This is a genomic window from Microbacterium ginsengisoli, assembly GCF_000956535.1.
Lineage (GTDB): Bacteria > Actinomycetota > Actinomycetes > Actinomycetales > Microbacteriaceae > Microbacterium > Microbacterium ginsengisoli.
Map to the genome: position 1 here is coordinate 57,672 of NZ_JYIY01000078.1, position 115,343 is coordinate 173,014.

The following is a 115,343-nucleotide window of genomic DNA, read 5'->3' on the forward strand; positions in this document are numbered from 1 at the left end:
GCGGCCACCGGTGTTCGCGATGAGGAGCGGGAGAAGGTAGGTGATCATCGGGCCCACGAGGCCGACGAACACGGGGATGACGTTGCCGTCCTTCGTCTGCGAGAGCGCGGTCATGGCGTGAGCCCAGTTGATCTGGCTCGCGTCACCGAAGCCGCCGAGGATGTCGGCGACCGGGTGCCAGAAGCCGAGCCAGCCGGTGGCGATGAACAGTGCCGTGATGAAGCCCCACGCGATGAAGGCCGCGATGTTCGGCATGATCATGCCGGAGAGGAAGGTACCGAATCGCTGCACGGCGATCTGGGCCTTCTTACCTCCCGACAGCGCGGGCGACGTTGCCGTCGTTGTCATGTTTCTTTCCTTTTCTAGGAAGCGGCGGCCCGGGCGGCCGCACGCGCCGTTGCCGCGTCATTCGCGGCAAGTGCTGCCTCGGCGACGCGTCGGGCGTCGTCGAGCGAGTGGGAGAGCAGGCTCTGACGCACGTCGGCGAGCGCTGTGGGAGCCATGGACAGGGACGTCGCGCCGAGGCCGACGAGCACGACCGCCAGCAGCGGGTCGGCGGCGGCCTCGCCGCAGATGCCGACCGGCTTGCCGAGGGCTGCGCCCGCGGCGCCGACCGACTGGATGAGGCGGAGCACCGCAGGGTGCCAGGGGTCCTGGAACGACGCGACCGAGCCGAGGAGCCGGTCCGCGGCAAGGGTGTACTGGGTGAGGTCGTTGGTGCCGATCGAGGCGAAGTCGGCCTGCGCGAGCACCCTGTCGGCGAGGAGGGCCGCCGACGGCACCTCGACCATGACTCCCGCGGTCTTCACGTCGTACTCGCGGGCGAGGGCGACGAAGTATTCGGTCTCCTCGACGGTCGCGACCATCGGCGCCATGACCCACAGATCCGCGGCCTCGCCGTCGGCGGCCGCCGCGGCGTTGGCCTCCGCGAGGGCGGTGAGCTGCTCGCGCAGGATGTCCTCGCTGGCCCGGAGGGCGCGCAGGCCCCGCAGGCCCAGCGCCGGGTTCTCCTCGTGGGCGTCGTTGAGGAACGGCAGCGGCTTGTCGGCACCGGCGTCGAGCACACGCACGACGACCTTCTTGCCGGCGAACGCGCGGAAGAGCTTTTCGTACGAGGTGCGCTGCTGGGCGACCGTGGGGGCGGTGTTCGAGCTCAGGAAGAGGAACTCGGTGCGGAACAGCCCCACGCCTTCCGCCCCGAGGGCCACGGCCTCAGCGGCGCCGTCCGGGCTGCCGAGGTTGGCGAGCAGCGGCACAGCGGTGCCGTCGGCGAGCGCACCCGGGGTGAGCGGCGCGGATGCCGCGGCCGACCGCGCGTCCGCGCGGCGCTGAGCCGCCGCACGCTCGTCCTCCGAGGGCGACACGGTGATCACGCCCGCAGCGGCGTCGACGATCACGGTGTCGCCGTCGGCGAGGTCGAGGGCGCCGGCGGTGCCGACGACGGCGACGATGCCCTTCTCGCGGGCGAGGATCGCGGTGTGGGAGGTCGGGCCGCCCTCGCTCGTGACGAGCGCGAGCACCTGGTCGAGGTCGAGGAGCGCGGTGTCGGCTGGGGCGAGGTCGGTGGCCACGAGCACGTAGGGGTGGCCGGGCTCGGGCACCCCGGGGGCGGCGACGCCTCGGAGTCGCGCGATGACGCGCTGGGCGACGTCGTCGAGATCGGCGGCGCGCTCGCCGAGGTAGCCGCCGACCGCGGTGAGCTGGTCGCGGAAGGAGGCGAACGCGTCGTAGACGGCGAACTCCGCGGTCTTGCCGGCGGTGATGCGTGTGGCGACCTCGGCCTCGAGCGTGGGGTCCTCGGCCATCATGGCCTGTGCCTCGAGCACGTCGCGGGCCGAGCCGCCCGCCTGGGCGCCGCGCGCCTCGAGCTCGCGGGCGACGACGCCGATGGCCTCCTGCACCCGCGCGGTCTCGGCATCGGGGCCGAGCGTCGAGGGGGCGTCGGCGGGAGCGGGGAGGGGCGCCGCCATACGGGCGACGGGGCCCTGGGCGACGCCCAGGCCGATGCCGACTCCGCGGAGGGTTGTCGTGGTGCTCATGTCTGCGCTCCGTCCGGTCAGGCCGCGTCGTGGTCGGTCGTGAGGAGGTCGGCGAGGTCGTCGAGCACGTTCTCCGCGCCCTCGCCGTCGGCGGTGAGCGTGACGTAGTCGCCCTGCTCGATGCCGAGCGCGATCACCCCGAGGATGCTCGCGGCGTTGACCGGCGCACCGGCGTCCTTCGCGATCGTGACGGGGAGCCCCGCGTCCTTCGCCGCCTGGGCGAAGAGCTTCGCGGGGCGGGCGTGCAGACCGTGGGCGGATCCGATGCGCACGGTGCGGGTGGCGACTGTCATAGTGCTTCTCTCGTTGCGGCCGTCCGCGCACGGCGCGAGGCCGGGTGCGACGGACGGATGGTGCGGTCTCGGAGCGGGGAGCGGCATCCGTTCCGGCACGAGCGACGTGACGGTTCGAGTGCGTCTCCACGGTTCGGTGCGTGCCCTCGCGTCGTGCGCTGCGTGACGCAGCTGCTGTGCTTCGCCTGTGCCGGTCGTACCGGCGGCGCACGTCGCCAGGATCCTCATCGATCCGCCTCCTGGGTCTATCTTGAGAATTCCCCGAGAGCGCGGGCAACCAGACCTGTTTCCGCCCCCCGCGGAAACGTCGCGGTCGCGTGATGGAATAGGGGAATCGGCGTATCGGAGGGATCACGTGACGCGTGCCAAGCAGGACCGGCTTCTCGGCCTGCTCCTTCGCGACGGCGGATGGGTGACGGCGGCGACCCTCGCCGATCAGCTGGGCGTGACGGCCCGGTCGGTGCGCTCCTATGTCACGAGCGTGAACGGTCGTGTCTCCGGCGGCCAGGCTGTCGAGTCGGGGCCGCAGGGCTACCGCGCCGGCGTCGAGGCGGGCGCCGCCCTGCAGACCTCTCCCGGTGACGGCGGGTCGCCCCGGGATCGCCTCCACACCCTCGTGACGAGGCTGCTCGACGCCCCCGACGGCCTCGACGTGTACGCCGTCGCCGACGAGATGTTCGTGAGCGCCGCGACGGTCGAGTCCGATCTCGCGCGGGTGCGCAGCCTGCTGGGTGGCACCGAGCTCATCCTCGACCGCCAGGGCGCACAGGTGCGCCTGCGCGGCACCGAGATGGCGCAGCGGCGGCTGCTCAGCCGGCTCGTCCATGACGAGATGGATGCCGGTGCCTACGACACCGCGGCGCTCCGGCGTGCGCTCGGCGAGCAGTCCGCGGTGCTCCCGTCGCTCGCGCCGTTCAAGGCGGCGCTCGTGGCACAGCTGGTCGATTTCGGCTATTACGTCAACGAGTACGGGATGAGCGACGTGCTCACCCACGTCGCGATCGCGGCCGACCGCGTCGCACGCCAGCGCGGCCTCGACGCGGAGGGGCTCCCCGAGCCGGTCGCGGCGCAGCTGCGGGTCGCGAACGCGATCGAGACGCTCGCCCGAGAGCATCTCGGCGTCGACCTCGGGCCGGCCGACAGCCGCCACCTCGCCTCCGTCGTGCTCACGCGGGTCGTCGCGCCGGGCATCGCCGACGAGACGCGGGCGCCCCTCGACCCCGAGGTGGAGGGAGCCGTGCGGGAGGCGGTCGGGGCCGCGGCATCCGAGTTCCTGGTGGAGATCCACGACGAGGACTTCGTGTTGCGGCTCGCCCTCCATGTGCAGAACCTGCGGCTGCGGGCGCGGGACAAGGCGTGGTCGCGCAACCCGCTGACCCGATCGTTGAAGTCGACCTATCCGATGATCTTCGAGGTCGCGGTCTTCATCGCCAGTGAGCTGTCGCAGCGACTGAACATCCCGCTGCACGACGACGAGATCGCCTACATCGCGATGCACGTGGGCGGCCAGCTCGAGCGCAGCCGCCGATCGGACGAACGGCTCACCGCGACGATCATCTGCCCGGGGTACTACGAGCTGCACGAGCTGCTGCGCTCGAGCGTCGCCCGCTCGCTCGGCCAGTCGATCGAGGTCGTGCGGGTCGAGACGCGCGTCGACCCCGACTGGGCCGACATCGACACCGACCTCGTGCTCACGACGATCGACGCGCCCCCGGGGGCGCCGGTGCAGCCCGAGCGCGTCGTGCGCATCCAGCCCTTCCTCACGCCTGCCGACGTCGACCGCATCCAGGTCGTCGCGGTGCGAGCGCGACGCACGCGTCGCCTCGCGAAGCTGCGCATCGAGCTCGAGAGCTACTTCCGCCCCGACGCGTTCGTGCACGGCATCGATCCGACGCTCGGCGAGGAGGGCACCATCCGCCTCCTCGGCGGGCTGCTGCGGGACGCCGGCGTCATCGACGACGCCTACCTCGAGCGCGCGGTCGCGCGCGAGGGGATGTCGTCGACCGCCTTCACCGACGCGCTCGCGGTGCCGCACGCGATCGGGATGACCGCGGCCCACACGGCGATCGCCGTCGGCATCGCCGACCCGTCGATCCCGTGGGGCGACGCCCGCGTGCAGGTGGTGGCGCTCGTCGCCTTCTCGGAGAACGACCGTGCGGCGTTCCAGACGGTCTTCGAGCAGTTCGTCGAGGTGTTCAACGAGCGCGAATCGGCGCAACGCATCGTGCGCCGCGCGACGAGTCTGCCGTCGTTCCTCGACGAGCTCGTCGCCGTCATCGACGGCTGATCCGCCGATCCCGCGTCAGGCCCGGATGAGCCTCTCGTCGAGCCCGCGCCGCACCGCGGGCCACTCGTGCGCGAGGATCGAGTAGACCACGGTGTCCCGCAGTGAGCCGTCGGGCATGATGCGGTGGCTGCGCAGCACGCCGTCGAGCTTCGCGCCGAGCCGCTCGATGGCGGCCCGTGACTGCCGATTGTGCCAGTGGGTGCGCAGCTCGACCGCGACGGCATCGCAGGTCTCGAAGGCGTGGGCGAGCAGCAGGCGCTTCGCGGCCGTGTTCACGGCGCTGCGCTGGGCGGAGAGTCCGAGCCAGGTGTGTCCGATCTCGACTCGACGGTTCTCCTGGTCGATGTTGCAGAACGTCGTTTCGCCGACGACCTCGCCGTCGCTCTCGCGCACGACGACCCACGGATTCATGCCGCCGGCGGCATGAAGGCCCTCGCGCATCGCGATGTCGGCATCGACGGCGGCGTCGCTCGTCGGCACGCTCGTGTACCAGGCGTGGTCGAGACCGGATGCCGCGGCGCGGAGCCGCGCTGCATGTGCGGCCGTCAGCGGCTCCAGGCGGACCCAGTCGTTGGCGAGGACGAGCGGTGCGGCGAACTCCATGCCCCGAGCCTAGGGGCGCCGGGCGGCGGGACGTGTGGGTCAGCTCCGATCGGACAGCAGACGGCGGGCCCCGTCCCGCAGTCGTTCGAGCCGCGCGTCGGCGTCGGAGGCGCTGTCGCCGCGCACGTCGAGGTAGAGCTTGAGCTTCGGCTCGGTGCCCGACGGGCGCACGATCAGTCGGGTCTCTCCCTCGAGCCAGTAGCGCAGCACGTCGCCGGGGGGGAGGTCTCCGTGACCCGTCGCGAGGTCGTCGACACGCTCGACGGCGAACCCGCCGACCTCGGTCGGGGGAGCCTCTCGCAGCGACCCCATGAGGCGGGGGATCACGGCGAGGTCGTCGACCCGCACCGAGACCTGACCGCTCGCGACGTGGCCGACCTCCTCGGCGAGCTCGGCGAGCAGGTCGGAGAGGGTGGCGCCGCGTTCGCGGGCCTCTGCAACCAGGCCGAGGATCGCCACGGCGGCCGAGATGCCGTCCTTGTCTCGCACCGTCTCGGGGTTCACGAGATAGCCGAGGGCCTCCTCGAACCCGTAGACGATGCCGGGCGCGCGGGAGATCCACTTGAACCCGGTGAGGGTCGCGTGGAAGCCGAGGCCATGGCGCTCCGCGATCGTCGAGAGCGCCGGCGACGACACCAGTGAGCACGCCAGTGACGCACCCGCGACCGGGTGGGCGGCGGCGAGCCGTGCGGCGCGCAGCCCCAGCAGCAGACCCGTCTCGTTGCCGGTCAGGCGGCGCCAGCCGCCGGGGGCGGCGGCATCCGGGATCGCGACCGCGAGCCTGTCGGCGTCGGGGTCGTTCGCGATGACGAGCTCCGCGCCGGCGGTGCGCGCCGTCGCGAAGGCGAGGTCCATCGCTCCCGGCTCCTCGGGGTTGGGGAACGCCACCGTCGGGAAGGCGCCGTCGGGGTGGAGCTGCTCGTCGACCGTGACCGGCAGCGGGTAGCCGGCCGTGCGCAGGATCGCGGCTGTCGTCTCCCAGCCGACTCCGTGCAGTGCCGTGTAGACCCACCGCAGGCCGGCGGCGCCGGCGGGGGCGGGCGCGACGGCCGCCGTGGCGGCGACGTAGGCGGCCACGACCGCCTCGTCGGCGATCTCGTAGTCCTGGGAGCGGGGCAGCGCGTCGACGCGCTCGTCATCGGCGACCCGGGTGATCTGCGCCGCGATCTCGGCGTCGCTCGGCGGCACGATCTGCGCGCCGTCGTCGGCGCCGCCGAGGTAGACCTTGTAGCCGTTGTCGTTCGGCGGATTGTGGCTGGCCGTCACCATCACGCCGGCGTCGGCGCCGAGGTGGCGCACGGCGAAGGCGAGCACGGGGGTCGGCAGCAGGCGGGGGAGGAGGATCGCGTGCAGACCCTGACCGGCGATGAGCTCGGCCGAGTCGCGGGCGAACACATCGGAGTTGCGCCGACCGTCGTAGCCGATCACGACGGTCGGGGTGTGGCCGGGCCGGGCCGAGGCCGCGAGGTACCGCGCGAGGCCGGTTGCGGCCTGCGCGACGAGCACCCGGTTCATGCGCTGCGGGCCCGCGCCGAGCTCTCCGCGCAGCCCTGCGGTGCCGAAGGCGAGGCGTCCCGAGAACCGCTCGCGCAGGGCGAGCACAGAGGCGTGATCGGATGCCGCGGCCCCCGCGATGAGCGCATCGAGCTCGGCGGCGGTGAGGGGGTCCGGATCCTGCGCGACCCAGGCGCGGGCGCGGACGAGAAGGTCGTCGTCGCTCACATCGCCTCGATCACACGGGCCAGGAGCGCGGAGATGACCGGCTCGGCGAGCTGGCCCGCCTCGATGACCTCGGCGTGGCTGAGCGGGCTGGTCTGGATGCCCGCGGCGAGGTTGGTGATGAGAGACATCCCGAGGATCTCCATGCCAGCCTGGCGGGCCGCGATCGCCTCGAGGGCTGTCGACATGCCGACGATGTGGCCGCCGATCGCCTTGGCCATCTGCACCTCGGCGGGCGTCTCGTACTGCGGCCCGCGGAACTGGCAGTAGACGCCCTCGTCGAGGGTCGGGTCGATCGTGCGGGCGAGATCGCGCAGGCGTCGCGAGTAGAGGTCGGTGAGATCGATGAACGTCGCGCCCTCGAGCGGCGAGGCCGCCGTGAGGTTGATGTGGTCGCTGACGAGCACCGGCTGCCCGGGAGTCCAGGCCTCTCGGATCCCGCCGGCGCCGTTGGTGAGCACCATGATGCGGGCTCCGGTGGCGGCAGCGGTGCGTACGCTGTGCACGACGCGGCGGGTGCCGTGCCCCTCGTAGAAGTGCGTGCGCGCGCCGATGACGAGCACGCGCTTTCCGGTCGGGGTCAGGATGCTGCGCAGCGTGCCGACGTGACCCTCGAGCGCGGGCTTGCTGAAGCCTGTCACCTCGGTGGCGGGGATCGTCGCGACCGTCTCACCGAGGAGGTCGGCGGCCTTGCCCCATCCGCTCCCGAGCGTCACCGCGATGTCGTGCGTTGCGACGCCGCTGAGGCGGGCGATGTCGGCGGCGGCGGTGGCGGCGACCTCGAACGGGTCGGCGGCGGGGTCATCGAGGGGGTGGGCGGTGTGCGTCATCCCCTCACTCTAGGAACACCGCTCGGACGGGGCCAGTCGGTCCCGGTTCGCTGCGCGCGACGAGACGCACCAGAATGGAGGCATGTCGACGAGCTTCGATAACGCCCAGCGGGTCGCGATCATCGGAGGCGGACCCGGCGGCTACGAGGCGGCCCTGGCCGCCGCCCAACTCGGGGCCGAGGTGACCCTCGTCGAGCGTGCGGGCGTCGGCGGCTCGGCCGTCATCACCGACGTGGTGCCGTCGAAGAGCCTGATCGCCACGGCCGATGCCGCCGTCGCCATCGCGGGTGCGAGCGACCTGGGCGTGCAGCTGTTCGCGCGCGACGCCAAGGGCACGCCGCTCACCCCCGAGATCGCCATCAACCTGGCCGCGGTCAACAAGCGGCTGCTCGCTCTCGCCCGCCAGCAGTCCGACGACATGCGCTCGTCGCTGGTCGAGGCGGGCGTGCGCATCATCTCCGGCCACGGCCGGCTCGACGGCCCGGGAGCCGTCGTCGTCTCGACCGGGCCGCAGGGCACCGCCTTCGACCGGGTCGAGGCCGACACCCTCGTCGTCTCGGTGGGCGCCTCGCCCCGGCAGCTGCCGCACGCCAAGCCCGACGGCGAGCGCATCCTCACGTGGACACAGCTCTACGACATGGCGACCCTTCCCGAGCACCTCATCGTGGTCGGGTCGGGTGTCACGGGCGCCGAGTTCGCCTCCGCCTACATGAACCTCGGGGCGAAGGTCACCCTCGTCTCGAGCCGCGACCAGGTGCTCCCGGGTGAGGACCCCGACGCGGCCGCCGTGCTCGAGAAGGTCTTCCGCCGCGGGGGGATGACCCTCCTCGCCAAGGCGCGCGCCGACCGTGTGGAACGCACCGACGACGGCGTGCGCGTGCTCCTCGCCGACGGCCGCGAGATCGTCGGCAGCCATTGCCTCATGGCGGTCGGTTCGATCCCCAACACCCACGACATCGGTCTCGCCGAGGCGGGCGTCGAGCTGACCGACTCCGGTCACATCCGGGTGAACCGGGTCTCGCGCACATCGGTGCCGAACATCTACGCGGCCGGAGACTGCACGACGCTCATGCCGCTCGCGTCGGTCGCGTCGATGCAGGGTCGCACCGCGGTCTTCCACGCGCTCGGCGACGTCGTCATCCCGCTCGAGTCCCGCCGCATCACCGCGAACATCTTCACCGCGCCCGAGATCGCGACGATCGGCTGGCAGGAGAAGGACATCGCCGCCGGTCTCATCAACGGCGTCGTGCACAAGCTTCCGCTCGCGGCCAACGCCCGCGCCAAGATGATGGGCATCAAGGACGGCTTCGTGAAGGTGATCGCCCGCGAGGGCAGCGGCACGGTCATCGGCGGCGTGATCGTCGGTCCCCGCGCCTCCGACCTCATCTACCCGCTCGCGATCGCCGTCGAGCGCCGCCTCACCGTCGACCAGATGTCGCGCGTGTTCGCGGTGTTCCCCTCGCTGACCGGCTCCATACAGGACGCCGTGCGCGCGATGCACGGCGTCGAGCGCTCCAGCGGCGACGAGAACTGACGAACGACGAGGCCGCGGCATCCTGATCGGCTGATCGGATGCCGCGGCCTCGCCGTGTGCGTCAGGAGATCGTGAGCAGCTGGTGGCCGGCCGACACGGTCGTGCCGGGATCGGCGTTGATCGCGCCGATGACACCGTCCTTGTGGGCCTGGATGGGCTGCTCCATCTTCATGGCCTCGAGAACCACGACGAGGTCGCCCTTGACGACCTGCTGACCCTCTTCGACGGCGATCTTCACGACCGTCGCCTGCATCGGCGACTTGACCGCGTCGCCCGAGGCGCCCGCGGTGGCGGACGTCTGGTGCGAGCGGCGCGACGAGGGCACGGCGGCGGGGCGGCCGACCTGGGCCGGGGAGCCGGCGATGCGATCGGGCAGACTCACCTCGAGTCGCTTGCCGCCGACCTCGACGACGACGGTGTGTCGCGTCTCGGCGGGCGCGGGGTCGGCGAGCTCGCCGTCCCACGGGGCGATGTCGTTGTCGAACTCGGTCTCGATCCAGCGCGTGAACACGCCGAACTCGCCGTTCTCGGCGGTGAAGGCGGGGTCGCGCACGACCTTGCGATGGAAGGGGAGCACCGTCGGGAGCCCCGCGACCTCGAACTCGTCGAGGGCGCGGCGGGCGCGCTCGAGCGCCTCCTGACGGTCGCGACCGGTGACGATGATCTTCGCGAGCAGCGAGTCGAACGCGCCCGAGACGGTGTCGCCGGCGGTGACGCCGGAGTCGAGCCGGGTGCCCGGCCCGCCGAACGTCTTGAACACCTTGATGGGGCCGGGCTGGGGGAGGAAGGCGCGGCCCGGGTCCTCGCCGTTGATGCGGAACTCGAAGGAGTGGCCGACCGGCTCCGGGTCGCCGTAGCCGAGCAGCTCGCCCTCGGCGATGCGGAACTGCTCGCGCACGAGGTCGATGCCGGTCACCTCTTCGGAGACCGGGTGCTCGACCTGCAGGCGGGTGTTCACCTCGAGGAAGGAGATGGTGCCGTCGGCGCCGATGAGGAACTCGCAGGTGCCGGCGCCGATGTAGCCGACCTCCTTCAGGATCGCCTTCGACGCGCTGTAGAGCGTCTCGCGCTGAGCCTCGGTGAGGAACGGCGCCGGGGCCTCCTCGACGAGCTTCTGGTGGCGGCGCTGCAGCGAGCAGTCGCGGGTGGAGACGACGACGACCGTGCCGGCGCCGTCGGCGAGGCACTGGGTCTCGACGTGGCGCGGCTTGTCGAGGTACTTCTCGACGAAGCACTCGCCGCGGCCGAACGCGGCGACGGCCTCTCGGGTGGCGGACTCGAACAGCTCGGCGACCTCGTCGAGCTCGCGGGCGACCTTCAGGCCGCGGCCGCCGCCGCCGTAGGCGGCCTTGATCGCGATCGGAAGACCCACCTGCTCGGCGAACGCGATGACCTCCGACGCGTCGGCGACGGGCCCGGGGGTACCGGGGGCGAGGGGGGCGCCGACCTTCTCGGCGACGTGTCGCGCCGTCACCTTGTCGCCGAGGGCCTCGATGGCGTCGGGCGAGGGGCCGATCCACACGAGGCCGGCGTCGAGGACGGCGCGGGCGAACTCGGCGTTCTCGGCGAGGAAGCCGTAGCCGGGGTGCACGGCGTCGGCGCCGGAGCGCCGGGCGATCGAGAGGATCTTCTCGATGGAGAGGTAGGTCTCGGCGCTCGTGGCGCCGTCGAGGGCGTATGCCTCGTCGGCGAGCCGCACGTGGAGGGCGTCGCGGTCCTGGTCGGCGTAGACCGCCACCGAGGACCTGCCGCTGTCGCGCGCCGCGCGGATGATGCGGACGGCGATCTCACCGCGATTGGCAACGAGGACCTTGGCGATTCGAGGCATGAGTGCCAGCCTACCGACGGATTCCCGGCGGAATTTGACCGTCCCTCACAAGAACTCGGCGGAAGCGTGTGCGGATGTCTACGAATCCACCCACAGCGACGTCCAGTCGACTCCCAGCCGACGCACCAGCGAGCGCAGGGTGGGGAGCGACATCCCGACCACCGTCGAGGGGTCGCCGTCGATGTGGGAGATGAAGGCGGCGGCCCGCGCGTCGAGGGTGAACGCACCCGCGACGAGCAGTGGTTCGCCCGTCGCGACGTAGGCCGCGATCTCGTCGTCGTCGACGTCGGCGGCGAAGGTGACGGATGCCGCGGCCACCGCGTGCTCCTCGCGGTGACCGCCGTCGGGGGTCAGCCGGAACACGCTGTGACCGGAGTGCAGCACCCCGGTGCGGCCGCGCATCTGCTCCCATCGGGCCGTCGCCGCCTCGGCGGTGTAGGGCTTCCCGAGGATCTCGTCACCGAGCGCGAACATCGAGTCGCCGCCGATGACGATGCCGTCGAACGCGGGGTCGTCGGCGCGCACGGCGGCCGCGACATCCGCCGCCTTCCGTCGGGCCAGCAGCAGCACGTGCTCGTCGGGGGAGAGCGTGCGCCCCTCGGATGCCTCGACCGCCGCGACGACCGCTTCCTCGTCGACCTGCGGGGCGCGGGTCTCGGGGTCGATGCCGGTCTGGTGCAGCAGCATGAGGCGGGCGGGAGAGGTGGAGGCGAGCACGACGCGCATGCGCACCACGGTAGCCCGCGGCATCCGCCGCGCGGAGCGCCCCGGTGTGGGAGGCTCGGGGGATGACTTCTGCGGGCGACCTGATCGATCTCGACATCACCGGCGTCGCGCACGGCGGCGTGTTCGTCGGCCGGGTCGGGGGCGACGGGCGCGTCGTGTTCGTGACCGACACCCTCCCCGGCGAGCGTGTGCGGGTGCGGGTGACCGAGGCGGGGGACAAGTCGTTCTGGCGCGCGGAGCCGGTGGAGATCCTGGATGCCTCGCCCGACCGTGTGCCCCACGTGTGGGCCGAGGCGGGGCTCGACGTGCCGGCCGACTGTCGCCCAGGCGGCGCCGACTTCGGTCACATCGCGCTGCCGCGGCAGCTCGAGCTCAAGAAGCAGGTCGTCACCGACGCGCTGAGCCGCGTCGGACGCCTCGACCTTCCGGTCACGATCGAGGCCCCCGCGCCCGTCGACGGCCTCGCGCCGGAGCCCGCGGACCGCGGCGGCTGGCGCACCCGCGTGAGCCTGCACGTCGACGAATCGGGGACGGTCGGGCCGATGGCCTCGCGCAGCCACCGCGTCGTGCGCACCGAGACGCTGCCCCTGGCCACGGCGGCGATCGAGCGCGCCGCGGCGCGCCTCATCGGGGAGCGCCCCGGGCGCATCGACCTGGTCCAGCCCGCCGACGGACGTGTGCGTGTGATCAACCGGCCGGCCCTCGCCCGCGGCCAGCGCCGGCCCGTGAACCCGAAGGACCCGGCGTTCGAGCCGGTCGTCGAACGGGTCGGGGAGCGTGCGTTCCGGGTGGATGCGGGTGGCTTCTGGCAGGTGCACCGCCTCGCCGCCGCGACCCTCACCGCTGCGGTCGCCGCTGAGCTCGGCGTCGTCGGTGTCGACTCCGAGGGGCGCCACCTCGACTTGTACGGCGGGGTGGGACTGTTCGCCGCGACGATCGCCGAACTCGGCGGCGAGGCGACTCAGGTGGTCTCGGTCGAGGCCGATGAGCGCGCGACCGAGCACGCCGGCGAGAACCTGTCGGAGTGGGTGGGTGCTCGCGCCGAGACGGGTCGCGTCGACCGATGGCTCGCCGCGCTCGCCGCGGGAGCCTCCGTGCGCGACCGCGACCGGCTCTCCCGCGGAGTCGTGGTGCTCGACCCGCCGCGCGCGGGCGCCGGCCGTGACGTCGTGCGGGCTCTCGTCGCGCTCGCGCCCGCTGCGGTGACCTACGTCGCCTGCGACCCTGCCGCCCTCGCCCGCGACCTGGCGTTCTTCCGCGAGGCCGGCTACGAGACCTCCAGCGTGCGGGCGATCGACCTGTTCCCGCACTCGCATCACATCGAGGCCGTGGCGACCCTGACTCCGGTCGCGCCCCGCGGATAGCATGAGCGCATGATCCGCGTCGCCACCATCGACGACCACGAGTCGGTGCGACTCGGCGTCGAGGCGGCGTGCTCGCGGGACGCGATGATCGACGTCGTGTTCTCGGGCAGCGGTGTGCGCGACTACCGGCGGTGGCTGCGCGACTCCGGTGCCGACCCGGTGCAGGTCGCGCTCCTGGACATCACCCTCGGCGACGGCACGACGGTGAGCGAGAACATCCAGTCGCTGCAGTCCGACGGCTCCGAGGTGGTCATCTACAGCGTCGCCGACCGGCTCGTCGCCGTGCGCGAGGCGCTTGCGGCGGGCGCGGCGGGTGTCATCAGCAAGTCGGCGCCGATGGATGACATCGTGGACGCCGTCCGCACGGTCGCCGCCGGGGAGCCGCTGAACAACATCGAGTGGGCGAGCGCGGTCGCCGGCGACAGCGCGTTCGGAGATGCCCAGCTCTCGGCGCGCGAGCGCGAGGCGCTCGCGCTCTACGCCGCCGGACTCCCGCTGAAACTCGTCGCGCAGCGCCTCGGCATCACGTACAACACGGCCAAGGAGAACATCTCCCGCATCCGGGCGAAGTACATCGAGGTCGGCAGGCCCGCCCCGACGAAGATCGACCTCCGTCAGCGAGCGGTCGAGGACGGCGTCATCGACCCCGACGCGGTCGTGTCCGGGGCGCGGTCATGAGCGGCATCCGCTTCGACTCGGGCCCCGTGGTGCTGCCGGCGCCCCACGCGATCGCGCGCGACGGATCCCTCACCCGCGAGCGGGTCGAGATGGTGCTCGGCCGAGCCGTGGCGCTCGCGAGCGTGGTGCTCGGCGCCCAGACGATCGTCGAGGCGATCGCCTGGCAGGCGGTCGATCCGTTCTGGAACACGATCGAGATCCTGCTGATCTTCGTCCCCCTCGCGGTGGCGATCGTCTCGTTCGCGACGGGGTGGCAGAAGGAGCTCGCCGGCACGATCTTCGTGATCGCCTACACGATCGCCCTCGTCCTGTGGCCCGTCGGCGCCTACGGCCACGGATCGCCCGCCACCTCGCACGCCTGGCCCTATGTGCTGGGCAACGTCGCGACCCTCGCCGCCGTCGTCGCGCTCCCGAGGCGGTGGCAGGTCATCGCGACGGTCGGCATCCCTGTCGTCTACGGTGCGATGCGCATGGTCGAGCTCGGCTTCGCGCCGGCGGCCTGGCTGCCGACGGCGCTCGACGTCGCGTTCCTGGTCATCTTCGGCGCGGTGCTGCTCGCGCTCGCCTGGACGTTCCGTTCCACGGCGAGCCGTATCGACGAGCATCGCGAACGCGCGATCGAGGCGTCCGCGCGGGCGGCGGCGATGGCTGCGACCGAGAGTGAGCGTGTGGCCGTCGCCGCTCTGATGCACGACAGCGTCATCGCGGCGCTCATCGCCGCGCAGCGCGCGGGGACCGATCGGGAGCGCGAGCTCGCCGTGCAGATGGCACGTGACGCGCTCAACCGCCTCGCGAACGTCGACGTCACGGCGGGCGAGGGCAGTGACCATCCCCGGTCGGCGTCATCGCTCGCGGACGAGCTGCAGCGCGCGCTCGTCGAGGCGGGGTCGGATGCCGCGGTCCGCCGTCGCATCGCCCCCGACACCCCGGATGTGCCCGGCCGTGCAATGCGGGCGATGGTGCTCGCGGGCACCCAGGCCATCGTCAATGCGATCGCCCACGCCGACGGTGCCGGGCTCGAGGTGACCGTGACGGGAGAGCGTGCGCCCGGCCGGGTGACGGTGACCGTGCGCGACGCCGGGCCCGGCTTCTCGATCGACGAGATCCCGGATGACCGCCTGGGCGTGCGCGGGTCGATCATCGCGCGCGTGGCCGCGTTCGGCGGCGAGACCCGCATCTCCTCGGATGCTTCGGGCACGGTCATCGACCTCATCTGGAAGGCGACGGTCTCCTGATGTCCACGGCCTCCGTCATCCGACTCCTCGCGGTCGCGTTCAGCGTCGCGCTCACGCTCCGCGGCATGTGGATCGGCGCGCCCGTCGACGACGGATGGCTGCTGCTGGGCTGCATGCTCGGGTACCTGGCGGTGGCGTGGCTGTGCATCCTGTGGGGCTGGACCGCGGTGATCACGCGGTCGAGCCAGCCGGAGACGGTGTCGAGTTCGGGCGATCACCTGCCCATCCCGCTGGCGCTGCTCGCCCTCGCGGCGACGGTGGCACTGCCCCCGCTCGTCGCCTACGGCGCGGGCCCCCACACGACGCCGGGGACGCACACCACCTGGTACCTCGGTGCCACCGGCGCGCTCATGGCGACGCTCACCGTGCGCCGGCGCCCCTGGATGGCGTGGACGGGAATCGTCGTGCTCGCGGGGTGGTCGATCTCGTTGCTGGGCCCGGCGACCGCGCTCGGTCTCGGTCTCGTCGGGTCGACGGTCTGGGTGGGCGCCGCGCAGTTCCTGGTGCTCGCACTCGACCGTGCCGCGCTCGACACGGAACGGCTCGGCGAGGTGCAGCGTGTCGCTTCGGCCCAATCGGCCGCGCAGGGCGCGCAGGCCCACGAACGCCGCGTGCAGGTGAACCGTGTGCTTCTGAGCGCCGGCGACGCGCTCGCCCGGGTCATCGATCGCCGGGGCGTCCTCTCCGACGACGAACGGATCGAGGCGCGCGTGGTGGAGGGGCGCCTGCGCGACGAGTTGCGCGGTGCGCGCCTGCTCGATCCCGAAGTCAGGGCGGCGCTCGAGAGCGTGCGCCGACGCGGGGCATCCGTGTCGTTGTCCGACGACGGGGCGATCGACGACATCGGCGAGGAGGAGCTGGGCGAGATCCGGGCCGAGCTGGCCGACACCCTGCGTTCGGCCCGGTCGGACCGTGTGTACGTGCGCACGAGCAGCGATCCTCGTGTCGCCGTCACGGTCGTCGGGCGCGCCGCCCGCACCATCGGCCTCGACGAGGACGACAGTGTCGACCTGTGGCGCGAGATCGAGCGCTCGCCGCGCTGAGCGCTCGGAGTGCTCGCGCAGACCTGCCGCGCACAAAAAGAGAGGGCGAGGGGCGGCGGATGCGCCTGCCCCTCGCCAGCAGACGATTACCCGATATCGTCTGCGAGTGGTTCCCTGACCCCGCAACAGTGTCAGGTCGAGCTCTCGCTGGGAAACCCAGCGATATCAGTATTCGCACCTTCAGCGCGCCTGTATGTAGGTACTTCGGGTGACATCGTTCCGACAGCGTCGGATCAACCGCGGAAGCCGCCCCAGCCGCCCCTGCGGTCGATCGATGTGCGCAGCGCACGGCGGGTGAGCTGCCATCCGCTCGGTCGCCGCGCCGGGGCGGCGACCGCTCCCGCCTGTTCGGCCGCATATGCCTCGGTCACCACCGCGACGATCGCCGCCAGCTCCTCGTCCGTCGGGTTGCCGCGACGCACGTCGATGCGCACGGGCACGGGGGACGCGGCATCCGTCTCGTCGAACAGGCTCACAGGGGGATGTTCCCATGCTTCTTCGGCGGGAGCGACGCACGCTTGCCGCGCAGCGCCCGCAGGGCCTTCGCGATCGACACGCGGGTCTGCGCCGGCTCGATGATGCCGTCGAGCTCGCCGCGCTCGGCGGCGAGGAACGGGGAGGTGACGTTGTAGGTGTACTCGTTGGCGAGGCGGGCGCGCACGGCGGCGACGTCCTCGCCGGCCTCCTCGGCGCGCTTGAGCTCGCCGCGGTAGAGGATGTTCACCGCGCCCTGGCCGCCCATGACCGCGATCTCGGCGGTCGGCCATGCCAGGTTGATGTCGGCGCCGAGCTGCTTGGAGCCCATGACGATGTACGCGCCGCCGTAGGCCTTGCGCAGGATCACCGTCACCAGCGGCACTGTCGCCTCGGCATACGCGTAGAGGAGTTTCGCGCCGCGGCGGATGACGCCGGTCCACTCCTGGTCGGTGCCGGGGAGGTAGCCGGGCACGTCGACGAGCGTCACGATCGGGATCGAGAACGCGTCGCAGAAGCGCACGAAACGCGCCGCCTTCTCGCCTGCGTCGATGTTCAGGGTGCCCGCCATCTGCGACGGCTGGTTGGCGATGATGCCCACCGACCGGCCCTCGACGCGGCCGAACCCGATGAGGATGTTCGGCGCGAACAGCGGCTGCACCTCGAGGAAGTCGCCGTCGTCGACGATGTGCTCGATGACGCCGTGCATGTCGTAGGGCTGGTTGGGGGAGTCGGGGATGACCGTGTTGAGGGTGCGGTCGGAGTCGGTCGTCTCGAAGTCGAACGCCGACTCGTAGTCGGGCACCTCCGACATGTTGTTGTCGGGGAGGAAGGCGAGCAGCGAGCGCGCGTAGTCGATCGCGTCCTCCTCGTCGTCGGCGAGGTAGTGCGCGACGCCCGACCGGGTGTTGTGCGTGTGGGCGCCGCCGAGCTCGTCCATCCCGACGTCCTCGCCGGTGACCGTCTTGATCACGTCGGGGCCGGTGACGAACATCTGGCTGGTCTTGTCGACCATGATCACGAAGTCGGTGAGCGCCGGGCCGTAGACGGCACCGCCCGCAGCCGGGCCCATGATGATCGAGATCTGCGGGATCACGCCCGACGAGGCGGTGTTCAGGCGGAAGATCTCGCCGTACTTGCCGAGCGCGACCACACCCTCCTGGATACGCGCGCCGCCCGAGTCGAGCACGCCGATGATCGGGATGCCGCTGCGCAGCGCCAGCTCCATGACCTTGATGATCTTCTCGCCCGCGACCTCGCCGAGGGAGCCCCCGAAGGTCGAGAAGTCCTGCGAGTAGACGGCGACGGTGCGACCGTGGATCGTGCCGACGCCGGTGACGACGGAATCGCCGTAGGGACGCGACTTCTCCATGCCGAACGCGGTGGTGCGGTGGCGCACGTACTCATCGACCTCGGTGAACGACCCGTGGTCGAGCAGCATCTCGATGCGCTCGCGGGCGGTGAGCTTGCCCTTGGCGTGCTGCTTGGTCTGCGCGACGGTCTCGGCGTCGACGACCGCCTCGCGGTAACGGCGGCGCAGGTCCTCGATCTTGGCAGCGGTGGTCGTGAGGTCGGGGGTGTCGGTCACGGATTCCACCCTATCCACCGGCCCCGTCCGACGCTTGGAGGGTTCGGACAACAGGCGGAGGCATCCGCTGTTCCTCGTCTGAGACATGGCGGCGGATGCCGACGGCCCGGAGCCCGCGCGTAGGGTGGCGGCATGCCCATTCCCACCGCAGGATTCCCCCTCGCCGCCGCGGTCAGCCCGAGGCTCCAGGTCGCCGAGCACACCGACTCCACGAACGCCGACCTCGTGGCCGCCGTCCGCGACGCGCCCCGCGACTGGCCGCACCTGTCGGCGCTGCTGACCACCGACCAGCGTCGGGGGCGGGGTCGCCTCGACCGCACCTGGGTCGCGCCACCCGGCGCCGCGCTCGCCCTGTCCGTCGTCGTCGACGTCGCCGGGCTCCCGATTGCGGCCCGCGGCTGGATCCCGCTCGCCGCCGGCGCCGCGATGACCCGCGCTGTCGCCGCGCAGCTGCGCGGAACCGGCAACTCCGCCGGGCTGAAGTGGCCCAACGACGTGCTCGTGGACGGACTGAAGATCTGCGGCATCCTCGCCGAAGCCGTCGCCGGCTCGCCCTCGACCGTCGTCGTCGGCTCCGGAGTGAACACGCGGATGGCCGCGGTCGACCTGCCCGTGACCACAGCGACCTCGTTCGCCGCCCTCGGGGTCGCCGTCGACGAGGATCGCCTGATCGCCGACTACCTGACGGCTCTCGACGAGCAGCTGGCCGCGCTCGCGGCAGCCGGAGGCGACGCGTCGGCGGCGGGTCTGCGAGGTGAGATCGAGTCGCTGTGCCTGACGCTCGGGCGCGCCGTCACCGTGTCCCTCCCCGACGGTTCCGCGCTCGTGGGCGAGGCTGTGCGCATCGACCCCGACGGACGCCTGGTCGTGCGCGGGGCTGCGGGTGAGACGGCCGTCGCAGCGGGAGACGTCACCCACGTGCGGTGAGGTGGGGCGTCGCTCGCCGTTCCGGTCCCGCGTGGCGCAGCTCGCGCCGTCGGTACCGGCCGCCACAATGAGAGGGTGAGCAACACCTCGGCCTACGGCTACGGCCGGCCGCAGACCCCTGCCCCGGGTGTCGACGCGCCCGAACGGCGCATCGCCCGGATGCGACCGGTGGGTGCCGGACTGTTCTGGTCGGCGCTTCTGCTCATCGCAGTGTGCGGCGCGACCGGCTACTTCCTGTTCGACCCGCCTTTCGGGCTGCCGATCTGGGTGCTCCCCGCCGTGGCCGCGATCGTCATCGTGCTGCTCGTCGTACTGCCGTATCTCGCGTGGTCCGCGCACACCTACACGATCACGACGCGCCGGGTCATCGAGCGCAGCGGTCTGCTCTCACGCACCCACCGCGAGGTCGGTCACACGCGCGGCTATGCGATCACCGTCCGGCGCGGCCTGTGGCAGCGTCTGTGGCGCGCGGGCACGATCGAGCTCGCCTCCGGCACCGAGAAACCTCTCGTGCTGCGCGGCATCCGCGACGTGAACCTCGTGCACGAGGTGCTCGTCGACCAGGTCGAGGTCGGACAGATCCTGGCCCACCGCGACAGTCACACCACCGGCGAGACCCTCTGACGCGCACCCGTCGCGACGCCTGCGGCAGAATGGATCGGTCGAAGGGAGACGCATGACCGTGCGCGTCGGAGTCGTCGGGGGCGGGCAGCTCGCCCGCATGATGATCGCCCCGGCGGTCGAGCTGGGCGTGGAGATCCGCGTGCTCGCGGAGGAGCCGGGCATGTCGGCGGCGCTCGCCGCGACGGCCGTGGGCGACTACCGAGACATCGAGACGGTGCGGGCGTTCGCGAAAGACGTCGACGTGCTCACCTTCGACCACGAGCACGTTCCGCAGGACGTGCTGCGCGCCCTCATCGCCGACGGCGTCGCCGTGCACCCCGGGCCGGACGCCCTGCAGTACGCGCAGGACAAGCTCGCGATGCGCCGCAAGGTCGCCGAGCTCGGCCTCCCTCAGCCCGACTGGGCGGAGGTCGCCGACGCCGAGGCGCTGGGTGCATTCCTCGCCTCCCACGGCAGCCGCGCCGTGGTCAAGACTCCGCGCGGCGGCTACGACGGCAAGGGCGTGCGGGTCGTCGGTGCGGCCACCGACGCCGACGACTGGTTCGCGGCGCTCGCCGAGGATGGCCGCGGCGGTGCGCTGCTCGTCGAGGAGCTCGTCGACTTCGACCGCGAGCTCGCCGCGCAGGTCGCCCGCCGCCCCTCGGGGGAGCTCGTCGCGTATCCGGTCGTGGAGACGGTGCAGCGCGGCGGCGTGTGCGCCGAGGTCGTCGCCCCGGCGGCGGGCCTCGCCCCCGAGGTCGCCGCCGAGGCGACCCGCATCGCGACCGGCGTCGCGCACGGCGTCGGCGTCACCGGGATGCTGGCGGTCGAGCTGTTCGCGACGGCCTCCGGACGCGTGCTGGTCAACGAGTTCGCGATGCGCCCGCACAACAGCGGCCACTGGACGCAGGACGGCGCGGTGACAAGCCAGTTCGAGCAGCACCTGCGTGCCGTGCTCGATCTGCCCCTGGGCGACACCGCCGCGCGCGCGCCCTGGACCGTCATGATCAACGTGCTCGGCGGCCCCGTCGCCGGATCGCTCGACGAGCGCTTCGCTGCGGCGATGGCCGCGCACCCCGACGCGAAGGTGCACGCGTACGGCAAGGCGCCCCGACCCGGGCGGAAGGTCGGCCACGTCAACGTGTCGGGGAGCGATCTCGACGCGGTCCGCGCGGACGCCGCGGCCGCGGCATCCTTCTTCCTCGACTGAGGCGTGCGCCGGGCGCCCGGCGCCCGGATGCCGTGACCGCGCGCCGTTGCGGTGGTGTCCAGCACGAGCGCCCTAGCCTGGACGGGTGACGCGCGCGCTGCATTCCTCCGACGCGCCCCTCGTCGGGGTCGTGATGGGTTCCGACTCCGACTGGCGGGTGATGGCCGACGCCTCCCAGGTGCTGAGCGACTTCGGCGTGCCGCACGAGGTCGAGATCGTCTCCGCCCACCGCACCCCCGACAAGCTGATCGCCTACGGGCGTGAGGCGCGCGGCCGCGGCCTGAAGGCGATCATCGCGGGCGCCGGCGGTGCCGCGCACCTCCCCGGGATGCTCGCCTCCGTCACCGCCCTCCCCGTCATCGGGGTGCCGGTGCCGCTCGCGACCCTCGACGGGCTCGACTCGCTGCTGTCGATCGTGCAGATGCCCGGCGGCATCCCGGTCGCGACCGTCTCGATCGGCGGCGCGAAGAACGCCGGGCTGCTCGCCGTGCGCATCCTCGGCGCCTCCGATCCGCGCCTCGCCGACAGGGTCGAGGCGTACGCGCGCGAGCTGGAGGATCAGGTGGCGCAGAAGAACCGCCGCCTGAAGGACAGCCTGTGACCGTCGCCCCCCGCACCCCCCGGCGGCCGGGCGACGAACGGGGTCTCGTCAACCCCTATCCGATCCGCTACCCCGACAGCACGTCGCCGGCGGTCATGACGCGGCGGGCCTGGTGGCTCGTCGTCGTGAACCTCCTGATCCCGGGCTCGGCACAGGCCGCGGCGGGCAACCGCCGCCTCGCGAAACTCGGCCTCGGTGCGACCCTCGTCATGTGGGTGCTCGCGGTTCTGGCCGTGCTCGTCGCCGTTGTGTGGCGACCGTTCTTCCTCACGGTCGTCACGAACAGTCTCGTGCTGCTGATCATCCAGATCGCCCTCGTCGCGTACGCCGTGCTCTGGATCGTGCTCGCCCTCGACACGCTGCGGCTCGTACGGCTCATCAAGACGCGCCCGTGGGCACGCCTCGCGGTGCCGGCCGCTGTCGTCGCGGTGACGCTCGTCGTCAGCGGCGGCGCGGGGTACGCGGCGGTGCTGGTCGGCTCGGCACGGAATGCGCTCGGGTCGGTGTTCAGCGCGGGCGGCCCCGCCGTCGCGCCGACCGACGGGTACTACAACATCCTCCTGCTGGGCGTCGACAGCGGAGCGGGACGCGATTCGATGCGCCCCGACAGCATCTCCGTGGCATCCGTCAACGCCGACACCGGACAGGTCACGATCACCGGTATCCCGCGCGACATGAAGGACGTGCCGTTCGCGCCGGGGCCGATGCAGACGCTCTTCCCCGACGGCTACAAGGGCAAGAACTGCGGCACCGCCCACTGCGCGATCAACGAGATCTTCACCGAGGTGAACGTGCTCCGCAAGGGCACCGACATCTATCCCGACGCGACCACGTATCAATACAGCCCCGGTATCGAAGCGGTGAAGGATGCCGCGGAGGGCGTCACCGGACTCACGATCCCGTACTACGTCTTCATCGACATGGACGGCTTCGCGGCCCTCATCGACGCGCTCGGCGGCATCGACATCACCGTCACCGAACGACTCCCGAAGGGCTGGGGGCCGACGTACACGAACGAGCCCGCGAGCAAGTGGGCGATCGGGTGGATCGAGCCGGGTGCGCAGCACATGGATGGCGACACGGCGCAGTGGTACGCCCGCTCGCGCTACACGACGAGCGACTGGGACCGGATGCTCCGCCAGCGTCAACTGCAGGAGGCGATCCTCGCGCAGTTCACCCCGGCGAACGTGCTCTCGCGCTTCCAGGATGTCGCCAACGCCGGCACCCACATCATCGAAACGGACATCCCCGACTCGATGATCGGCTATTTCCTCGATCTCGCGATCAAGGCGAAGGGTCAGCCCGTGCAGTCGCTCGAGCTCACGCCCGCCGGTGCGAACATCGACCCCGACAACCCCGACTTCGCGACCATCCGCACGCTCGTCGCGCAGAAGCTGCACCCGTCGACCGCATCGCCGAGCCCGTCCGACTGAGCGCGTGCTCGGGTTCGCCCGGGGCGGGGTGGGTAGTCTCGATGTCATGACGGTGACCCTGCGCGTGGTGCTCGATCAACTGGTCGGAGCGCCCGCGTCGGAATTCACCGCGGTGTCCGCCGAGGTGGCGCGCGCGCTCATCGCGACCGCGCCGCGCGACTGCGAGGTGGCGGCCCTGGTGCCCGCCGGAGACTCCGCCGCCCTCGAGCGCGAGGTGCCCGGTCTCGCCCGCGTCGACGCGGTCGGGATGCCGCGGTCCGCCGCTCTGACGTCCTGGCAGCTCGGCGTCGCGCCGGGTGTCGGCGGCGGGCTCATCCACTCGCCCACTCTCGCGGCGCCGCTCGTGCGTCACGACCGCATCAACGACAACGACCAGACGATCGTGACGCTGTGGGAGATCCCGGACTTCTCGGATGCCGCGTCGAAGACCGCCGCGCTCGCGCACAAGGCGATGCTCAAGCGCGCCGAACGGCACGCCGACGCCGTGATCGTCCCGACCCATGCGATCGCGGAGCGACTGGCGGCGACCACGAAGCTGCGCGGCCGTGTACGCGTGATCGCGGGGGCGGCACCTGAGGGGTTTGCCGTTCCCGGTGACGCGATCGGACGCCGCCGCGCGCTCGTCGTGCCCGACCGCGTGCTCGTGCTCGACGGTGCGGGTGCCGAGGCCGACCTCGACGCCGGATTCGCGGCGGCACTGTGCGGCGCCCCGGATGTGCCGATCGTCGTGCTGGGCGCCGGCGACATGCGCGTCGACCGGGTGAGGGCGCGGGCGGAGCAGGCCGGGGTGCCGAGCGCCCACCTGCGGGTGCTCGCCGGGCTCGACGCGCACGACCGCGCGGCGGTGCTGGATGCGGCGGTCGCCGTCATCGCGCCCTCGCGGGCCTCGGCGTTCCCGTGGCGGGTCCTCGAGGCGTTCGCCGTGGGGGTGCCGGTCATCGCCGCGGACTGCGACGACCATCGGGAGATCATCGTCGACGGGGGAGTGCTCGTCGACCCCGCCGAGCTCGGCGCAGCGCTGCATGACGCGATCGGCGACAGCGCGCGACTGCGGGTGCTGGCCCGCGATCGCGGACGCGGCTTCTCCTGGTCCGACCACGCCGCGCGGGTCTGGGAGCTCCACGCGGAGCTGTGAGGCGCTCGCGTCAGAAGCTGCCGAGATAGCGAACCAGTGCATCCTCGACGCGCGCGGGGGTGAATCCTGATGCCTGGATCGCCGTAAGGTCGAGCACGCTGTTCGCCGGGCGCGGCGCGACGGCCGCTGTGGCGTCTGCGAAGTACTCGGCGGTCGACACCGGGCGCACGCGCTCCGGGTCGTTCCCGGTGAGCCGGAAGACCTCGCGGGCGATGTCGAACCAGGATGCTGCGTCTCCGCCGTTCGTGACGTTGTAGGTGCCGTAGGTGGCGCCCGTCTCGAGAAGGTGGGCAATGGCGTCGGCGATCGTGTCGGTGAAAGTCAGTCGACCGACCTGGTCGTCGACGACCGCGGGGTCGATGCCGCGGCCGGCGAGGGAGGCCATCGTGCGCACGAAGTTGTTGCCGTCGCCGATCACCCAGCTGGTGCGGATGACGTAGTGGCGGGGAACCGTCGCGACGATGGCGTCGCCGGCCGCCTTGCTCTGGCCGTAGACGCCCAGCGGCGCGAACGGATCGGTCTCGGTGTATGCGTTCTGCTTCGTGCCGTCGAAGACGTAATCGCTGGAGACGTGAACGAGCGTGATGCCGTTCGCGGTCGCGATACGGGCGAGAGCGGCGACCGCGGTCGCGTTCGCCTCCCAGGCGGCGACGCGTCCCTCGGGGGTCTCCGCCTTGTCGACCGCGGTGTAGGCGGCTGCGTTGATGATCGTGTCGTAGTCGCGCCACCGGCGGGCCGATGCGAGCTCGTCGGAGGTGAGGTCGAGGTCGTCGCGGGTCGCGAACTCGGCCCAGGCGGCATCCGCGAATCGCTGACGCAGCGCGCGGCCGAGCTGCCCGTTCGCGCCGAGAACGAGGGTCTTGCGGCGCGGGATCGGGGTGACGTCGGCGAGGCGCGGGTGCGCGAGGTCCTTCGGGCTGATCTCCACGTCGGCCAGCGGGATAGGCCAGGCGATCGCGGCGGTCTCGTCGGCGAGGTTCAGGAAAGAGTACGTCGCGCTCGGTGACCAGTGGTCGTTGACGAGGTAGACGTAGGCGGTGTTCGGCTCGAGCGTCTGGTACGAGTTGCCGACACCGCGCGGTACGAAGATGGCGGTGGAGGCGTCGAGCTCCGCGGTCACGACCGCCCCGAACGTCGGCCCCTCGCGCAGGTCCACCCATGCGCCGAAGATGCGTCCGGTCGCGACCGAGACGAACTTGTCCCAGGGCTCCGCGTGGATGCCGCGGGTGGTCCCGACGGCGTCGTTGAAGGAGATGTTGTTCTGCACCGGACCGAAGTCCTCGAGTCCGGCGGCGAGCATCTTCTCGCGCTGCCAGTTCTCCTTGAACCAGCCGCGGTTGTCGCCGTGCACGGGCAGATCGAAGATCACCAGGCCCGGGATCGCGGTCTCACGGCGAGCGAGGGCCTTGCCGACGTCGACCACCGGTCACTGCCCCTTCGTGGCGTAGAACGCCTCGGTGGCGTCCTTGGACGGCGCCCACCAGGCCTCGTTCGCGCGGTACCAATCGATGGTGTTCGCGAGACCCGACTCGAAATCCTGGAACTGCGGCGTCCAGCCGAGCTCGGTGCGCAGCTTCGTCGAATCGATCGCGTAGCGCAGGTCGTGCCCGGCGCGGTCGGTGACGTGGTCGTAGGCGTCGCGGGGCTGCCCCATCGTCTCGAGGATGAGCTCGACGACATCCTTGTTGTTGCGCTCGCCGTCGGCGCCGATGAGGTACGTCTGGCCCAGCTCGCCCTTCTCGAGGATGGTGAGCACCGCCGACGAGTGGTCGTCGGCGTGGATCCAGTCGCGCACGTTCTCGCCCGCGCCGTAGAGCTTGGGGCGGATGCTGCGGATCACGTTCGTGATCTGACGCGGGATGAACTTCTCCACGTGCTGGAACGGCCCGTAGTTGTTCGAGCAGTTCGAGATCGTGGCCCGCACACCGAAAGAGCGCACCCAGGCGCGGACGAGGAGGTCAGAGCCCGCCTTCGTCGACGAGTACGGCGACGACGGGTTATAGGGCGTCGACTCGGTGAAGCGCGCCGGGTCGTCGAGCTCGAGGTCGCCGTAGACCTCGTCGGTCGAGATGTGGTGCAGGCGCGTGTCGTGGCGGCGGGCCGCCTCGAGCAGCGTGTACGTGCCGATGATGTTGGTGTCGAGGAACGGCCGCGGGTCGTTGAGGCTGTTGTCGTTGTGGGACTCGGCCGCGTAGTGCACGACCGCGTCGACGCCCGCGAACAGCTCGTCGACGAGGGCGGCGTCGGCGATGTCGCCCTGCACGAACGACACCCGGTTCTCGGGGAGCCCGTCGAGCGAGGCGCGGTTGCCCGCGTAGGTGAGCTTGTCGAGCACGGTCACGTGGTGGTCGGTGTGGGCCACCACGTGGTGCACGAAATTCGAACCGATGAAACCGGCGCCGCCGGTGACGAGAAGCTTGGCCACGAGAGAACGCTACCGTGCGCGTCCTCGGCGATCCGTCGGCGTTTGGTCAGGCTCGGCCTCATCGGGGAGACTGGAGTCCATGCGTGGAATCATCCTGGCCGGCGGTACCGGCTCGCGGCTGCACCCCATCACCCTCGGTGTCTCGAAGCAGCTCGTCCCGGTGTACGACAAGCCGATGATCTACTACCCGCTCTCGACGCTGATCCTCGCGGGCATCCGCGACATCCTCGTCATCACGACGCCGCACGACGCCGCGCAGTTCGAGCGCCTGCTCGGCGACGGCTCGCAGTTCGGGGTGTCGATCACGTACAAGCAGCAGCCGTCGCCCGACGGGCTCGCGCAGGCGTTCGTGCTCGGTGAAGAGCACATCGGCTCGGAGTCGGCCGCGCTCGTGCTCGGAGACAACATCTTCTACGGCCAGGGCATGGGCACTCGCCTGCGTCAGTACAGTGACCTCGAGGGCGGCGTCGTGTTCGGCTACTGGGTCGACGACCCGACCGCCTACGGCGTGGTGGAATTCGACGCGGCAGGGCGCGCCGTCTCCCTCGAGGAGAAGCCCGCCCACCCGAAGTCGAACTGGGCTGTGCCCGGACTCTACTTCTACGACAACGACGTGGTCGAGATCGCCAAGAACCTCACCCCGTCGCCGCGCGGCGAGCTCGAGATCACCGACGTCAACAAGACCTACCTCGAGCAGGGTCGGCTGCAAGTCGAACTCCTGCCGCGCGGCACCGCCTGGCTCGACACCGGAACGTTCGACTCGCTCAGCGAGGCGACGGACTTCATCCGCACCGTCGAGAAGCGTCAGGGCCTGTCGATCGGATGCCCCGAAGAGGTCGCCTGGCGTCTCGGGTTCCTGAGCGACGACGAGTTGCGTGAGCGCGCCCAGCCCCTCGTGAAGAGCGGATACGGCGCGTACCTGCTCAAGGCTCTCGAGCAGGGGCGCGGGTGATCGCCGACGCGACGAGCGGGCGGGGGACAGCGCCGTTCAGGGATGGTGGGCGACGTCTCATCATTTACGTGATCTGGGATCGGCGAGGTCAGGTGGAGGACTACGTCCTTCACGCACTATCCGGTCTTCGTACGCCCACCACGGACATCCTCGCCGTCGTGAACGGCAAGCTCGCCGAGAACGCGCGCGAGCGACTCGCGCCGCTGGTGAGCGACGTGCTCGTTCGCCGCAACCGTGGCTTCGACATATGGGCGCACAAAGAAGCGCTCGACTACCTGGGCGATGGGGTAGGCGACTACGACGAGATCGTGATGACGAACGACACCTGGTTCGGACCTGTCCGGCCGTACGCGCCCGTATTCGAAGACATGGATCGGCGATCCGTCGACTTCTGGGGGATGACCGACCATGCGCGGGAAGAGCCCAACCCGTTCACTGGTGAGGGGGTGCTCCATTATCATCTTCAGTCGTTCTGGATCGCTGTGCGACCGCCGATGTTCCTGTCGCAAGAGTGGCGGACCTACTGGGCCGAGCTCCCGGAGATGCCCGACTACTTCGACGCGGTCCTGAAGCACGAGGTGGTGTTCACGCACCGATTCGCCGAGCTCGGATTCGTTCACGACGTCGCCTTTCCGTCGGCGTCATACCCGACGGATCACCCCGCGCTGTTCAACGCTGACCTCCTGATCGATGACGGATGTCCTCTCGTCAAGCGGCGTCCGTTCTTCCACTACCCGCCCTTCCTCGACCGGCATGCCGTCATCGGGAGGGAGTTGCTCGATCGGATCGCAGCGGCCGGTTACCCGACCGAGCTGATTCTCGACAATCTGTCGCGCAACGTGTCGCCGCGGATCGTGAACACGAACGCAGGCATGCTCGAGGTCTTCGGGGACCGCGCGAGCGACTATGACGAGACCAATCCGCCGAGGCTAGCGGTGCTCCTGCACGTCTCATCCGTTCCGCACCTCGACCCTTTGCTCGATCTTCTCGTCGCGCTCCCCGTGTGCGCCGACCTGTATGTGAGCGCGGTCGAGGGCGACGTCGCGGATGCCGTCGACGGCATCCTCTCGCGCCGCGACATGTCCGGATTCGGGACGGTGGAGGTGCGCGCGATTCCGAAGAACCCCGGGCGCCACATGGCGGCCTTCTTCGTCGGTCATCGCGACGTCATCGAGAACGGCTCGCACGATCTCCTTCTCCTGCTTCATGCGAAGTCCTCGGTGCGCAAGTCCAGGGCAGTCAGCGCGTACTTCTCGTCCCATCAGATCGACAATCTCATCGGATCGCCCGGGTTCTTCGCGAACCTCCTCGGGCTGTTTCAGCGCGAGCCCGGTCTCGGTGCCGTCTTCCCCCCCACGATCCGTGTCGGGATTCCCGCGACCGGCTCGGCATGGTCGGTGTACCGGGGACGAGTGGCGGACACCCTGAAGTCGGCGGGGGTGAAGGTGCCGCTCGACGGGGCGTCGATCGTCGCTCCTCTCGGCGGGATGCTGCTCGGGCGTCGCGAGGCGGTGCGCACGATGCTGTACCGGACGTGGACCTACGAGGACTACGCCCCCTCCGTCAAGTACACGGGAATCTCGCTCGCGCAGACGCAGGAGCGGATGGTGGTGTACACGATGGGTGAACATGGCTTCCACTGTCGAACAGTGTTGAACTCCGAGCACGCAGCTGTCAGCCATACGCAAGTCGAGTTCGAACTCGATCAGCTTCTTTCCACGACGCCGGGTTACCCGGTCGATCAGATTTCGTTCTTCCATCGGGCGGGGTGGGCGCCCCACGGAGGAATCGTCGGGATGACGCGCATGTACATCCGGGCGAATCATCCCCGCGTCGCGAGGTTCATCGAGCCGGTCTATTATCGGGCGCGTCGCGTCGTGATTCTGTGCAAGGGGCTCGCCCGTCGAGTACTCCGTCGAGGGGACGAGAACTGATGTCGACGGGTCAGCATGTATCCGAACGCGTGCGCCATGTGCTCTATACGGCCTTTGTTTCGGACGGTAGGTTGTCCGCGGGAGCGTTCTATGCGCTCGCCGCGCTGCGGACCGCGGCTGACGGCGACGTCACGGTCGTCGCGCGCGGGGAGCTGAGCAGCGAGGCGCGGCGTTCGCTCGACGAGGTCGCGGATCTGATTATCACGGTTCCCGTCGCCACGAGCGTGACAGCGGCATGGGCGGTAGGTATACGCCATCTGCCCAGCGATGCATGGTCCGGTCCCGTCGAGCTCGTGGTGACCGACGATTCGTGGTTCGGTCCGGTTGGAGACCTCGCCGGGTTGTTCGCGCGCATGGCGAGTTCGCAGGCCGACCTTTGGGGTCTGACCGAGCACGTCCGACGAAATGGCGGCGCGGCGGGGCGCCTACGGATCAACTGGCTCGTCGTTCGCGACGGAGTCCTGCGCTCATCCGAGTGGGAGCAGTTCTGGCGCGACGGAGTCGATGCGGGATCCGAAGAGGCTCCGGATGTTCCGGTCCGGGTGGTCGAAGAACATCTCAACGCGGCGGGGTTCGGGCGCGATGTCGCGTTCCCCGGCACGGACTTCGATTCGCTGGATCCGGCGCTGTGCAACCCCGATCTGCTCGTCGCGGCTGGATGCCCGATGGTGGACAGGATCTGCTTCGACACCTTCCCTTCCGTGCTCAACGAGAAGGGTGTCGTGCCCCGTAACCTTCTACGTCAGCTGGCGTCGGCGGGATATCCGGCGGATCTGATCCTCCGTTCCCTCGTCAAGACGACTGAACCACGCGTGCTCTACACGAACGCCGCAATGCATGAAGTCCTCCCGTACCTGGAAAGCTCCGACCGGGCTGCGGGGAGGTCGATCAAGGCTCTCGCCGCGCTCCACATCTTCTACCCGGAGATGACCGACGAGATGGTGGATCTCGTCGAGCGACTACCGTGTCCGTACGACCTGGTGATCACGACTCCGGACGAGGCCAAGAGACAGAGCATCCTGGATCGCCTCGCCGCGCGGAGCGTGCGCGCGCTGGAGACCGACGTGCGAGTGCTGGCATCCAACGATGGTCGCGATCAGAGCGCGTTCCTGATCGGCTGCCGGGATCGTCTGACCGACCCGACGTACGATCTCGTCGTCAAGCTCCACTCGAAGAAGACTCCGCAGGACGGGTTCAATGTCGGCCGTCACTTCCGCGAGCAGCAGTTTCTAAACCTGCTTGCGACCGAGGGGTACGCGGCGAACCTCGTCGCGCTCTTCGAGCGCGAGCCGGGTCTCGGCATCGTCTACCCCCCGATGATCCATATCGGTTATCCCACGCTCGGTCGAGGGTGGTGGTCGAACAAACCAGGGTTCGCGACGCTGGCCCGGACCTTGGGTGTGGAGGTTCCGCTCGACGAGATCTCACCGCTCGCGCCGTTCGGCTCGATGTATGTCGCGCGGCCGGCCGCGCTTCGCCGCCTCGTCGATCACCCGTGGTCGTTCGCGGACTTCGGCGGCGCCGAGGCGTACCGCGACGGGGGGCTTGCGCACGTCCTCGAGCGCATGCCCACGTACGTGGCCGCTCAGGACGGCTACTACACACGCACCGTGAGTACGAGAGACTACTTCGCGATCAGCCACACGATGATGGAATACGCGCTCGACGAGGTCGCCGGGCAGATTCCGGGAGGCATGACCGATCGGATCGCGTCCGTCAAGCGCGCCGGATACGTGGGTCACGGGACGCGGCGTGACTTCGTGCGAATGTACCTCGCCGTGCATCCTCGGATCGCTCGTATGATCGGCGTCGCCCTCCCGCTCCTGAGGCGCTCCTCGGCGGGCAGACGGCGCGCTCGTGGACGTTCCTCGTCCGCGGGATCAGAAGGTTAGGATTCGATGATGTCTGACAGTCCGGTGGCGGTCGAGCGTTATAGACGACTTGCCGCTCTCCCGCTCAGCGGTACGACGGCGCGCCGCGGAGCCAGCGTGTGGGGCGTCGTCGCTCCCATCCGTGAGATCTTCCGGTATCGCGAGATGCTGGATCTCCTCGTGAGACGTGACCTGAAAGCGCGCTACAAGGACTCGGTGCTCGGGTTCTTCTGGTCGATGGCGCGACCGCTCATGCAATTGGCCATCTATTTCATCGTCGTAGGACAGTTCCTGCAGGCCGCGAAGGGCATACCCGATTTCGCGGTGTATATTTTTTCCGGTCTGACGGCGATGGGTCTGTTCTCTGAAATTCTGCTCGGCGCGACCGGTTCGATCCTGGGCAACGCGGGCTTGGTGAAGAAGGTGTTTGTGCCGCGCGAGCTCTTCCCGCTCGCCAGCATCGGATCCGCTCTCTTCAACTTCGGCGTGCAGCTGGTCATCCTGCTGCTGGCGACGCTGGTCGTCGGCAAGTTCCCGCTCCACACCCAACTCTGGTACGCGCCGCTTTCCCTCGCCGTGATCGTGGTGTACGGGGCCGCGTTCGGCATCCTCTTCAGCGCATGGAACGTCTATCTGCGCGATGTCCAGTATCTGGTGGAGCTGGGAACGATGATTCTGTTCTGGGCCAGCCCCGTCGTCTACTCGTGGCAGATGGTCGCGTCGCTCATCAAGTCGCCCGTCGTGCTAGAGGTGTACACGAACAACCCTCTGACCCTCGCCGTCATCGGGTTCCAGCATGCGTTCTGGGTCGCCGGTGACGGGTACGCCCAACCGACCGAGCTGTGGCTGCGGCTGACAATCGCGCTCGGGGTGGGTGTCGTCATCCTTTTTGCGAGTCACCGGGTCTTCCTGCGGCTGCAGGGCAATTTTGCGCAGGAGCTATGAACGCTGAAGGGACTGTGAGCCGAATGGCCGCGCCGGAGCGCCCGAACGTCGTCGAGGTGACGAACGTCGACAAGCGATTCACTATCCGCAAGGATTCCTCCCTCAAGGAGCGCGTCGTGACCCTGGGCCGGCAGGGGAGGAAATACCGCCAGGACTTCTGGGCGCTGCGCGACGTGTCGGTTGATATCCAAGCCGGCACCACCATCGGCCTGATCGGGCACAATGGCTCCGGGAAGAGCACGCTTCTCAAGGTCATCGGGGGCATCCTCGATCCTACCGACGGATCCGTGAGGCGACGCGGGCGTCTGGCGGCCCTCCTCGAGCTCGGTGCCGGTTTCCATCCGGACCTCACCGGGCGGGAGAACGTCTTCCTGAACGCTTCCGTCCTGGGGCTGACCCGGGAAGAGACCGCGGCCCAGTTCGACGACATCGTCCGATTCTCGGGCATCGGCGACTTCATCGACACCCAGGTCAAGTTCTACTCGTCGGGTATGTACGTGCGTCTTGCCTTCGCCGTCGCTGTACACACAGACCCCGACATACTTCTCGTCGATGAGGTTCTCGCGGTGGGTGACGAGGCCTTTCAACGAAAATGCCTCGACAAAATCCGAGCGTTCCAGGCCGAGGGTCGCACGATCATCATCGTCAGCCATGCGCTCGGTCAGGTGACCGAGCTGTGCGATCGGGTGATCCTGCTCGACCATGGGCAGGTGTTCTTCGACGGCGCCCCGATCACGGCGGTCGCCCACTTCCGCGATCTGCTCGAGCAGCAGCGGCTCGAACAGGAGCCGTCTGATGAGTCGGATGGGCGGGAGGCGGATTTCGTCCGTGATACCGAAGAGGAGCGCGACGGCGCACGGCGCCCGCGCGGGCGTGTCGCCCGTGTGCTCTCCGTGGACGTTCGCGCGGAGGGCAAGGATCCGGGAGATGTCATCGCGTTCGGTGACCAAATGATCATCGATGTGACGGTCGAGTCGGCGTCCCGACTTGAAGGCTGGGCGTGCGCGATCGGCATCGATAACCCGCTAGGTCAGAATGTATTCGGCGTCGCGTCCGACAAGATCGACGTGTCGCTTCCACCGCTGGAAGGCGCCGCCACGATCCGTTTCGAGCTGTCCGATGTGAACTTCGCGGTCGGCAAGTACTTCGTCAACGCCTCGATCATGGACTCGACCGACGCGCATCTCCAAGACCTGATGCAAGCCGCATCCTTCGACGTGGAGGAACGCCAGCGTTCCACCGGGATGATCTGCCTGCCCGCGAGGATCGCGCAGCTCTGAAAAGGCCCGTTCCTTTCGCTGTGATAGCGTTGCGGGGTTGCCCCGTGACGGTCTCATGTCGCGCGTCTGGCGAGCGCCCGTGTCCGCACTACCTGGAGTTTTTATGTCGAAAAAGGCCGTCGTGATCGGAGCCGGCCCTGCCGGACTCACCGCCGCCTACGAGTTCCTCACCCGCGCAGACGAGGGTCCGGAGCCCGTTGTCCCTCAGGTTTTTGAGGGCTCGAGCGACATCGGTGGCATCTCGAAGACGGTGAACTTCAAGGGCAACCGGATCGACATCGGTGGACATCGATTCTTCTCCAAATCCGACACGGTCATGGAGTGGTGGCTCAACATCCTTCCTCCGGAAAAGACCGGCGGCGAGACGTTCACCTTGAAGTATCAGGGTAAATCGCGCCCGTTCGAGGGTGACGCGGACGGCGTCGATCCGGAAACGACCGACGACGTGATGCTGGTGCGCAGCCGCCTCAGCCGGATCTACTACCTCCGCTCCTTCTTCAACTACCCGATCACCCTCGAGTGGTCGACGATGAAGAATCTCGGCCTGTGGCGCCTGACCAAGATCGGCTTCTCCTACATTCGCGCACGCCTGATCCCGTTGAAGGAGGTCTCGCTCGAGGAGTTTTACATCAACCGCTTCGGGCGTGAGCTCTACGACACCTTCTTCAAGTCGTACACGGAGAAGGTGTGGGGTGTGCCGGTCAGCGACATCGAGCCGGACTGGGGAGCCCAGCGGGTGAAAGGCCTGTCGATCTCCAAGACCCTCGCGCATGCCGTGAAGAAAACGTTCAGCCGCAACAAGCCGAAGGACATCGCGCAGAAGGACGTCGAGACCAGCCTCATCGAGTCGTTCCTCTACCCCAAGCTCGGGCCTGGATATCTGTGGGAGAAGGTGGCCGAGCGCGTCGAGGAGAAGGGCGGCTCCATCGCGATGGAGCACTCTGTCGTCGGACTCCACGCGGACGGAAACCGCATCGTGGCCGCCGACGTGCGAGACAACAAGACCGGCGAGCTCTCACGCGTCGAGGGCGACTACTTCATCAGCACGATGCCGGTGAAGGACCTCATCGCCTCGATCCAGGACGTCGATGTTCCGTCGAACGTGAGCGACGTGGCTGCGGCGCTTCCGTATCGCGACTTCATTACGGTTGGTCTCGTCGTGAAGAAGCTTTCCATCCCCGGCGCGGTCGATCGTGACGGTGTGGCCGGTCGTGTACCCGACAACTGGATCTACATCCAGGAGCCCGACGTACTCGTGGGCCGCCTCCAGGTGTTCAACAACTGGAGTCCCTACATGGTCAACGACCCCGACACGGTGTGGGTCGGCATGGAGTACTTCGTGCAAGAGGGGGATCACCTCTGGAACATGGCCGATGACGATCTCATCGCCTTCGGCGTCTCCGAGCTCGCGAAGATCGGAATCATCGATCAGGCGGACTTCCTCGAGGGGACGGTGCTCCGCGTCGAGAAGACCTACCCCGCGTACTTCGGCGCGTACCGCCGGTTCGATGAGGTGCGCTCGTTCGTCGATGGATTCGAGAACCTTTTCCTCGTGGGCCGAAACGGAATGCACCGCTACAACAACCAGGACCACTCGATGTTGACGGCAATCGAAGCCGTCAACAACATCCTCACCGGACGCACGGACAAGTCGAACATCTGGGACGTGAACGTCGAGCAGGAGTACCACGAGGAGAAGTCCGAGTAAGGGCCTTTCTCTTTAGAAACCCCGCGAACGCTCTCCTCGAGAGAGCTCGCGGGGTTTCGGCGTGTTCCAGCTCCATGTCGCAGGTGCCGTGAGGTGGATCGGATGTCGATGCGGTTCCGCGACGGAACGCGGTGTGCGTCCGTGCGTGCTACGGAACGGTCAAGACCCCGCCCTGGAAGCGTTGCGTCACCGTGCTTCCGCTCGTCACGGGTGCGCCGGTGGGGTACCCGAGTGCGCCGTTCTCATAGCCCTGTTGGGCCCAGCGGGTGCGGATGTCGCCGTACGTCTCCCAGGCGCCGGTCGCGCTGGTCCAGCTGATGGCGCCGTTCTGGAAGTTCTGATAGCAGCCGTTGTTCTTCGTCCCGCACACCTGTGGGCCGGTGGGTGATCCGAGCGGACCGGTGGTCCCGCCGATCGCGGTCCACCGGGAGAAGATGTCCCCGGTGACCGGGTACGCGCCGCTACCCGGGGCCCAGGCGATCGAGCCGCCTTGGAACGTTTGAGAGGCACGGCCCGAGGTGTTCACGGGTGCGCCGGTGGGGTACCCGAGTGCGCCGTTCTCATAGCCCTGTTGGGCCCAGCGGGTGCGGATGTCGCCGTACGTCTCCCAGGCGCCGGTCGCGCTGGTCCAGCTGATGGCGCCGTTCTGGAAGTTCTGATAGCAGCCGTTGTCCTTCGTCCCGCACACCTGTGGGCCGGTGGGTGATCCGAGCGGACCGGTGGTCCCGCCGATCGCGGTCCACCGGGAGAAGATGTCCCCGGTGACCGGGTACGCGCCGCTACCCGAAGAGACGATGATGCCGCCTGCGAACACCTGCGACACGGTTCCGTTCGAGCCAGTCGCGGCGGCCTGGGTCGCGGGCCCGAGCGAGCCGGTCAGCCCCCCCGAGCCTTGCCATGCGGCATCGATGGCGCCGGTGGTCTCCCAGGCTCCGCTCGCGGACCAACTGATCGAGCCGCGCTCGAACCTCTGTACGCACTTCGCGGGCGTCGCGGCGGAATCGCAGCTCTGAGCTGTGACCGGGGCGCCTAGCGTTCCCGTTGCTGTCATCGCGCCGAGAGTGAGCCACTTCTGGTTGATGGCGCCGCTGACGACGATCGTTCCCTGCGCTGTCGAGACGATCGACCCTCCCTGGAACGTCTGATACGTTCCGGACGCGGCCGTCAGGGCGGCGGCAGTCGGATAGCCGAGTGAACCGCTCGCACCGCCAGCTTGCGTCCACGCGATCGCGAGCGAGCCGTCGACATCCCATGCGCCGGTCGACGGCGTCCACGCGGTGAGTCCGGTCTCGAATGCCTGCGTGCAGCCGCCGTTCGCGCATGATTCTTTCGCCACCGGAGATCCCAATGGCCCCGTCGTCGCTCCGGTCGCGATCCAACGGCTGCTCATGGCACCGAGCACGACGAACGCCCCGTTCGTGACCGACCATCCGATCGAACCAGCTTGGAACTTCTGGTACGCACGTCCCGGGGTGTTGGTCGGTCCCGACGTCGGATATCCCATGTATCCGCGCTCGTAGTTCAAGCTCGCCCACAGTGCGCGGATGGACCCATACGTCTCCCACGCGCCGGTGGCCGGCGTCCAGCTGATCGCGCCGACATCAAAGTTCTGGTAGCAGTTCGTGTTGTCGGCGCTCCAGGAGCACACCTCATCGGCTACGGGGTTGCCGATCGGACTCGACGATCCGCCGATCGCCTGCCACCTCGCCCCCATGTCTCCCAGCACGGGGTATCCCGTGGGCGAACCGAACCAGTCTGAATAGAGGCGCCAGAAATTGCGGTTTCCGTAGGTCGAACAAGCGTCGCCCGTCCCGTACAGGTTCGCGAGCGCGGCTGCGTTGGGCGTGTAAGGGGTATAGATGTACAGGGCGCGGGTCGCGTCGTTCTGGATGTACACGCTTTTCGTGCCGCAACTCGTGTTGGGGTTGTACAAGATGTTGTTGTTGCCGAGCTGGTACGCCCACCAGGATGGCTGCGCGATGTAGATGCGCAGTTGCCGCGCCGAGTAATAGACCTGATTGAAAAAGCCGTAGTACCGTGTGTCGCACGCGGCCGTGTCCGGGCAGCCCTGTCCCATCGCGTGAAGGTAGGCGTACGTGGTCGGCGATGTCGCGGTGACGAGTCCTTGCTCTTTTTGCAGCATAACGATCAGCACCTTGGGACTGATGCCGCAGGCCACCGCGCTGTCGGCGATGATCTGCGCAGCGGTCTTGAGACCGCCCGAGGCTCCGGAGCAGTACGAATCTGCGGCAACCGCGGGCGTGCTCTGCGTGTAGTCCTTGAGGCAGGGCTGCCCGTTAGAGGCCGGGCACTGGGCCACCTGGGATGCGAGGAACGCCTGCACGCCCGCCGCGGACAGAGCCGACGAGTTGAAGAAGTTTGCGTCGGAGATGATGTCACCGGCCTGGAAATCGCTCGCCGCCGCAGCGTCTGCGGTGGGGGCGTTGATGACGGAGATCGACGCCGACAGTGCGACGGTGACGAGCGCAATCGTTGCGATTGCGGCGCGCCGGAGGCGCGTTGCGCGCGAGAGGGTCTGTGTCATCCGATGACTACTTCCGTCGGAGCCGACTCGCCGGACGCATCGGGGGAGGTGTAGCGGAGCGTGATCGACCAGGTGCCCACGCTCACCGGGACCGTGATACGCCCGCAGTTCACGCTGCCGCCGGCCGCGTGCGCCGGCGCGGACGCCGACACCGGGCCCGAAGCTCCTGAAGCTGTGAGCGTGCAGGTGCCGGAGTCTTCGGAAAGTCCGGGGACAATTCCGGACGCGTAGATCGTCTCTCCGTCCGCGCCGTAGGTCGCCAGAACCACCGTCGCCGCATCGACAGTGGGTGTCGAAATCGCTGGGGCGCTCTCGGATGGCGAGGGCTTAGAGCCCGCCGAGCTGGTCGGAGAAGGGGATGACGCCTCCTGCGTGGACGGCGATGTCGCCGGGGAGACCGAACTCCCGGGCAACGTCCCGCACGCCGACAGCGAGAAGGCCGCGACGACGAGGACGGTGATCGTGGCTATGAGCTGGTGTACGGCGGGGGACGCGAGACGCATGAAAAGATGCTACGCGGGGGATTGCGCATTCAACGGGCGAAACGATCGACGTTCACGGATTCGGTCATGCGGGCCCACGACGAGGCGCAGGCCGATCACGAACGCGAGCAGCCCGACCCCGAGTGTCGCCGACCAGAGCGCCCACGATCCCGGCGGAGTCCAGGCGACTTTGGACCAGGAGTCGTCCAGGTTGAGGCCGAAGGCATAGCGGACGAACTGGACCGCGAACGCGACAACAGCGGCAGTGACCATGAGTACGGCGAGCACGACGAAGACGCGTCGCATGCGTCGATCCGCTGTCGCGTGCCAACCCAGAACGACTCCGATGGCCGCGACGAGGGGCAAGGAATAGCGGCCCTGCCATCCGGTACCCGACCACAGTGCGGTCGTCAGTGCGATAGGCACGCACACCGTGAAAAGGGTCAATCCCAACACCACGAGGCGTGCGCGCCCGGATGCCTGGGGAAACGCGACGATTCCGAAGGCGCCGAGGCCTACGAGGAACGCGACGAGGGCCCAACCCACGGGGGTGTCGAGCCATCCGAGCACCCCGGCCATCTGGGTGATCATGGTCGGGGTGTCCAGGAGGAGCCGCTTGACGAAGATCACGACAGCGTCCTGCAATGAGGCGGGCGGCGGCTGCGTGACGATGAACTGCGTCGGATGAGCCAGCGCCCATGCGACCGCCGCCGCGACGGCGGTCATCGACAGTCCGGCGGCGACGGCGGCGCGGCCCCCTGCGTCGCGCAGGAGATCGCGCACGCGGATCGGGGAGCTCAGCAACGCCGCCGCGACGATCGCCCCCGCCCACAGGGGAGAGAGTGGGCGTGTCAGGCTCAGCAGCGCAACGCTGCCGGCAAGTCCGCTCCAGATGACCCAAGACGCGCGTGTCGTCTGGAACGCGCGCACCGCGAGGGACGCCACCAGACACGCTGACGACAGTTCTAGCGCACTCGCGTTCACCACGCCGCTCAAGAACAGAGCCATCGGGGTCAGCGACACGAGCATGCCGCACAACGCCGCGGACTTGCGGCCCCGCGGGTGAAGAATCATGATCGCGGCAGTCAGCACCAGTGCGAACAAGAGTGAGTTCGCGGCCCGCATTCCATACAGCGCATACTCTCCGTGAAGGAACAACGTCGGCCAGCCCACCAACATGTAGTACAGCGGGCTGTACGAGCTGAATTGCGAGGCCACCTCGACGTCCGGTCCTGCCGCGATCACGAGGCAGTCCGCCGTCGCGGAAGGATTGAGCGCGAAGCATGGTGCTTCGGCCGCCGCGCTGGCGAACATCGAGGGGACGATGATATCGCTGTGGCCGACTTGGCCGTGGTACGTCGCATATGCCGTCGCCATGTGGCGAGGTTCGTCAGGACCCGCGAAAAGAGGGCTCGCGCCCGCCCAAGCCAATCCGATCGCGAGGAGACCCGCGAAGATCAGCGAGGCCGCCAGCCATCGCCTCGTTCGTGCGTGGTCCAGCGCGGTCACGCGATCATCCTATGGGGTCGCCGTTCATGGCCCCGCGAACCGATTGCTGCGATGATGGTGTGCGCGCCGCGGGGCGGCGGATCGGTGACGAAGGAGCTTTTGCGGCGATGATCTGGATGAATCGAGGACGCCGCTGGCTCGGCTCCGCTTACGGGCATGCGCTGACATGGCATACGCGAGTGACGACTCCGCGGGCCAGCGGCATGCCGAACGCCGTCGTGCTCTTCTGGTTCCCGCTCCTGATGCTCGTCCTCACAGCTGTTGCCGCAGCCGCGGGGGTATCCGGATCGTCACGCCCGCTGCTGTACGAGCAGTTGACCGGTTCGTCGGGATCGGATGCCGGCGTGTTGTTCGGGAACCTGCGCGCGATCAGAAGCGACGAGTGGGTGGTGCAGTCGGGATGGATTGCCTCTCAGGCCGTCCACGGCTTCAGCGAGATCAATCCCTCGATGTACGGCGGCCTCGACTCTGCGATCTACAACGACGCTCCAGCGTGGAGCTGGTCGATGGTCTTCCGACCGCATGCGGCCGCGTTCCTCTTCCTCCCGCTCGCGAATGCGTTCGCCGTCTGGTGGTGGCTGCCGCTCGCGGCGGCTCTGTCGAGCGCGTACGTCTTCGTCGTCCTGCTGCTGCCCCGTGCTCCGTTTGCCGCAGCGTGTCTGGCGGTAGCAGCGGGCCTGTCGCCGATCGTCCAGTGGTGGTATCTGCCGGGGAACATCTGGCCCATCGCGTTCGGGTTTGCGTTGTTGTCGGCCGTTATCGTCGCGTCACGAGCGCGGCGCAAGTGGCCTCGCTTCCTCGCAGCCGGCGCGACGGGTTACATCGGTGTGACCACGATGATGGCGATCTATTTCCCTTACATCATCGCCGTGCTCGTCCCCGCGGCGATCTGCACCGTCGGGTGGATCGTGCACGTGACCGTCGAAGCTCCGCGCGGTGAGCGCTGGGCGGCCCTACGCCGCACGGCGCTTCCTCTCGTGATCGCCGGATTCGCGGCATCCGTCGTCTTCCTCGTCTGGTTGTGGGAGCATCGCGTCGCGGTGTCGGCGCTGCTCAATACCGCTTACCCCGGCGACCGGCACACACCCTCCGGGTCTGGCGACTTCGGAAACCTGATCCAGTTGTTCTCCGCGCCCTTCCAAGACGCGTTGTACACGTCCTCGGCCTTCGTGAGTGCGAATCAGTCCGAGGCGTCCACGGCGATCATGATCAGCCTCTTCCTCTGTGTGCCGCTTGTTGCATGCATCTATGTCGGATGGCGCGTGGGGCGTCGGATCGACGCCGTCGCTGTCGCCGTGGTCTTCGCGCACGCGCTGATCCTTGCGTTCTTGTATATCCCGCATTTGAGCAGATTCACCCATCTCTTCCTGCTGGACCTCACGACGGCGAACCGCGCGCGGATGGCTTTCGTCTTCCTGCTCGTCGTGACTCCGGTCGTGTTGGTCACCCGGCTGCGCCGTCTCGATCGGCCGTGGTCGTGGTCCGCGGCGCTCCGTCTCGGGGGTGCCTTCGGTGCGGTGACGCTGGGTATCGCGGCGTTGCTCTGGGTCGCCGACCCGGGCGCGCTCTCCGCCTCCTCGTGGTGGGTGATGTCGATGATGCTCCTGGCGGGCGCCATCGTCGCGTTCGCGCGGGCGCGGGTCGCTGTCGGATCGATCGCAGTTCTGCTCGTCGCATGTCTCATCGGTGGTGGCGTGAACCCTCTGACTCGCGGCTTCGTGACTGTCGCGCAAACGGAAGCAGGATCGGCAGTGCAGCGGATCCGTGCCGAGGACCCCGGCGCGCAATGGGTAAACGTCGGCGGCATGGTGCCGATGGCCGTGCTGTTCCAGTCGGGCGTCGTGGGTTTCGGCGGTGTTCAGAATTACCCGAACACCACGATGTGGAACCTCATCGACCCTGCTCACCGCTTCGAGTTCCAGTGGAACCGTCTCGCACATGTCCGATGGGTTCCGGGATCGGGCGAGCCGACGGTCTCCAATCCGGCCGGCGACGTCGCCGCGGTGACGTTCGATTCCTGTAGCGAGTTTGCGCAGCACAACGTGGGCTACGTGCTGAGTGACACCGCGCTCTCTCAGCAATGCGTACAACAGGTGGGGACCTACGCTCAAGGGGGGGTCGCGCTCTGGATATACAAGGTCGTGCCATCCGGCCGCTGACGAGTATGCGCGTGAGCGCTCGTCTCGTCGACATCGTCGTCGTACTCCTCCTTTTCTCGGTCGTGCTGACCGCGTGTGCCTATCAGGCGTTCGGATATCGGGGCGTGGGGTCGCTGGACGAAGCGGCGCACTTCGACTACATCCTCAAGCTCTTGCGCAACCCGTTCTCGCTACCTCCAGTCGGGTCGCGCGAGGAGGCGTTCACCGCATTGGAGGTGTCCTGTCGCGGCCAGATCCCCGGGTTCGACTGCGTCAACGTCGCGCCAGTCGACGCGGTGGCTCCACGCGGTGTGAATTACGTGCTGATGTATGCTCCGGTGTTCTACTACCCCGCTGCGCTCGTCTCTGCGGTGCTTCACCACACGGTCGGAGTCTCCTATTGGAACGGCGCACGCCTGGCGTCCGGACTCTTCTTGGCTCTGGGCGCCGCGGCGTTCTACGCCGGGCTGCGGCGCCTCCGCGCGCCGATCGCCGCGGCGATCGGCGGAGCCTGCGTTGCGGTCGCCATTCCGTGGATGCTCTTCCTCGGGTCCACGATCAACCCCGATTCCCTGGCGCCGCTCGCCGCGGGGGTCGCGCTATGGATCTTCGGGTCGCGGTTGCGCGGGCGGTGGGCGATGGTCGCCGTCACAGCCGTGGCAGCTGTAATAGGCCTCGTCAAACCGAACTTCGTGCCGTTCGCGTCGGTCGTCGTCTTATGCGCGGGACTCGTGCGGCTATCCGATTCGGGAACTGCGTCCGTCTCGTTGCGCACATGGATTCGCGCTCGCACCGGCGTGGTGGTCCTCGCGATGGTTCCTCTGGGGGTCCAGCTTGCGTGGAACGGCTGGCGCATGATGTCGCTCGTTCCGGGACAACTCCCCGACGGTGGTCTCAATACGACACTCATGGGAACGTCGATGTCCTTGCCCGCGGCCATCGTGCAAGCGGCGGGCACTCTGCTGGATCCGATCAGCCGCGATGCGATGCCGGACTCCGGGTTACAGCGACTTCTTGGCTTGATCACGCAAACCGTCGCGTTCGGCTGGGTGGCAGTTGCGTCTGCGCGCGGCGCGGCGTCTTTCGGTGCGCGCGATTCACTGATCGCGCGCGGCGCGGGCCTCGGGATCCTTGCCACCATCGTGTACATACCGACGGTGCTGTACATCTCGTACCACTCAATCGGAACGCAACACCGTTACATCTTCCCCTTGCTCCTGCTTGCCATCGCCGGCGCGACGCTCTCCTGCGGACGTATCGTCGCTCGCTGGGTGTGTTTCGCGTTCGGCATCGGCATGCTTATCGTGGCATTGGGAGCGATTCTGGCAACGTACGGTTGACGGGCCTACTGATGTCGTACAGGCGCGTCATGCTAGCGTCGCTCGGTGACGTCCAGGCGGCTGGATTCTTGAATCCGCCCCGCGGATCGACCGGTTCAGGAGTGTAGATGATCAAGCGAGTGCGTCTCGAACGCGATCGGGCGGCCGAGATCTATCGGGAGTTGGGCCTCGCCGAACTGTTCCGCCGACTGGTGGTCTACCGCACACAGAACGGGCTCCTGCAGATGCTCCGGTATCTCGTGGTGGGAGCGGTCGCCGCGGTTGTCGATACCGGCGCGCTTCTGCTGTTGACGCACGTCCTTCACGTCGAGGTGCTGACGGCCGGGACGATCAGTTTTGCACTCGGAACAATCGTCAACTATGTGCTCAGTGTGCTGTGGGTGTTCTCGAGAACCGCCTATCCGTACGTCGAGATGGCACTGTTCGTGCTCATCGGCGCCGCGGGTCTGGTCGTAAACGATGTCGTGTTGTGGGTGTGCACGCAGTTGCTTGACATGGACGTGCTGTGGTCGAAGCTCGTCGCCATCGTGGTCGGTTTCGCGTGGAACTTTATCCTGCGGAAGATCATGTTCGATCGTCTCGGAGCTCGCATGCGACGGGCGGCTGACGATCGGGCGCGAGCCCTCGATCGCGACGCAGAGCCCGCCGCGTGAGCACCTGCGACGATCTTCACGCACGGTCGACTGAGGCGCAGAGGTCCGCGTGGATCTGCTCGTAGTCGGCTCGGGCTTCTTCGGTCTGACGATCGCGGAGCGGGCTGCGGCATCCGGTCGGAAGGTGACGGTGCTGGAGCGCCGTCATCACATCGGTGGCAACGCCTATTCGGAGGACGAGGTCTCGACGGGGATCGAGATTCACCGGTACGGCGCGCATCTGTTCCACACGTCGAACGCGACGGTGTGGGAGTACGTGAACCGGTTCACGGCGTTCACGTCGTATGTGCACCGGGTGTATACGACGCATCGTGGTGTGGTGTTCCCGTTGCCGATCAATCTCGGCACGATCAACCAGTTCTTCCAGGCGGCGTACACGCCTGACGAGGCGCGGGCGCTGGTCGCGGAGCAGGCGGGCGAGTTCGATGCGCGTGCGGCGGCGAACCTCGAGGAGCGGGGGATCGGGCTGATCGGCCGGCCCCTGTATGAGGCGTTCATTCGCGACTACACGGCGAAGCAGTGGCAGACGGCGCCGGCGGAGCTGCCGGCGGAGGTGATCAGCCGGCTGCCGGTGCGGTACACGTACGACAACCGCTACTTCAACGACACGTGGGAGGGCCTCCCGGTCGACGGCTATACGGCGTGGCTGGAGCGGATGGCGGATCACCCGAACATCGAGGTGAAGCTGTCGACCGACTTCTTCGACGCGTCGCAGCCGCTGCACAAGCAGGCCGTGGTCGGTCAGGTGCCGGTCGTCTACACGGGGCCGGTGGACCGCTACTTCGACGACGCGGAGGGCGCGTTGTCGTGGCGCACGCTCGATTTCGAGCAGGAGGTGCTGGAGGTCGCGGACTTCCAGGGCACGAGCGTCATGAATTACGCCGACGCGGATGTCCCGTACACCCGCATCCACGAGTTCAAGCACTTCCACCCCGAGCGCGCCGACCGGTACCCGAAGGACCGCACGGTGATCGTACGGGAGTTCTCGCGGTTCGCGGAGCCGGGCGATGAGCCGTACTACCCGGTGAACACCCCCGCCGACCGTGAGCGCGTGCTCGCGTACCGTGAGCTCGCCCGGGGCGAGAAGGATGTCCATTTCGGCGGGCGCTTGGGCACCTACCAGTACCTCGACATGCACATGGCCATCGGCTCCGCGCTGTCGCTGTGGAACAACACGCTCGCCTAACGCTCGATGACCGCGCCGTTCGTCCTGCAGCGCACCGTCTTCCCGCCCGAGGGTGAGACGGCGGCTCGCGCGCTGTACGTCGACGGGCCGGGCGAGATCGCGGGCCGCGAGACTCTCCACGTCGCCGGGGGCGGCACCGTATCGCTCGGCACCTATTTCAACTCCTTCGCGGCCGCCTACTGGCGCCGGTACGCGGCGCTCGGCCGGGTGGTTCTCACGGTGGATGCCGCGGGCCGCGGCACGATCGACGTCGTGGCCTCCGACGCGCACGCCCGCCCGGCCGTGGTCGGGCGCATCCCGATCGACGGATCCGGCGAGCGGAGAGTCGAGCTCGACCTCGCCCGGTTCGACGACGGCGGAGCGATCTGGCTCGATCTTCGCTCGGTCGACGGTCTGGAGCTGCGCTCGGCTCGGTGGACGACGGATGCCGCGCCCCGCCGCGGCGGCGCCGTCACCGTCGTCATCGCGACCTTCAACAGGCCGGACGACTGCGCCGCCCAGCTGCGTGCGGTCGGCGGCGACCCGGCGCTGGTCGCCTCTCTCGCGGGCGTGGTCGTCGTCGACCAGGGTGATGCCCACCCCGATGACGCCGACGGGTTCGCCGCGGCATCCGCTCTGCTCGGCGACCGCCTGCGCATCGTGCGTCAGCCGAACCTGGGCGGATCGGGCGGCTATTCGCGCGGGATGCTCGAGGCGCTCGCCGCGGGCGACAGCGACGCCGTCCTGCTGCTCGACGACGACGCGCGTGCCGAGCCGGAGGCGATCGCGCGGGCGATCGCGTTCTTCCGGTACGCCGCGCGGGAGGTCGTCGTGGGCGGCGGGATGCTGCACATCGACGCGCCCACGCGCCTGTATGCGCAGAGCGAGCAGTGGGACGACCGCATCTCGTGGTTCGCGCTCGGACGCGACGGCGCCTACGACGTCGACTTCGCCGAGACGCCGTGGCGGGGCCACGAGAACCTTCACCGCGTCGAGCGCTCCGACTTCAACGGCTGGTGGATGTGCCTGCTGCCGACGGCGGTGCTGCGGCGCGTGGGGCTCGCCCAGCCGCTGTTCCTGAAGGGCGACGACGTCGAGTTCGGCCTCCGCGCCGGGGCGGCGGGCGTCGAGACGGTCAGCCTGCCGGGAGTCGCCGTCTGGCACCTCGGCTGGGGATCGAAGCTCCCGACCCACACGTGGGAGGCGTACTTCCTGCACCGCAACCGGCTCATCACCGCCCTGCTGCATTCGACCGGCCGATACGGGCGTCTGACGGTGCTGCACGCGTTCCTCGGCGATCTGAAGCTCCTCTCCCGCGGCCACACCGCACCGGTGGCGCTGCGCGCACGGGCGACCCGCGACGCCGTCGCCGGACCGGGCGCGCTCCCGGGCTGGCTCGCGACCCGTGTCGTGACGGTGCGTGCGGCGATGACCGCGATGACGGATGCCGCCTCCCGCCGTTCGCCCGCAGGGACCGCCGTCGCCGTGATCGGTGCGGCCGCCGCGAGCGCCGCGCGGCACGCGCGCCTGCTGCTCGGCTGGCCGCGCCTGGCGGCGCGGTTCCGCGCGTCGGCGGGGGACGCGACATCCGTCGCCGCCTGGCGGCGCATCATCGAGGACGCGACGTGACCGCCTGGTTCGCGGTCGTGCCCGTCGTCGTCGGCGCGCTCGCCGTCGTGCTGATCCCGGGGATCGCGGCCACCCTGCCGGTGCGCATGGGGCTGCTCTCGCGCGTCGCGCTCGCCGGGCCTATCGGGGTGATGGCAATCGGCGTCGCGGGCATCGTGTCGCAGCCGCTGCACCTGCCGTTCAGCGCCGTGTCGCCGATCATCGTCGCGCTCGTCGTCGCCATCGTGCTGTTCGTGACGACCCGCCTCCTTCCAGGGATCCGGGTGCGTCCCGACGGTGTGCGGGTCGTGTGGCTGCTCCCCGTCTGGATCCTCACGGCGCTCGCCGTCGCGGTGATCGCGCTCTGGCAGGTTCCGTCGCCCGATCTGTTCAGCCAGGCCTACGACAACAACTTCCACCTGGCCGCGATCGCGCACATCCTCTCCACGGGCGACGCCTCCTCGCTGACGCTGCGCTCGATCATCGAGACCGGCAAGACCTTCGCGTTCTACCCGTCGGGGTGGCACTCGATCGTCGCCGCGACCGTGCAGGTCACCGGAGCGACCGTGCCCGTCGCGGTGAACGCGGCGTGGATCGCCGTCGTCGCCGGCATCTGGCTGCCCGGGGCGGCCTGGCTCGCGCAGGCGCTCGTGCCGCGGCATCCGCGCGGTATCGTCGCGCTCGTCGCGTTTCCCCTCGGCGCCGCCTTCGGCGCGATGCCCTACGCCCTGCTGAGCTGGGGCACGCTCTACCCGACCTTCCTCGGCACGGCGCTACTGCCCGCGGGCGTCGCGGTCGTGGTGCTCGCGGTGCGAGCGGTCGTCGCGGAGCGCGGCCCCCGCCGTGTCGCCGCGCTGCTCTGGGGTGGGGGGATGTCGCTGACCGCCACCGCCGCGATCGGCTTCGGCCAGCCACGGGTACTGGTGAGCTGGGCGGTGCTGCTGCTGCCGTTCGTGCTCGCGACCGCGGGTTCGCTCGTGCGTGCCGGATGGCGTCGCGGTGGGCGCTCCCGTCGCGCGGTGACGTGGAGCCTCATCGGAGTGGTGATCGCCCTCGTCGTGGTCGCGGCGGTCGGCTTCTGGTACCTCGTCGCGCGCCTCGGCCTGTTCGCCCGCCCCCTCGACGACCGTCTCGGCGGACCGCAGGCCAAGGCCACTCAGAGCGTGCTCGACGGCCTCGGTCAGGTGCTGCTGCAGGCGTGGCCGACGGGCCCTACCGTCAACTTCCCGGCGGTGCTGCTCGCCGCGGTGGTGGTCGGCGGCGTCCTCGTCGCACTGCGTACCCGCGGGCTGCGGTGGATCGTGGTGTCGTATGCCGTGCTCGCGCTGCTGTTCGCGGCCTCTGCCGGCTCCGACGATGTCGTCACGAAGCTCGCGACCGCGCTCTGGTACAAGGACCGCTACCGCATCGACTCGGTGCTGCCCGTCATCGGTGTGACCCTCGCGACCCTCGGCGTGCTCGCCGCGACCGCGTGGCTGCGCCGCGCCGATGCGCGCGGCGGCGGCGCGCTCGCCCTCGCCGGGGTCGTCACCGCGACCTCCGGCGTGGCCCTGGTCGCCGGCGGCGCGTCCGCCTCGATCGGGCGCGTGTTCGCGATGCCGGCCTCGCACGCCACCGAGGCGATCGTCTCCGCCGCGCAGATCGAGTTCATGACATCGCGTCTGCCGATGATCGTGCCCGTCGGCCAGCGCGTCATCGGCGACCCGTGGGACGGGTCGGGGCTGTCGCTGCTGTTCGGCGACCGCGAGCCGGTCTTCCCGCACGTGAACGGACAGTGGGATCCGCAGCGGTCGCTGCTCGCGTTGCATCTGCAGGACATCCGCACCGACCCGGCGGTCTGCCAGGCGCTCGACGCGCTGCGCGTACGGTACGTGCTCTACAACCCCCACGCCTTCGGCGGCGGGGACCCCTCGGGGAACCACTTCTCCGGCGTGCACGCCGCCGTCGAGGCGGGCCTGTTCACCCCGGTCGCGACCGACGGCGACACGTCACTGCTCGAGATCACGCAGTGCGGTCCGCTGACCACTGGGTGACCGACCCGGTCAGACGTTCCGTCCGAGCCGCTCGCGCCGCTCGGCGACCTTCTCGCGCACGAGGCGGAATCCACCGCTGGTGAGGTAATAGCGCAGCAGCGCGAGATCCCGCCGTCGCCCGCGCGGCATCGCGAGGATGCGCTCGAAGCGGTCGCCGCAGGTCAGCCCGGCCGGACGTGTGCCGTGATCGGCGGCGTGCACCGGGGCGGTGCAGAAATCGACCAGGGGTGACAGTGCCTGCGGCCACGTGTAGGCCTCCGCCACGGCGCGCACCCGCGCCGCCGCGGCCGCGCGCGCCCCCGGCTCGGCGAGGGTGGCGATCGCCGCCGCGAGTGCTGCGGCATCCTTCTCGGGAACGACGGCGCCGAGCCCCTGTGAGGTGATGACGTCAGCGAACGTGTCACCCTCGGTCGCGATGATCGGGAGCCCTGCCCACAGGTAGTCGAGCAGGCGCGTGCGGAACGAGAACCGGGTCTCTGCGTGCACGACATGGGTGCTGACGCCGATGTCCGCGTCGAGGAGGTAGTTGACCCGGTCGTCGTAGTCGACCCAGGAGTCGTTGAAGAAGACGGTGCGGTCGCGCAGACCGAGGCGCTCGGCGGCGCCGACAGTGTCGGCGACGACCTGCATCTCGGGCACGTCGGGGTTGAAATGGCTCGCGCTCAGGAAGAACAGCTTCACGTGGGGATGCGAGTCGCGGAGTACGCCCATCGCCTCGATGAGCGACACCGGATCGAACCAGTTGTAGATGCCGCCGCCCCAGATCAGAACCACGTCGCCGTCGTCGATTCCGGGGACGATGCCCTTGAGGGCCGGCCGTGTACGCACCGGCGGTGCAACCGGGAGGCCGAACGGCACGATGCGGACGAAGGACGAGAAGGTCTCGTCGGCACGGTACGTGGACGGGTTGAGTCGCCCGAGGGTCGACAGCGCGCCGAGCCACAGGTCCCGTTGGCGCTCCGAGGCGCAGAGCACGGCATCGGCGCGGAGGAGCTGCTCGTTGATCAACGAGACGGCCTTCCGCACCTCCTCGTTCCAGGTGCGCTCGTCGGAGAACTTGTTCAGTTCGAGCTGTTCGAGCTGGAACGGGTCGTAGAGGTCGGCGACGACGATCTTCGCCGACGTGCGGACCGACGGGAACATGCGGAACGAGACACCCTGCACGACGATGACGTCGCACCACTGCTCGTGCACCGCGATCGCCGCGTCATCCGATTCGTGCACGGCATGCAGGCCGAAGCGCTCGCTGGTGCGCTCGATGCGGTTCCACGACACGACCCGTACATCGCATGCGTCTGCCAGTGCCTCGGCCATGTTCCAGACGCGGATCGCCGGACCGGCCATCTTCTCGCCGATCAGGTCGCCCGTCACGATGAGCACCCGGGTGCGGCGCTCGTCGGCCACGCTCATCCCTCCAGCGGGGGCATGACGGCCCACGACCGGTCGCGGGCGATCGCGAGGCCGTCGCGCATGCCGCGGAACAGATTGCTGGTGCCGCGCACCTTCCGCTCGACGATGAGCAGACGGATGATCTCCTTGACGAACGTGAGCGCCGTGCCGAGCGCGAAACGCACCGGACGGTAGGCGCCGTGCTCGGCGAAGTAGTGCCGCATGATCCCGCGGTTGCGCATGATGTAGTAGCGGTACGCGTCGCTCGACGCGTTCAGGTGCCGGATGCCCATGTCCCACTGGCGGATCTCGCGCGTGCGGGTGAGGACGAACTCGTTGACGATGACCGCGGTGGTGCGCAGCGAGGCGAGCCAGCCGTAGACCGAGTCATCCCAGTAGATGAAGAAGCGGGGGTCGGGAAGGCCGATCTCGGCCACGATCGAGCGGTGGATGAACATGCCCTCGAAGCACCCGGAGTTCATCTCCCGGTAGCCAGCGCCATCGAACCCCGCGGGCGCGAACGGGATGGGGATGCCGAGGGGGATCGACAGGCGGTACTGCCAGTAGAACTCGCTGCCGTCGTAGTCGTAGCGGCGCCCCTGGATGCTCTTGAACCGCGGTGCCCACGCGCCCATGCGCGCGAGTCCGTCGGAGATGACCTCCACGTCGTCGTCCATGAGCCAGATCCACTCGCTGCCGAGCTCGTACGCGACCTGCATCCCGGCGCTGAACCCGCCCGAGCCACCGGTGTTTTCCTCGAGCCGGCGGTAGACGAGCTCGGTGCCGAGACGTTCCCGGTAGCTCTCGACGACCTCGGTGGTGTCGTCGCCCGAAGCGTTGTCGACGATCACGACGTGGCCCGGTTTCGGATCCATCGCGATGATGCTGTCGAGAAGCTTCGACAGCAGCGCCGACCGGTTGTAGGTGACGATCGCGATCGTCGCCGACGCGGGGTCGAACGAGGTGGTGGCGGGCACGTCGAAGGCAGGGGATGCGGCGGCCATAGCCCTCACATCCTACCGAGCCTTCCTCGCCACTCCCACAGCGACTGGTGCTCGTAGGCGCGCGTCGCGCAGACGACGAGCAGCAGCCATCCGAATCCCGAGAGGGCGAAGCTCTCGAAGAAGGAGTAGACGATGAGGGCGACGAGCACGAGCGGCGTCCACGCGTAGACGACCGAGCGCCGGTTGGATGCGTCGATCCATGAACGCACGAAGGCCGTCGCGCAGAGCGCGAAGAACAGGACGAACCCGATCCAGCCGAGTTGCAGCAGCGCGTCGAAGAAGGCGTTCAGCGCCGACAGGTTGGTCGTGCCCAGGCTGGCGTTGATGGCCGAGAACGGCATGTCGCCGGGGATCCACGGTCCGAACCAGCCCCATCCTCGGAAGGGGTGGCTGCGCACGAATCGCAGCACCGTGAGCCACAGGTCGTAGCGTGCGTTGATGTCGTTGTCGGCGCCGATCAGGGTGATGAGGCGCTGGCGCAGCAGGTAGGCCAGCACGATGCTGGCGAGCACGGCGGCGCCGAGGGTCCACTGCACGGCGGACCGATACGGCGCCCGTGTGTGCCGAACCATCAGCAGAACGGATGTCGCCACCGCGCCGGCGATCGCGACGACCAGCACGATCGGCGATCCCGTGAGGAGGGCGAGCGCTCCGGCGAGCAGCACGGAGCCGAGCGAGAGCCACGGGGAGACCGTGTTCGCTCGCCACTCGATCACGAAGGTCACGATCGCCATCACCGCCGTGAACCCGAGGGCGTTGCGGGTGCCGAAGATGCCCTGGACGGGTCCGAGCGAGGCGATGTTGCCCTGGATGCCGAGGATGTCGATGGGATGGTCGAGGAAGACACCCGCGAGCAGTTCGAGGGCGAGCGAGAGCACGAGCACGATGCGCGCGACGTTGGCGAGCGCGTGCACGACCTCCAGTGTGTCGCGGGTGTTCGCGATCGCGACCCCGACGAGCGCGATCGCGACGATCGAGACCGCTGAGACGAGGCCGGCCTGAGGGTCGGTGTTCCACAGCAGGCTGAGGGCGGCCCACCCGACGAATCCGACGGCGAGCGGCGTGGTCAGCCGGGGGAGGGAGATGACGCGCCGGTGGGCGAGGAGGACGGCCACCGCGAGCACCGACAGCACCGCCACCATGGTGACGTAGGTCGCGATACCCGCTGTCCGTTCGATGACAGTGCGGCAGCAGACCACCAGGAAAGCGGTCATCGTGAAGGCGTGCGCGAATCTGTCGGAGCCGAGGAGCGTGGTCAGGGGGTCTGCCGGCGGGCGGGCGGAGGCGGCATCCGTCATCGAGACCGCCATTGCTCCGAGGCGGCGCCGCGCGCGGGCGCATCGCCGGTCACACGCGGCGCGCGCTTGATCGCGAACGTCACGGCGACGACGAGTGCCCACGCCGACGGCGGAAGCCCGGCCGGCGAGGTCGCCGAGTGGATGAGGGTCACCGTCAGCGCGAGGGTCGGCACGAGTGTGAGCGCCGAGTAGGGACGGTCGTCGCGGATGTCCCATCTCGGTCGGTCCACGCCGAAGAACCACGATCGCCACACGGCGCCGGCCAGTGCCGCGGCGCCGAGCACCGTCGCGACGGGGCCGGCGGTGAGCCAGAGGCCGCTCCACGCCGGAGCGATGGTCACCTCCCGCGGCCACAGCACGACCACGATGAGCGAGAGCACCACGGCGGCGGCCGCGTACGCGGCGTACAGCGGCGTGCGTCCGCCGAAACGCCGCACGGTCCGCATGAGGAGCTGGGTGGTGAGCACGAGCCCGACCGCGAGTGCGGCCGCCGCGCCCGCGGGCGACCAGGCGTGCACGAACATCACAAGCTGCAGCGCCAGGACGATCCCGCGCACCCCGCGCCGTGATGCCCGAGCACGCAGCAGGGCGCCGGTCGCGATGAGGCCGGTGAGGGCCGTCGCCGCGAGGACGTCGGGGGATCCGAGGCCACCGGTGATCGAGCCGAGACGCCAGAGCGATCCGTCGCTCACGAGGAGCCCGGTCGCGCCCTCGAGAGGTCCGCGCAGCACGGTCGCCGCCCACGCCTCCAGCGCGAGTCCGGCCCCGAGCACCCACGACGCCGCCGACGAAAGCGCGATCACGAGTTCGACCCACGTCAGCACACTCGCCAGGAAGAGGCCGTGCACCGCGGCGGACGCGAGAGCGAGTGCCGCGGGCCAGAGCGTCGCCCGATCGGGGGAGAGGGCGATGGTCGTCGCCGCGACGACGACGAACGCGAGCGCCGCCCACGGCAGCCGGCGCCAGGCGAGGCGCCCGCGGCCGAAGAGCCAGATCGCGAGCGTGGCCACGAGCGAGGCGGCGAGCAGCAGCTCGGCGACGTCGGGGCCGAGCAGCGATGCCCAGAGAGGGAGACCCACCAGGATAACGAGCGCGACGAGGCACCACGCGCGCAGCAGCAGGTGCGGGGTCGTCTCGCGGAGCGGGGCGGCGGGCGGCGCGGCGATCGGGTGTCTCGAGTGCACGGCCATCGTGATCTCAGCGTAGTCGCGCCCGCCTAGGCTGACAGGGTGATCGTGACGCTGTCCAACGCTCCGCGCGACTACGCCTGGGGTTCGAGTACTCTCATCGCCGACCTCGAGGGCCGTGCGCCGTCGGGCCGGCCCGAGGCCGAGACCTGGTTCGGCGACCATCCGGCGTCTCCGGCGCTCGTCGGCGCACCGGGGTCCCCGACGCTCGACGCGTGGCTGACGGCGCGCGGCGAACGCCCCCTCCCGTATCTGCTGAAGCTCCTCGCCGCCGCGGCGCCCCTCTCGATCCAGGTGCACCCGTCGAAGGCCGAGGCCGAGGCCGGGTTCGCCGCGGAGGAGGCGTCGGGGCTCGCGCGCGATGACGCGGCGCGCAACTACCGCGACGACAATCACAAGCCCGAGATCCTGGTGGCGCTGAGCGCCCGATTCGACGCGCTGGCAGGGCTGCGGCCGGTCGCGGCATCCCGGGCTCTCGTCGAGGCGCTCGGCGTCCCCGCTCTCGCCGACCGGCTCGCCGGGGACGACGATGCCGACGTGCTCGCCGACGTGCTCGCGTGGGTGCTGGGCGAGGGTGACGAGGTCACCGCCGCGGTCGGTGCGGCGCTGCAGTCCCCGGATGCCGCGGCCCGCGCGGCGTTCGCCGCCGAGCCCACCGCGAGCCTCGAGGCCCTCACCCGCGTCGCGGCGATGAATCCGGGCGACCCCGGCGTCGTGGTCGCGCTGCTCATGAACCACGTGTCTCTCGGCACCGGCGAGGCCGTCTACCTGCCGGCCGGCATCCTGCACGCCTACCTGTCGGGCCTCGGGGTGGAACTGATGGCCGCGAGCGACAATGTGCTGCGGGGAGGGTTGACGCCGAAGCACATCGACGTCGCCGAACTGCTGCGCATCGTCGACACCCGTCCGTCGGCGCCACCGTTGCTGGCGCCTGTCGTGTCCGGCGCGGTGCGACGCTACGCGCCGGCGATCCCCGACTTCGCGCTCACCCGGGTGAGCCTCGAGGGCGGTGCGGTCGAGGTGCCGATCTCGGGTCCGGCGATCGTGCTGGCGACGGCCGGGACCCCGTCGGTCGCGGGCGGTGAGGCCGCGACCTCCATCGCTCTCGTCCCCGGGGGCGCGGTGTTCCTGACAGCCGATGAGTCCGTGGTGCGGCTGTCGGGCGTGGGTGAGGCGTTTGTGGCTGAGCCGGGTGGGAACGCGGGCTGAAACCTCTGCCAGACCGGCGCGTCGCAAACCTTCGACTCATGGTTGAGTGTTTATGATCCGCGACTTGACCAATCCGAATGACACCGCTGTAATTTACATACGCGCTTCGGGTGGACGCGGAGGGGAGAACGAGATGTCGGCATCGCAGTACCGATCGAGTGTTCCCGGCAACTGGTTCGTCGATCCGGTGTTCCTGGGCGTCCCGGGCGTACGCCGCCCCGAGGTCGACGACGACAATCCGCTCTCGTGGCAGACCGACGCTCTCTGCTCGCAGACGGACCCCGAGGCGTTCTTCCCCGAGAAGGGCGGATCGACCCGCGACGCCAAGCGCATCTGCTCCACCTGCGACGTCCGCGGCGAATGCCTCGACTACGCGCTCGAGAACGACGAACGCTTCGGCATCTGGGGCGGGCTGAGCGAGCGGGAGCGCCGCAAGCTCAAGCGACGCGCCTGACCTCCACCCAATGCGGCGCCGCTCGGCGCGGCGCGGGGGAGTGCGTCGACGCTCACCTAGGCTGACCACGTCATGCCCGACCGTGTCCACGCCCTCCTCGTCGTCCGCCCCGACGGGCGCGTCCCGGCCGCGGCGCATCTTCGCGCCACGCTCGACGCGCTCTCCCGGCAGACCCGTCAGATCGACGCGCTGACCATCGTCGTGTGCGGTGGAACCGTCGAAGTGCTCGACATCGCCGGGACCTCTGGTGCCGAAGGCGTCATCACGGCGGGGTCGGCCGTCTCGTTCGCGGAGGCCCTGCGGCTCGCGACTGCGCGCCTCTCGGGCGACGCGGTGTGGCTTCTCGCGCAGGACACCGCCCCCGCCCCCGATGCTCTCGCGCGCCTGGTCGGCGCGTTGGAGATCTCCCAGACGGTCGCGGTCGTCGCCCCGAAGGTCGTGAGCGCCGACGACACCGCGCTCATCGTCTCGCTCGGAGAGACCCTCACCCACGGTGGGCGCCGTATCGGCCTGGCGGACGACGAACTCGACCAGGGCCAGCACGACCACGTGGAAGACGTGCTCGGCGCCGACGTGCGCGGCATGCTCGTGCGCACCTCGGTGTGGCGGGCGCTCGACGGTCTCGACGACGCGCTCGCCGGTGCCGACGAGGGGCTGGACCTCGGCATCCGGGCCCGACTCGCCGGGCATCGCGTGACCGTGCAGCCCCGCGCCGTGGTCGCGGTGGCGGGTGATGGTGTCGCCGGTCTGCCGAGCCCCGACACCCGTCGTCGCCGTCGGCATCGGGCGTTCGCGACCCGCACGGCCCAACTGCATCGGCGCCTCGCGTACGCCCCCGCGGGCGCCGTCCCGCTCCACTGGCTGACCCTGCTCCCGATCACTCTGTGGCGCACGGTGATGCACCTGGTGGCCAAGAGCCCGGCGCTCGTGCTCCCCGAATGGGGTGCGGGTCTCGTCGCCGCCTGGCGGCCCGCCGCGCTCGCCCGGTCGCGTTCACGCATCCGCCGCGCGCGGGTGGCTGCGTGGTCGTCTCTGTCGTTGCTGCGCATCTCCCGCTCCGACCTGCGAACGCGGGTCGAGGCCGACGGTGATCCGGATGCCGCGGCCCGCCCGACGCGCGAGGAGCTGCGCTTCTTCGCCGGTGGCGGAGCCTGGGTCGTGCTGGCCGCGCTCGTGGTCTCCATCGCGGCGTTCCCGGCTCTGCTGGCCTGGCCCACGCTCGGCGGAGGAGCACTGGCTCCGCTGTCATCGACGCTCTCGCAGCTCTGGGCGAACGCGCTGTACGGCGCCCATTCGGTCGGATTGGACGCCGCGATCCCCTCCGATCCGTTCTCCGCCCTGCTCGCGCTGATCGGAACCCTCTCTCCCGGGGCACCGTCGCGCGCGCTGGTCGTGCTCTGGATCGCCGCGCTGCCGCTCGCTGCTCTCGGCGGCTGGTTCGCCGCCACCCGGATCACCTCCCGCGACTCGCTGCGCATCCTCGCTGCGGTGCTGTGGGCGCTCGCACCCACCTTCCTGGTGGCGCTCGTCGACGGTCGGCCGGCGGCATTGATCGCGCACCTCGCCCTCCCGTGGCTGCTCTACGCCGGCGCGGTGGCGCATCGGTCGTGGGCCTCCGCCGGCACGGCCTCCCTCGTGATGGTGGTGGTCTGGGCGGCGTCGCCGTCCCTCGCTCCTGCGCTCGTGGCGCTGTGGGTGCTGGCCGTCATCTCCACAGTGGTCGCGCGCGGGGGGCCGGGCGTCGCGCAGGTCGTGTGGACGATCATCCCGGCCGTCGTCGTCTTCCTGCCCCTCGCCTGGGCACAGGTCAACGCCGGCACTCCGTGGGGCCTCCTGGCCGACCCGGGCATCACCGTCTCCGGTGGGGCGAGCGCGGATGCCGCGGGTCGCCTGGCGCTCGTGGCCGGATTCCCCGTGGACGGACTCGGGGGGTGGGAGCAGCTCGTCTCCGCTCACCTGCCCGGGCTCCCCACGTGGGCGCCGGCGCTGCTCCTGGCCCCGCTCGCGATCGTGGCGCTGGCCTCGCTGCTCACGCCGCGCTGGTTCGTGGGGGCCGCGGCCCTCATCCTCGTGGTCCTCGGTCTCGGCACGGCGTTCCTCGCCGTCGGGGTGAGCGTCGCGTTCGCCGCCGACGGCACGCCCGTCGCGCTGTGGCCGGGCGCGGCTCTCAGTCTGGCGTGGGCGGGGGTCGTCGGCGCTGCGCTCGTCACGCTCGATGCTGGGCTGCCGGTCCGGGCCGCGGCGGCACGCGGCGTCACGATCGCCGTCCTGGTCGTGCTCGGCGCGGCAGCCGTCCTGCCGCTGCTCGCGTCCGAGCGGCGTGGCGCGCTCGAGATCACCAACGGCCCCGACTCGACGGTGCCCGCCTTCGTCGACGCGCAGACCCGTACCACGCCGAACGTCGCGACCGCCGTCGTCACTCCGCTCTCCTCGGGAGCGATCTCTCTCGACGTCGTCTGGAACGGCGGCGCCACCCTCGACGGCCAGTCGACCCTGCTCGCCACGCGTACGTCGGCGTCCGGGGCGTCCGTCCAGTTCGCCGGTCTGGTCGTCGACACCCTCTCCTCCGGCGCCGACGCTCCGCTCGCGGCGCTCGCCTCCGCCGGTGTGGGATACATCCTCATCCCGACGCTGCCGGGCTCTGAGACCGACGCGGCTCGCGCGACCCGTCTGGCCGCAGCCGCCGCCCTGAACCAGAACGCGCAGCTCGCGGATGTCGGCCTCACTCCCAAGGGGGAGCTCTGGGCCGTGCGCGCCGGGGTCGTGCCCCGAGCGGATGCCGCGGCATCCGTCACCGCCACCGCCACGCTGGTCGGGGTGGGGCAGCTCGCCATCGTCGTCATCGCGCTGCTGCTCTCGCTGCCGACCGCCGCGTCTCGGCGACTCGCCCGCCAGACCCCGCGTGTCGTGGGTCCGCGCGCTCGGGAGGACGACCGATGACCCGCGAACGCGTCGTGTTCTGGGCGGCCACGTCCACGCGTCTGATCGTGGGCGCCGCCGTCGCCGTGGCGCTCGTCCTCGCCGTGGGTGTCGCCGCGGCTGCGCCCTGGCCGACCGTCGCCGCGGACAAGTCGGCCGTCACGGCGGCCCCGGCCGCATCCTCGACGACGCTCGCGTGCACCGGCCCGCTCATCGGGGTGGGGCGCAGCTCCACCGACATCGCGGCCTTCGACAACGCGGGTCCGGTCGCGGTGACGACGGCGTCGGCCTCGGGTGGCGACCCGGTCCTCGGACGGGTCTCCAGCCCGGCCGTGCCCGGCTCCGCGCCGGCCACGATCACTCAGGCGCCGGCCAACGGCGCTCGCGTCGGCGTGGCCGCCGCACAGTCCGGCTCGGTGAGCGCCGACGATCTGCGCGGATTCGCCGCCAGCGCCTGCACCTCGTCTCGCTCCCAGCAGTGGCTCGTGGGCGGTGCCGCGACGACCGGATACGCCGATGTCGTGGTGCTCACCAACCCCGAGGACGTACCGGCCACGGTCGACATCACGGCCTACGGCTCGCAGGGCGCGCTGAGCCCGACCGGCGGTCAGAACCTCGTCGTCCCGGCGCGATCCCAGCGCGTGCTGCCGCTGGCCGGCCTCGTGCCCGGCGAAGAGGCTCCGGTGCTGCGCGTGAGCGCCACGGGCGCCGCCATCGTCGCCGCCCTGCAGTCGAGTCTCACCCGCACCCTGCTCCCTGGTGGGATCGACCAGATCACCGCGACGGCGGAGGCAGCGACACGGGTCGTGATCCCCGGAGTGACGATGCCGTCATCGGCCGTCGGCGCCCAGGGCTCGTCGCCGGTGACGGTGCTGCGCGCCCTCTCAGCCGATGTCGCGACGACGGCGACCGTGACGGTCGCGGCGGTCGGCGGCGGCCAGCTCTCGACACGGCAGATCCCGCTCGCGGCCGGGATCCCCACCGAGCTGGAGCTTCCGGGCCTCGCGGCCGGAAGCGTCACTGTGACCGTCACCGCGTCCGCCCCGGTCGTCGCCGCCGTGTGGCAGGCCACCGGACTCGGTGAGGGTTCGGATTTCGCGTGGTACTCCGCGGCGCCGAGCCTCACCGACGATGCCATCGTCGCCGTCGCGGCGGGCCCGTCACCGGTGCTCACCATCGCAGCGGGGGAGGCCGCGGCATCCGTCACGCTCACTCCGACATCGGGCGGCTCGGCGACCACCGTGTCCGTTCCCGCATCCGGGTCCGTCGCCGTCCCGGTGGTCAGCGGCGCCGGTTACGTGCTGTCGGCGAGCGCGCCCGTGAGCGCGAGCGTAGGCTACAGCGCCACGGGGCAGCTGGCGTCCTACCCGGTGGCGGCGTCGGCCAGCCAGACCGCGCAGGTCACGGTGATCGTCGATCGCTGAGACAACTCAGAGGAAACGGAACCGCTCGGGCCCGAGATCCCACGGATCGCGATCGAGGTACTCCGCGGCCGCGCGGAACACGCAGCTCTCGACGATCATGCGCCGGTGGTGCTCGTCGTTTCGATGGAGCCTGCTCATCCGCTCGATGGGAAGCCGATAGAGCACGATGCGCTTCTGCGTCGCATCGACGCTCCACCGCGGCACTCCGGTCGGCGTCTCGGCGGACGGCAGGTCCGCGATCTCGAACCGCACCTCCCGCAGCTCCTCCCATGCGCCGCGCAGGAATTCCGCGGTGCTCCCGACAGCGAGGTCGAAGCGGTCGACACGCGTCTCGAGCGGGGGAAGCGGCGGGCGGACGACGGCGCTGCGGCCCTCGCGGCCGTGTCGTCCGTGCCGGCTGGGCAGCGCACGGGCGCTGCGGCGGGAACGTCGACGCATCATTCGGCTAGCCTAACGAGCCGTCGGCCGCACCGATTTGTCCCCCGATCTACCTACAGACACGTCACAGGGTCGCCCGTAACCTACGGTCGGGGCGTACTTTGACCATGCTCGGGGATAAGGGGTGGCGTGGGCTCGCTCAGGCAACGAGTCGTTGCCGCCGTCCTCGCGGTGTCGGTGATCGGAATGGGACTGGTGGCGCTGATAAGCGCGCCCGCCACCGCCTCCTCACGCGCCGCAACGACGGTTTCCGCGAAGTGTGACGCCGACGTCGTCTTCATCGGCGTGCGCGGCACGGGAGCGCCGGCCGGCACCGATTCGGGCGACGGTGGGCGCACGTGGAACGACGGCGGATTCGGCCAGGTCGCGGGGCTCGCGGCGCGGTTCACGATGGATGCCTCGGCCTCCGGGACGACCGCCTGGGTTGAGAGCCTCGACTACCCGGCGTCGCTGGACGGCTTCTACCTCGGCAGCATGAACGAAGGCGCGCGGGCCCTGAAGGCCGAGCTGGACGAACTCGCCGGCTGCGCCACTCCGCCCAAGGTCGTGCTCGCCGGTCACTCCCAGGGTGCGCACGTCATCCTGCAGACCCTTGCGCCGCAGAACGAGTTCGGCGCGGCCAGCGGATTCAGTCTCACGGCACAGGAGCGCGCGATGATCACGGGTGTCGTGCTGTTCGGCGATCCGAGCTACGTGCCCGGCGAGCCGTGGAATGCTCCCGGTTCCGGCACCGGATGGGGTATCTTCCCTCGCAGGGCCGAAAGCCTCGCGATGCTCGCTCAATACACCTGGGAAGACACCCCTGCGGGAGCGAGCCAGCCGCAGACGACCTCCAAGATCCGCTCGTACTGCGTCGCGGGAGATGCATTCTGCCAGAGCGGTCTTGCCCCCAACGCGATCGAGCTCCACAACGAGTACATGGTGGATTTCACGAATGACGCTTATGCCTTCCTCCAACGCACGCTCCGCGCGCACTGACGGCTCGGTACCGTCCCTCGCGACGCACCTGCGTGTGGCGCGGGCCGCCGGCATCCTTCTCGTCGTGCAGCTGCTGGTCGCCGCGGCGGGCTCGTTCTTCGCCTGGTCGACCTGGTGGCTGTCGCCGTCGTGCGCCCCGGGCTGCAGCACGGCGCCGGTCTACTGGAACACCGTGGTCTACACGATCGTCGCGGTCGTGCTGTGGCTCGTCGCCGCGGCGGGAGCGGTGGCGTTCAAGGCGCACGGTGCGCGCACCGCGTGGTTTCCGATCGCAGGCTCTGCGATCACGGCGGTGCTCGCGCTCGCCGTGTATCTCTGGAACGTCGCGGCCTTCGGCGGCTGAGCCCGGCGCGGCAGCCTCGGGCGATGCGCGATCGCGCGTAGGGTCGAGCCGTGCGAGGGCGACTGTGTTCGAAGATCGGGTGCGCCCGGGAGGCCGTCGCGACGCTGACCTACGACTACGGCGACCGGATGGCCGCGCTCGGCCCGCTGGGACGCGCGGGCGATCCACATGCGCACGACCTGTGCGCGGCGCACACCGAACGCCTGTCGGTGCCGCAGGGGTGGGTCGTGCTGACCCATGACGCGCTGGCCCGCTGACACCGACTCGTCACGTCGCGTTCTTTTTTGATTCACTCAAAACAGCGCTAGCGTGGGGGTGTGCCCCACATACACGACAGCGACGCGGATGCCGCCATCCGGCGAGCGGGGCTGCGGGTCACCGAGACACGGCGCGCGGTGCTCGCCGCCCTGCGCCCGGACGAGCACCTCGGCGCCGACGACGTGTTCGCGCGCGTGCGCGACGCACTGCCCGGCACGAGTCTGCAGTCGGTCTACAACGCGCTCGGCGACCTCAGCGGCGCGGGACTCCTGCGACGCATCGAGCCCGCCGGCCACCCCGGGCGCTACGAACGGCGGGTGGCCGACAACCACCACCATCTCGTCTGCCGCTCGTGCGGGCGCATCGAGGACGTCGACTGTGTGATCGGCGAGGCGCCCTGCCTCCAGCCCGACGACACGCGCGGCTTCGTGCTCGACACCGCCGACGTGACCTTCTGGGGCTTGTGCGCCGCGTGCGCCGCCCCCGCAGACATCCCCCAGACCCCCACGAAAGGAACGAGATGACCGACATCACGACCGGCTGCCCGGTGCCCCACGACGGCGCCGATGAGACGCGCCTTCCCGTCGGATCCGCCCCCGGCGACAGCGCACCCGAGGGGCGCCTTCCCTCGCCGACCGCGGGCGACGCGAACCGCGTGTGGTGGCCCGAGCGCCTGAACCTGCGCATCCTCGCGAAGAACCCCGCGGTCGCGAACCCGGTGGGCGAGGAGTTCGACTACAAGGCGGCGTTCGAGGCGCTCGACCTCGCCGCTGTGAAGGCCGACATCGCGAAGGTGCTCACCACCTCCCAGGACTGGTGGCCGGCCGACTTCGGCAACTACGGTCCGCTCATCATCCGCATGGCATGGCACAGCGCCGGCACCTACCGCATCTTCGACGGCCGCGGCGGCGCCGGGGCCGGGCAGCAGCGCTTCGCGCCCCTGAACAGCTGGCCCGACAACGTCAATCTCGACAAGGCGCGGCGCCTGCTGTGGCCGGTCAAGAAGACCTACGGCCAGTCGATCTCCTGGGCCGACCTCCTGATCCTCGCCGGCAACGTCGCGCTCGAGGAGATGGGCTTCCGCACGTTCGGCTACGCCGGCGGGCGCGTCGACGTCTGGGAGCCCGACGACGACGTCTACTGGGGCCCCGAGACCACCTGGCTCGGTGACGAGCGCTATTCGGGCGACCGCGACCTGGAGAAGCCCCTCGCCGCCGTGCAGATGGGTCTCATCTACGTCAACCCCGAAGGTCCCAACGGCGAGCCCGACCCGCTGAAGTCGGCCCGCGACATCCGCGAGACGTTCCGCCGCATGGCGATGAACGACGAGGAGACGGTGGCCCTCATCGCCGGCGGCCACACCTTCGGCAAGACGCACGGGGCAGCCCCCGACACGACCGTCGGGGAGAACCCCGAGGGTGCGCCGCTCGAGCAGCAGGGCCTCGGTTGGAAGAACACGCACGGCACCGGCACGGGCGACGACACGATCTCCAGCGGGCTCGAGGTCACCTGGACCTATCACCCGACGCGCTGGGACAACGAGTTCTTCCACATCCTCTACGGCTACGAGTGGGAGCTCTTCAAGAGCCCCGCGGGTGCGTGGCAGTGGCGTCCGAAGGACGGCGCCGGAAGCGACCTCGTACCGCTCGCGCACTCCGACGGCCGTCGCGAGCCCCGCATGCTCACTAGCGACCTGGCGCTGCGCTTCGATCCTGAGTACGACAAGATCTCGCGTCGCTTCGCCGCCGACCAGGACGCCTTCTCCGACGCCTTCGCGCGCGCCTGGTTCAAGCTCACCCACCGCGACATGGGTCCCAAGGTGCGCTACCTCGGCCCCGAGGTGCCCGCCGAGGAGCTCATCTGGCAGGACCCGGTGCCCGCCGTCGATCACGAACTGATCGACGGGGCGGACGCGGCATCCCTCAAGGAGAAGATCCTCGCCTCCGGGCTCACCGTGTCCGAGCTCGTCTCCACCACGTGGGCGGCGGCGTCGACCTTCCGTGGCGGCGACAAGCGCGGCGGCGTGAACGGTGCGCGCATCCGCCTCGCGCCTCAGAAGGACTGGGAGATCAACAACCCCGCCCAGCTGCAGAAGGTGCTCGCCGTTCTCGAGGGTATCAAGGCGGCGTTCGACGCCGATGCGCCCGCGGGCAAGCGCGTCTCGCTCGCCGATCTGATCGTGCTCGCCGGCAATGCCGGTGTCGAGAAGGCCGCGCGCGAAGGCGGCGTCGAGGTCGAGGTGCCGTTCCACCCGGGACGCACGGACGCGAGCGTCGAGCAGACCGACGCCGAGTCGTTCGAGTACCTCGAGCCCGCGGCCGACGGTTTCCGCAACTACCAGCGCCGCGGACTGACGCTGCGCGGCGAGTATCTGCTGATCGACAAGGCGAACCTGCTCACCCTCAGCGCGCCGGAGACCACCGTGCTGGTGGGCGGTCTGCGTGTGCTCGGTGCCAACTGGGACGGCTCGGCGCACGGCGTGCTGACCGACCGGGTCGGCGTGCTCACGAACGACTACTTCGTGAACCTGCTCGACCTCGGCACCACGTGGGCTCCGATCGATCCCGGCTCGCACGCCTTCCAGGCGACGTCGGATGGCTCGGGCGAGGCCCTGTGGACGGCGACCCGCGCCGACCTGGTGTTCGGCTCGAACTCGGAGCTGCGTGCGGTCGCGGAGGTCTACGCGAGCGACGACGCGACCGAGAAGTTCGTGCGCGACTTCGTCGCGGCCTGGACGAAGGTCACCGAGCTCGACAGGTTCGACCTCGTCTGAGCCACGACGCGCGGCGGTCCGCTCCCTTCGGAGCGGGCCGCCGTTCGACTACTCTGGGGTGATGATCCCGCCCTCCGGCCTCACCGCCGCCGGCGACGGAGAACAAGGACGACACCTCGCATGACTTCCCGCATCCTCGTGGTCGATGACGACACCGCGCTCGCCGAGATGATCGGCATCGTGCTGAACACCGAGGGATTCGACGCGGAGTTCTGCGCCGACGGCGGTGCGGCCGTCGCCGCCTGGCGGTCGGTGCAGCCTGATCTGGTGCTGCTCGACCTGATGCTGCCGGGCATGGACGGCATCGAGATCTGCACGCGCATCCGCGAGGAGAGCGGGGTGCCGATCATCATGCTCACCGCACGCACCGACACCGCCGATGTCGTGCGCGGACTCGAGTCGGGCGCCGACGACTACATCGTGAAGCCCTTCAACCCGAAGGAGCTCGTCGCCCGTATCCGCACCCGGCTCCGGCCGACTCCCGCCGCTCCGAGCGAGCCGTTGCGGATCGGCGATCTGACCATCGACGTCGCCGCGCACGAGGTTCGCCGCGGTGACGCTCCGATCGCGCTCACCCCGTTGGAGTTCGAACTGCTGACGGCGCTCGCCGGCAAGCCGCAGTTGGTCTGGTCGAGGGAGATGCTCCTCGAGCAGGTGTGGGGATACCACTACAAGGCCGATACGCGGCTCGTCAACGTCCACGTGCAGCGTCTGCGCGCCAAGGTCGAGCGCGACCCCGACAACCCGCGCATCGTGACCACGGTGCGCGGTGTGGGCTACCGCGCCGGCGCGATCGTGTGACGACATGAGCGGGTCCGCGCAGCGTTCGCCGGTCGATCGTCTGCTGGTCGCGTTGCGCGGGTGGCGGGAATGGCCGCGTCGGCTCGCCGGCGTGTGGCGCCACTCGCTTCGGGTGCGCACCGTCGTCGCGACCGTCGCCCTCACCGCGCTCGCCGTGATCGCGGCGTGCGTCGGGCTCGCCCTCGCCATCCAGAACGACCTGTTCCAGTCCCGGTTGCAGCAGGCGCTCGGTGACGCGAGCCGCGCGCGCATCGAGGCGCAGCGCACGCTCGACTCGTCCGAGACGCAGGGCGACAGCGTGAACGTGCGCAACCTGATGAACAGCGTGCTCGTGACGCTCTCGCGTCAGTCCTCGAGCGATCTGATCGCCGCGTTCCGCACCGACACCGCGCCCTCCTCGATCGCGCCCCTCGACTTCACTTCCACCGGCTTCCCGACGAGCGCCCCGTCCCCCGAGCTGCGCTCGCAGGTGCAGAGCAGCTCCAGCGCGCAGTTCTGGCAGTCGGTTCCGGTGACGCTGGCCAACGGCTCGACGGTTCCCGGCATCGTGGTGGGCCAGCAGCTGACGGTGCCCGGGGTCGGCGCATACGAGTTCTACATCGCCTACGACCTGAGCGCCGCCGCGCAGACCCTCGCGTTCGTGCAGGGCATCCTCTGGATCGTCGGCTTCGCGCTCGTCGCCATCATCGCGGGCATCTCCTGGCTCGTGCTGCGCTCGATCACCGTGCCGGTCGCGCAGGCCGCGGAGACCAGCGCCAAACTTGCCTCCGGCGACCTCGACGTGCGCCTGAACGTGCGGGGAGCCGACGAGCTCGCGACGCTCGGTCGGTCGTTCAACGCGATGGCCGACAGCATCCAGTCGCAGATCAAGGAGCTCGCCGACCTCTCCCTCGTGCAGCAGCGCTTCGTGTCGGATGTGTCGCACGAGCTGCGAACACCGCTGACGACCATCCGGCTCGCCTCCGATGTGCTCGCCGACCGGCGCGACGACTTCGAGCCGGCGGCCGCGCGCGCCGCCGAGCTGCTCTCGACCCAGGTCCAGCGATTCCAGGTCCTCCTCGACGACCTGCTCGAGATCAGCCGGTATGACGCCGGTTCGGTGCAGCTGGAACGCGAGCCCACGAGCATCGCCCAGCTCGCCGAGGACGTGATCGGCTCGATGCAGCAGCTCGCCGACCAGCGGGGGAGCGAGGTGCGGCTCGTCGCGCCCGGCGGCTACTCCCTCGTCGATCTCGATCCTCGACGGGTGCGTCGCATCGTGCGCAATCTGCTCGGCAACGCCATCGAACACGGTGAGGGGCGTCCGATCGTCGTCACGGTCGACAGCAATCAGGATGCTGTCGCCCTCGGTGTGCGCGACTACGGTCTCGGCATGCGGCCCGAGGACGTCGAGCGCGTGTTCGACCGGTTCTGGCGTGCGGATCCGTCCCGGCGTCGCACGATCGGCGGCACCGGCCTCGGCCTGTCGATCTCCCTCGGCGACGCGCGGCTGCACGGCGGCACTCTCGCCGTGTGGTCGGACCTCGGGCGCGGGAGCAACTTCGTCCTCACCCTCCCTCGCCGCGACATCGACGGGGAGCTCGTGTCGCCGGTCGTCGTGGACGTGGCCGACGAGACCTCCGTGCTCGACAGTCTCGGTCTCACCGAGCCGATCGCGGTGCTCGCCCCCGAGCGTGACGCGAAGGAGAAGCGATGAGGCGCGGCATCCGCTCACTCGTGCTCGTCGGCGCGCTGACTCTCGCGCTCGTCGGGTGCGCGGGACTGCCCATGACGGGAGCCGTGCACGAGGGGCTCTCGAGCACCGCCGAACCGGATGTGCCGGACGTGCAGTTCAAGCCGAACGGGCCGCAGGCGGGCGCGACACCCGAGCAGATCGTCGACGGGTTCCTCAACGCCGGCTCCGGTCCCGCCGGCGGGTGGGCGACGGCGCGGGAGTTCCTCACCGGCACGGCAGTGGACGGCTGGCGCCCGGATGCGGGGGCGACCGTCGACGTGCTCTCCGCACGCTCGATCGCCGTCGCGTCGTCGGATCAGAGCTCGGCGACCGTCACCGTCTCGCTCTCGCCGACCGCGACGGTCGACGGCGAGGGCGCCTACACGGCGGTCGCCGAGGCGGCGGCGCCGCCCCTCACCTTCACGCTCAGCAAGCAGTCCGCGGGGTGGCGCATCACGTCGGCCCCGAACGGCATCGTGCTCGATCAGGACCTCTTCAAGAGCGTCTTCCGCGCTTACTCGCTCATGTACTACGACCCGACCTGGACGTTCCTCGTGCCGGACGTGCGCTGGTTCCCGACCCTCAACGCGTCGACGCGCATCGCCGCGGCCCTCATCAACGGACAGCCGAGCCCCTGGCTCGCCAAGAGCGTCGTCTCGGCGTTCCCGGAGACGGTGTCGCTGGGGAGCCCCTCGGTGCCGGTCGTGAACGGTGTCGCGCAGGTGGACCTCAAGGAGTCGGCTCTCACGTCGGATCAGACCACGCTGTCGCGCATGCAGGCACAGCTCACCGACAGTCTCGCCTCGACCGGGCAGGTGACGTCGGTGACACTCTCGATCGCCGGTTCGGCCCTCGACGTGACTCCGGCGCCGTCGCGTGACACCCGCGTCGACTCCCGCACTCTCGCCCTCACCGCCAAGGGCTTCGGCTTCATCGCGGCCGGGCAGGTCGACGAGCTGCCCGGCGTCTCGGCGGCGGTGGCCGCTCTCTCCCCGCGTTCGGTGGAGCTGAGCGACGACCGGACGACGGCGGCGGTACTGGCGGGCAACGGCGCGGTGACCCGGGTGGATGCCGCCGGCCCCGCAGCCCTCGACCAGCGTGCCGGACTCATCGCGCCGTCGATCGATCCGTTCGGCTACATCTGGAGTGTCCCGCAGACGTCGCCGTCCGCGCTCGTCGCGGCGGGGACGGGGGCGACGCGCATCGCGATCTCATCGCCGTGGGGAGGTGCGAGCCGCGTGGATGCGCTCCAGGTCTCGCGCGACGGCACACGCATCGCTGCGCTCGTCATCTCGGGGGGCCGGTCGGTGCTCATGGTCGCCGGCGTCGTGCGCGACGCGCAGGGGGTTCCGAAGTCGCTGGGTGACGCCGTCACGCTGCTGAGCTTCCCGGCGGGCGCGAGCGATGCCGCCTGGCTCGACGAGTCGACGCTGGGCGTGATCTCGGGCAGCGGATCGTCGGCGCAGTTCACCACCGTGCAGATCGGCGGCGTCGCGACGACCGCCGATGCTCCGCCCGGAGCCGTGGCCATCGCCGGCGTGAACGTGCCGACCATCGCCCGCGTGCTCGACGCCAACGGCACCGTGTTCATCCGATCGGGCACGACCTGGCAGCAGGACAGCACGGGCGTCTCGGTGCTGGGCACCCAGCAGGGCTCGCCGCTGACGAGCCCCTGATTCCTCCCCCGCGCGGATCTGGACCGCGGGGTCCTCCGTTCCGCCGGGCCCGCACGCGCACCCGGCGGGTGTCTCGGAGGATCGTCGCATGACGATGAGCGGATGGGCGGAAGCGCGCTGGCTGGTGCGTGAGGCGTTCGCGGATGCCGCGGCCCTCGCCTTTCCCGTGTGGTGCGCCGGGTGCGGCGCAGACGGCCGGGTTCTGTGCGCCGCGTGTCGGGTCGCGCTCGTGCCGCGCGTCTCTCGACGCACTCTCGAGGGCGGTCTGAGCGTGTGGAGCGGGGGAGAGTTCGACGGGATGCCCGCGCGTGTGCTGCGGGCGGCGAAACAGACCGGGCAGGGTGCTCTCGCGGCGGGCCTTGCGCCTCTGCTTCGCGCATCCGCCGAGGCTGCGGCGTCTTCGGCTGCGGTCGATGTGATCGTCCGCGTCCCGAGCTCTCGCGCCGCTGTGCGCCGGCGCGGCTTCGTTCCGCTCGAGCAGATCGCGGCGCGCGCCCGGCTGTGCACGACGGGAGGGCTCCGTGTCGTGCGCCCGGTGGCCGATCAGCGCGGTCTCGACGAGGCATCCCGTCATCGCAACGCCGAGGGGAGCATGCGCGTGCGGCGCGTGGTGGCCGGGCTGCGCGTGCTCGTCGTCGATGACGTCGTCACGACCGGAGCGACGCTGCACGAGGCCGCCGCGGCCCTGCGGGCTGCGGGTGCGGTCAGCGTCGTCGCGGCGACCGTGCTGCAGACCCCGCGGCGGCGCTGATCAGCGTGTGCCCCAGTTGTAGGACTGCTTGCGCAGCTCGAGATAGACGAAGGTCTCCGAGCTGAGCACACCGGGGAGGGTGCGGATGCGCGAGTTCAGCAGCTCGCTGAGTTCGGCGTCGGACTCGCAGACGACCTCGATGACGATGTCGAAGCTGCCCGCGGTGAGGACCACGTAGTCGACGGCTTCGAGTTTCTCGAGCGCGGCCGCGACGATGCGGGTGTCTCCGCTGACCCGCAGGCCGACGAGAGCCTGACGGGGGAACCCGACCTGCAGCGGGTTGGTGACGGCGACGATCTGCATGACGTCGCTGTCGATCAGCTTCTGCACGCGCTGGCGCACTGCCGCCTCGCTGAGCCCCACCGCGGCGCCGATGCGCGCGTAGGAGCGCCGGCCGTCCTCCTGCAGCTGCTCGATGATCAGCTTGGATGTCTCGTCGAGCGCGTCGCGTCCAGCCATGCTCCTCCTCCGCGGTCGAGGTCGTGGACTCCACGCTACTGCGGATTCCGACGCTCGGAAGGGCACCGGAATCGCGATACATGTGAAATCTATGTTTCAGCCGACGATATCCGTAGTCTTTCGCCACAGTTGCTGACAGGATCGGGAGTCCCGAGAGAGTTCCGCACCGCACAGAGGAGTCATCATGCCCCGAGGTCCGCTGCCCGAAGATCCCACCGTTCGCGCGCTCATCGCGCAGGCGCGTGCGTCCCAACTCACCCGCCGTGGCTTCGTCGCCGGCGTCGGCGGGCTCTCGCTCGCCGCCTTCCTCGCCGCCTGCACCGGGCGCGTCGGCGGCGGCACCGGCGGTGCGTCGCCCAGCCTGACGCCCGCCACCGACATGTCCGACACCGTCAAGCAGCTCACCTGGGCGAACTGGGCGTTCTATCTCGACGAGGACGACAAGGGAGGCTACCCGACCCTCGAGGCCTTCCAGAAGGACACCGGCATCACCGTCAACTACGACGTCGCCGTCGACGACAACAACACGTACTTCGCCAAGGTTCGCGACCAGCTCGCGCTCGGCCAGGGGATCGGCGCGGACACCGTCTGCCTCACCGACTGGATGGCCGGCATCTGGATCCAGTCCGGGTTCACCCAGGCGCTCGACAAGTCGAAGCTCCCGAACGTCAGCGCCAACCTCGCGGCGAGTCTGCAGAACCCCGGATTCGATCCCGGTCGCGCGAACTCCGTGCCGTGGCAGACCGGCTTCGCGGGCGTCGCATGGAACAAGGAGAAGGTGCCCAACGGCATCAAGACCCTCGACGATCTGTGGGACCCGGCGTTGAAGGGGCGCGTCGGCGTGCTCAGCGAGATGCGCGACACGATCGGCCTGATCATGCTCAGCCAGGGCGTCGATCCGTCGAGCTCGAGCTGGGGCGATGACCAGTTCAACAACGCGCTCGACGCCTTCCAGAAGCAGGTGACCGACGGTCAGATCCGCAACATCAAGGGCAACTCCTACGCGGACGACCTGAAGAACGAGGACACCCTCGCCGCCATCGTGTGGTCGGGCGACATCTCGTCGATCAACGCGGAGGTGGGGGACAAGTTCGAGTTCGCTCTGCCCGAGTCGGGCGGCACCCTGTGGGCCGACAACTTCCTCATCCCGATCGGCTCGACTCAGAAGTCGAACGTCGAGAAGCTGATCGACTACTACTACCAGCCCGAGGTCGCCGCCCAGGTCGCCGCCTACGTGCAGTACGTCACTCCGGTGCAGGGTGCCCAGGAGGCCATGGCGCAGGTCGATGCGTCTCTCGTCGACGACCAGCTGATCTTCCCCGACGCGGCGACGCTCTCGAAGGCGCACATCTTCCGTCAGCTCACCAACGCCGAGCAGCAGAAGTACAACGCGGCCTTCGAAGCCGTCGGGCTCGGGGCCTGACCCGTGGCGGCGACGTCCTTCGGCGAGGCCGGGGCCGACCTCGAACTGGTCGGGATCCGCAAGGAGTTCCCCGGGTTCACCGCGATCGAGGAGCTCGACCTCACGATCCCCGCGGGGTCGTTCTTCGCGCTCCTCGGACCTTCAGGGTGCGGAAAGACGACGACCCTTCGGCTCGTGGCCGGGCTCGAGGACCCGAGTGCCGGACGGATCCTCATCGGCGGCGCCGACGTGACCGCGGTGAAGCCGCACAAGCGTCCCGTCAACACGGTGTTCCAGAGTTACGCGCTCTTCCCGCACATGACCGTGCTCGAGAACGTCGCGTTCGGCCTGCGCCGTCGTCGGGTCTCCGATGCGCTCGCCAAGGCGCACGAGGCACTGCGCCTCGTGGAGCTCGACCACGTCGCCGAGCGCAAGCCGAGCCAGCTCTCCGGCGGCCAGCAGCAGCGCGTGGCGCTCGCGCGTGCGGTGGTGAACCGGCCGGCCCTGCTGCTGCTCGATGAGCCGCTCGGCGCGCTCGACCTGAAGCTGCGCCGACAGATGCAGCTCGAGCTGAAGTCGATCCAGGCCGAGGTGGGGCTCACGTTCCTGCACGTGACCCACGATCAGGAGGAGGCCATGACCATGGCCGACACGGTCGCGGTCATGAACAAGGGGCGCATCGAGCAGCTCGGCAGCCCGACCGAGCTCTACGAGCTGCCGCGCACGGGATTCGTGGCCGGCTTCCTCGGCCAGTCGAACCTCATCACCGGCGACGTCGAGTCGACGGCCGGAGGCATCGTGACGGTGCGCACCGCCGGGGGCGTGCTCGCGGTGCCGGCCTCGCGCGCCGTGTCGACCGGCGGGCGCATCACGCTCGGCGTGCGTCCCGAGAAGCTCCTGCTGCACGCGACGGCGCCCGCCGCCGACGCGGATCAGAACGTGCTCGGTCCCGGTCGCATCACGGATGTCTCGTTCACCGGCGTCAGCACCCAGTACCTCGTCGAGGTGCCGGGTGTCGGCACGGTGACCGTCTTCGCGCAGAACCTCGTGTTCGGTGCGGTGTATCCGGTGGGCGTCGAGGTGTGGGTCGCCTGGCACCGGGAGCATACGTTCGGGCTCGACAGCGATGCCCGCGCCGACGCCGCCGAGGGCGACGAGCTGGCGGCCGCGGCATCCGTCTCGTCGGACGAGGCCGCCTGAGATGGCACTGTCCGCACTCGCCCCGGCGGGGGGTGCGACCGCGAAGCCGGTCTCCGCGGCGCGCCGCGGCGGGGTCGTCGCGCTCGCGCTACTGATCCCCGGGCTCGCCTACCTCGCCCTGTTCTTCCTGGTTCCGTTCGTCTCGCTCGTGATGACCTCGTTCGGTGTGAACGACCCGAACGAGTACGGCGTGTTCTCCTACGGCTTCCAGTGGCAGAACTACGTCGACGCGATCAGTTCGTACTGGCCGCAGTTCCTGCGCTCATTCTGGTTCGCGCTGCTCGCGACGGTGTTCGCGCTGCTCATCAGCTACCCGATCGCCTATTTCATCGGAGTGCGGCTGCGCGAGCGCGTGCTGCTTCGCAACCTGCTTCTCGTGTTGGTGATCGCGCCGTTCTTCATCTCGTTCCTCCTGCGCACGCTCGCGTGGAAGCAGATCCTCTCGGACGAGGGCCCGGTCGTCAGTTCTCTTCAGTTCCTCGGCCTCATGGGTTCGCAGGATCACCTCACCGGCACCGCCTTCTCGGTCGTGTTCGGCCTCACCTACAACTTCGTGCCGTTCATGACGCTGCCGCTGTTCGCCTCGCTCGAGCGGCTCGACAAGCGGCTCCTCGAGGCGGGCAGCGATCTGTATGCGAGTCCGGCGACGACGTTCTGGCGGGTCACGTTCCCGCTCACCCTTCCGGGCGTCGTGTCGGGCACCCTGCTGACATTCATCCCGGCTGCCGGCGACTATGTGAACGCAAGCCAGTCGTTCCTCGGCAGCGCGTCGACCTCGATGATCGGAAACGTCATCCAGTCGAACTTCCTCATCACCGTGAACTACCCGCAGGCGGCGGCGCTCAGCATCCTGCTGATGCTGGTGATCGTGGTGATCGTCGGCATCTACGTGCGCCGTTCGGGAACGGAGGACCTGCTGTGAGTGCGTCTGCTCCCACCCGCCGCCGGTTCGGACTCGGCCGTTGGCTGCTGCCCACCTACGTGACCGTCGCGTTCGTCCTGCTCCTGATCCCGATCGTCTACACGTTCGTGTTCTCGTTCAACGACGCGAACCGCTCGAACATCTCGTGGAACGGTTTCACGTTCCGCAACTGGCTGACCGTGTGCGACCAGCCCGACGTCTGCGTCGCGTTCGGCAACACCATCGTGGTGGGTCTGACGGCGACGGTCATCGCGACCATCCTCGGCACGATGATCGCGATCGCCCTGGTGCGCTACCGGTTCCGTGCCCGCTCGGCGATCACGCTGCTGCTGTTCCTGCCGATGGCGACGCCCGAGGTCGTCATGGGTGCAGGACTCGCCGCCCAGTTCCTCACCGCCGGGGTGCCGAAGGGGCTCGGCACCATCATCATCGCCCACGCGATGTTCTGCCTCAGCTTCGTGGTCGTCACGGTGAGGGCGCGCGTGCTCTCGCTCGACCCGGCTCTCGAGGAAGCCGGTCGCGACCTGTACGGATCGCCCAACCAGGTCTTCTGGCGCGTCACCTTCCCACTTCTGCTCCCGGGCATCGTGGCGGCGGCGCTGCTGAGCTTCAGCCTCAGCTTCGACGACTTCATCATCACGTACTTCACCTCAGGCAGCACCCAGACGTTCCCGATCTTCATCTACGTCGCCGCCCAGCGCGGGTTGCCGCCGCAGGCGAACGTGATCGCGTCCTCGGTGTTCCTGCTGGCGATCGCGGCGGTCTTCATCTACCAGGCCATCGCTTGGCGCAGAGCGAAGAAGAGCGCGTGAGAATCGGATGCCGCGGGGCTGGGGCCGCGGCATCCGACAACCTTTCCTCGCCCTGGGCGTCGCATTCTGAACACATGCGAAACGCGGGGTGACAAGTCCGCGACCTCGGACTACCGTGGGGGCACCAAGAAGGTGACGGCCGGTCCGCCCCTTTCCGGGCGGGCCCGGAACTAGGAGGTCAAAGATGGACACCAGCATCGTCGGCGTGGGCGGGGGAATCACGGACCGCTTCCGTACTGTCGTCGACGACAAGGCCCCCCGCATCGAGAATCTCGCGCCCCGCGCGCAGCGGCTCGACGTCAAGGTCACCAACCGTCCCTCGCACGGCGGGCGCGGCGAGCACTCCACGGTGGAACTCACCCTCACCGGCAAGGGACCGATCGTGCGGGCGGAGGCCGTCGACGATGACAAGTTCGCGGCGCTCGAGGTCGCTGTCGACAAGCTGTGCGAACAGGTGCGGCGTGCCAAGCAGAAGCGGGTCGACTCGCGAAATCATCCGCGGGGCGCGACGTTCGACAAGGGAACGGGCGCGCTCGAGGGCATCGATGTCGAGCCGGCGTCCGTCGAGGTGCTGCGCGCCGTCGCGACGGGGGAGATCCCGGTGGTGGGCGAGGACGCGGCCGATGACGAGTATTCGCCCGTGGTCATCCGCACGAAGCTGTTCGATGCCGAATGGATGACCGTCGAGGAGGCCGTCGACCGCATGGAGCTCGTCGGGCATGACTTCTTCCTGTTCGTCGATGCCCGCACCGACCACCCGAGCGTCGTCTACCGCCGCAAGGGCTGGGACTACGGTGTCATCTCGCTCGGCACGCAGGCTGCTCCCGGCGCGGAGCGGCTCGCATCCTGAGCGCCTATCCGACGACGATGCCCGGGCCGAGAGGTCCGGGCATCGTCGCGTGCGGGGTCCGGCGCGAGGCGAGCGCCGAGCGGGCGCGGTGAGATGTCAGTCGAAGATGTCGCCGATGAGCCCGCCGATGACGAGTCCGCCGAGGATGCCGCCGACCGCGTCGCCCATGCCGCCGCCGCGTCCGCCGCGGCCTCCCCAGCCGCCTCCCCAGTCGTTGCCTCGCGAGTTGTCGATGTCGCGCTGCGCGAGGGCGAGCGCCTCGCTCGCGAGCTGCGCGGTGCGGCGCGCGTGCCGCAGCGCCGGCTCACGCGACTCCTCGTCGGAGGGAAGCGCATCGATTTCGGCACGGGTGCGCTCGGCCTCGGCGAGGCGCGTGCGGGCGTCGGGGCCGATGTAGCCGCGGTGCGACGAGATGACGTTCGCGGCGACCGCGAGCTGCCGGTCGGCGTCGTCGATCGCGTGGCGTACGAGGTCGGGAGAGGGGAGCGGATTCGCGGCACGGGCCTGCGCTTTCGCGATGACATCGTCGAGCGCCGTGTTCGCCTCGCGGAGTCGGGTGAGCTCGCGGAACGGGTCGGTCTTCGTCCCCGTCGGCGGGAGCGCCGAGAGCGCGGCTTCGAGCGCCGAGGTCGCCGCGGCCACCTCGGGGGTCGCGGGTGCGTTCCGGGCGCGCACGATGTCGCCGCGCGAGTCGGCGATCACGTCGGCGAGCGTCGACTCGGCGCGCAGCGCCTCGATCTCGAAATCGTCCACGCCGTCGAGCAGCGACTGCGCGCGGCGCACCGACTCGGTCGCGGCCTCGAGCGCGAGGTTCGCCTCCTCGGCGTTGCCCGCGGCGCGGCGGCGGGAGGAGACATCCGCGCTGTGCAGGGCGAAGTCGAGCACTTGGGATGCCTCGTCGGGGGCGCCCTGCACCTGTGCGAGCGCGCTCGGGGCGTACCGCGCCGCGAGGCGTTCGACGCTGTCGCGCGCGCCGGGGATGCGGGAGCGCAGAGTCTCGGCCGAGGTTCGCACTCCCGCGAGCACCTCGGGGGCGCGCCGTACCCGTTCGACCGCGTCGCTGAGGGCGGCGGTGCGCTCGTCGAGCAGGTCGTCGGCCCACGCGCACAGCTGCACGATGCGCGCATTGCGCGTGCGCAGTTCTTCGACGGTGTCGGGGATCTCGTCGTGGTTGAGCTGGTTCAGGTGGAACGCCTCGCCGAGATGCGTCCGCACGGCGCCGAGCGCGTCGCGCAGCCCCTGGGTCGCGGCCGGTCCCAACTCGGCCTCCGCGAACTCCAGTTCCTCGGTCGTCACGCGGATGCGCTCGTCGACATCGACGAGCGCGCGGCCCGCCTGATGCGACAGTTCGGCGTCCTGGGCGGCAGTCGCCGCATCCTGCTCGCGCTTGCGTCGTCCCCAGAAACCTGCCATTCCTCGATCCTATGGGCGGGTGCGCGGCGCCCCTCTGGGTGTTCGCCGAGGGCGGTCAGGCGATCGCTGTGGCCTTCGGCGGCCGTCCGCGTCGCGGCGGTTCGGTCTCGAGGGCGAGTTCGAGCGCGCGGGGAGGATGCTGCGTGAGCCGGCCCTCCGCGTGGTCGAGCCAGCGCACCTCCGCCTCGGCCTGGAAGATGAGCGCATCCGCGACGAGCAGCCACGCCAGCTCTTCACCGCTCGGGTCGCCGTCGCTGCGCTCGCCGCTGCGCTGTGCGCGCCGCAGCTCCTGCAGGTGCGCCAGCGACGCCCGCCGCTGTGTCTGCACGATGGCGGTGACGTCGACACCGGGGAGGGTCGCGGCGAGCGCGAGTTTGATGGGCAGTTCGTCGCGCGTGCCGGTGGCGCGCGCGACGGGCGCGGCGAGCCAGTCGCGCGCCTCCGTGCGGCCGGCGTCGGTGATCGCGTAGAACACGTGCCCGTGCGCGTCGGTATCGCCTTTGGCGACGAGGCCGTCGCGTTCCAGGCGTTCGAGCGTGTTGTAGATCTGACCGACGTTCAGGGGGGATGTCCCGCCGGTGCGGCGGTCGAACTCCGCGCGCAGCTGGTAGCCGTAGCAGGCTCCCTGGTCGAGGATCGCGAGCAGACTCTGACGCACCGACATCCGGGCCACCTTTCTGATTTCCCCGTATGTAATTGCTGAGTATATACATGCCGGGAATGCAGAGATCGGATGCCGCGCCCCCGAGTGCCCTCACCCAGCCCCCTTCAAAGTCACGGGTCTATAACATGGGGACGTATGCCCGGACGCGGTGAGCGTTCGGGCCGGCGCGTGCGCCGCACCCGACCAGATGGAGATGTTCCGTGGCCAATCCTCTTGAGAAGCTGCTCCGCGCCGGCGAGGGCCGTGTGCTGCGGAGACTCCAGCAGGTGGCGAAAGCCGTGAACGCGCTCGAAGACGAGTACGCCCAGCTCACCGACGACGAGCTGCGCGAGGAGACCGCCGACTTCCGCGGACGCTATGCGCAGGGCGAGACGCTCGACAAGCTCATGCCGGAGGCGTTCGCCGCCGTGCGCGAAGCCGCCCGGCGCACCCTCGGTCAGCGTCCCTACGACGTGCAGATCATGGGCGGCGCGGCACTCCATCTCGGCAACATCGCCGAGATGAAGACCGGTGAGGGCAAGACTCTGACGGCGACCTTCGCTGCGTACCTCAACGCGATCGCCGGTGAGGGTGTCCATGTCGTGACCGTCAACGACTTCCTCGCGTCGTATCAGTCCGAGCTCATGGGTCGCGTCTACCGCGCGCTCGGCATGACCACCGGCACGATCGTCTCGGGTCAGACGCCGGAGGTGCGCCGCCAGCAGTACGAGGCGGACATCACCTACGGAACGAACAACGAGTTCGGCTTCGACTACCTGCGTGACAACATGGCGTGGCAGAAGGAGGATCTCGTGCAGCGAGGTCACTTCTTCGCGGTCGTCGACGAGGTCGACTCGATCCTCATCGACGAGGCGCGAACCCCGCTCATCATCTCGGGCCCCTCGTCGGGCGAGGCGAACCGATGGTTCGGCGAGTTCGCGAAGGTCGTGCGCACCCTCGAGTCGGGCGTCGACTACGAAGTCGATGAGAAGAAGCGCACCGTGGGTGTGCTCGAGCCCGGCATCGAGAAGGTCGAGGACTATCTCGGCATCGACAACCTCTACGAGTCGGCGAACACCCCCCTCATCTCGTTCCTCAACAACGCGATCAAGGCGCTCGCCCTCTTCAAGCGTGACGCGGACTACGTCGTCATGAACGACGAGGTCATGATCGTCGACGAGCACACCGGCCGCATCCTCGTGGGACGTCGCTACAACGAGGGCATCCACCAGGCCATCGAGGCGAAGGAGGGGGTGCCGGTCAAGGCCGAGAACCAGACCCTTGCGACCGTCACCCTGCAGAACTACTTCCGCCTCTACGCCAAGCTCGCGGGCATGACCGGTACCGCCGAGACCGAAGCGGCCGAGTTCATGTCGACCTACGACCTCGGCGTCGTCCCGATCCCCACGAACAAGCCGATGATCCGTCAGGACAAGCCCGACCTCGTCTACAAGAACGAGCAGGCCAAGTTCGCCCAGGTCGTCGAAGACATCGCTGAGCGGCACGCCGCAGGGCAGCCGGTTCTCGTGGGCACCGTGAGCGTCGAGAAGAGTGAGTACCTGTCGCGCCTCCTCGCCAAGAAGGGCGTGCGCCACGAGGTGCTCAACGCGAAGAATCACGCTCGCGAGGCCGAGATCGTGGCCCGCGCCGGTCGCCTCGGGGCGGTCACTGTCGCCACCAACATGGCCGGCCGCGGCACCGACATCATGCTGGGCGGGAACGCAGAGTTCCTCGCCGTGCAGCAGATGAAGGAGAAGGGCCTCGACCCGGTCGAGACCCCAGAGGCCTACGAGGCCGAGTGGGAGGGCGTCTACACCGCGGTGCGCGACGTCGTCGCCGGCGAGGCCGAGAAGGTCATCGAGGCGGGCGGACTGTACGTCCTCGGCACCGAGCGGCACGAGTCCCGTCGCATCGACAACCAGCTGCGCGGTCGCTCGGGTCGTCAGGGTGACCCGGGCGAGAGCCGCTTCTACCTCTCGCTCACCGACGACCTGATGCGTCTGTTCCAGTCCGGCGCGGCCGAGGCGATCCTCGCGCGCACGAACTTCCCCGACGACGTCGCGATCGAGTCGGGCATGGTGTCGCGCGCGATCAAGAGCGCCCAGGCACAGGTCGAGGCCCGTAACGCCGAGATGCGCAAGAACGTGCTCAAATACGACGACGTTCTCAACCGCCAGCGCGAGGCCATCTACGCCGACCGCCGGCACATGCTCGAGGGCGACAACATCGCCGACCGGGTGCAGAAGTTCCTCGACGACGCAGTCGGCGCGATCGTCGACGACCACACGTCGCGTGGGCACACGGAGGCATGGGACTTCGATGCGCTGTGGACCGAACTCAAGACCATCTACCCCGTGAGCGTCACGATCGACGAGGTCGTCGCCGAGGCGGGGGAGAAGGGACGCATCACGGCGGAGGGGCTCAAGCGCGAGCTGCGCAGTGACGCGGTCATCGCCTACCAGAAGCGCGAGGGCACTCTCGGCTCGTCGGCGATGCGGGAGCTCGAGCGTCGAGTCGTGCTGCAGGTGCTCGACCGCCGCTGGCGCGACCACCTCTACGAGATGGACTACCTCAAGGAGGGCATCGGACTGCGCGCGATGGCGCAGCGTGACCCGCTCATCGAGTACCAGCGCGAGGGCTTCGAGATGTTCCAGTCGATGATGGGACAGATCAAGGAGGAGTCGATCGGGTTCCTCTTCAACCTCGAGGTCGAGGTGCGACGCCAGGACGAGCAGACCGAGGTCGCGGCGAAGGGTCTTGACACCCCGGCGCTCGAGGGCCAGCGTCTCGAGTACTCCGCTCCCACCGAGGACGGCGACATCGAGGTGCGCAACGACCGCGGTCAGGTGCAGAAGGCGGCGACCGGGCGCGCGCGCGACCGTGCCGCGGCATCTGCTCCGGCCCAGGCCCCCGCACCCGCCGCCGAGGCGCCGCGCGGTGCGTTCGGTCAGCGGGTCGCCCCCGAGCAGCAGACGCCGGCGCCGCAGAACCGCGCCCAGCGTCGCGCGGCCGATCGCAACAAGTAGCCCGGCGCCCCCCGACGCGATCGACCCCCGGTGCAGGCCACCGGGGGTCGATTGGCTTGTCGGGGTCGGGTCTATCCTGAACCGGTGAGCCCGCTTCGCCCCCTCGATCAGTCCCGCAAACTCAAGGATGTCCTCTACGAGATCCGTGGTCAGGCTCTCGTCGAGGCCGACCGGCTCGAGGCCGACGGCCACCGCATCCTGAAGCTGAACACGGGCAACCCGGCCACGTTCGGCTTCGAGGCGCCGTACCAGATCGTGCGCGACATGATCGAGGCCGTACCGCACGCCCACGGCTACTCCGAGAGCCGCGGCATCCTGTCCGCCCGCCGCGCCATCGTCTCGCGCTACGAGCAGGTGCCGGGGTTCCCGCACGTCGATCCCGACGACGTCTATCTCGGCAACGGGGTCTCCGAGCTGATCACCATGACGATGCAGGCGCTGCTCGACGAGGGCGACGAGGTGCTCATCCCGAGCCCCGACTACCCGCTGTGGACGGCGATGACGAGCCTCGGCGGCGGCTCACCCGTGCACTACCGCTGCGACGAGCAGAACGGCTGGCAGCCCGACATCGACGACATCCGCGCGAAGGTCACGCCACGCACGAAGGCGATCGTCGTCATCAATCCGAACAACCCCACGGGTGCGGTCTACTCGCCCGAGCTGCTCACCCAGATCGTCGAGGTCGCCCGTGAGCACTCCCTCCTGCTGCTGGCCGACGAGATCTACGACCGCATCCTTTTCGACGATGCGGTGCACACGCCGCTCGCGACTCTTGCCCCCGATCTGCTCTGCCTGACGTTCAACGGCCTCTCCAAGACCTACCGTGTCGCCGGTTACCGCTCGGGCTGGCTCGTGATCACCGGTCCCACCTCCCACGCAGCGGGCTTCCTCGAGGGCATCACGCTGCTCGCCTCCACCCGGCTGTGCCCGAACGTCCCCGCGCAGTATGCCGTGCAGGCGGCGTTGTCCGGAGTGCAGTCGATCGACGCGCTGATCGCCCCGGCGGGGCGGCTCCACGAGCAGAGGGATGCCGCGTGGCAGGCGCTCGAGTCGATCCCCGGCGTGAGCTGCGTGAAGCCGGCCGGTGCGCTCTACGCGTTCCCGCGCCTCGATCCCGAGGTGCACGAGATCCACGACGACGCGAAGTTCGTCTACGACTTCCTCGTCGCCGAGCACGTGCTGCTCGTGCAGGGCACGGGATTCAACTGGCCCGACCCTGACCACTTCCGCATTGTGACGCTTCCGGAGACACGCGTGCTGGTCGAGGCGATCGAGCGGCTCGGCAACTTCCTCTCGTCGTACCGCCAGTGATGGCGCGGCGCCCTCGGGGCCGGCGATGGCCGAGCCGGGGCGCCGCGGAAGAGCGACGAGGGTGAGCGTCGTTCAGAGGAGCGCGAGCGACGTCGCACGCCAGCGGTGGTCGACGCCTTCGAGTCGAAGGGCGATCGCCCGGGTGCGGGCGGGGCCTCGCACGATCACGACGCCCTCGACGACGCCGTCGGCAGGGCTCGACTGGTGCACGCGGATGATGTTGTGCACGGGGCGGCTCGGCGCGACGCCGCGGGCGCTGCGGGCGCGGGCGGCCAGGTTGGCGCGGGTCAGCAGCTTGCGGTAGGCGTCTTCGGTGAGCCAGCGCGCGAGTTGCTCGACGTCGCGCACTCCCGCGAACACTTCGAGCACTCCGACCGACAGGTTGTGCAGGATCGGCTCCGGCGCCGGCAGCTCGGCGGCGCTCGTGGGGCGTGGGGCGAAGTCGTCGCCCGCGTCGACGCGGCCTGCCGGGGGAGCGGCGCGTCGTGCGCCGGTGAAGGTGATCGCCATCTCGACCTCGCTCATGAAACGGGGGTAACTGCTGGTCGATTTCAGTTGAGCACAGGCGATTCATAGAGTGGATGAGAGTGCTCTCATGTGGCGCCCCTGTCGATGAGAGTCCTCTCATAGAAGCCGTCGTGGGCGCGTCCGGCGCTGCTGCGCGCACGTGTCGGGGCGACTCGACTGTGGATGCCGCGGCCTTCCCGGCGCCCGCGGCCGCTAGCGTGCGCGGGTGACCTGGGACCCGTTCCTCTCCGAGCTCGAGCTGCAGTTCGCCGCGCAGGCGCAGGCCGAGCGCCGTCTCGCGGCCACGGAGACCGAGCGCGTCCGGATCGCCGGGCTCGCCCTCACCGACCGACTCTCCGCTCTCGCGGAGGTGCGCGCCGCGGTAGCGCTTTGGGTGGCGGGTGCGGCGCCGGTGCGGGGCCGCCTCGTGCTCGCCGGCCCCGATTGGGCGGCGATCGAGGACGAGTCATCCGCTCTCTCGCTCGTCGCGGTCGGGGCGATCGTCCGCATCGACCTGCCGGCTGTGACCATCGCCGACAGCGTGCGCGAGATCAGCGCCCCCCGACCCCTCCGCGCCCGGATGGGCCTTGCATGGATGCTGCGTGAGCTCGGCCGCCGCCGGGTGGGGGTGCGGGTCTGGGATGTCGACGGGAACATCGTCACCGGAACGATCGATCGCGTCGGCACGGACCATCTCGACCTCGCCGTGCACGACGCCGGTCAGTCTCGCCGCGAGGCGGTGGGCGACATCCGTGTCGTCCCTCTGGTGCGACTCGCGCGGGTCGTCGGCGACCTCGACCTCTGACGATGGCCGACCGACTCAGTCGGGGTTGCGTACCCGCCCGCTGCCCCACAGCTCCGGGAAGCTCGCCGCGTTCGACTCCCGCCACAGCGCCATGCGGCGGGACTCCTCGGCGCGGTCGTCGAGGTAGTCGGTGACGCTGTCCTCCTCCACACGCCACTGCGCCGGAACCCCGACGCGCGTGCCCCGCAGTTGCCCGTCGATGACCAGAGCGATCACCTCGTCGACGCTGAGTGACAGCGCCGACGCGACCTGTGCGGGGGCGATCAGACGCGCCCCAGGTCGGGCAGACTCGGGCATGAGCACCATTATCCGCGTCGCCGGCGCCGGCCGGGCCGTCCGCTCGCGCGCACTGTGGAAAACGGATGTCGCGCCCCGCCGGCCTGCGTGACCATGGTGCGCATGCCGACCGACCGATCTGCTAGAGGCCCGCGCCGCACAGCGCGCATCGACCTTCGCCTCGTGCTCGGCATCGCTCTCGTGCTCGCCTCGGTGGCCGGCGTCTGGGGAGTCATCGCCGCGACGCGGCAGTCGACGACCGTGCTCGTCGCGGCCCGGACGATCCTCCCGGGCGAGGCCGTCGGCGCCGACGCCACGACGACGGCGGAGGTCGTGCTCGGCAGCGGTGTCGATGCCTACGTCCTCGCCGACACCCTCGCCGCCGACGCTGTCGCGACGCGCACGATCGAGGTCGGCGAGCTCGTGCATCGCACCGCCGTCGGCGCACCCGAGCGCGCCACAGCGACGACGGTCGTGCTGCGCGCCGCGGGAGACCTGCCGGGCGAGGTGCGCGTGGGATCGACGGTGGATGTCTGGGCCGCACCCGCGATCGAGGGCGGCGGCTACGACACTCCGCGCATCCTGGTCGCGGGAGCGATCGTGGTGGCGCTGCCCGCTTCCGACGCGGTGGTATCCCGCCAGGGGTCGGCCGTCGAGGTCTCGGTGCCACGGGCGGATCTCGTCGATGTGCTCGCCGCGACAGCCAACGACGCGCGGGTCACGGTGGTTCCGGCGTCGGGCGGTGCGCCGTGAACGTCGTTCTCGCGCTCTCCGAGCCCCGGGCGCAGTCTCTGGCCGCCGACCTCCGCCGGGAGGGGGTGACGGTGATCGCCGTCGTCGCTCCCGGTGCGCTCGACCACACGGCGCGCCGGCTCGGTCAGGGCGTCGGCGATGATCCTGTCGCCGAGCTGCTCGGGGTCGCCGACGCGCTCGTGCTCGACGGCGACCGTCGAACGCTCACCCGGCCCGCGGTCGACCTCGCCGATCGGTTCGGCGTGCGCATCCTTCCCCTCGGCCGCGGGGTCGCCCTCGCGCGACTGTGCGCTTCGTACGGGCTGAGAGAGCCGCTGCCCGCGGACGTCGACGCGGAGGAGGTCGTCGCCGCGCTCGCCGCAACGCCTGCTCTTCCCGCGGCTGCGAGCGCGATACATCCCGTGATCGCCGTCTGGGGGCCCGCGGGAGCCCCCGGTCGCACCACAGTGGCCATCGAGGTGGCCGCCGAGCTCGCGCGGGGCCACCGTCGGGTCGCGCTCGTCGACGCCGATGCGCACGCACCGAGTGTCGCCGTTGCGCTGGGGCTCCCTGTCGACGGCCCGGGTCTCGCCGCCGCCTGTCGTCAGCACGACCAAGGCGGCGTCGACGCGGCCGAGCTCGAACGCGTCGCGATCGCCGTCGATGTCCCCGACGGCGAGGTCGACGTGCTCGTGGGCATCAACCGTGTCGCACGCTGGCCCGAGCTCGCCGCGCCCCGCGTCACCGGGGTGCTCGCCGCGTGCCGCACCTGGGCCGACGCGACCGTCGTCGACATCGCGGCGCCACTCGAGCGTGACGAGGAGATCGTCAGCGACGTCATCGACGGACCGAGACGCAACCAGGCCGCCCTCGCCGTGCTCGCCGGCGCCGACGCCGTCGTGGCGGTCTGCGCAGCAGACCCGGTCGGCGTCTCGCGGTTCGTCGCCGCCTACGATCAGCTGCACGAGAGCGTGGGCGCCGCACCCATCGTGGTGGTCGCGAACCGTGTCCGCAGCGGCGTGATCGGCGTCGACGCCCGGGGGCAGGTGCGCTCCACGCTCGAGCGCTATCTCGGCATCCGTGACCTCGCCTTCCTGCCCGACGACCGCCGTGCCGCCGATCGGGCGCTGCTGCTCGCGCGGCCGGTCGCCGCGACATCGCCCCGTTCGGCCCTCGTCCAGGCCGTGCGACGCGCTGTCGGTGCGCGCCTCGCGCCGTGGGTCGCCCTTCACGCACCCCACCGGGAGGAGGCGGCCGGGGCCGTAGGCTGGTGAGGTGTCGACCCTCAGCGATCTGGTCACGGCCCATGGCGTCCACGACGCCGCCGATATCGAGTGGCTTCATCGCCTCGCCGGAGACGGGCAGCTGCTCGCCGACCTGGCATTCGCCGACATCGTGATCTGGGTGCCCACGGAAGACGACTCCTTCATCGCGGTCGCCCACACTCGGCCGAGCTCGGCAGCGACGCTCTTCTACCGTGACATCGTCGGTGACCGGGTGCGGCCGCAGTGGCGCACGCAGATCCGTGACGCGTTCGCCGAGGCCCGGATCGTCGACTCCGCGTCACCGGACTGGTTCGAGGAGACTCCCACGCGCGTGCGTGCGGTGCCGATCGTGCGCGGCACAACGGCCGCCGGTGCCGCGCCGCGCGTGATCGGCGTGCTCACCCGGCACACCAACCTCGGCGAGGCCCGTACGCCCTCGCGTCAGCAGATCACCTTCAACGACTGTGCGGACGATCTGTTCGGGATGGTCGCGTGGGGGGAGTTCCCCGACCTCAGCGCACCCACCTCGCCGCGTCGAGGCGCACCGCGCGCTCCCGACGGGCTCATCCGGATCGACGTCGACGGCGTCACGACCTTTGCGAGCCCCAACGCCCTCTCCGCGTTCAACCGCATGGGCTTCGACGACGAGCTCGAAGGCGAGTCGCTCGTCGAGGTCGTCACCCAGATCCTGCCGGCGAAGCGGCAGTTCGACGAGAGCCTGCCCGTCGTCGTGACGGGTCGGGCGCCGTGGCGCACCGACATCGAGGCGCGAGGGGTGACGGTCTCACTCCGTGCGATCCCGCTCCGCGACCACGGCGTGCGCATCGGCGCGATCGTGCTGTGCCGCGACGTCACCGAGATGCGTCACCAGGAGCAGGAGCTCATCACGAAGGATGCGACCATCCGCGAGATCCATCACCGGGTGAAGAACAACCTGCAGACGGTCGCCTCACTGCTGCGCATCCAGGCGCGACGCACGTACTCCGACGAGGCGCGCGAGGCGCTCAGCCACGCGACTCGCCGCGTCGCCGCCATCGCGGTCGTGCACGACACGCTGTCGGAGGGTCTCGCGCAGAACGTCGACTTCGACGATGTCTTCCACCGTGTGCTCAAGCTCGTCGCCGAAGTGGCAGCGGCCCCCAACACCCGCGCGCGCACGAAGACGACAGGATCCTTCGGGCGCCTGCCGAGCGAGTACGCGACGCCGCTCGCTCTGGCGCTCACCGAACTCGTCACGAACGCCGTCGAGCACGGTCTCGCCGACCGTGAGGAGGGCGAGGTGGAGATCCGCGCGGATCGCACCGACGAGCGACTCGAAGTGCGCGTCCGCGACACTGGAGTCGGTCTGCCCGAGGGTCAGGTCGGACGCGGGCTCGGCACGCAGATCGTGCGCACCCTCATCCAGGGCGAGCTCGGCGGCACGATCGACTGGCACACCCTCATGGGCAGCGGCACCGAGGTGACCATCGACATCCCGCTGCGCTACATCGAACGGGACGTCTGAGCAGAGCGGATGCCGCGGCATCCGCTCTGTCGCGAGCGCGCGGTCAGGAAGCGCGACGGGCGCGGGCGGCGCGGCGCTTCAGCGCACGACGCTCGTCCTCGCTCAGGCCGCCCCAGACGCCGGAGTCCTGGCCGCTCTCGAGGGCGTACTGCAGGCAGATCTCGGTGACGGTGCACCGCGCGCACACGGACTTGGCCTTCTCGATCTGGTCGACGGCGGGTCCGGTGTTGCCGACCGGGAAGAAGAGCTCGGGGTCGACCGTCAGGCACGCGGCTTTGTCACGCCAATCCATACTGTGTTGCTCCTATGACAGCGGGGGAGGAAGTTCGGGTGGGTTCCGCAGGGCCGAATCGAGTCCGTTACCCTGAGTGTTGTGCGAGATCTGTCTCGCCCCACGCCGCTGTGGGATCACACAAAGGTCTATCGTTCCACAACGGTTGAGCCTGATCAAGGGTTTCCCGACTCTCATACGCGATCGTGTCCGAGTCGAGACGCGCGCGATGGTGCGGATCCGACCGTCAGGAACATTCAGGAGGATGCATGCGCCCGCAGCCGTTCGCCGTCGCCGCGGGGGTGCTGGTGTGTCTCGAAGCGGTCGCTCTGCTCGCTCTCGCAGGGTGGCAGATCAGTGCGCTGATCGGTGGTGACGCGGACTCGCTGACGAGCTCGATCGCGCTTCTCGTGCTCATCGTGCTGGGCGCAGTCGCGGTCGCCGCGTTCGGGGTCGCGACGTGGGTTGATCGATCGTGGGGGCGCTCCGGTGCGATCGTCACCCAGCTCCTCGTCGTCGCCGTCGCGCTCGGCGCGGCCACGGGCACGTTCGCGCATCCGATCGTCGGCGTCGAGATCGGCATCCCGGCCGCGATCGTGTTCGTGGTCGTCGTGCTCGCCGCCCGCGAGTCGGCGCGGCGCCGGCGTGAGCTCGATGTCGAATCCGACGAGTCGCCGCGCCGCTGACGCCTGACCTCGCGTGCTGTCGGCGCGGCGCGGCGCGGTGCGGGCGTCACGGCGCAGCGCGCCATCGTCGCTCTGCGCCGCGAGGGGCGTGCGGTCCCGCGGCGCTCAGGCCGCGAGACCGAGGAGCCCGCGCAGGCGCGCGACGTGTCCGGTCGCCTTGACGTTGTAGAGCGCGTGGGTCAGGTGCCCGTCGGGACCGACGACGAACGTCGAGCGCAGCACGCCCTCGACGACCTTGCCGTAGTTCATCTTCTCGCCCCAGGCCCCGTACGCGTCGTGGACGGCGTGGTCGGGGTCGCTCAGCAGCGGGAAGGTCAGCCCGTCGCGCTCGGCGAACTCGGCGAGCTTCGCAACGCTGTCCCGTGATACGCCGAGCACCTCGATGCCAGCGCCCTGCAGAGACGACAGGCTGTCGCGGAAGTCGCAGGCCTGCGTCGTGCAGCCGGGCGTCATGGCGGCAGGGTAGAAGTACACGACGACGGTGCGTCCACGGAAATCGCTCAGCGAGACGGGCCGGTCGTTCTGGTCCTGGAGCGTGAAATCGGGGGCGGCGTCGCCGGGCTGCAGCTGGGTCATGCCCACAGCCTACGGGCGTCGGATGCCGCGCGGCGCCGGGGTGCGGCATCCGGTGTCTTCGTACCGTCAGCGGTCGGAGAAGGTCTCGAGCAGGCGCTGCAGGGAGTCCAGGCGGGCCGCTCCGGACTCGCCGAGGCGCCCGTCGGCGACGGCCTCGATGATGGCGCAGTCGGGTGCATCGGGAAGGTGGGTGCAGCCGCGCGGGCAGTCCGCCGCGATCTCGGCGAGATCGGTGAACGCCTGCAGGATGTGGGCCGGATCCACGTGTCCGAGGCCGAAGGAACGCACTCCCGGGGTGTCGATCACCCAGCCGCGGCCGTCGTCGCCGGCGTAGCGGAGCGAGACGGTGGAGCTCGAGGTGTGTCGTCCGCGGCCCGTGACGTCGTTCACGTGACCCGTCGCGCGCTGCGCCGACGGCACGAGGGCGTTCACGAGCGTGGATTTGCCCACGCCGGAGTGCCCCACGAACACCGTGCTGGAACCGACGAGTTCGCGTCCGATGGCGGCGACCGGCAGATCGTCGCGGGCACTCGTGAACACCGTGAGGTCGAGCCCCTCGAAATGGGCGAGGAAGTCCGTCGGGTCGGACAGGTCGGTCTTCGTGACCACGAGCAGCGGACGGATGCCCGCGTCGAGGGCTGCGACCAGATACCGGTCGACCAGACGCGGGCGCGGCTCGGGATCAGCGGCGGCGACAACGACGACCATCTGGTCGGCGTTGGCGACGATCACCCGCTCGACCTGATCGGTGTCGTCGGCGCTGCGGCGCAGGAGCGTCGTGCGCGGTTCGATGCCGACGATGCGCGACAGGGTGCCCCCATCACCGCTCACATCTCCGACGACGCGGGCTCGGTCGCCCGTCACGATCGGTTGCGAGCGCAATTCGCGCGCACGGGCGGCGAGGGCCTCGTGCTCGGTCGGCCCGTCCTCATCGATCAGCACGGTGTAGCGCCCACGGTCCACACCCAGCACGCGGGCGATCACCGCATCCGCGTGCGCGGGGCGTCGCTTCGTGCGCGGCCGGTTGCCCTTGGGGTTCGGCCGCACCCGCACGTCGCTCTCGTCGAAGGCGGGCTCGTCATCGTCATCGATGTCGTCGAGCCAGCTCACGGGCGCTCCGTCGTGAGCATGTCCGCCCACAGGTCGACGAACTGGGGGAGGGTCTTGGCCGTGGCTCCGATGTCGTCGACCTCGACACCGTCGACGACGAGGCCCAGCAGTGCGCCGGTCGTCGCGAGGCGGTGATCGTGGAACGCCCGCCAGAGTCCGCCGTGCGCGGCGCCGGGGTGCACCTCGATGCCGTCGGGACGCTCGTAGGCCGTCACCCCGATCGCGGCGAGGTTCGCCACGAGCGCGGCGAGACGGTCGGTCTCGTGCCCGCGCAGGTGTCCGATCCCGCGGAACCGCGACGGCGACGAGGCGAGCGCCGCGATGCCGACGAGTGTGGGGGCGAGCTCGCCCACCGCGCTCAGATCGAGGTCGGCGCCGTCGACCGTGCCCGTTCCCGTGACGGTCAGGGCGTCATCCGCGATCGTGGCGGTGGCGCCGAACGCCGCCAGAAGCTCGGGCAGCAGGTGCCCGGGCTGAGTGGATGCCTCCGGCCACCCCGTGACCGTCACCTCGCCGCCGGTCACGACCGCGGCCGCGAGGAAGGGGGCCGCGTTGGAGAGATCGGGTTCGATCGCGACATCCATCGCTCTGATCGGCCCGGGAGCGACGACCCACTCGCCCTCTCGCGGGGAGGAGCTCTCGACGCCGCGGTGACGCAGCGACGCGAGCGTCATCTCGATGTGGGGGAGGCTCGGCACACGCTCGCCCCGGTGCACGAGGTGCAGGCCCTCATCGAATCGGGCGGCCGACAGCAGCAGACCCGAGACGAACTGGCTCGACGCGCTCGCATCGATCTCGAGCCGGCCGCCTCGCACCGAGCCGGTGCCGTGCACCGTGAAGGGAAGGGCCCCTGTTCCGCCGTCGTCGACGGTGAGGCCGAGGGAGCGCAGCGCCTCGATCAGGGGACCCATGGGGCGGTGCAGTGCGCTGTGATGCGCCGTGAGGTGCACGGCACCCTCTGCGAGGCCGGCCACGGGTGCGATGAAGCGCATGACGGTGCCGGCCTGACCGCAATCGATCGAGCCGCCGTGGAGCCGGGCGGGGGTGATGCGCAGATCGTCGCCGAACCGGCCCGAGCCGGGCACGCTGGCGACTCCGACGCCGAGCGCCGCGATCGCATCGATCATGCGCGCGGAGTCGTCGGACGGGAGCGGCGCCGTGACGAGCGCGGGGCCGTCAGCGAGCGCCGCCAGCACGAGCTCGCGGTTCGTGAGCGATTTGGAACCCGGCACGCTCACGGTCGCCGTCACCGGCCGACCGGCCGCGGGCGCAGGCCACGGCGGTGACGCTGGGGAATAGCTGGGCGCGCTCATCGGTTTCTAGCCTACTGAACGCCTCGCATCGGTCCCGGGGCGCAAGGAGGATGCATGCTCGCGATGCTCGAGCGCACGACGGGTGCGCCGGAAGCCGCCGACGTAGACTTTGCGCTGATGACCGAGCAGGCGACGACCACCGAGGAAGCGCGCACCCAATTCGAGGAGCAGGCGCTGCCGTTCATGGACCAGCTGTACGCGGCGGCGATGCGGATGACGCGCAACCCTGCGGACGCGGCCGATCTCGTGCAGGAGACCTTCGTGAAGGCGTTCGCCTCGTGGGCGACGTTCACGCAGGGAACCAACCTCAAGGCGTGGCTCTACCGCATCCTGACCAACAGCTACATCAACACGTACCGGAAGAAGCAGCGCGAGCCCTATCAGGGCACGATCGACGAACTCGAGGACTGGCAGCTCGGCGGCGCGGAGTCGACGACCGCGACGAGCTCCCGCTCGGCGGAGGCCGAGGCCATCGACCGGATGCCGGCATCCGTCGTCAAAGAGGCGCTGCAGTCGATCCCGGAGGACTTCCGCCTGGCCGTGTATCTGGCCGATGTGGAGGGGTTCGCGTATCAGGAGATCGCGGACATCATGAAGACGCCGATCGGCACGGTCATGAGCCGCCTGCATCGTGGCAGGCGCATGCTGCGCGACCTGTTGGCCGACTATGCACAGGAGCGGGGCATCGGCTCCGCGGCACCGGGAGTGGGGAAATGAGCGATTGCGGCTGCGACAAAGCGCGGCGTGACCTGGAGGAGTACCTCCGCAACGAGGTGTGCAGCACCGAGCACGCCGACATCCGGCAGCACCTCGAGAACTGCCCTGCCTGCTCCGACGAGGCGCTGGTGGCCCGCACCCTGACGGACGTCGTCGCCCGCGCATGCCGCGAGTCGGCCCCGGAGGAGTTGCGCGACCTCGTGCTGACGCAGCTGCGCGCGGCCCAGGCGACACACCACTGACAAACGACGAAGCCCGCGGATGCTGCACCTCAGGGTGCGTCCGCGGGCTTCGTCGTTCGTGACGGCCTTCTCAGAGAGTCAGGGCCTTCTCGATGAGCTTGGCCTGCTCGACCGCGTGCACCTTGGCGGATCCGGCAGCGGGGGACGCCGCGGCGGCACGGGTGACGGAGCGGATCGTGCGTCCGTGCAGGTGCTTCACGACCTCCAGGGCGATGAACGGCCAGGCGCCCTGGTTCTCCGGCTCCTCCTGCACCCACACCAGCTGGGCGTTCGGGTAGCTGTCGATGATCGCGTTGAGCTCGGACACCGGCGTCGGGTAGAACTGCTCGACGCGCACCAGCGCGATCTCCGGGTTCGGGTTCTTCTCGAGCTCCGACCGCAGATCCCAGTGCACCTTGCCGGAGTGCAGCAGCACACGCTTCACGGCGGACTTGTCGATCGCGCGGTCGTCGTCGAGCACCGGCTCGAACCGACCCGATGTGAAGTCCGCCACCGGGCTCACCGCGTCGCGCAGACGCAGCATCGCCTTGGGGGTGAACACGACGAGGGGGCGACGCGGACGGGCGTAGGCCTGTCGACGCAACAGATGGAAGTACGACGCAGGCGTCGAGGGGCGGGCGACCGTCATGTTGTCCTGTGCGCACAGCTGCAGGAAGCGTTCGATGCGTGCCGACGAGTGGTCGGGACCGGCGCCCTCGTAACCGTGGGGGAGCAGCAGCACAACGCTCGACTGCTGGCCCCACTTCTGGTCGGCCGCCGAGAGGTACTCGTCGATGACCGACTGCGCTCCGTTCGCGAAATCGCCGAACTGGGCCTCCCAGAGCACGAGCGCGTCGGGACGTTCGACCGAGTAGCCGTACTCGAAGCCCATCGCCGCGTACTCGCTGAGCAGCGAGTCGTAGATCCAGAGACGTCCCTGGTTCTCCGACAGGTTGGCGAGGGGGTACCACTCCTGGCCGTTGCTGCGGTCGTGGAACATCGCGTGGCGCTGCACGAACGTGCCGCGGCGCGAGTCCTGGCCGGCGAGGCGCACCGGGGTGCCCTCCATGAGCACCGAGCCGAAGGCGAGGAGCTCGCCGAAGGCCCAGTCGATGCCGCCGTTGCGGCTCATGTCGGCGCGCTTGTCGAGAAGCTGCTGGAGCTTGGCGTGCACGGTGAAGCCGTCGGGCTTGTTCACGAACGCGTTGCCGATGGCCTGCACGACGTCGACCGAGACACCCGTGGTGTCGGGCTCGCCGACGGCCGGCTCGACGAGCGCGGTGGTCGACACGATGCCCTGTGCGCCGGTCTGGGCGGCGTGCGTCTCGGCGAAGGCGATCTCCAGGCGGTCCTGGAAGTCCCGCTTGGCCTGCTCGTACTCGTCCTCGGTGATGTCGCCGCGGCCGACGAGTGCCTCCGTGTAGAGGCGACGCACCGAGCGCTTCGCCTCGATGAGGTTCGTCATGAGGGGCTGGGTCATCGAGGGGTCGTCGCCCTCGTTGTGGCCGCGTCGGCGGTAGCAGACGATGTCGATGACGATGTCGCGGTGGAACGTCTGGCGGTACTCGACGGCCAGCTCGGCCACGCGCACGACCGCCTCGGGGTCGTCGCCGTTCACGTGGAGGATCGGGGCCTGGATGGTCTTGGCGACGTCGGTCGCGTACACCGAGGTGCGTCCGTCGACGGGGAGCGTGGTGAAGCCGACCTGGTTGTTGACGACCACGTGGACCGTGCCGCCCGTGCGGTACCCGCGCAGCTGCGACATCTGCAGCGTCTCGACGACGACGCCCTGGCCCGCGAAGGCCGCGTCGCCGTGCACGAGGATCGGGAGCCACGCGAACGAGCCGATGGGTCCGCGGTCCTGCTTGGCGCGCACGATGCCCTCGAGCACGCCGTCGACGGTCTCGAGGTGCGAGGGGTTCGCGGCCAGATAGACGGGGAGCTCGTGGCCCTCGTCGGAGACGAAGGTGCCCTCCGTGCCGAGGTGGTACTTGACGTCGCCCGAGCCGAGCTTGTTGCCGGGGAGCGACGTGCCCTCGAACTCGCGGAACACCTGGCCATAGGTCTTGCCGGCGATGTTGGTCAGCACGTTGAGTCGGCCGCGGTGGGCCATGCCGATCGCGGCGCCCTCGAGGCCGGCGGCGGCCGCACCGTGCAGCACCCGGTCGAGCAGCGGGATCAGCGACTCGCCGCCCTCGAGGCTGAAGCGCTTCTGGCCGACGTACTTGGTCTGCAGGAAGGTCTCGAAGGCTTCGGCCTCGTTGAGCTTCGAGAGGATGCGCAGCTGCTCGTCGTGGCCGGGCTTCTGGTACTTGACCTCGCAGTTGTCCTGGAACCACTTGCGCTGGGCCGGGTCCTGGATGTGCATGTACTCGATGCCGATGGTGCGGCAGTACGAGTCGCGGAGGACCCCGAGGATGTCCCGGAGCTTGAGCGTGCGCTTCCCGCCGAAGCCGCCGGTCACGAACTCGCGGTCGAGATCCCAGAAGGAGAGCCCGTGCGATTCGATCTCGAGGTCGGGATGCGTGCGCTGCACGTACTCCAGCGGGTCGATGTCGGCCATGAGGTGTCCGCGCACGCGGAACGCGTTGATGAGCTCCTGCACGCGGGCCGTCTTGTCGACGCGCTCGGACAGGTCGACGTTGATGTCGGCGTTCCAGTGGATCGGGCTGTAGGGGATGCGCAGTGCCGCGAAGATGCTCTCGTAGAACCCGCGCTGCCCGATGAGCAGCTCGTGCACCTTCTTGAGGAACTCGCCGGACCCGGCGCCCTGGATGACGCGGTGGTCGTAGGTGCTGGTGAGCGTGATCGTCTTGCCGATCGCCAGTTCAGAGAGCGTCTTCTCGCTCGCGCCCTGGAACTCCGCCGGGTACTCGAGGGCGCCGGCGCCGATGATCGCACCCTGGCCCTTCATCAGGCGCGGCACCGAGTGCACGGTGCCGATGCCGCCCGGGTTGGTGAGCGAGATCGTGGTTCCCTGGAAGTCGGCGGCGGTCAGCTTGTTGTCGCGCGCGCGCTTGACCAGGTCCTCATAGGCGACGAGGTACTCGTTGAAGCTCAGGGTGTCGGCGCGCTTGATGCTCGGCACCATGAGCGCTCGCGTGCCGTCGGGCTTGGGCAGGTCGATCGCGATGCCGAGGCCGATGTGCGCGGGAGCGACGACGGCGGGCTTGCCGTCGACCTCGGCGTAGAAGACGTTCTGGCTCGGGAACTCCTTGAGCGCCTGGATCAGGGCCCAGCCGATCACATGGGTGAAGCTCACCTTGCCGCCGCGGGTGCGGGCCATGTGGTTGTTGATGACGATGCGGTTGTCGATCATCAGCTTGGCCGGGACGGTGCGCACGCTCGTTGCGGTCGGAACGGACAGCGAGTCGTCCATGTTCGACGCGAGGGTCTTCGTCATGCCCTTGAGGACGGTGACCTTGTCCTCCTCGGCCGACTCGGTCGGAGCCTGCGTCTTCACGTCGGGCGCCTGAGCCGGGATCGGCTGCGGCGCCGCCGGCTTCGTCGTCGTTCGCGCGACGGGCGCGGCTCCCACGACCGGGATCGGCGCGGTGACGGGCTTCGGCTCGGCCGGCGCTGCGGCGGCCGGCGGGGCCGCGGGCGCGGCGGGGGGCGCGGCACCCGTCGACGTCGTCAACGTCGAATGGTAGGTCTCGAGGACGGGCCACCACGCCTTGTCCACGGAGTTCTTGTCGACCTTGAACTGCTCGTAGAGCTCTTCGACGAGCCACTCGTTGGCCCCGAACTCTCCGTCGTTCGACAGCCCGACGCCGGTCACCTGGCTCGACACGTTCGATCGCCCGCTTTCGTGAGATTGCGAATTTTCCGCGGGCCATCGTGGCCTGCGCGCACGGGTGTCAAGCGTAGCCCAGTCCGGAGCCGCCTGCCCCGGGATCGCGCGGCTGGAGCGGAAGAATCTCTGTTCATTTCCTATGAGGAAGACTCGGCCGATCCTGTCGCGGCGCTCAGTACCGTTGGGGGTATGGAGTTCTCGGGTGAGCGTCCCCTCGTCGATCTGACCTATTCGGATGTGTTCCTCGTGCCGCGCCGGTCGGCGATCACGAGCCGTCTCGACGTCGATCTGTCGCCGCACGACGGCACATCGGCGACCATCCCCCTGGTCGCATCGAACATGAACTCGGTGACCGGTCCGCGCCTCGCCGCCACCCTCGCGCGCCGCGGGGGTCTGGGCGTGCTGCCGCAGGACCTCGCCCTGCAGCGGGTCGACGATGCGATCCGCTGGGTGAAGGCACAGCCGGTGCTGTGGGACAGTCCGCGCATCCTGCCGCCGTCGGCGACCGTGGCCGACGCCCTTCGGGAGCTCCCCGCCGTCGCCGGCCACGGCATCGTGGTGGCGGATGCCGCGGGCCCCGCGCCGACCATCGACGAGATCGCGGGGGTGGTGCCGGCCACGCGGCTCGCGACGGCGCTGCCCGACGCGCAGCTGGGGGACCTCGCCCGCGGCCGGCCCGTCGCGATCGACGCCGACGACGTGACCGATGCCCGCCACGCGTTCGACCTGGCCGCCGAGCTCGACGCCGAGACGATCTGCGTGCTGCACCACGGCGTACTCGTCGGCACCGTCACCGCGCGCAGCGCCCTGCGCGGAACGCTCTACCGGCCTGCGCTCGATGCTGACGGTCGCCTCGTCGTGGCCGCCGCGGTCGGCATCAACGGCGACGTCGCCGCGAAGGCGCGCGCGCTCGCCGAGGCGGGCGTGGACGTGCTCGTGCTCGACACCGCGCACGGGCACCAGGAGGGGATGCTCCGCGCTCTTCAGACCGTGTCGGGCCTGGGCCTCGGCCTGCCGATCGTCGCCGGCAACATCGTGAGCGCCGACGGGGTGCGCGACCTCGTCGGGGCGGGCGCCACGATCCTGAAGGTCGGCGTGGGCCCGGGCGCGATGTGCACCACCCGCATGATGACCGCCGTCGGACGCCCGCAGTTCTCCGCCGTGCTCGAGACCGCCGAGGCGGCCCGCGCCCACGGCGCCCACGTCTGGGCCGACGGTGGCGTGCGCTACCCGCGCGACGTCGCGCTGGCGCTGGCGGCGGGCGCGGCATCCGTCATGATCGGCTCGTGGTTCGCGGGCACGCTCGAAGCCCCCGGCACCGTCGAGACCGACGCTGCCGGTCGCGTCTACAAGGAGTCGTGGGGGATGGCCTCGACGAAGGCCGTGCAGGAGCGCTTCGGTCGCCTCGATGCCTACGAGCGCGCCCGCAAGGAGCTGTTCGCCGAGGGCATCTCGTCATCGCGCATCTACATCGACCCGCTGCGCCCGGGCGTCGAGGATCTCGTCGACATGATCACCGCGGGCGTGCGGTCCTCGTTCACCTACGCCGGCGCCGGCTCGGTGCCGCTGTTCCACGAGCGCGCGCTCGTCGGCCTGCAGTCGGCCGCCGGGTACGAGGAGGGCAAGGCGCTGCCGGTCAGCTGGTGAGAGAGCGGATGCCGCGGCATCCGCCCCACCCCGGAAACTGGCAATCCGCCGGGCTCGCCGTCCCAGGCCGCCCATAGACTTCAACCACTATGGACGACCCCCCGAGTTGCAGACGATCGCCCCACCGACCCGCCTCCCACCGCTCTGACGCGCGAGGAGGTGATGCGTGATGGATTACGTCATGTTGGGCGTGGGGCTCCTGCTGACAGTCGGGACCGGCCTGTTCGTCGCGAGCGAGTTCGCGCTGGTCAACCTCGACCGCGCCGACCTCGAGGCGCGACAGGCCGCCGGTGAGTCCCGGCTCGCGCTGACGATCAGCGCGCTGAAGATCACGTCGACGCACCTGTCGAGTGCGCAGCTCGGCATCACGCTGACGACGTTGCTCACCGGTTACACGATGGAGCCGGCGATCTCGAACCTGCTGCGGCCGGTGCTCTCCGGCTGGGGGGTTCCCGACGGGGTGGTCACCGTGACCGCGGCGACCATCGCGATCGTGTTCGCGACCGTGATGTCGATGATCCTGGGCGAGCTCGTGCCGAAGAACTTCGCGCTCGCCGTGCCGCGTCAGACGGCCAAGCTCGTCATCCCGTTCCAGACGCTGTTCACCACCGTGTTCCGGCCCGCGATCGCCCTCCTCAACGGCAGCGCGAACAAGGTGCTGCGCGCCATGGGGATCGAGCCGAAGGAGGAGCTCTCGGGCGCGCGCACGGCGGAGGAGCTCTCGAGCCTCGTGCGGCGCTCGGCGAGCGCGGGCGTGCTGGAGGCCGACACGGCGACGCTCCTGAACCGCACCCTGACTTTCGCGCGCCTGTCGGCGGGAGACGTGATGACCCCCCGCCCGCGGGTGCACGCGCTCGCCGTCGACGCGACGGCGGACGACGTCGTCGCACTCGCCCGCGCGACCGGACACTCTCGCTTCCCGGTCTTTCAGGAGTCGGTCGACGACATCACCGGCATCGTGCATCTGAAGGCCGCGGTCTCGGTTCCGCGCGAGCGTCGGCGGGACGTGCCGGTCGCGGCGCTCGCGACCGAGCCGCTGCGGGTGCCCGAGACGGTGCACCTCGATCAGCTGATCTCCGAGTTGCGCGCCCGGGGCTACCAGATGGCGGTCGTCGTCGACGAGTACGGCGGCACCGCCGGGGTCGTCACCCTCGAGGACCTCGTGGAGGAGATCGTCGGCGAGGTGCTCGACGAGCATGATCGCCGCCGCGCCGACATCGTGCACGTGCGCGACTCGGTCTCGTTCGCCGGGTCGCTGCGTCCCGACGAGCTGCGCGAGCGCACCGGTGTGGTCGTGCCCGAGAGCGACGTCTACGACACGGTCGCCGGCTTCGTGATGGCCGGTCTCGAGCGCATCCCGGTCGTAGGCGACACGGTGGCGGTCGACGGCGGGAGTCTCGCGGTGACCCGCATGGACGGGCGACGCGTCGACCGACTCTCCTTCACCCCGGATGCCGCACCCGATGCCGTCGACGAGTCGGCCGCCGTGGAAGGGGGTGCCCGATGAGCGATTGGGCGGGACTTGCCTGGCTCGTCGTGCTGCTGCTCGGCAATGCCTTCTTCGTCGGCGCTGAGTTCGCCGTCATCTCTGCGCGCCGCTCCCAGATCGAACCTCTCGCGGAGCGCGGCTCGCGCTCCGCGAAGACCGCGCTGTGGGCGATGGAGCATGCGACCCTCATGCTCGCGACCAGTCAGCTCGGCATCACGATCTGCTCGCTGCTCATCCTGAACGTGTCGGAGCCCGCGATCCACCACCTCCTGGCGGTGCCGCTCGGCCTGACGGGTCTCGAGGAATCGGCCGTCGACGTGATCGCGTTCATCGTCGCTCTGCTGGTGGTCTCGTACCTGCATGTCGTGTTCGGTGAGATGGTGCCGAAGAACCTCGCGTTCTCGGTGCCGGACCGCGCCGTGCTGATGCTCGCGACGCCGCTCGTGTGGGTGTCGCGCATCTTCCATCCGGTGATCGCCACCCTCAACTGGATCGCGAACCACATCGTGCGCCTGTTCCGCGTCGAGCCCAAGGACGAGGCCGCCTCGACGTTCACGCTCGACGAGGTCGCCACGATCGTCGACCAGTCGCGCCGAGAAGGCGTGCTGGAGGACTCGGCCGGCACGGTGGCAGCCGCAGTGGAGTTCACCGACAAGACCGCGGGCGAGGTGGCGGTGCCGCTCGGTGAGCTCGTGACGTTGCCGACCTCGGTCACCCCGGCCGAGATCGAGAAGGCCGTCGCGACCCACGGCTTCTCGCGGTACGTGATCGTGGACGACGCCGGCGAGCCCACCGGGTACGTGCACCTCAAGGACGTGCTGCGGGTCGCGGGTGAAGGGGAGGACGACGAGAAGGTCGCGCGCCCGATCCCGGCCAAGCGCATCCACCGCATGGTGTCGCTGCGTGAGACGACCGAGCTCGAGGACGCCCTCGCTGCGATGCGGCGAAACGGACGCCACCTGGCTCTCGTGCGCGATGCGCACGCGGAGATCACCTCGGTGCTGTTCCTCGAGGACATCATCGAGGAGCTCGTCGGTGAGGTGGAGGACGCCACCCGTCGCGCGCGCTGAGGATGACGACCACTGAGGGGGCGGGCCGCAGGCCCGCCCCCTCAGTGCGTGCGGCGCCGGGCGCGTTCGTACTGCGGCGGCCACGGGACATCCGCCCCGATCTCGGTCGCCACGCGCAGGCCGAAGTGCGGGTCGCGCAGCCACTCGCGGGCGGCGAGGATCGCGTCGGCGTCGCCGGCGGTGAGGATGCTCTCGGCCTGCGGCCCGTTCGTGATGAGTCCGACCGCCGCCGCGGGGAGCCCTGCGTCGCGCAGCGCCCGGGCGAGCGGCACCTGATACCCGGGACCGACCGGGATCTGCTGGTGGGCCACGAGCCCGCCGGAGGACACGTCGAACAGATCCGCGCCGCGCTCGGCACTCCAGCGCGCCACCTCGACGACCTCGGCGACCTCGAGCCCGCCCGGTGCCCAGTCGGTGCCCGAGAAGCGCACGAAGACGACGGTGTCGGGGGCGGCGCGGCGCACCGCCTCGACCACCCGCAGCACGAGGCGGGCACGGTTCTCGAGGGAGCCGCCGTAGGCGTCGGTGCGGGTGTTCGCGAGCGGGGAGAGGAACTCGTGCAGCAGGTAGCCGTGCGCGGCGTGGATCTCGAGCACGTCGAATCCGATCGCAACGGCCCGGACGGCCGCCGCCGCGAAGTCGTCGACGATGCCGTCGATCTCCGCGATCGTCAGCTCGCGCGGATCGACGAGCCCCTCGAACGCGATCGACGAGGGGGCGACCGGCTCCCAGCCGCCGTCGGCAGGCGGCACGGTGCCGCGCTGCGGGGCGAACGGCGGCCAGGTCGACGCCTTCCGGCCGGCGTGCGCGAGCTGCACCCCGACGGCCGCGCCGCGCGCGTGCACCGACTCCACGATCGGCGCCCACGCCTGCTGCTGGGCGTCGTTCCAGAGGCCGACGTCGGCGGGGGAGATGCGCGCCTCGGGCGAGACGGCGGTGGCCTCGGCGATCACGAGGCCGGCGCCGCCGGTCGCGAACTGCGCGAGATGCACGTGGTGCCAGTCGTTCGGCACGCCCTCGACCGCGGAGTACTGGCACATCGGCGCCACCCACAGCCGGTTGCGCAGGGTGGTGCCGCGCAGGGTCAGCGGTGCGAACAGTGAGCTCATCGAGTCCTCCTCCGAGTCGGTGGCTGCCGGCCGCCGCGCCGCCCGGCTAAGGTGACGCCATGAGCGCTCCGGCCGTTGTCGACGCCGCCGCGGTGGCGCGGGTCCTGCGGGGGCCAACCGACGCCGATGACAAGTATTCCCGCGGTGTCGTGGGATTGCGTACGGGTTCGCTCGCGTATCCGGGCGCCGCGGTGCTGGGCGTCGAGGGCGCCTGGCGGGCGGGAATCGGAATGGTCCGCTACACCGGTCCGGCGCGTGAGCTCGTTCTCGCCGCGCGACCCGAGACGGTGACCGCGGATGGGCGTGTCCACACGTGGGTGGTGGGGTCGGGCACGGATGCCGCATCCCGGCCGTTCGCCGAGACCGAGACGCTCACTCGCCTGCTCGCGGGCAGTGTGCCGGTCGTCGTCGATGCCGGGGCGCTCGAGCTCGCGCCCGCCGCACACGCACCGGTGATCGTGACGCCGCACGCCCGGGAGTTTGCGCGGCTGCGGGCGCAACTGGGTCTCGATCACACCGACATCGAGGGCGATGACGGCCGGGCGGCAGCGGCATCCGAGACCGCGCGGGCGCTCGGCGCCGTGGTGCTGCTCAAGGGCGCGCGCACCGTCCTGGCGGCGCCCGACGGGCGCGTGCGAGTCGTCGCGGCGGGGACGCCGTGGCTCGCGACGGCGGGCACCGGGGACGTACTCGCCGGCGCGATCGGGGCGGTGGCGGCATCCGTCGTGGCAGGCCGCGTCGCGGGAGACACCGCCGTCGATCTCCTCGATGCGGCGGCCGCAGGCGCCTGGCTCCACGCGCGCGCCGGCGAGCTCGCGGCATCCCGGGCGGGCAACGGTCGACCGGGCCCCATCACCGCGCTCGACGTCGCGCGCGCCCTGCCCGAGGCCGTGGGGGAAGCGCTCGCGCGGGGGATTGCCGTTCGGTAACGGTTCCCGCGGGGCGTCGTCCTCTACAGGGAGCGGCACGGTTGCCCCTCGTACACTGGTCCGCGATGTCGAAACGTTCGGTGCTCTGGATCGCATTCGTGGTCGTGCACCTCGGTGTCGCCATTCTGGGATTCACCTACCCGAATCAGCCCATGGGCGACGTGTACAACGTGTACGAACCGTGGTCGGGCGCGTTCTTCCACGACGGACTCTTCCCCGTGCGGGACGCGTACTCCGGGATCGTGCACGATTCGTACTTCGGCTACGTCGGCATCGACACCGGCTGGGTCTACCCACAGCTGGCGATCTTGCCGATGCTCGCCTCCTGGCTGTTCGCCTGGGCCGGCGGGTACACGATCGGCTGGGCCGTCGTGGTCACACTGCTGGATGCCGCCGCTTTCGCCGTGCTCATCGGCCGCGGCCGATCGAACGGGCGCAACGCGGGAGCCTGGTTCTGGCTCGCGTTCATCGCGCTGCTCGGCCCGGTCTACGTCTACCGTCTCGAGGCGGTCACCGTGGCGCTGTCGGTCGCGGGCATCCTGTGGCTGGCGCGCCGACCGTGGCTCGGATCCGCACTGCTGGCGGTCGCGACCTGGATCAAGGTGTGGCCGGCCGCGCTGGTCGGCGCGGCGCTCATCGCGCTGCACCGACGATGGGTCGTGGCTGCATCCGCGGCGATCGTCACCGCGCTCGTCGTCGTGCTGGTCGCGGCGGCCGGAGGCGGGCAGTACGTGTTCGGGTTCGTGGGGGACCAGACCACGCGCTCGCTGCAGATCGAGTCGCCGGTGAGCTCGATCTACCTGTGGATGTACTACGTGGGCGTGCCGACATCCGGCATCGGGTGGGATCCCAACCTGCTGACCTTCTATGTGACCGGCCCCGGTGTCGACCCGGTCATCAGCGTGATGACGCCGCTCCTCGGAGTGGGTGTTCTCGCAGTCGCCGGCGTGGGTGCGTGGAAGAAGTACCGCGGCGCGACCTTCGGCGGGCTGCTCCCGTCGCTGTCCCTCGGCCTCGTGCTCGCGTTCATCGTGCTGAACAAGGTCGGCTCGCCGCAGTACATCGCCTGGATCGTGCCGCCCCTCGTCTACGGCCTGGTGCTCGATCGCGGGCGCTGGTGGAAGCCGGCGACCCTCGCGCTCCTCATCGCCCTGGCGACCCAGATCGTGTATCCGCTGGTGTACTTCAACATCCTCATCGTGGACCTCGGGCCGCTGCTGGTGCTGACCATCCGCAACATCCTTCTCGTGGTGCTGTTCGTCTGGACGATCGTGCTGCTGGTCCGCGTGCCGGTGCACCCCCAGATCGCTGCCCGCCGCGACCATCGCGTGCCGCCCGCGCCCGTCACCGCCGACTGATCTTCCGGAGGTCACCATGCTCGTCGCGTTCTCCGTCGCTCCCAGCGGCACGGGTCGTGAAGACGGCTCGGTGCACGATGCGGTGGCGGCCGCTGTGCGCATCGTGCGCGACTCGGGTCTGCCGCACCGCACGACGAGCATGTTCACCGAGATCGAGGGCGACTGGGACGACGTCCTCGATGTCGTCCGGCGTGCGACGGAGGCGGTGCTGCCGTTCGGGTCCCGCGTCTCGCTCGTGCTGAAGGCCGACATCCGCCCGGGCTACACGGGTGAGCTCGATGCGAAGATCGAGCGCCTCGAACGGGCCATCGACGACTCTGAGGAGTAGACCCGAGGGCCTCGCGTGCACGCTCCGATCTGCGCGCGCGGACGTGTATGGCGGCGGGTGCGAGCGTGGGCGCCGAAACGATTCGACAGGGGTCGATCCCGGGCGTACCATTTTGTTGTGACCTCCCCTCAGATATCGAAGGGGGCGGCAACGGCGGCGCTTCTCTCCTTGGCCATCGGCAGCTTCGCGATCGGCATGGGCGAATTCGTCGTCATGGGCCTGTTGCCGAACGTCGCGCAGGACCTGCTGCCCCAGACGTGGGCCACCGCCCCCGGCGACGCGATCGCCCAGGCCGGCTGGCTCATCAGCCTGTACGCGCTCGGCGTCGTCATCGGCGCGCCCACCATCGCCGGGTTCGTCGCACGCTATCCGCGCCACCGCGTCATGCTCGTGCTGTCGATCGTGCTCGCCGTCGGCAACCTGCTCACCGTGCTCGCGCCGACCTTCGGGTGGGTCGCGGTCGCGCGCCTCGTGACGGGACTGCCGCACGGCGCCTACTTCGGCATCGGCGCCCTCGTCGCCGCCGACGTGATGGGTCCGGGCAAGCGGGCCAAGGGTGTCGCGTTCATCCTCACGGGTCTCACCGTCGCGAACGTGGTCGGCGTGCCGCTCGGCACGTTCCTCGGGCAGCAGATCGGATGGCGCGCCGCCTACGGCGTGGTCGCCGTGCTCTGGGTGGTCACGGCGATCATGATCGCCCTGTTCGTGCCGGCCCACCCCGGCGACCCGGGCCGCACCATGCGCGCGGAGCTGCGGGTGTTCCGTATCCCGCAGGTGTGGTTCACCCTCGCGCTCGGCGCGATCGGCTTCGGCGGGTTCTTCGCGCTCTACAGCTACGTCGCGCCGATGGTCACGGATGTCGCCCACGCGCCCGAGTGGGTCGTGCCGATCGTGCTCGTGCTCATGGGCGTCGGGATGACGATCGGAAACATCATCGGCGGCTACCTCGCCGACATCAACCTACGGCGCACCCTCCTCGGCGGGCTGCTGTCGATCGCGCTGGTGCTGGTGATCCTCGCGCTCGTGTCGCACTGGATCGTCCCGCTCGCGGCCCTCGTGTTCGTCATGGGGCTGGTGTCGTCGTCGGTGAATCCGACCGCGCAGACCCGTCTCATGGATGTCGCGGAGGACAACCAGTCGATCGCGGCCGCCCTCAACCACTCGGCGTTCAACATCGGCAACAGCCTCGGCGCATTCCTCGGCGGCGTCGTGATCGCGTGGGGCTGGGGGTTCGTCGCGCCGGCGTGGGTCGGTGTCGGTCTTGCGCTGATCGGCTTCGGCATCGCGTGGCTCTCGTTCCGCGTCGAGGACAGGTCTCGTCGCCGCGCGGGCCTGGCGATCGCCGGTCCCGCGGACTGACGCCTGCTCCCGGACTGACCGGGACGGCTGCTTCGCGCGTGTCAGCCGGCGGGTGCGTCGAGCAGCCGCCGCAGGTGCCCGCCGACCTCGTCGGACTCGATGAGGAAGCCGTCGTGGCCGAAGTCGCTCGAGATGACGACCGCCCGGTCGCCGTCGAGCGTGCGCCGGATGCTGCGCGCGATGCGGTGCTGGCCGTCGACGGGGAAGAGTCGGTCGCTGTCGATGCCCAGCACGAGGGTCGTGGCGGTGATCCGTCGCAGCGCCTCCTCGACGCCGCCCCGGTCGCGGCCGACGTCGTGCGAGTTCATGGCCTCGACGAGCGTCACGTAGGCGTTCGCGTCGAAGCGGCGCGTGAACTTGTTGCCGTGGAAGTCTAGGTAGGACTCCACGGCGAAGCGTCCGCCGTGGCCGAGGGGCGAGACATCCGACTGCCACGACCGCTGGAAGCGCAGGTTCAGCTCTTCGGGACTGCGGTAGTTCAACAGCGCCATGCGGCGCGCGAGCGCGAGCCCACGGTGCGGTCCCTCACCGGCGGCCGCGTCGTAGTAGTCGCCGCCCTCGAACCCGGGGTCGAGGCGGATGGCCGCGAGCTGGGCGGAGTTCAGAGCGACCTGGTCGGCGGTGACGATCGGGGGAGCGGCGAGGACGCCGAGCCGGGCGACCCGCTCGGGATGCGAGATCGCCCACTCGAGGGCGTGCATACCGCCCATGGATCCGCCGATCACCCCCGCGAACCGCTCGATGCCCAGCGCATCGACCAGCCGCAGCTGCGCCTCGACCTGGTCGCGGATCGTGAGATACGGGAAACGCGCACCCCACTCGGCGCCACGTGGTCCGATGCTCGCTGCACCCGTCGATCCCTGGCAGCCGCCGAGCATGTTGGGGGCGATGACGAACCACCGGTCGGTGTCGATCGGAGCGCCGGGTCCGACGATGTCCCCCCACCAGCCGTCGGTCGGATGCCCCGGCCCGCCCTCGCCGCGCACGTGCGAGTCGCCCGTGAGGGCGTGCAGCACGAGCACGGCGTTGTCGCGGGCGGGGGAGAGCTCACCCCAGGTCTCGAAGGCGAGCCGGTAGGCGGGGAGGGTGGCCCCGCCCTCGGTCGTGAACGCGCCGAAGGCGGCGAACCGTCGGTCGCCGGCCGGATCGCCGTCACGCCACGCCCCGGTCGCCGGGGGGCGGCCGCCGAGGCGGCGGGCGTCGGCTTCCGAAACCGGCGCGCTCGGCACCGTGTCCTCGGAAGTCTGCCAGTCCATCGCTCCATTCTCCCCGCCCGTGGCGCTGCTCCGGGGACTGTTACGCGAACGGGGTGATCTCGTAGGTCGCGCCGTGCTGCCCGGCGAGGGCGATCGGGGTGCCGTTGCGTCGCTGCACGAATCGGTGGTGCGCTCGAAGGTCGGCGGGGAGCCGATCGTCGAGCGCCGGGAAGGTGCCGCGGCTCTCATTGGACAGCCAGGTCACCCGGCGGCCGAGCCGTCGACCGAGGTCTCCCACGAGCGCGACGAACGTGTCGCGTTTCGCGGCATCCGGGTACATCAACACCGCGCTGTGGAACACCACGAGGTGCGCGTCCGCCGGTGCTGTCGCAGCGAGCGCCTCGAGGTCGTCGACGAGGTCGCCGCTGACGATCCGGGGCGGGGCGGATGCCGCGGCATCCGCTGCCTGACGAAGTCGTGCGATGCGCGCGTCGTGGTCGGGGCCCGGCCACACCAGAAGCTCGAGCCAGCGCAGCGCTTCGGGGTCGCGCACGTCGATGGGGGCAAGGTCGAGCCCGGCGCGCCAGGCCACATCCACCGGTCCGGTCGGCACCGCCGCAGCGTCGTCGACGGTGCACCGGAGGTCGATGGTCGGGCCTGCGGCAGCCGGCTCGTGCAGGAACTCGCCTGCGGGAGTCGTGTACGTCACCCGGCAGTGGTCGGGGAAGAGGCACAGTCCGCCCGCGGCGCCCACCTCGAGCAGGGCGACCGGCCCGTCGAGCCGTGACAGCGGCGGCAGCCATGTCGCCGCGCGGCCGGGTTCATTGGTCTGGGTGGAATGCGTCGCCGAGATCTCGGAAATGCGATCCCACGCGTCGAGCAGCTCCTCTCGCACCTCGGCGTACGGGTGCAGTGGCACTCCGGCGCGACGCGCGGCGGCGAACAGCAGGTTCGCCTGCTGCTGGCGGCGCGGCAGTGCGGTGAGGCGTCGCAGCACCTCGGCGTCCTCGGCGATCGCGCAGGCCCAGTCCTCGTACAACGGCGACGTGCCGTGCGCCCAATACCGGCCGAAGTCGTCGTAGTAGGCGGCGAGCTCTCGCTCGTCGTCGGCGTCGCCCATGCGCACCCCCTCGATGTGACGGATGCCGCCAGCCTGCCTCACGATCGGTCGAGTGGCCAGTCGCAGGGCGGTGTCGGGGCCGCAACCGACGACGCCCCCGCCCGGAATCCGGACGGGGGCGTCGATCGCCTGAGGAGGGTCAGACCCGCGCGGCCTCAGCGACCGTGCGGGCGGCGCCGAGCGCCTGCTCGAGGTCGGCCTTGAGGTCGTCGATGTTCTCGATGCCGACCGAGAGGCGCACGAGGCCGGGGGTGACACCGGTCGTGAGCTGCTGCTCGGGGGTCAGCTGCGAGTGCGTGGTCGAGGCAGGGTGGATGACGAGCGAGCGCACGTCGCCGATGTTCGCGAGGTGGCTGAACAGGGTCAGCGCGTTCACGAACGCACGGCCGGCCTCGACGCCGCCCTTGAGCTCGAACGAGAGCACCGCGCCGACGCCCTTCGGGGCGTAGCGGTTGGCGGCGGCGTACCAGGGCGAGGTGGGCAGGCCCGAGTAGTTCACGCTCGCGACGTCCTCGTGGTTCTCCAGCCACTCGGCTATCTCCTGCGCGTTCTGCACGTGACGCTCGATGCGCAGCGACAGGGTCTCGAGGCCCTGGATGAGCAGCCAGGCGCTCTGCGGTGCGATGGCGGCGCCGAGGTCGCGCAGCAGCTGCACGCGGGCCTTGATGATGTACGCGAGACCGTCGCCGACCGCCGCGGTGTAGCTGGCGCCGTGGTACGAGGGGTCGGGCTCGGTGAGACCGGGGAACTTGTCGACGTTCTGCGACCACGGGAAGGTGCCGCCGTCGACGATGATGCCGCCGATGGTGGTGCCGTGACCGCCGATGAACTTCGTCGCCGAGTGCACCACGATGTCGGCGCCGTGCTCGAACGGACGGATGAGGTACGGCGTCGCGATCGTGTTGTCGACGATCAGCGGCACGCGGTTCTCGTGCGCGATGTCGGCGACCGTGCGGATGTCGAGCACGTTGATCTTCGGGTTGCCGATCGTCTCGGCGAAGAAGAGCTTCGTGTTCGGGCGCACCGCGCGGCGCCACTCCTCGGGGTCGTCCTGGTTCTCGACGAAGGTCGTCTCGATGCCGAGCTTGGCGAGGGTGTACTTGAAGAGGTTGTAGGTGCCGCCGTAGATCGAGCTCGACGAGACGATGTGGTCGCCGGCCTGCGCGATGTTCAGCACGGCGAACGACTCCGCCGCCTGGCCGCTCGCAACGAGGAGCGAACCGGTGCCGCCCTCGAGCGCGGCGAGGCGCTGCTCGACGACATCCTGGGTGGGGTTCTGGATGCGGGTGTAGATGTTGCCGAACTCGGCCAGCGCGAAGAGGTTCGCGGCGTGGTCCGTGTTGTCGAACACGTAGGAGGTGGTCTGGTAGATCGGCGTGGCACGAGCCTTGGTGACAGGGTCGGGCTGCGCGCCGGTGTGAACCTGCTTGGTCTCGAAACGCCAGTTCTCGGAAGAGGTCATCGGTGCTCCTCTGGGGTGCGGGTGGTGAAGTGGTCGGTGGCTTGCCACGACAGTAGGGGGCGTGCCGGGAGCCGACAAGGGCGCCGACTCGCCGCGTAACACGACGTTCAGCCCCGTCATAGCAACGACGGATGCCGCTCCCTCCGCCCGTGTCTGAGCACCCGCCCGCGCCCGCTAGCGTGGACGGTATGACCAAGCGTGCGGTAGTGACGGGGGCAAGTTCGGGGATCGGCGAGGCGACGGCGCGCAAGCTCCGTGCCGACGGGTGGGACGTGGTGGCCGTCGCCCGCCGCGCGGACCGTCTCGAGGCGCTCGCGGCCGAGACCGGCGTGGTCCCGTTCGCCGCCGACCTCACCGTCGCCGCCGACGTCGCCGCGCTCCGCGATTTCCTCGCCGCCTCCGGATCGGTGAACAGCGTGATCCAGGTCGCGGGTGGTGCTCGCGGCACCGATCACGTCGCCACCGGGGATGTCGACGACTGGCAGTGGATGTACGACGTCAACGTCCTGTCGACGCAGCGGGTCGTGGCATCCCTTCTGCCCCTGCTGCGCGAGGCCGCCAAGGCCGACGGTGTCGCCGACATCGTGATCGTGACCTCGACCGCGGCGCGCGTCGCCTACCAGGGCGGCGGCGGGTACAACGCGGCGAAGGCGGCGGAGTCGGCTCTCGCCCAGGCGCTGCGCCTCGAGCTCAACGGTGAGCCGCTGCGCGTCGTCGAGATCGCGCCGGGCATGGTGCAGACCGAGGAGTTCTCGCTCAACCGACTCGGCGGAGATCAGGGTGCCGCCGACAAGGTGTACGAGGGTGTCGAGGCGCCGCTCGTCGCCGACGACATCGCCGACCTCATCGCGTACGCGGTCGAGGCACCCGGCCACGTGAACCTCGACCTCGTCATCGTGCGTCCGGTGGCTCAGTCGGCGCAGCATGTGCTCGCCCGCGGCCCGCTGCACGTGCGGGAGGGCTGAGCGCCTAGGCTGGTGCGGTGCGCCGCTCGGCGCGGGAAGGACGGCGTCGAGTGGGCGAGGCGAACGAGGAGCGCGAGCATCTGACCTGGGACGGCTTCGGCGAGGCGTCGAGGTCGCTGTCGCGGGACATCCTCGCGGCCGGGTTCGTGCCCGAGGTCGTCGTGGCGATCGCCCGTGGCGGTCTGCTGCCGGCCGGTGCCATCGCGTACGGGCTGGGCATCAAGAACTGCGGCGCGATCAACGTCGAGTTCTACACCGGCATCGGCACCGTGCTCGACGCCCCCGAGGTGCTGCCGCCGGCGCTCGACCTCTCCTACCTCGAGGGGCGGAAGGTGCTGCTCGTCGACGACGTCGCCGACAGTGGCCGCACGCTCGATCTCGCCGTGAAGCTGCTGGTCGACCGGGGCGCCGAGGTGCGCTCGGTGACGATCTACACGAAGCCGACCACCATCATCGAGCCGGACTTCTCCTGGAAGCGCACCGATCGCTGGATCAACTTCCCGTGGTCGTGGAAGGGCTCGGTCCTCGAAGAGGACGGCGGCCTGCCCGCATCCGCCTGAGAGGCACCGGGATGGCGATGAGTCTGACCGAGCTCGCCGCCGCGGGGCTGGTCGACGAGGGCTGGGCGCGGGCGCTCGAGCCGGTCGCCGCGGACATCGCCGCGCTCGGCGATCGTCTGCGCGCCGAGATCGCGGAGGGTCGCCACTACCTGCCGTCGGGCGACCGGGTGCTGCGGGCGTTCGCCCGCCCGCTCGCCGAGGTGCGGGTGCTGATCGTCGGGCAGGACCCGTATCCGACACCCGGGCATCCGATCGGACTCTCGTTCGCGGTCGACGCGCATGTGCGGCCGCTGCCGCGCTCGCTGGAGAACATCTACCGCGAGCTCGCCGACGACCTCGACCTGCCGAAGGCGCCGCACGGCGACCTGTCGGCATGGGCCGATCAGGGCGTCATGCTGCTCAACCGCGTGCTCACCGTCGCGCCGGGTCAGCCCGCATCCCACCGCGGCTGGGGCTGGGAGAAGGTGACCGAGCACGCGATCCGCACCCTCGTCGCGCGGCAGACGCCCACGGGCGAGGCGGCTCCGCTCGTGGCGATCCTGTGGGGTCGGGATGCCGCGAACCTCCGTCCGCTGCTGGGCGAGACGCCGATCATCGAGTCGCCGCATCCGTCACCGCTGTCGGCGCACCGCGGCTTCTTCGGGTCGCGCCCGTTCTCCCGCGCGAACGCGCTGCTGGAAGAGCGCGGCGTCGCCCCGGTCGACTGGCGCATCCCGGCCTGACGGCGCCGTGCGTCGCGCGGCCGTCGTGCGCGTATCCTGGGCGCATGCTGGAGGAGGAATACAACCCGTCGCGCTGGACCCTGTTCCGGCAGCAGCAGCGTCGCGCCGAACTGTCGGAGCGGCCCTTCAGCTACGAGATCCGTGCCGCAGAGGAGAGCGATCTCGCCGACATCCGCGAGATCTACAACTACTACGTCACCAACTCCGTCGTGACCTTCGACGAGAAGAAGTGGTCGCTCGCGAAGTGGCGTGACAAGTTCGCCTACCTGCAGAAGCAGAAGATGCCCTTCCTCGTCGCCGAGTCGCCGACCGGGCAGGTGCTCGGGTACGCGCTCGTGCAGCCGTGGGCGGGCAAGTCCGCGTTCCGCTTCACCGTCGAGGACTCGATCTACCTCGGTCACGCGTCGTCGGGCAAGGGCCTCGGCCGTGCCCTGCTCGAGGCGCTGATCGCCGCGTGCGAGGCGAACGGCATCCGCGAGATCGTCGCCGTCATCAGCGACAAGGGCGCGGAGGGCTCCCTGGTGCTGCACGAGAAGCTCGGCTTCGTCGAGGTCGGTCGGATGGGCCGCGTCGGCTTCAAGTTCGGCCGGTGGCTCGGCACGGTGTACCTGCAGAAGTCGCTGAAGCCGACGAAGAAGCGCGGGCTGTTCGGGCGGCTGCGAGACAGCCCCGACGACACCCGAGCCGACGCCGACGCCGACTGACGCGGCGCGGTCTCAGATGCCGGGGAGCGTCGGGATCGCGGCGAGCAGCTGACGGGTGTACGGATGCTGCGGCTGCGCGAGCACCCGCGCGGTCGTCCCGCGCTCGACGATGCGCCCGGAGGACATGACCACGACCTCGTCGCAGATGCTCTGCACGACCCCGATCTCGTGGGAGACGAGCACGAGGGTCAGGCCCTCGCTGCGGCGCAGGTCGGCCAGCACCTCAAGGATCTGCGCCCGCACCGACACATCGAGGGCCGACAGTGGCTCGTCGCCCACGAGGATGCGCGGCCGGTGCACGATGGCCCGTGCGATCGCGATGCGCTGGCGCTGCCCGCCCGAGAATTCGTGCGGGTAGCGGGCCGCGGCATCCGCATCGAGACCGACGGCCGCGAGCACTTCGGCGACGCGCGCGCGACGGTCGCCGTCGATGCCCAGCGCCCACAGCGGCTCGGCGATGATGCGGCCGACGCGCATGCGGGCATCGAGAGAGGCGTACGGATCCTGGAAGACGATGCCGGTCTCGCGCCGCAGCCAGTGCAGGGCGCGGGCGGGGGAGGCGGCATCCACCTCTCGGCCGTCGATGCGCACACTGCCGGTGGTCGGCGCGTCGAGTGCGAGCAGCAGCCGCACGAGCGTGGACTTGCCCGACCCGGACTCGCCGATGACCCCCAGCGCCGAGCCCTCGGTCACGTCGAGGTCGACACCGTCGAGCGCCGTCGTGGTCTCGCGCGGGCCGAACAGGGCGCGGCGCGGCCCGCGGTGCACCCGCGTGAGCCCGCGGGCCTCGATGAGCGCGGTCATGCGGACTCCTCGGGCAGGTCGGATGTCGCGGCCCCGCGCCACAGCGTCGCCGCGGCGTCGCGCAGCAGGCCCCGCGTGACGGGCGAGGCGGGCTCGGTGAGAAGGGTCGTGAGGGGACCGGTCTCGACCACCCGTCCGGCCGAGAGCACGACCGCTTCGGTCGCGACCTGGGCGAGCACGGCGAGGTCGTGGGTGATGAACACGAGCGACATGCGGTCCTCGTCGGCGAGTCGGCGCAGCAGTTCGAGGATGCCGGCCTGCACGGTGACGTCGAGTGCGGTGGTCGGCTCGTCGGCGACCAGCAGGCGGGGGCGTGCGGCCAGGGCCATCGCGATCGCGACGCGTTGACGCTGCCCGCCGGAGAGCTGGTGCGGGTAACGCGCCACGATGCGTTCGGGGTCGGGCAGTGCCACACGGCGGGCGCCCTGGACGGCGAGGCGGCGCCGCTCGGTGCGGGAGCGCTCACCGTGGATCGCGGCCGCCTCGGAGATCTGGCGGCCGACAGTGCGCACCGGGTCGAGGGCCGTCAGCGGGTCCTGGAACACCATGGCGAGTTCCCGCCCGCGACGACGGGCGAGCTCGCGGTCGCGCAGCCCGACGAGTTCGACCCCCTGCCACCGGATGCTGCCCGACACTGCCGCGCCGTCGGGCAGCAGTCCCAGCAGCGCCCGCGCGGTGAGCGACTTGCCCGAGCCGGACGCGCCGATCAGCCCGACGCGCGCCCCCTCGGGCACCGCGAACGTGACGCCGTCGACGACGCGCACGCCGCCGATCTCGACGACGAGGTCGGTCACCTCGAGGCTCACGCGACCACCCCCGGCACGTGGGTGCGGGCGCGGCGGGCGCTGCCGCCGCTCGCGCGCAGCAGGGGATCGGTCGCCTCGCGCAGGGCGTCACCGAGCAGGTTCAGCCCGAGCACGGTGAGCGAGATCGCAAGCCCCGGCCAGACGACCGACAGCGGGTACACGCTGATGTACTGCTGCAGCTGCGAGAGCAGGAGGCCCCACGAGGCATCCGTCACCGGCGCCCCGAACCCGAGGTACGACAGCCCCGCCTCGGCGAGCACCGCCACCGCCATGCCCCACGACAGCTGCACGATGAACACCGGCAGCACGTTCGGCAGCAGGTGCCGCCACAGGTTCTGCGCGGGGGTCAGGCCCGCCGCGCGCCCCGCGAGCACGACGTCGCTCAGCAGCACGCGACGCAGCTCGGGTCTCGTGACGCGGGCGATGTTCACCCCGAATCCGATGCCCACCGCGACGATGACCACCCAGACCGACCCGCCCCAGACCGCGGTGATCATCATGGCGATCAGCAGCACGGGGAACGCGATCAGCACGTCGACGACGACCGCGACGCTCTCGCGCACGAGGCGCGGCGTGAGGGCGCCGAGCGCGGCGAGCACGAGACCGAGCACGGTCGCGATGATCCCCGCGCCGACCGCGACGACGACCGTGGTGCGGGCGCCCGCCATGAGCAGGCTCAGGATGTCGCGGCCCGTCGCGTCCGTGCCGAGCAGGTGCGGCCAGCTCGGCAGCTGCCAGCGGATCTCGACGTCGGTGCGCTGCGGATCGAACGGGGTCCAGACCAGGGCGACGGCGGCGGTCGCCAGCACCGCGGCGGCGATGACGAGCCCGATGCGGCCGGCGGGGAGTCGCCACACCCGGGCGATCACACTGTCGCTCATGACGCCTCCCGCTGTCTCGGGTCGATGAGCCGGTGCACCAGGTCGACGGCGAAGCCGACGATGAGCACGAAGGCGGTGAGCGCGAGCAGCTCGCCCTGCACCTTCGGGATGTCCCGTGCCTGCACGTCGGCCACCAGCATCCGTCCGATGCCGGGCAGGGAGAAGAGCTGCTCGATGACGACGGCGCCCACGATGATCGCCGCGATCTGCAGGCCGAGCACGCTGATGATCGAGAGCCCCACGTTCGGCAGCCCGTGGCGCACGAGTGCGCGTGTGCGGGTGAGGCCCTTCGCGGCGGCGGCGGTCACGTAGTCCTGGTCGAGGGCCTGCAGTGTCGCCGAGCGCACGAAGCGCATGAGCAGCGCACCCTCGACGACGCCGATGGTCAGCGCCGGGAGGATGAGGGCGCGCAGCGCGAGCCCTGGATCCGACCAGCCCGAGCGGGGGAAGCCTTGCGCGGGCAGCCAGCCGAGGGTCACGGCGAAGACGATGACGAGCATCATGCCCGCCCAGACGACCGGAACCGCGGCCACGGCCTGCGCGCCGATGCTCAACGCCGCACCTCCCGCGCGGTGCCGTTGCACGGCGGCCACGACGCCGAGGGGCAGGGCGATGACGACGGCGATGAGCAGCGACAGCAGGCCGAGCGGCAGTGTCACCTGCGCCTTCTGTCGCAGCTCGTCGCTCACCGAGCTTCCGGTGACGAGCGAGGTGCCCAGGTCGCCGCGCAGCGCTCCGCCGATCCAGTCGAGGTATTGCAGCGGCAGCGGACGGGTCAGGCCCAGCTGATCCCGGATCCGCGCGATCTGCTCGGCAGTCGCGTTGGTTCCGGCGATCAGCTGGGCCACGTCACCCGGCAGCACGTGCAGGGTGAGGAAGATCAGCACGCTGGCGAGGAACAGGCCCAGGATCAGCAGGGCCAGCCGTGTCAGCGTGAATCTGATCACCCGTTGCTCTTCTCCAGGGTGGCGAGGTTGATGCGAGAGTTGACGTTGTCGGCGGGGAAGCCGGTGATGCCCTTGCCGACGGCGACGACCGACTCCCAGTTGTACAGCCAGTCGGCGGCGTTGTCGTCAGCGACGATCTTCGCAGCCTGCGCGAGCAGGTCGTCCACCTGCTGGTCGCTGGTCGCGGCGATCGCCTGCTGGTAGAGCGCCTGCACCTGCGGGTTGTTGAACGTGAAGTAGTAGCTGCCGTTCGCCCAGGTGTTGCCGAAGTCTCGCGGCTCGGCGTGGTCGACGAGGCTGAGGTCGTAGTTCTTGTTCGTGTAGACGTCGTTGAGCCACGTCGTGAAGTCGACGCTGTTCACCTTGAGGGTGATACCGGCGTCGGCGAGGTTCGAGGTGAGCAGCTGCGGGATGGTCGTGCCGTAGAACGAGGGCACGGTGAGCGTCAGCGTCAGGTTCGACACTCCCGCGTCAGCGAGAAGCTGCTTGGCCTTGGCCGGGTCGTGGCTGATCGTCGACGACAGGTCCTGGTAGCCGGGGTCCGGCTGCGGGATCGGACCGTAGAGGGGTTTGCCGGAGCCGACAGCGGCGATGATCGCGTTGTGGTCGATCGCGAGGCGGATCGCCTCGCGTACACGGGTGTCGTTCAGCGGCGCCTTCGTGCTGTTGAAGGCGAGCACGAACTTGTCGGTCGCGCTGCCTTTGACGACCGAGAA

General features: G+C 70.0%; 101 protein-coding genes (2 of these 101 cut by a window edge). 62 read left to right on the forward strand and 39 right to left on the reverse strand.

Translation table 11 applies throughout. The annotated features are described in order from the left end of the window. The 3 genes in view from RR49_RS11525 to RR49_RS11535 are tightly spaced (at most 17 nt apart) and all read right to left on the reverse strand, a layout consistent with a single transcriptional unit that may run on beyond the window. Positions 1-348, reverse strand: the 5' end (the start) of a protein-coding gene (locus RR49_RS11525) for a PTS mannitol transporter subunit IIBC (protein ID WP_045248242.1). Its footprint begins 1,269 nt before the window's first position; only the first 348 of its 1,617 coding nucleotides appear in the window; the start codon lies at positions 346-348; its stop codon lies off the left edge, out of view. A 14-nt stretch (positions 349-362) separates the two neighbouring features. Continuing rightward, the gene (ptsP, locus tag RR49_RS11530; protein WP_045248243.1) at positions 363-2,039 is read right to left on the reverse strand and encodes a phosphoenolpyruvate--protein phosphotransferase; all 1,677 of its coding nucleotides are present in this window, start codon (positions 2,037-2,039) and stop codon (positions 363-365) included. A 17-nt stretch (positions 2,040-2,056) separates the two neighbouring features. Beyond that, entirely contained in the window at positions 2,057-2,332 is a 276-nt protein-coding gene (locus tag RR49_RS11535; RefSeq protein WP_045248244.1) for an HPr family phosphocarrier protein, read from the reverse strand. Positions 2,333-2,687: 355 nt separating this feature from the next. Here RR49_RS11535 and RR49_RS11540 point away from each other — a divergent pair, with 355 nt between their 5' ends. Continuing rightward, on the forward strand, positions 2,688-4,619 hold the full coding sequence (locus RR49_RS11540) for a BglG family transcription antiterminator (RefSeq protein ID WP_045248245.1): 1,932 nt from the start codon (positions 2,688-2,690) through the stop codon (positions 4,617-4,619). 15 nt (positions 4,620-4,634) lie between these two features. On the opposite strand, the gene RR49_RS11545 is transcribed toward RR49_RS11540, so the two are convergent. From RR49_RS11545 to RR49_RS11555, 3 genes are read right to left on the reverse strand one after another with little or no spacing between them, the layout of a single operon-like run. Then, positions 4,635-5,222, reverse strand: coding sequence for a GNAT family N-acetyltransferase (locus RR49_RS11545; RefSeq protein ID WP_045248246.1), 588 nt, complete (start codon positions 5,220-5,222; stop codon positions 4,635-4,637). Positions 5,223-5,261: 39 nt separating this feature from the next. After that, the gene (locus RR49_RS11550) at positions 5,262-6,944 is read right to left on the reverse strand and encodes a phospho-sugar mutase (protein WP_045248247.1); all 1,683 of its coding nucleotides are present in this window, start codon (positions 6,942-6,944) and stop codon (positions 5,262-5,264) included. Continuing rightward, the gene (locus RR49_RS11555; protein WP_045248248.1) at positions 6,941-7,771 is read right to left on the reverse strand and encodes a purine-nucleoside phosphorylase; all 831 of its coding nucleotides are present in this window, start codon (positions 7,769-7,771) and stop codon (positions 6,941-6,943) included. The genes RR49_RS11550 and RR49_RS11555 overlap by 4 nt, the downstream gene beginning before the upstream one ends. A gap of 82 nt (positions 7,772-7,853) precedes the next feature. On the opposite strand from RR49_RS11555, the gene RR49_RS11560 reads away from it, so the two are divergent. Then, the gene (locus RR49_RS11560) at positions 7,854-9,305 is read left to right on the forward strand and encodes an NAD(P)H-quinone dehydrogenase (protein WP_045248249.1); all 1,452 of its coding nucleotides are present in this window, start codon (positions 7,854-7,856) and stop codon (positions 9,303-9,305) included. A gap of 61 nt (positions 9,306-9,366) precedes the next feature. Here RR49_RS11560 and RR49_RS11565 read toward each other — a convergent pair whose 3' ends face one another. Further along, positions 9,367-11,133, reverse strand: coding sequence for an acetyl/propionyl/methylcrotonyl-CoA carboxylase subunit alpha (locus tag RR49_RS11565; protein ID WP_045248250.1), 1,767 nt, complete (start codon positions 11,131-11,133; stop codon positions 9,367-9,369). 78 nt (positions 11,134-11,211) lie between these two features. Further along, a complete protein-coding gene (locus RR49_RS11570; RefSeq protein WP_045248330.1) occupies positions 11,212-11,859 on the reverse strand; it encodes a Maf family protein in 648 nt (215 codons plus the stop codon). 62 nt (positions 11,860-11,921) lie between these two features. On the opposite strand from RR49_RS11570, the gene RR49_RS11575 reads away from it, so the two are divergent. Genes RR49_RS11575 through RR49_RS11590 form a run of 4 tightly spaced genes read left to right on the forward strand, consistent with a single transcriptional unit; the run spans position 11,922 to position 16,179 of the window. Then, positions 11,922-13,223, forward strand: a complete 1,302-nt coding sequence (locus RR49_RS11575; protein WP_045248251.1) for a class I SAM-dependent RNA methyltransferase — start codon at positions 11,922-11,924, stop codon at positions 13,221-13,223. Positions 13,224-13,232: 9 nt separating this feature from the next. After that, complete coding sequence (locus RR49_RS11580; RefSeq protein WP_045248252.1) at positions 13,233-13,901, forward strand: response regulator transcription factor; 669 nt, start codon at positions 13,233-13,235, stop codon at positions 13,899-13,901. Continuing rightward, a complete protein-coding gene (locus RR49_RS11585) occupies positions 13,898-15,136 on the forward strand; it encodes a sensor histidine kinase (protein ID WP_048808899.1) in 1,239 nt (412 codons plus the stop codon). The genes RR49_RS11580 and RR49_RS11585 overlap by 4 nt, the downstream gene beginning before the upstream one ends. Further along, positions 15,136-16,179 (forward strand): hypothetical protein, encoded by a 1,044-nt coding sequence (locus tag RR49_RS11590; RefSeq protein WP_045248253.1) that lies wholly within the window; start codon positions 15,136-15,138, stop codon positions 16,177-16,179. The genes RR49_RS11585 and RR49_RS11590 overlap by 1 nt, the downstream gene beginning before the upstream one ends. Before the next feature lie 233 nt (positions 16,180-16,412). Here RR49_RS11590 and RR49_RS11595 read toward each other — a convergent pair whose 3' ends face one another. After that, on the reverse strand, positions 16,413-16,655 hold the full coding sequence (locus RR49_RS11595) for an acyl-CoA carboxylase subunit epsilon (protein WP_048808900.1): 243 nt from the start codon (positions 16,653-16,655) through the stop codon (positions 16,413-16,415). Then, positions 16,652-18,250 carry an acyl-CoA carboxylase subunit beta gene (locus tag RR49_RS11600; protein WP_045248254.1) on the reverse strand — a complete coding sequence of 533 codons (1,599 nt, stop codon included), beginning with the start codon at positions 18,248-18,250 and terminating at the stop codon, positions 16,652-16,654. The genes RR49_RS11595 and RR49_RS11600 overlap by 4 nt, the downstream gene beginning before the upstream one ends. Positions 18,251-18,373: 123 nt before the next feature. Here RR49_RS11600 and RR49_RS11605 point away from each other — a divergent pair, with 123 nt between their 5' ends. The 6 genes from RR49_RS11605 (at position 18,374) to RR49_RS11630 (ending at position 24,150) form a co-directional block, all read left to right on the forward strand. Then, the gene (locus tag RR49_RS11605) at positions 18,374-19,168 is read left to right on the forward strand and encodes a biotin--[acetyl-CoA-carboxylase] ligase (protein ID WP_045248255.1); all 795 of its coding nucleotides are present in this window, start codon (positions 18,374-18,376) and stop codon (positions 19,166-19,168) included. Between the two features lie 75 nt (positions 19,169-19,243). Further along, positions 19,244-19,792 (forward strand): PH domain-containing protein, encoded by a 549-nt coding sequence (locus RR49_RS11610; protein WP_045248256.1) that lies wholly within the window; start codon positions 19,244-19,246, stop codon positions 19,790-19,792. 52 nt (positions 19,793-19,844) lie between these two features. After that, the gene (locus RR49_RS11615) at positions 19,845-20,981 is read left to right on the forward strand and encodes a 5-(carboxyamino)imidazole ribonucleotide synthase (protein WP_045248257.1); all 1,137 of its coding nucleotides are present in this window, start codon (positions 19,845-19,847) and stop codon (positions 20,979-20,981) included. A 133-nt stretch (positions 20,982-21,114) separates the two neighbouring features. Further along, on the forward strand, positions 21,115-21,582 hold the full coding sequence (gene purE, locus RR49_RS11620) for a 5-(carboxyamino)imidazole ribonucleotide mutase (protein ID WP_045248333.1): 468 nt from the start codon (positions 21,115-21,117) through the stop codon (positions 21,580-21,582). Next, on the forward strand, positions 21,579-23,015 hold the full coding sequence (locus tag RR49_RS11625; protein ID WP_045248258.1) for an LCP family protein: 1,437 nt from the start codon (positions 21,579-21,581) through the stop codon (positions 23,013-23,015). Before purE ends, RR49_RS11625 begins: the two co-directional genes overlap by 4 nt. A gap of 46 nt (positions 23,016-23,061) precedes the next feature. Then, positions 23,062-24,150 carry a glycosyltransferase gene (locus RR49_RS11630; RefSeq protein WP_045248259.1) on the forward strand — a complete coding sequence of 363 codons (1,089 nt, stop codon included), beginning with the start codon at positions 23,062-23,064 and terminating at the stop codon, positions 24,148-24,150. A gap of 10 nt (positions 24,151-24,160) precedes the next feature. Here the strand turns inward: RR49_RS11630 and rfbD are convergent, their stop codons facing one another. Both rfbD and rfbB read right to left on the reverse strand, forming a co-directional pair. Further along, a complete protein-coding gene (gene rfbD / locus RR49_RS11635; RefSeq protein ID WP_045248260.1) occupies positions 24,161-25,573 on the reverse strand; it encodes a dTDP-4-dehydrorhamnose reductase in 1,413 nt (470 codons plus the stop codon). A gap of 3 nt (positions 25,574-25,576) precedes the next feature. Then, positions 25,577-26,575: a dTDP-glucose 4,6-dehydratase gene (gene rfbB / locus RR49_RS11640; protein ID WP_045248261.1), complete on the reverse strand. Its 999-nt coding sequence runs from the start codon at positions 26,573-26,575 to the stop codon at positions 25,577-25,579. A gap of 79 nt (positions 26,576-26,654) precedes the next feature. Between rfbB and rfbA the strand changes: the two genes are divergently transcribed. The 6 genes from rfbA (at position 26,655) to RR49_RS11670 (ending at position 35,265) form a co-directional block, all read left to right on the forward strand. Further along, positions 26,655-27,527, forward strand: coding sequence for a glucose-1-phosphate thymidylyltransferase RfbA (gene rfbA, locus RR49_RS11645; RefSeq protein WP_045248262.1), 873 nt, complete (start codon positions 26,655-26,657; stop codon positions 27,525-27,527). 92 nt (positions 27,528-27,619) lie between these two features. Next, positions 27,620-29,461, forward strand: coding sequence for a rhamnan synthesis F family protein (locus tag RR49_RS11650; protein WP_052672049.1), 1,842 nt, complete (start codon positions 27,620-27,622; stop codon positions 29,459-29,461). 29 nt (positions 29,462-29,490) lie between these two features. Beyond that, on the forward strand, positions 29,491-31,353 hold the full coding sequence (locus RR49_RS11655; RefSeq protein ID WP_169815904.1) for a rhamnan synthesis F family protein: 1,863 nt from the start codon (positions 29,491-29,493) through the stop codon (positions 31,351-31,353). Positions 31,354-31,362: 9 nt separating this feature from the next. Further along, positions 31,363-32,277 (forward strand): ABC transporter permease, encoded by a 915-nt coding sequence (locus RR49_RS11660; RefSeq protein ID WP_048808906.1) that lies wholly within the window; start codon positions 31,363-31,365, stop codon positions 32,275-32,277. A gap of 23 nt (positions 32,278-32,300) precedes the next feature. Then, entirely contained in the window at positions 32,301-33,557 is a 1,257-nt protein-coding gene (locus tag RR49_RS11665; protein WP_157013190.1) for an ABC transporter ATP-binding protein, read from the forward strand. A gap of 103 nt (positions 33,558-33,660) precedes the next feature. Continuing rightward, positions 33,661-35,265 (forward strand): NAD(P)/FAD-dependent oxidoreductase, encoded by a 1,605-nt coding sequence (locus tag RR49_RS11670; RefSeq protein ID WP_045248265.1) that lies wholly within the window; start codon positions 33,661-33,663, stop codon positions 35,263-35,265. A gap of 148 nt (positions 35,266-35,413) precedes the next feature. Here RR49_RS11670 and RR49_RS15170 read toward each other — a convergent pair whose 3' ends face one another. From RR49_RS15170 to RR49_RS11685, 3 genes are read right to left on the reverse strand one after another with little or no spacing between them, the layout of a single operon-like run. Then, positions 35,414-37,810, reverse strand: coding sequence for a LasA N-terminal domain-containing protein (locus RR49_RS15170; RefSeq protein ID WP_048808907.1), 2,397 nt, complete (start codon positions 37,808-37,810; stop codon positions 35,414-35,416). Further along, entirely contained in the window at positions 37,807-38,313 is a 507-nt protein-coding gene (locus RR49_RS15710) for a hypothetical protein (RefSeq protein ID WP_157013191.1), read from the reverse strand. The genes RR49_RS15170 and RR49_RS15710 overlap by 4 nt, the downstream gene beginning before the upstream one ends. Before the next feature lie 9 nt (positions 38,314-38,322). Further along, a complete protein-coding gene (locus tag RR49_RS11685) occupies positions 38,323-39,801 on the reverse strand; it encodes a DUF2142 domain-containing protein (RefSeq protein ID WP_048808909.1) in 1,479 nt (492 codons plus the stop codon). A gap of 59 nt (positions 39,802-39,860) precedes the next feature. Between RR49_RS11685 and RR49_RS11690 the strand changes: the two genes are divergently transcribed. The 6 genes from RR49_RS11690 to RR49_RS11715 all read left to right on the forward strand — a co-directional run bounded on the left by RR49_RS11690 (position 39,861) and on the right by RR49_RS11715 (position 48,738). Further along, positions 39,861-41,960: a DUF7657 domain-containing protein gene (locus RR49_RS11690; RefSeq protein ID WP_157013192.1), complete on the forward strand. Its 2,100-nt coding sequence runs from the start codon at positions 39,861-39,863 to the stop codon at positions 41,958-41,960. An 11-nt stretch (positions 41,961-41,971) separates the two neighbouring features. Further along, positions 41,972-43,279, forward strand: coding sequence for a glycosyltransferase family protein (locus tag RR49_RS11695; RefSeq protein ID WP_045248268.1), 1,308 nt, complete (start codon positions 41,972-41,974; stop codon positions 43,277-43,279). Positions 43,280-43,386: 107 nt separating this feature from the next. Then, the gene (locus tag RR49_RS11700; protein ID WP_045248269.1) at positions 43,387-43,932 is read left to right on the forward strand and encodes a GtrA family protein; all 546 of its coding nucleotides are present in this window, start codon (positions 43,387-43,389) and stop codon (positions 43,930-43,932) included. Positions 43,933-43,981: 49 nt separating this feature from the next. Then, positions 43,982-45,118, forward strand: coding sequence for a UDP-galactopyranose mutase (glf, locus tag RR49_RS11705; protein WP_045248270.1), 1,137 nt, complete (start codon positions 43,982-43,984; stop codon positions 45,116-45,118). 6 nt (positions 45,119-45,124) lie between these two features. Beyond that, positions 45,125-46,726: a glycosyltransferase gene (locus RR49_RS11710; protein ID WP_048808912.1), complete on the forward strand. Its 1,602-nt coding sequence runs from the start codon at positions 45,125-45,127 to the stop codon at positions 46,724-46,726. Beyond that, positions 46,723-48,738: a DUF6541 family protein gene (locus RR49_RS11715; protein ID WP_045248271.1), complete on the forward strand. Its 2,016-nt coding sequence runs from the start codon at positions 46,723-46,725 to the stop codon at positions 48,736-48,738. Before RR49_RS11710 ends, RR49_RS11715 begins: the two co-directional genes overlap by 4 nt. 9 nt (positions 48,739-48,747) lie before the next feature. Here RR49_RS11715 and RR49_RS11720 read toward each other — a convergent pair whose 3' ends face one another. Genes RR49_RS11720 through RR49_RS15885 form a run of 4 tightly spaced genes read right to left on the reverse strand, consistent with a single transcriptional unit; the run spans position 48,748 to position 53,619 of the window. Next, positions 48,748-50,148 (reverse strand): glycosyltransferase, encoded by a 1,401-nt coding sequence (locus RR49_RS11720; RefSeq protein ID WP_245610986.1) that lies wholly within the window; start codon positions 50,146-50,148, stop codon positions 48,748-48,750. Then, positions 50,145-51,131 (reverse strand): glycosyltransferase, encoded by a 987-nt coding sequence (locus tag RR49_RS11725; RefSeq protein ID WP_048808914.1) that lies wholly within the window; start codon positions 51,129-51,131, stop codon positions 50,145-50,147. The genes RR49_RS11720 and RR49_RS11725 overlap by 4 nt, the downstream gene beginning before the upstream one ends. A gap of 5 nt (positions 51,132-51,136) precedes the next feature. Next, positions 51,137-52,441, reverse strand: coding sequence for an O-antigen ligase family protein (locus tag RR49_RS11730; RefSeq protein ID WP_084603888.1), 1,305 nt, complete (start codon positions 52,439-52,441; stop codon positions 51,137-51,139). Beyond that, positions 52,426-53,619 (reverse strand): hypothetical protein, encoded by a 1,194-nt coding sequence (locus tag RR49_RS15885; RefSeq protein ID WP_045248272.1) that lies wholly within the window; start codon positions 53,617-53,619, stop codon positions 52,426-52,428. The genes RR49_RS11730 and RR49_RS15885 overlap by 16 nt, the downstream gene beginning before the upstream one ends. A gap of 39 nt (positions 53,620-53,658) precedes the next feature. Between RR49_RS15885 and manA the strand changes: the two genes are divergently transcribed. The 4 genes from manA to RR49_RS11755 all read left to right on the forward strand — a co-directional run bounded on the left by manA (position 53,659) and on the right by RR49_RS11755 (position 59,622). Next, on the forward strand, positions 53,659-54,825 hold the full coding sequence (gene manA, locus RR49_RS11740; RefSeq protein WP_045248273.1) for a mannose-6-phosphate isomerase, class I: 1,167 nt from the start codon (positions 53,659-53,661) through the stop codon (positions 54,823-54,825). Positions 54,826-54,958: 133 nt separating this feature from the next. Then, the gene (locus tag RR49_RS11745) at positions 54,959-55,279 is read left to right on the forward strand and encodes a WhiB family transcriptional regulator (RefSeq protein WP_048808915.1); all 321 of its coding nucleotides are present in this window, start codon (positions 54,959-54,961) and stop codon (positions 55,277-55,279) included. Positions 55,280-55,351: 72 nt separating this feature from the next. Then, on the forward strand, positions 55,352-58,219 hold the full coding sequence (locus RR49_RS11750) for a glycosyltransferase (protein ID WP_045248274.1): 2,868 nt from the start codon (positions 55,352-55,354) through the stop codon (positions 58,217-58,219). Beyond that, complete coding sequence (locus tag RR49_RS11755; RefSeq protein ID WP_045248275.1) at positions 58,216-59,622, forward strand: DUF5719 family protein; 1,407 nt, start codon at positions 58,216-58,218, stop codon at positions 59,620-59,622. Before RR49_RS11750 ends, RR49_RS11755 begins: the two co-directional genes overlap by 4 nt. 6 nt (positions 59,623-59,628) lie before the next feature. Here the strand turns inward: RR49_RS11755 and RR49_RS11760 are convergent, their stop codons facing one another. Continuing rightward, positions 59,629-60,063 carry a metallopeptidase family protein gene (locus tag RR49_RS11760; protein ID WP_416361461.1) on the reverse strand — a complete coding sequence of 145 codons (435 nt, stop codon included), beginning with the start codon at positions 60,061-60,063 and terminating at the stop codon, positions 59,629-59,631. A gap of 192 nt (positions 60,064-60,255) precedes the next feature. Between RR49_RS11760 and RR49_RS11765 the strand changes: the two genes are divergently transcribed. From RR49_RS11765 to RR49_RS11805, 9 genes are all read left to right on the forward strand, one after another. Further along, positions 60,256-61,038 carry a cutinase family protein gene (locus RR49_RS11765; protein ID WP_169815905.1) on the forward strand — a complete coding sequence of 261 codons (783 nt, stop codon included), beginning with the start codon at positions 60,256-60,258 and terminating at the stop codon, positions 61,036-61,038. 34 nt (positions 61,039-61,072) lie between these two features. Next, positions 61,073-61,381: a hypothetical protein gene (locus RR49_RS11770; RefSeq protein WP_157013194.1), complete on the forward strand. Its 309-nt coding sequence runs from the start codon at positions 61,073-61,075 to the stop codon at positions 61,379-61,381. 50 nt (positions 61,382-61,431) lie between these two features. Further along, positions 61,432-61,638, forward strand: a complete 207-nt coding sequence (locus tag RR49_RS11775; RefSeq protein WP_048808919.1) for a DUF3499 family protein — start codon at positions 61,432-61,434, stop codon at positions 61,636-61,638. A gap of 60 nt (positions 61,639-61,698) precedes the next feature. Further along, a complete protein-coding gene (locus RR49_RS11780) occupies positions 61,699-62,163 on the forward strand; it encodes a Fur family transcriptional regulator (RefSeq protein WP_048808920.1) in 465 nt (154 codons plus the stop codon). Further along, entirely contained in the window at positions 62,160-64,412 is a 2,253-nt protein-coding gene (katG, locus tag RR49_RS11785; protein ID WP_045248278.1) for a catalase/peroxidase HPI, read from the forward strand. Before RR49_RS11780 ends, katG begins: the two co-directional genes overlap by 4 nt. Before the next feature lie 120 nt (positions 64,413-64,532). Then, positions 64,533-65,213: an MtrAB system response regulator MtrA gene (gene mtrA / locus RR49_RS11790; RefSeq protein WP_045248279.1), complete on the forward strand. Its 681-nt coding sequence runs from the start codon at positions 64,533-64,535 to the stop codon at positions 65,211-65,213. A gap of 4 nt (positions 65,214-65,217) precedes the next feature. Beyond that, positions 65,218-66,909: an MtrAB system histidine kinase MtrB gene (gene mtrB, locus RR49_RS11795; protein ID WP_045248280.1), complete on the forward strand. Its 1,692-nt coding sequence runs from the start codon at positions 65,218-65,220 to the stop codon at positions 66,907-66,909. Then, the gene (locus tag RR49_RS11800; protein ID WP_045248281.1) at positions 66,906-68,603 is read left to right on the forward strand and encodes an LpqB family beta-propeller domain-containing protein; all 1,698 of its coding nucleotides are present in this window, start codon (positions 66,906-66,908) and stop codon (positions 68,601-68,603) included. Before mtrB ends, RR49_RS11800 begins: the two co-directional genes overlap by 4 nt. An 88-nt stretch (positions 68,604-68,691) precedes the next feature. After that, on the forward strand, positions 68,692-69,354 hold the full coding sequence (locus tag RR49_RS11805) for a phosphoribosyltransferase family protein (RefSeq protein WP_045248282.1): 663 nt from the start codon (positions 68,692-68,694) through the stop codon (positions 69,352-69,354). Here RR49_RS11805 and RR49_RS11810 read toward each other — a convergent pair whose 3' ends face one another. Next, a complete protein-coding gene (locus tag RR49_RS11810; RefSeq protein ID WP_045248283.1) occupies positions 69,355-69,813 on the reverse strand; it encodes an Lrp/AsnC family transcriptional regulator in 459 nt (152 codons plus the stop codon). It lies immediately after the preceding gene. Between the two features lie 184 nt (positions 69,814-69,997). Here RR49_RS11810 and RR49_RS11815 point away from each other — a divergent pair, with 184 nt between their 5' ends. The 5 genes from RR49_RS11815 to hpf all read left to right on the forward strand — a co-directional run bounded on the left by RR49_RS11815 (position 69,998) and on the right by hpf (position 74,999). After that, positions 69,998-71,236 (forward strand): ABC transporter substrate-binding protein, encoded by a 1,239-nt coding sequence (locus RR49_RS11815; RefSeq protein ID WP_045248284.1) that lies wholly within the window; start codon positions 69,998-70,000, stop codon positions 71,234-71,236. Between the two features lie 3 nt (positions 71,237-71,239). Continuing rightward, the gene (locus RR49_RS11820; protein WP_045248285.1) at positions 71,240-72,415 is read left to right on the forward strand and encodes an ABC transporter ATP-binding protein; all 1,176 of its coding nucleotides are present in this window, start codon (positions 71,240-71,242) and stop codon (positions 72,413-72,415) included. Between the two features lies 1 nt (position 72,416). Then, positions 72,417-73,337, forward strand: coding sequence for an ABC transporter permease (locus RR49_RS11825; RefSeq protein ID WP_045248286.1), 921 nt, complete (start codon positions 72,417-72,419; stop codon positions 73,335-73,337). Beyond that, positions 73,334-74,149, forward strand: a complete 816-nt coding sequence (locus RR49_RS11830; RefSeq protein ID WP_045248287.1) for an ABC transporter permease — start codon at positions 73,334-73,336, stop codon at positions 74,147-74,149. The genes RR49_RS11825 and RR49_RS11830 overlap by 4 nt, the downstream gene beginning before the upstream one ends. 184 nt (positions 74,150-74,333) lie before the next feature. After that, on the forward strand, positions 74,334-74,999 hold the full coding sequence (gene hpf / locus RR49_RS11835; RefSeq protein ID WP_045248288.1) for a ribosome hibernation-promoting factor, HPF/YfiA family: 666 nt from the start codon (positions 74,334-74,336) through the stop codon (positions 74,997-74,999). Positions 75,000-75,095: 96 nt separating this feature from the next. On the opposite strand, the gene RR49_RS11840 is transcribed toward hpf, so the two are convergent. Together RR49_RS11840 and RR49_RS11845 are read right to left on the reverse strand one after the other, a co-directional pair. Then, entirely contained in the window at positions 75,096-76,412 is a 1,317-nt protein-coding gene (locus RR49_RS11840) for a hypothetical protein (protein ID WP_045248289.1), read from the reverse strand. A 55-nt stretch (positions 76,413-76,467) separates the two neighbouring features. Continuing rightward, the gene (locus RR49_RS11845) at positions 76,468-77,076 is read right to left on the reverse strand and encodes a PadR family transcriptional regulator (RefSeq protein ID WP_045248290.1); all 609 of its coding nucleotides are present in this window, start codon (positions 77,074-77,076) and stop codon (positions 76,468-76,470) included. Positions 77,077-77,276: 200 nt separating this feature from the next. On the opposite strand from RR49_RS11845, the gene secA reads away from it, so the two are divergent. Both secA and RR49_RS11855 read left to right on the forward strand, forming a co-directional pair. Then, complete coding sequence (gene secA / locus RR49_RS11850) at positions 77,277-80,081, forward strand: preprotein translocase subunit SecA (RefSeq protein ID WP_045248291.1); 2,805 nt, start codon at positions 77,277-77,279, stop codon at positions 80,079-80,081. Between the two features lie 84 nt (positions 80,082-80,165). After that, positions 80,166-81,392, forward strand: a complete 1,227-nt coding sequence (locus tag RR49_RS11855; RefSeq protein ID WP_045248292.1) for a pyridoxal phosphate-dependent aminotransferase — start codon at positions 80,166-80,168, stop codon at positions 81,390-81,392. A gap of 72 nt (positions 81,393-81,464) precedes the next feature. Here RR49_RS11855 and RR49_RS11860 read toward each other — a convergent pair whose 3' ends face one another. Further along, positions 81,465-81,902 (reverse strand): Rv3235 family protein, encoded by a 438-nt coding sequence (locus RR49_RS11860; RefSeq protein ID WP_045248346.1) that lies wholly within the window; start codon positions 81,900-81,902, stop codon positions 81,465-81,467. A gap of 223 nt (positions 81,903-82,125) precedes the next feature. Between RR49_RS11860 and RR49_RS15175 the strand changes: the two genes are divergently transcribed. Further along, complete coding sequence (locus RR49_RS15175) at positions 82,126-82,704, forward strand: hypothetical protein (protein ID WP_048808921.1); 579 nt, start codon at positions 82,126-82,128, stop codon at positions 82,702-82,704. A 15-nt stretch (positions 82,705-82,719) separates the two neighbouring features. Here RR49_RS15175 and RR49_RS11870 read toward each other — a convergent pair whose 3' ends face one another. Further along, positions 82,720-83,001, reverse strand: coding sequence for a hypothetical protein (locus RR49_RS11870; protein WP_045248348.1), 282 nt, complete (start codon positions 82,999-83,001; stop codon positions 82,720-82,722). Positions 83,002-83,103: 102 nt separating this feature from the next. Between RR49_RS11870 and RR49_RS15715 the strand changes: the two genes are divergently transcribed. Genes RR49_RS15715 through RR49_RS11885 form a run of 3 tightly spaced genes read left to right on the forward strand, consistent with a single transcriptional unit; the run spans position 83,104 to position 86,481 of the window. Continuing rightward, positions 83,104-83,733: an SAF domain-containing protein gene (locus RR49_RS15715; RefSeq protein ID WP_045248349.1), complete on the forward strand. Its 630-nt coding sequence runs from the start codon at positions 83,104-83,106 to the stop codon at positions 83,731-83,733. After that, on the forward strand, positions 83,730-84,986 hold the full coding sequence (locus RR49_RS11880; RefSeq protein WP_045248293.1) for a CpaE/TadZ family protein: 1,257 nt from the start codon (positions 83,730-83,732) through the stop codon (positions 84,984-84,986). The genes RR49_RS15715 and RR49_RS11880 overlap by 4 nt, the downstream gene beginning before the upstream one ends. Position 84,987: 1 nt before the next feature. After that, entirely contained in the window at positions 84,988-86,481 is a 1,494-nt protein-coding gene (locus RR49_RS11885) for a sensor histidine kinase (protein ID WP_045248294.1), read from the forward strand. 43 nt (positions 86,482-86,524) lie between these two features. On the opposite strand, the gene RR49_RS11890 is transcribed toward RR49_RS11885, so the two are convergent. Then, entirely contained in the window at positions 86,525-86,773 is a 249-nt protein-coding gene (locus RR49_RS11890; RefSeq protein WP_019182239.1) for a WhiB family transcriptional regulator, read from the reverse strand. A 248-nt stretch (positions 86,774-87,021) separates the two neighbouring features. Between RR49_RS11890 and RR49_RS11895 the strand changes: the two genes are divergently transcribed. Next, on the forward strand, positions 87,022-87,438 hold the full coding sequence (locus RR49_RS11895) for a hypothetical protein (protein ID WP_045248295.1): 417 nt from the start codon (positions 87,022-87,024) through the stop codon (positions 87,436-87,438). A gap of 105 nt (positions 87,439-87,543) precedes the next feature. Here RR49_RS11895 and bcp read toward each other — a convergent pair whose 3' ends face one another. From bcp to aroA, 3 genes are all read right to left on the reverse strand, one after another. Beyond that, positions 87,544-88,014, reverse strand: a complete 471-nt coding sequence (gene bcp / locus RR49_RS11900; RefSeq protein WP_045248296.1) for a thioredoxin-dependent thiol peroxidase — start codon at positions 88,012-88,014, stop codon at positions 87,544-87,546. A 66-nt stretch (positions 88,015-88,080) separates the two neighbouring features. Continuing rightward, positions 88,081-89,124 (reverse strand): ribosome small subunit-dependent GTPase A, encoded by a 1,044-nt coding sequence (gene rsgA / locus RR49_RS11905; RefSeq protein WP_045248297.1) that lies wholly within the window; start codon positions 89,122-89,124, stop codon positions 88,081-88,083. Continuing rightward, entirely contained in the window at positions 89,121-90,437 is a 1,317-nt protein-coding gene (gene aroA / locus RR49_RS11910) for a 3-phosphoshikimate 1-carboxyvinyltransferase (protein ID WP_045248298.1), read from the reverse strand. Before aroA ends, rsgA begins: the two co-directional genes overlap by 4 nt. Positions 90,438-90,554: 117 nt before the next feature. Here aroA and RR49_RS11915 point away from each other — a divergent pair, with 117 nt between their 5' ends. Together RR49_RS11915 and RR49_RS11920 are read left to right on the forward strand one after the other, a co-directional pair. After that, positions 90,555-91,154, forward strand: a complete 600-nt coding sequence (locus tag RR49_RS11915; RefSeq protein ID WP_235557392.1) for a sigma-70 family RNA polymerase sigma factor — start codon at positions 90,555-90,557, stop codon at positions 91,152-91,154. Next, on the forward strand, positions 91,151-91,396 hold the full coding sequence (locus tag RR49_RS11920; RefSeq protein ID WP_045248300.1) for a zf-HC2 domain-containing protein: 246 nt from the start codon (positions 91,151-91,153) through the stop codon (positions 91,394-91,396). Before RR49_RS11915 ends, RR49_RS11920 begins: the two co-directional genes overlap by 4 nt. A 70-nt stretch (positions 91,397-91,466) precedes the next feature. Here the strand turns inward: RR49_RS11920 and RR49_RS11925 are convergent, their stop codons facing one another. Beyond that, positions 91,467-95,168, reverse strand: coding sequence for a multifunctional oxoglutarate decarboxylase/oxoglutarate dehydrogenase thiamine pyrophosphate-binding subunit/dihydrolipoyllysine-residue succinyltransferase subunit (locus RR49_RS11925; protein WP_048808923.1), 3,702 nt, complete (start codon positions 95,166-95,168; stop codon positions 91,467-91,469). A gap of 192 nt (positions 95,169-95,360) precedes the next feature. On the opposite strand from RR49_RS11925, the gene guaB1 reads away from it, so the two are divergent. From guaB1 to RR49_RS11940, 3 genes are all read left to right on the forward strand, one after another. Further along, the gene (guaB1, locus tag RR49_RS11930; RefSeq protein ID WP_045248301.1) at positions 95,361-96,818 is read left to right on the forward strand and encodes a GMP reductase; all 1,458 of its coding nucleotides are present in this window, start codon (positions 95,361-95,363) and stop codon (positions 96,816-96,818) included. 169 nt (positions 96,819-96,987) lie between these two features. Continuing rightward, entirely contained in the window at positions 96,988-98,325 is a 1,338-nt protein-coding gene (locus RR49_RS11935) for a hemolysin family protein (protein WP_045248302.1), read from the forward strand. Beyond that, positions 98,322-99,377 (forward strand): hemolysin family protein, encoded by a 1,056-nt coding sequence (locus tag RR49_RS11940; RefSeq protein ID WP_045248303.1) that lies wholly within the window; start codon positions 98,322-98,324, stop codon positions 99,375-99,377. Before RR49_RS11935 ends, RR49_RS11940 begins: the two co-directional genes overlap by 4 nt. 41 nt (positions 99,378-99,418) lie before the next feature. Here RR49_RS11940 and RR49_RS11945 read toward each other — a convergent pair whose 3' ends face one another. Further along, positions 99,419-100,486 carry an NADH:flavin oxidoreductase/NADH oxidase gene (locus tag RR49_RS11945; RefSeq protein ID WP_045248304.1) on the reverse strand — a complete coding sequence of 356 codons (1,068 nt, stop codon included), beginning with the start codon at positions 100,484-100,486 and terminating at the stop codon, positions 99,419-99,421. 59 nt (positions 100,487-100,545) lie between these two features. On the opposite strand from RR49_RS11945, the gene RR49_RS11950 reads away from it, so the two are divergent. From RR49_RS11950 to RR49_RS11965, 4 genes are all read left to right on the forward strand, one after another. Further along, on the forward strand, positions 100,546-101,415 hold the full coding sequence (locus tag RR49_RS11950; RefSeq protein ID WP_045248305.1) for an ADP-dependent NAD(P)H-hydrate dehydratase: 870 nt from the start codon (positions 100,546-100,548) through the stop codon (positions 101,413-101,415). A gap of 65 nt (positions 101,416-101,480) precedes the next feature. Continuing rightward, positions 101,481-102,773: a glycosyltransferase family protein gene (locus RR49_RS11955; protein WP_045248306.1), complete on the forward strand. Its 1,293-nt coding sequence runs from the start codon at positions 101,481-101,483 to the stop codon at positions 102,771-102,773. A gap of 16 nt (positions 102,774-102,789) precedes the next feature. Further along, the gene (locus tag RR49_RS11960; protein WP_045248307.1) at positions 102,790-103,101 is read left to right on the forward strand and encodes a thiamine-binding protein; all 312 of its coding nucleotides are present in this window, start codon (positions 102,790-102,792) and stop codon (positions 103,099-103,101) included. A gap of 117 nt (positions 103,102-103,218) precedes the next feature. Next, complete coding sequence (locus RR49_RS11965) at positions 103,219-104,460, forward strand: MFS transporter (RefSeq protein ID WP_045248308.1); 1,242 nt, start codon at positions 103,219-103,221, stop codon at positions 104,458-104,460. Positions 104,461-104,501: 41 nt separating this feature from the next. Here RR49_RS11965 and metX read toward each other — a convergent pair whose 3' ends face one another. From metX to RR49_RS11980, 3 genes are all read right to left on the reverse strand, one after another. Next, positions 104,502-105,716, reverse strand: coding sequence for a homoserine O-acetyltransferase MetX (gene metX / locus RR49_RS11970; RefSeq protein WP_045248309.1), 1,215 nt, complete (start codon positions 105,714-105,716; stop codon positions 104,502-104,504). Between the two features lie 40 nt (positions 105,717-105,756). After that, entirely contained in the window at positions 105,757-106,776 is a 1,020-nt protein-coding gene (locus RR49_RS11975; protein WP_045248310.1) for a DUF2332 domain-containing protein, read from the reverse strand. A gap of 139 nt (positions 106,777-106,915) precedes the next feature. Continuing rightward, positions 106,916-108,238 carry a bifunctional o-acetylhomoserine/o-acetylserine sulfhydrylase gene (locus tag RR49_RS11980; protein WP_045248311.1) on the reverse strand — a complete coding sequence of 441 codons (1,323 nt, stop codon included), beginning with the start codon at positions 108,236-108,238 and terminating at the stop codon, positions 106,916-106,918. A 188-nt stretch (positions 108,239-108,426) separates the two neighbouring features. Here RR49_RS11980 and RR49_RS11985 point away from each other — a divergent pair, with 188 nt between their 5' ends. The 4 genes from RR49_RS11985 to RR49_RS12000 are packed head-to-tail and all read left to right on the forward strand — an operon-like array spanning position 108,427 to position 111,189. After that, a complete protein-coding gene (locus tag RR49_RS11985) occupies positions 108,427-109,203 on the forward strand; it encodes an SDR family NAD(P)-dependent oxidoreductase (RefSeq protein ID WP_045248312.1) in 777 nt (258 codons plus the stop codon). 50 nt (positions 109,204-109,253) lie between these two features. Next, a complete protein-coding gene (locus RR49_RS11990) occupies positions 109,254-109,763 on the forward strand; it encodes a phosphoribosyltransferase (RefSeq protein WP_045248313.1) in 510 nt (169 codons plus the stop codon). Positions 109,764-109,774: 11 nt separating this feature from the next. Beyond that, on the forward strand, positions 109,775-110,485 hold the full coding sequence (locus tag RR49_RS11995; protein WP_045248314.1) for a uracil-DNA glycosylase: 711 nt from the start codon (positions 109,775-109,777) through the stop codon (positions 110,483-110,485). A gap of 44 nt (positions 110,486-110,529) precedes the next feature. Further along, complete coding sequence (locus RR49_RS12000) at positions 110,530-111,189, forward strand: GNAT family N-acetyltransferase (protein WP_045248315.1); 660 nt, start codon at positions 110,530-110,532, stop codon at positions 111,187-111,189. A gap of 12 nt (positions 111,190-111,201) precedes the next feature. On the opposite strand, the gene RR49_RS12005 is transcribed toward RR49_RS12000, so the two are convergent. The 5 genes in view from RR49_RS12005 to RR49_RS12025 are tightly spaced (each overlapping or abutting the next) and all read right to left on the reverse strand, a layout consistent with a single transcriptional unit that may run on beyond the window. Continuing rightward, positions 111,202-111,993, reverse strand: coding sequence for an ABC transporter ATP-binding protein (locus RR49_RS12005; protein WP_045248316.1), 792 nt, complete (start codon positions 111,991-111,993; stop codon positions 111,202-111,204). Beyond that, the gene (locus RR49_RS12010; RefSeq protein ID WP_045248317.1) at positions 111,990-112,799 is read right to left on the reverse strand and encodes an ABC transporter ATP-binding protein; all 810 of its coding nucleotides are present in this window, start codon (positions 112,797-112,799) and stop codon (positions 111,990-111,992) included. Before RR49_RS12010 ends, RR49_RS12005 begins: the two co-directional genes overlap by 4 nt. Then, a complete protein-coding gene (locus tag RR49_RS12015) occupies positions 112,796-113,680 on the reverse strand; it encodes an ABC transporter permease (protein ID WP_045248318.1) in 885 nt (294 codons plus the stop codon). Before RR49_RS12015 ends, RR49_RS12010 begins: the two co-directional genes overlap by 4 nt. After that, positions 113,677-114,627, reverse strand: a complete 951-nt coding sequence (locus tag RR49_RS12020; protein WP_045248319.1) for an ABC transporter permease — start codon at positions 114,625-114,627, stop codon at positions 113,677-113,679. The genes RR49_RS12015 and RR49_RS12020 overlap by 4 nt, the downstream gene beginning before the upstream one ends. Beyond that, positions 114,624-115,343, reverse strand: partial view of an ABC transporter substrate-binding protein gene (locus RR49_RS12025; protein ID WP_045248320.1) — the end only. The gene runs 786 nt beyond the window's last position; only the last 720 of its 1,506 coding nucleotides appear in the window; its start codon lies off the right edge, out of view; the stop codon is at positions 114,624-114,626. The genes RR49_RS12020 and RR49_RS12025 overlap by 4 nt, the downstream gene beginning before the upstream one ends.

Coding starts and splice junctions, on each gene's coding strand:
- ptsP (WP_045248243.1), bottom strand. CDS start 2,039: ATGAGCACCACGACAACCCTCCGCGGAGTCGGCATCGGCCTGGGCGTC.
- RR49_RS11535 (WP_045248244.1), bottom strand. CDS start 2,332: ATGACAGTCGCCACCCGCACCGTGCGCATCGGATCCGCCCACGGTCTG.
- RR49_RS11545 (WP_045248246.1), bottom strand. CDS start 5,222: ATGGAGTTCGCCGCACCGCTCGTCCTCGCCAACGACTGGGTCCGCCTG.
- RR49_RS11555 (WP_045248248.1), bottom strand. CDS start 7,771: ATGACGCACACCGCCCACCCCCTCGATGACCCCGCCGCCGACCCGTTC.
- RR49_RS11560 (WP_045248249.1), top strand. CDS start 7,854: ATGTCGACGAGCTTCGATAACGCCCAGCGGGTCGCGATCATCGGAGGC.
- RR49_RS11565 (WP_045248250.1), bottom strand. CDS start 11,133: ATGCCTCGAATCGCCAAGGTCCTCGTTGCCAATCGCGGTGAGATCGCC.
- RR49_RS11570 (WP_045248330.1), bottom strand. CDS start 11,859: ATGCGCGTCGTGCTCGCCTCCACCTCTCCCGCCCGCCTCATGCTGCTG.
- RR49_RS11575 (WP_045248251.1), top strand. CDS start 11,922: ATGACTTCTGCGGGCGACCTGATCGATCTCGACATCACCGGCGTCGCG.
- RR49_RS11580 (WP_045248252.1), top strand. CDS start 13,233: ATGATCCGCGTCGCCACCATCGACGACCACGAGTCGGTGCGACTCGGC.
- RR49_RS11585 (WP_048808899.1), top strand. CDS start 13,898: ATGAGCGGCATCCGCTTCGACTCGGGCCCCGTGGTGCTGCCGGCGCCC.
- RR49_RS11590 (WP_045248253.1), top strand. CDS start 15,136: ATGTCCACGGCCTCCGTCATCCGACTCCTCGCGGTCGCGTTCAGCGTC.
- RR49_RS11605 (WP_045248255.1), top strand. CDS start 18,374: ATGCCCATTCCCACCGCAGGATTCCCCCTCGCCGCCGCGGTCAGCCCG.
- RR49_RS11615 (WP_045248257.1), top strand. CDS start 19,845: ATGACCGTGCGCGTCGGAGTCGTCGGGGGCGGGCAGCTCGCCCGCATG.
- purE (WP_045248333.1), top strand. CDS start 21,115: ATGGGTTCCGACTCCGACTGGCGGGTGATGGCCGACGCCTCCCAGGTG.
- RR49_RS11630 (WP_045248259.1), top strand. CDS start 23,062: ATGACGGTGACCCTGCGCGTGGTGCTCGATCAACTGGTCGGAGCGCCC.
- rfbA (WP_045248262.1), top strand. CDS start 26,655: ATGCGTGGAATCATCCTGGCCGGCGGTACCGGCTCGCGGCTGCACCCC.
- RR49_RS11660 (WP_048808906.1), top strand. CDS start 31,363: ATGTCTGACAGTCCGGTGGCGGTCGAGCGTTATAGACGACTTGCCGCT.
- RR49_RS11665 (WP_157013190.1), top strand. CDS start 32,301: ATGGCCGCGCCGGAGCGCCCGAACGTCGTCGAGGTGACGAACGTCGAC.
- RR49_RS11670 (WP_045248265.1), top strand. CDS start 33,661: ATGTCGAAAAAGGCCGTCGTGATCGGAGCCGGCCCTGCCGGACTCACC.
- RR49_RS15170 (WP_048808907.1), bottom strand. CDS start 37,810: ATGACACAGACCCTCTCGCGCGCAACGCGCCTCCGGCGCGCCGCAATC.
- RR49_RS15710 (WP_157013191.1), bottom strand. CDS start 38,313: ATGCGTCTCGCGTCCCCCGCCGTACACCAGCTCATAGCCACGATCACC.
- RR49_RS11700 (WP_045248269.1), top strand. CDS start 43,387: ATGATCAAGCGAGTGCGTCTCGAACGCGATCGGGCGGCCGAGATCTAT.
- RR49_RS11710 (WP_048808912.1), top strand. CDS start 45,125: ATGACCGCGCCGTTCGTCCTGCAGCGCACCGTCTTCCCGCCCGAGGGT.
- RR49_RS11720 (WP_245610986.1), bottom strand. CDS start 50,148: ATGAGCGTGGCCGACGAGCGCCGCACCCGGGTGCTCATCGTGACGGGC.
- RR49_RS11725 (WP_048808914.1), bottom strand. CDS start 51,131: ATGGCCGCCGCATCCCCTGCCTTCGACGTGCCCGCCACCACCTCGTTC.
- RR49_RS11730 (WP_084603888.1), bottom strand. CDS start 52,441: ATGGCGGTCTCGATGACGGATGCCGCCTCCGCCCGCCCGCCGGCAGAC.
- RR49_RS15885 (WP_045248272.1), bottom strand. CDS start 53,619: ATGGCCGTGCACTCGAGACACCCGATCGCCGCGCCGCCCGCCGCCCCG.
- RR49_RS11745 (WP_048808915.1), top strand. CDS start 54,959: ATGTCGGCATCGCAGTACCGATCGAGTGTTCCCGGCAACTGGTTCGTC.
- RR49_RS11750 (WP_045248274.1), top strand. CDS start 55,352: ATGCCCGACCGTGTCCACGCCCTCCTCGTCGTCCGCCCCGACGGGCGC.
- RR49_RS11755 (WP_045248275.1), top strand. CDS start 58,216: ATGACCCGCGAACGCGTCGTGTTCTGGGCGGCCACGTCCACGCGTCTG.
- RR49_RS11760 (WP_416361461.1), bottom strand. CDS start 60,063: ATGATGCGTCGACGTTCCCGCCGCAGCGCCCGTGCGCTGCCCAGCCGG.
- katG (WP_045248278.1), top strand. CDS start 62,160: ATGACCGACATCACGACCGGCTGCCCGGTGCCCCACGACGGCGCCGAT.
- mtrA (WP_045248279.1), top strand. CDS start 64,533: ATGACTTCCCGCATCCTCGTGGTCGATGACGACACCGCGCTCGCCGAG.
- mtrB (WP_045248280.1), top strand. CDS start 65,218: ATGAGCGGGTCCGCGCAGCGTTCGCCGGTCGATCGTCTGCTGGTCGCG.
- RR49_RS11800 (WP_045248281.1), top strand. CDS start 66,906: ATGAGGCGCGGCATCCGCTCACTCGTGCTCGTCGGCGCGCTGACTCTC.
- RR49_RS11805 (WP_045248282.1), top strand. CDS start 68,692: ATGACGATGAGCGGATGGGCGGAAGCGCGCTGGCTGGTGCGTGAGGCG.
- RR49_RS11810 (WP_045248283.1), bottom strand. CDS start 69,813: ATGGCTGGACGCGACGCGCTCGACGAGACATCCAAGCTGATCATCGAG.
- RR49_RS11815 (WP_045248284.1), top strand. CDS start 69,998: ATGCCCCGAGGTCCGCTGCCCGAAGATCCCACCGTTCGCGCGCTCATC.
- RR49_RS11825 (WP_045248286.1), top strand. CDS start 72,417: ATGGCACTGTCCGCACTCGCCCCGGCGGGGGGTGCGACCGCGAAGCCG.
- hpf (WP_045248288.1), top strand. CDS start 74,334: ATGGACACCAGCATCGTCGGCGTGGGCGGGGGAATCACGGACCGCTTC.
- RR49_RS11840 (WP_045248289.1), bottom strand. CDS start 76,412: ATGGCAGGTTTCTGGGGACGACGCAAGCGCGAGCAGGATGCGGCGACT.
- RR49_RS11845 (WP_045248290.1), bottom strand. CDS start 77,076: ATGTCGGTGCGTCAGAGTCTGCTCGCGATCCTCGACCAGGGAGCCTGC.
- RR49_RS11860 (WP_045248346.1), bottom strand. CDS start 81,902: ATGGCGATCACCTTCACCGGCGCACGACGCGCCGCTCCCCCGGCAGGC.
- RR49_RS11870 (WP_045248348.1), bottom strand. CDS start 83,001: ATGCCCGAGTCTGCCCGACCTGGGGCGCGTCTGATCGCCCCCGCACAG.
- RR49_RS15715 (WP_045248349.1), top strand. CDS start 83,104: ATGCCGACCGACCGATCTGCTAGAGGCCCGCGCCGCACAGCGCGCATC.
- RR49_RS11890 (WP_019182239.1), bottom strand. CDS start 86,773: ATGGATTGGCGTGACAAAGCCGCGTGCCTGACGGTCGACCCCGAGCTC.
- RR49_RS11895 (WP_045248295.1), top strand. CDS start 87,022: ATGCGCCCGCAGCCGTTCGCCGTCGCCGCGGGGGTGCTGGTGTGTCTC.
- bcp (WP_045248296.1), bottom strand. CDS start 88,014: ATGACCCAGCTGCAGCCCGGCGACGCCGCCCCCGATTTCACGCTCCAG.
- aroA (WP_045248298.1), bottom strand. CDS start 90,437: ATGAGCGCGCCCAGCTATTCCCCAGCGTCACCGCCGTGGCCTGCGCCC.
- RR49_RS11915 (WP_235557392.1), top strand. CDS start 90,555: ATGACCGAGCAGGCGACGACCACCGAGGAAGCGCGCACCCAATTCGAG.
- RR49_RS11920 (WP_045248300.1), top strand. CDS start 91,151: ATGAGCGATTGCGGCTGCGACAAAGCGCGGCGTGACCTGGAGGAGTAC.
- guaB1 (WP_045248301.1), top strand. CDS start 95,361: ATGGAGTTCTCGGGTGAGCGTCCCCTCGTCGATCTGACCTATTCGGAT.
- RR49_RS11935 (WP_045248302.1), top strand. CDS start 96,988: ATGGATTACGTCATGTTGGGCGTGGGGCTCCTGCTGACAGTCGGGACC.
- RR49_RS11940 (WP_045248303.1), top strand. CDS start 98,322: ATGAGCGATTGGGCGGGACTTGCCTGGCTCGTCGTGCTGCTGCTCGGC.
- RR49_RS11945 (WP_045248304.1), bottom strand. CDS start 100,486: ATGAGCTCACTGTTCGCACCGCTGACCCTGCGCGGCACCACCCTGCGC.
- RR49_RS11950 (WP_045248305.1), top strand. CDS start 100,546: ATGAGCGCTCCGGCCGTTGTCGACGCCGCCGCGGTGGCGCGGGTCCTG.
- RR49_RS11955 (WP_045248306.1), top strand. CDS start 101,481: ATGTCGAAACGTTCGGTGCTCTGGATCGCATTCGTGGTCGTGCACCTC.
- RR49_RS11960 (WP_045248307.1), top strand. CDS start 102,790: ATGCTCGTCGCGTTCTCCGTCGCTCCCAGCGGCACGGGTCGTGAAGAC.
- metX (WP_045248309.1), bottom strand. CDS start 105,716: ATGGACTGGCAGACTTCCGAGGACACGGTGCCGAGCGCGCCGGTTTCG.
- RR49_RS11975 (WP_045248310.1), bottom strand. CDS start 106,776: ATGGGCGACGCCGACGACGAGCGAGAGCTCGCCGCCTACTACGACGAC.
- RR49_RS11980 (WP_045248311.1), bottom strand. CDS start 108,238: ATGACCTCTTCCGAGAACTGGCGTTTCGAGACCAAGCAGGTTCACACC.
- RR49_RS11985 (WP_045248312.1), top strand. CDS start 108,427: ATGACCAAGCGTGCGGTAGTGACGGGGGCAAGTTCGGGGATCGGCGAG.
- RR49_RS11995 (WP_045248314.1), top strand. CDS start 109,775: ATGGCGATGAGTCTGACCGAGCTCGCCGCCGCGGGGCTGGTCGACGAG.
- RR49_RS12000 (WP_045248315.1), top strand. CDS start 110,530: ATGCTGGAGGAGGAATACAACCCGTCGCGCTGGACCCTGTTCCGGCAG.
- RR49_RS12005 (WP_045248316.1), bottom strand. CDS start 111,993: ATGACCGCGCTCATCGAGGCCCGCGGGCTCACGCGGGTGCACCGCGGG.
- RR49_RS12015 (WP_045248318.1), bottom strand. CDS start 113,680: ATGAGCGACAGTGTGATCGCCCGGGTGTGGCGACTCCCCGCCGGCCGC.